Annotated in this window: 86 protein-coding genes and 6 pseudogenes (1 of these 92 running past the window's edge); 25 read left to right on the plus strand and 67 right to left on the minus strand. The window is 57.9% G+C overall.

The features are described from left to right. From cydB to SE91_RS25795, 11 genes are all read right to left on the minus strand, one after another. Positions 1-41: the beginning of a cytochrome d ubiquinol oxidase subunit II gene (gene cydB / locus SE91_RS25740; protein WP_061849600.1), read on the minus strand. It extends 946 nt beyond the left edge of the window; 41 of the gene's 987 nt are visible here — the first part of the coding sequence; the start codon lies at positions 39-41; its stop codon lies off the left edge, out of view. 2 nt (positions 42-43) lie between these two features. Beyond that, positions 44-1,459: a cytochrome ubiquinol oxidase subunit I gene (locus SE91_RS25745; RefSeq protein ID WP_061849601.1), complete on the minus strand. Its 1,416-nt coding sequence runs from the start codon at positions 1,457-1,459 to the stop codon at positions 44-46. A 15-nt stretch (positions 1,460-1,474) separates the two neighbouring features. After that, a complete protein-coding gene (mqo, locus tag SE91_RS25750) occupies positions 1,475-3,055 on the minus strand; it encodes a malate dehydrogenase (quinone) (RefSeq protein WP_283806318.1) in 1,581 nt (526 codons plus the stop codon). Then, a complete protein-coding gene (locus SE91_RS25755) occupies positions 3,052-3,456 on the minus strand; it encodes a cupin domain-containing protein (RefSeq protein ID WP_061849603.1) in 405 nt (134 codons plus the stop codon). Before SE91_RS25755 ends, mqo begins: the two co-directional genes overlap by 4 nt. A gap of 13 nt (positions 3,457-3,469) precedes the next feature. Further along, positions 3,470-4,906 (minus strand): class II fumarate hydratase, encoded by a 1,437-nt coding sequence (gene fumC / locus SE91_RS25760; RefSeq protein WP_061849604.1) that lies wholly within the window; start codon positions 4,904-4,906, stop codon positions 3,470-3,472. A gap of 177 nt (positions 4,907-5,083) precedes the next feature. After that, on the minus strand, positions 5,084-5,752 hold the full coding sequence (locus SE91_RS25765; protein ID WP_061849605.1) for a YoaK family protein: 669 nt from the start codon (positions 5,750-5,752) through the stop codon (positions 5,084-5,086). Between the two features lie 17 nt (positions 5,753-5,769). Then, the gene (gene fdhD, locus SE91_RS25770) at positions 5,770-6,606 is read right to left on the minus strand and encodes a formate dehydrogenase accessory sulfurtransferase FdhD (RefSeq protein WP_061849606.1); all 837 of its coding nucleotides are present in this window, start codon (positions 6,604-6,606) and stop codon (positions 5,770-5,772) included. Between the two features lie 234 nt (positions 6,607-6,840). Beyond that, positions 6,841-7,464: a sensor histidine kinase family protein gene (locus SE91_RS25780; protein WP_061849608.1), complete on the minus strand. Its 624-nt coding sequence runs from the start codon at positions 7,462-7,464 to the stop codon at positions 6,841-6,843. 38 nt (positions 7,465-7,502) lie between these two features. Further along, positions 7,503-8,003, minus strand: a complete 501-nt coding sequence (locus SE91_RS25785) for a Dps family protein (protein ID WP_061849609.1) — start codon at positions 8,001-8,003, stop codon at positions 7,503-7,505. 56 nt (positions 8,004-8,059) lie between these two features. Beyond that, positions 8,060-8,623 carry a cytochrome b gene (locus SE91_RS25790; protein ID WP_061849610.1) on the minus strand — a complete coding sequence of 188 codons (564 nt, stop codon included), beginning with the start codon at positions 8,621-8,623 and terminating at the stop codon, positions 8,060-8,062. Then, entirely contained in the window at positions 8,620-9,672 is a 1,053-nt protein-coding gene (locus SE91_RS25795) for a catalase family peroxidase (RefSeq protein ID WP_061849611.1), read from the minus strand. Before SE91_RS25795 ends, SE91_RS25790 begins: the two co-directional genes overlap by 4 nt. A gap of 365 nt (positions 9,673-10,037) precedes the next feature. On the opposite strand from SE91_RS25795, the gene SE91_RS25800 reads away from it, so the two are divergent. The 4 genes from SE91_RS25800 to SE91_RS25815 all read left to right on the plus strand — a co-directional run bounded on the left by SE91_RS25800 (position 10,038) and on the right by SE91_RS25815 (position 14,634). Then, positions 10,038-10,916, plus strand: a complete 879-nt coding sequence (locus SE91_RS25800; protein WP_061849612.1) for an SDR family NAD(P)-dependent oxidoreductase — start codon at positions 10,038-10,040, stop codon at positions 10,914-10,916. Between the two features lie 237 nt (positions 10,917-11,153). Next, positions 11,154-11,885 (plus strand): winged helix-turn-helix domain-containing protein, encoded by a 732-nt coding sequence (locus SE91_RS25805; protein ID WP_061849613.1) that lies wholly within the window; start codon positions 11,154-11,156, stop codon positions 11,883-11,885. A 79-nt stretch (positions 11,886-11,964) separates the two neighbouring features. Then, the gene (locus SE91_RS36510; RefSeq protein ID WP_156489786.1) at positions 11,965-12,516 is read left to right on the plus strand and encodes a hypothetical protein; all 552 of its coding nucleotides are present in this window, start codon (positions 11,965-11,967) and stop codon (positions 12,514-12,516) included. Between the two features lie 1,104 nt (positions 12,517-13,620). Next, complete coding sequence (locus SE91_RS25815; RefSeq protein WP_082813804.1) at positions 13,621-14,634, plus strand: IS3 family transposase; 1,014 nt, start codon at positions 13,621-13,623, stop codon at positions 14,632-14,634. A 205-nt stretch (positions 14,635-14,839) separates the two neighbouring features. Here the strand turns inward: SE91_RS25815 and SE91_RS36515 are convergent. The 5 genes and pseudogenes from SE91_RS36515 to SE91_RS35550 form a co-directional block, all read right to left on the minus strand. Then, positions 14,840-14,979, minus strand: a pseudogene (locus SE91_RS36515) (IS3 family transposase); the annotation flags it as partial. A gap of 1,192 nt (positions 14,980-16,171) precedes the next feature. After that, complete coding sequence (locus tag SE91_RS25820) at positions 16,172-17,947, minus strand: oleate hydratase (protein ID WP_061849615.1); 1,776 nt, start codon at positions 17,945-17,947, stop codon at positions 16,172-16,174. Positions 17,948-17,983: 36 nt separating this feature from the next. After that, entirely contained in the window at positions 17,984-18,745 is a 762-nt protein-coding gene (locus SE91_RS25825; protein ID WP_061849616.1) for a glucose 1-dehydrogenase, read from the minus strand. 740 nt (positions 18,746-19,485) lie between these two features. Further along, a complete protein-coding gene (locus tag SE91_RS25830; protein ID WP_061849617.1) occupies positions 19,486-20,244 on the minus strand; it encodes an acetoacetate decarboxylase family protein in 759 nt (252 codons plus the stop codon). A gap of 151 nt (positions 20,245-20,395) precedes the next feature. Next, entirely contained in the window at positions 20,396-20,680 is a 285-nt protein-coding gene (locus tag SE91_RS35550) for a cold-shock protein (RefSeq protein ID WP_082813805.1), read from the minus strand. Positions 20,681-21,931: 1,251 nt separating this feature from the next. On the opposite strand from SE91_RS35550, the gene SE91_RS25835 reads away from it, so the two are divergent. From SE91_RS25835 to SE91_RS37775, 6 genes are all read left to right on the plus strand, one after another. After that, complete coding sequence (locus SE91_RS25835; RefSeq protein ID WP_061851316.1) at positions 21,932-23,335, plus strand: GGDEF domain-containing protein; 1,404 nt, start codon at positions 21,932-21,934, stop codon at positions 23,333-23,335. 1,039 nt (positions 23,336-24,374) lie between these two features. Beyond that, entirely contained in the window at positions 24,375-25,976 is a 1,602-nt protein-coding gene (locus tag SE91_RS25840; protein ID WP_061849618.1) for a putative bifunctional diguanylate cyclase/phosphodiesterase, read from the plus strand. Positions 25,977-27,995: 2,019 nt separating this feature from the next. After that, entirely contained in the window at positions 27,996-29,201 is a 1,206-nt protein-coding gene (locus SE91_RS25845) for an HlyD family secretion protein (RefSeq protein WP_061849619.1), read from the plus strand. Next, entirely contained in the window at positions 29,201-31,171 is a 1,971-nt protein-coding gene (locus SE91_RS25850; RefSeq protein WP_061849621.1) for a glycosyltransferase, read from the plus strand. The genes SE91_RS25845 and SE91_RS25850 overlap by 1 nt, the downstream gene beginning before the upstream one ends. 9 nt (positions 31,172-31,180) lie before the next feature. Beyond that, positions 31,181-32,266, plus strand: coding sequence for a cache domain-containing protein (locus tag SE91_RS25855; RefSeq protein WP_061849623.1), 1,086 nt, complete (start codon positions 31,181-31,183; stop codon positions 32,264-32,266). An 816-nt stretch (positions 32,267-33,082) separates the two neighbouring features. After that, positions 33,083-33,310: a hypothetical protein gene (locus SE91_RS37775; protein ID WP_245318525.1), complete on the plus strand. Its 228-nt coding sequence runs from the start codon at positions 33,083-33,085 to the stop codon at positions 33,308-33,310. 1,374 nt (positions 33,311-34,684) lie between these two features. On the opposite strand, the gene SE91_RS25860 is transcribed toward SE91_RS37775, so the two are convergent. From SE91_RS25860 to SE91_RS25885, 7 genes are all read right to left on the minus strand, one after another. Further along, entirely contained in the window at positions 34,685-35,233 is a 549-nt protein-coding gene (locus tag SE91_RS25860; RefSeq protein WP_061849625.1) for a cysteine hydrolase family protein, read from the minus strand. Positions 35,234-35,441: 208 nt separating this feature from the next. Then, complete coding sequence (locus SE91_RS25865; protein ID WP_156489788.1) at positions 35,442-36,014, minus strand: DUF8788 domain-containing protein; 573 nt, start codon at positions 36,012-36,014, stop codon at positions 35,442-35,444. Between the two features lie 17 nt (positions 36,015-36,031). Beyond that, positions 36,032-36,451, minus strand: coding sequence for a DUF8788 domain-containing protein (locus SE91_RS25870; protein ID WP_061849629.1), 420 nt, complete (start codon positions 36,449-36,451; stop codon positions 36,032-36,034). Further along, complete coding sequence (locus tag SE91_RS25875; protein ID WP_061849631.1) at positions 36,448-37,245, minus strand: hypothetical protein; 798 nt, start codon at positions 37,243-37,245, stop codon at positions 36,448-36,450. The genes SE91_RS25870 and SE91_RS25875 overlap by 4 nt, the downstream gene beginning before the upstream one ends. A 4-nt stretch (positions 37,246-37,249) precedes the next feature. After that, the gene (locus tag SE91_RS38280; protein ID WP_502687151.1) at positions 37,250-37,729 is read right to left on the minus strand and encodes a DUF8788 domain-containing protein; all 480 of its coding nucleotides are present in this window, start codon (positions 37,727-37,729) and stop codon (positions 37,250-37,252) included. A 34-nt stretch (positions 37,730-37,763) separates the two neighbouring features. After that, complete coding sequence (locus tag SE91_RS25880) at positions 37,764-39,296, minus strand: phenylacetate--CoA ligase family protein (protein ID WP_061849633.1); 1,533 nt, start codon at positions 39,294-39,296, stop codon at positions 37,764-37,766. 2 nt (positions 39,297-39,298) lie between these two features. After that, positions 39,299-40,846, minus strand: coding sequence for a pyridoxal phosphate-dependent decarboxylase family protein (locus tag SE91_RS25885; RefSeq protein WP_197489513.1), 1,548 nt, complete (start codon positions 40,844-40,846; stop codon positions 39,299-39,301). A gap of 621 nt (positions 40,847-41,467) precedes the next feature. Here SE91_RS25885 and SE91_RS25890 point away from each other — a divergent pair. Beyond that, a complete protein-coding gene (locus SE91_RS25890; RefSeq protein WP_061849637.1) occupies positions 41,468-42,076 on the plus strand; it encodes a sll1863 family stress response protein in 609 nt (202 codons plus the stop codon). An 880-nt stretch (positions 42,077-42,956) separates the two neighbouring features. Here SE91_RS25890 and SE91_RS38175 read toward each other — a convergent pair. Further along, a pseudogene (locus SE91_RS38175) lies at positions 42,957-43,208 on the minus strand (IS110 family transposase); the annotation flags it as partial. Positions 43,209-43,315: 107 nt separating this feature from the next. Here SE91_RS38175 and SE91_RS25900 point away from each other — a divergent pair. From SE91_RS25900 to SE91_RS25920, 4 genes are all read left to right on the plus strand, one after another. Next, positions 43,316-43,600, plus strand: coding sequence for a DUF3892 domain-containing protein (locus tag SE91_RS25900; protein ID WP_061849638.1), 285 nt, complete (start codon positions 43,316-43,318; stop codon positions 43,598-43,600). 2,134 nt (positions 43,601-45,734) lie between these two features. After that, positions 45,735-46,211 carry a transposase gene (locus SE91_RS38285; protein ID WP_283806320.1) on the plus strand — a complete coding sequence of 159 codons (477 nt, stop codon included), beginning with the start codon at positions 45,735-45,737 and terminating at the stop codon, positions 46,209-46,211. A 346-nt stretch (positions 46,212-46,557) separates the two neighbouring features. Further along, complete coding sequence (locus SE91_RS25915; RefSeq protein ID WP_156489789.1) at positions 46,558-47,028, plus strand: hypothetical protein; 471 nt, start codon at positions 46,558-46,560, stop codon at positions 47,026-47,028. A 542-nt stretch (positions 47,029-47,570) separates the two neighbouring features. Continuing rightward, positions 47,571-47,816, plus strand: a complete 246-nt coding sequence (locus tag SE91_RS25920; protein WP_061849646.1) for a hypothetical protein — start codon at positions 47,571-47,573, stop codon at positions 47,814-47,816. Positions 47,817-48,200: 384 nt separating this feature from the next. Here the strand turns inward: SE91_RS25920 and nifA are convergent, their stop codons facing one another. The 10 genes from nifA to SE91_RS25975 form a co-directional block, all read right to left on the minus strand. Further along, a complete protein-coding gene (gene nifA, locus SE91_RS25925; RefSeq protein WP_082813807.1) occupies positions 48,201-50,018 on the minus strand; it encodes a nif-specific transcriptional activator NifA in 1,818 nt (605 codons plus the stop codon). Between the two features lie 1,240 nt (positions 50,019-51,258). Further along, positions 51,259-52,245 carry a nodulation protein NodZ gene (locus SE91_RS25935; protein WP_061849649.1) on the minus strand — a complete coding sequence of 329 codons (987 nt, stop codon included), beginning with the start codon at positions 52,243-52,245 and terminating at the stop codon, positions 51,259-51,261. A 266-nt stretch (positions 52,246-52,511) separates the two neighbouring features. Then, positions 52,512-54,560 (minus strand): carbamoyltransferase family protein, encoded by a 2,049-nt coding sequence (locus tag SE91_RS25940; protein WP_061851319.1) that lies wholly within the window; start codon positions 54,558-54,560, stop codon positions 52,512-52,514. 161 nt (positions 54,561-54,721) lie between these two features. Continuing rightward, positions 54,722-55,510, minus strand: a complete 789-nt coding sequence (locus SE91_RS25945; RefSeq protein WP_061851320.1) for an ABC transporter permease — start codon at positions 55,508-55,510, stop codon at positions 54,722-54,724. After that, on the minus strand, positions 55,510-56,424 hold the full coding sequence (gene nodI, locus SE91_RS25950) for a nodulation factor ABC transporter ATP-binding protein NodI (RefSeq protein ID WP_061849650.1): 915 nt from the start codon (positions 56,422-56,424) through the stop codon (positions 55,510-55,512). Before nodI ends, SE91_RS25945 begins: the two co-directional genes overlap by 1 nt. After that, a complete protein-coding gene (gene nodU / locus SE91_RS25955; protein ID WP_061849651.1) occupies positions 56,412-58,133 on the minus strand; it encodes a nodulation protein NodU in 1,722 nt (573 codons plus the stop codon). Before nodU ends, nodI begins: the two co-directional genes overlap by 13 nt. A gap of 13 nt (positions 58,134-58,146) precedes the next feature. After that, positions 58,147-58,776 carry a nodulation methyltransferase NodS gene (gene nodS / locus SE91_RS25960; protein WP_061849652.1) on the minus strand — a complete coding sequence of 210 codons (630 nt, stop codon included), beginning with the start codon at positions 58,774-58,776 and terminating at the stop codon, positions 58,147-58,149. Between the two features lie 13 nt (positions 58,777-58,789). Then, a complete protein-coding gene (nodC, locus tag SE91_RS25965) occupies positions 58,790-60,154 on the minus strand; it encodes a chitooligosaccharide synthase NodC (RefSeq protein WP_061849653.1) in 1,365 nt (454 codons plus the stop codon). 15 nt (positions 60,155-60,169) lie between these two features. Continuing rightward, on the minus strand, positions 60,170-60,778 hold the full coding sequence (gene nodB / locus SE91_RS25970) for a chitooligosaccharide deacetylase NodB (protein WP_061851321.1): 609 nt from the start codon (positions 60,776-60,778) through the stop codon (positions 60,170-60,172). A gap of 41 nt (positions 60,779-60,819) precedes the next feature. After that, positions 60,820-61,413, minus strand: coding sequence for a NodA family N-acyltransferase (locus tag SE91_RS25975; RefSeq protein WP_061849654.1), 594 nt, complete (start codon positions 61,411-61,413; stop codon positions 60,820-60,822). 969 nt (positions 61,414-62,382) lie between these two features. On the opposite strand from SE91_RS25975, the gene SE91_RS25980 reads away from it, so the two are divergent. Then, positions 62,383-63,372: a LysR family transcriptional regulator gene (locus SE91_RS25980; protein WP_082813925.1), complete on the plus strand. Its 990-nt coding sequence runs from the start codon at positions 62,383-62,385 to the stop codon at positions 63,370-63,372. A 264-nt stretch (positions 63,373-63,636) separates the two neighbouring features. Here SE91_RS25980 and SE91_RS25985 read toward each other — a convergent pair whose 3' ends face one another. From SE91_RS25985 to SE91_RS37255, 3 genes are all read right to left on the minus strand, one after another. Continuing rightward, a complete protein-coding gene (locus SE91_RS25985) occupies positions 63,637-64,746 on the minus strand; it encodes a branched-chain amino acid ABC transporter substrate-binding protein (RefSeq protein ID WP_082813808.1) in 1,110 nt (369 codons plus the stop codon). Positions 64,747-64,864: 118 nt separating this feature from the next. Beyond that, positions 64,865-65,323 carry a MerR family transcriptional regulator gene (locus SE91_RS25990; RefSeq protein ID WP_082813809.1) on the minus strand — a complete coding sequence of 153 codons (459 nt, stop codon included), beginning with the start codon at positions 65,321-65,323 and terminating at the stop codon, positions 64,865-64,867. A gap of 226 nt (positions 65,324-65,549) precedes the next feature. Continuing rightward, positions 65,550-65,768 (minus strand): hypothetical protein, encoded by a 219-nt coding sequence (locus SE91_RS37255; protein WP_245318527.1) that lies wholly within the window; start codon positions 65,766-65,768, stop codon positions 65,550-65,552. Between the two features lie 894 nt (positions 65,769-66,662). Between SE91_RS37255 and SE91_RS38290 the strand changes: the two are divergent. Next, positions 66,663-67,562, plus strand: a pseudogene (locus SE91_RS38290) (LysR family transcriptional regulator). 108 nt (positions 67,563-67,670) lie between these two features. Here SE91_RS38290 and metC read toward each other — a convergent pair. Then, positions 67,671-68,915 (minus strand): cystathionine beta-lyase, encoded by a 1,245-nt coding sequence (gene metC / locus SE91_RS26000; RefSeq protein ID WP_082813810.1) that lies wholly within the window; start codon positions 68,913-68,915, stop codon positions 67,671-67,673. Positions 68,916-69,839: 924 nt separating this feature from the next. Here metC and SE91_RS26005 point away from each other — a divergent pair. Further along, complete coding sequence (locus tag SE91_RS26005) at positions 69,840-70,931, plus strand: pyridoxal phosphate-dependent aminotransferase (RefSeq protein ID WP_061849655.1); 1,092 nt, start codon at positions 69,840-69,842, stop codon at positions 70,929-70,931. A gap of 44 nt (positions 70,932-70,975) precedes the next feature. Continuing rightward, positions 70,976-72,004: an LLM class flavin-dependent oxidoreductase gene (locus SE91_RS26010; RefSeq protein ID WP_061849656.1), complete on the plus strand. Its 1,029-nt coding sequence runs from the start codon at positions 70,976-70,978 to the stop codon at positions 72,002-72,004. Between the two features lie 95 nt (positions 72,005-72,099). On the opposite strand, the gene SE91_RS26015 is transcribed toward SE91_RS26010, so the two are convergent. The 11 genes and pseudogenes from SE91_RS26015 to SE91_RS26060 form a co-directional block, all read right to left on the minus strand. After that, complete coding sequence (locus SE91_RS26015; RefSeq protein WP_061849657.1) at positions 72,100-72,600, minus strand: flavin reductase family protein; 501 nt, start codon at positions 72,598-72,600, stop codon at positions 72,100-72,102. A gap of 132 nt (positions 72,601-72,732) precedes the next feature. After that, the gene (gene trpC, locus SE91_RS26020; RefSeq protein ID WP_061849658.1) at positions 72,733-73,560 is read right to left on the minus strand and encodes an indole-3-glycerol phosphate synthase TrpC; all 828 of its coding nucleotides are present in this window, start codon (positions 73,558-73,560) and stop codon (positions 72,733-72,735) included. Positions 73,561-73,565: 5 nt separating this feature from the next. Continuing rightward, entirely contained in the window at positions 73,566-74,582 is a 1,017-nt protein-coding gene (gene trpD / locus SE91_RS26025; protein ID WP_061849659.1) for an anthranilate phosphoribosyltransferase, read from the minus strand. A gap of 2,712 nt (positions 74,583-77,294) precedes the next feature. Further along, the gene (locus SE91_RS35565; protein ID WP_245318530.1) at positions 77,295-77,450 is read right to left on the minus strand and encodes an H-NS histone family protein; all 156 of its coding nucleotides are present in this window, start codon (positions 77,448-77,450) and stop codon (positions 77,295-77,297) included. Between the two features lie 397 nt (positions 77,451-77,847). After that, positions 77,848-78,507 (minus strand): FkbM family methyltransferase, encoded by a 660-nt coding sequence (locus tag SE91_RS26030; protein WP_061849660.1) that lies wholly within the window; start codon positions 78,505-78,507, stop codon positions 77,848-77,850. 216 nt (positions 78,508-78,723) lie between these two features. Continuing rightward, on the minus strand, positions 78,724-79,206 hold the full coding sequence (locus SE91_RS26035) for a response regulator (RefSeq protein WP_245318531.1): 483 nt from the start codon (positions 79,204-79,206) through the stop codon (positions 78,724-78,726). A 648-nt stretch (positions 79,207-79,854) separates the two neighbouring features. Continuing rightward, entirely contained in the window at positions 79,855-80,271 is a 417-nt protein-coding gene (locus SE91_RS38295; protein ID WP_502687152.1) for a DUF7694 domain-containing protein, read from the minus strand. 1,715 nt (positions 80,272-81,986) lie between these two features. Further along, positions 81,987-83,267 (minus strand): dicarboxylate/amino acid:cation symporter, encoded by a 1,281-nt coding sequence (locus SE91_RS26040; RefSeq protein WP_061849662.1) that lies wholly within the window; start codon positions 83,265-83,267, stop codon positions 81,987-81,989. Positions 83,268-83,308: 41 nt separating this feature from the next. Next, positions 83,309-84,169, minus strand: a complete 861-nt coding sequence (locus tag SE91_RS26045) for an electron transfer flavoprotein subunit beta/FixA family protein (protein WP_061849663.1) — start codon at positions 84,167-84,169, stop codon at positions 83,309-83,311. A gap of 2,120 nt (positions 84,170-86,289) precedes the next feature. After that, positions 86,290-86,565: pseudogene (locus SE91_RS26055) on the minus strand (hypothetical protein); the annotation flags it as partial. A gap of 27 nt (positions 86,566-86,592) precedes the next feature. Continuing rightward, positions 86,593-86,793 carry a hypothetical protein gene (locus SE91_RS26060; RefSeq protein ID WP_061849665.1) on the minus strand — a complete coding sequence of 67 codons (201 nt, stop codon included), beginning with the start codon at positions 86,791-86,793 and terminating at the stop codon, positions 86,593-86,595. Positions 86,794-87,486: 693 nt separating this feature from the next. Here SE91_RS26060 and gmd point away from each other — a divergent pair. The 3 genes from gmd (at position 87,487) to SE91_RS26075 (ending at position 91,044) form a co-directional block, all read left to right on the plus strand. Further along, on the plus strand, positions 87,487-88,572 hold the full coding sequence (gmd, locus tag SE91_RS26065) for a GDP-mannose 4,6-dehydratase (protein ID WP_061849666.1): 1,086 nt from the start codon (positions 87,487-87,489) through the stop codon (positions 88,570-88,572). Then, positions 88,553-89,500: a GDP-L-fucose synthase gene (gene fcl, locus SE91_RS26070; protein ID WP_061849667.1), complete on the plus strand. Its 948-nt coding sequence runs from the start codon at positions 88,553-88,555 to the stop codon at positions 89,498-89,500. The genes gmd and fcl overlap by 20 nt, the downstream gene beginning before the upstream one ends. A 920-nt stretch (positions 89,501-90,420) precedes the next feature. Then, the gene (locus tag SE91_RS26075) at positions 90,421-91,044 is read left to right on the plus strand and encodes a MarR family winged helix-turn-helix transcriptional regulator (protein WP_245318532.1); all 624 of its coding nucleotides are present in this window, start codon (positions 90,421-90,423) and stop codon (positions 91,042-91,044) included. Between the two features lie 379 nt (positions 91,045-91,423). Here SE91_RS26075 and SE91_RS36525 read toward each other — a convergent pair whose 3' ends face one another. From SE91_RS36525 to SE91_RS38300, 6 genes are all read right to left on the minus strand, one after another. Further along, entirely contained in the window at positions 91,424-92,467 is a 1,044-nt protein-coding gene (locus tag SE91_RS36525) for an alpha/beta hydrolase family protein (RefSeq protein ID WP_156489790.1), read from the minus strand. Between the two features lie 597 nt (positions 92,468-93,064). Next, positions 93,065-93,271, minus strand: a complete 207-nt coding sequence (locus tag SE91_RS26085; RefSeq protein ID WP_061849669.1) for a cold-shock protein — start codon at positions 93,269-93,271, stop codon at positions 93,065-93,067. A 653-nt stretch (positions 93,272-93,924) separates the two neighbouring features. Next, complete coding sequence (locus SE91_RS26090) at positions 93,925-94,107, minus strand: hypothetical protein (protein WP_061849670.1); 183 nt, start codon at positions 94,105-94,107, stop codon at positions 93,925-93,927. Between the two features lie 58 nt (positions 94,108-94,165). Then, on the minus strand, positions 94,166-94,447 hold the full coding sequence (locus tag SE91_RS26095; RefSeq protein WP_061849671.1) for a hypothetical protein: 282 nt from the start codon (positions 94,445-94,447) through the stop codon (positions 94,166-94,168). Between the two features lie 329 nt (positions 94,448-94,776). Further along, positions 94,777-95,253, minus strand: coding sequence for a toll/interleukin-1 receptor domain-containing protein (locus tag SE91_RS26100; protein ID WP_502687153.1), 477 nt, complete (start codon positions 95,251-95,253; stop codon positions 94,777-94,779). 249 nt (positions 95,254-95,502) lie between these two features. Then, positions 95,503-95,676 (minus strand): YjzC family protein, encoded by a 174-nt coding sequence (locus tag SE91_RS38300; protein ID WP_156489791.1) that lies wholly within the window; start codon positions 95,674-95,676, stop codon positions 95,503-95,505. Positions 95,677-96,363: 687 nt separating this feature from the next. Between SE91_RS38300 and SE91_RS26105 the strand changes: the two genes are divergently transcribed. Next, entirely contained in the window at positions 96,364-97,599 is a 1,236-nt protein-coding gene (locus SE91_RS26105) for a diaminopropionate ammonia-lyase (RefSeq protein ID WP_061849673.1), read from the plus strand. Between the two features lie 604 nt (positions 97,600-98,203). Here SE91_RS26105 and sfnG read toward each other — a convergent pair. Beyond that, positions 98,204-99,310 carry a dimethylsulfone monooxygenase SfnG gene (gene sfnG / locus SE91_RS26110; protein ID WP_061849674.1) on the minus strand — a complete coding sequence of 369 codons (1,107 nt, stop codon included), beginning with the start codon at positions 99,308-99,310 and terminating at the stop codon, positions 98,204-98,206. A gap of 1,208 nt (positions 99,311-100,518) precedes the next feature. Here sfnG and SE91_RS26115 point away from each other — a divergent pair. After that, positions 100,519-101,106, plus strand: coding sequence for a GNAT family N-acetyltransferase (locus SE91_RS26115; RefSeq protein ID WP_197489514.1), 588 nt, complete (start codon positions 100,519-100,521; stop codon positions 101,104-101,106). 175 nt (positions 101,107-101,281) lie between these two features. Here SE91_RS26115 and SE91_RS26120 read toward each other — a convergent pair whose 3' ends face one another. Next, entirely contained in the window at positions 101,282-101,980 is a 699-nt protein-coding gene (locus tag SE91_RS26120) for a lytic polysaccharide monooxygenase (protein ID WP_061849675.1), read from the minus strand. Positions 101,981-103,182: 1,202 nt separating this feature from the next. Between SE91_RS26120 and SE91_RS37260 the strand changes: the two genes are divergently transcribed. Next, positions 103,183-103,344: a hypothetical protein gene (locus tag SE91_RS37260; RefSeq protein WP_197489515.1), complete on the plus strand. Its 162-nt coding sequence runs from the start codon at positions 103,183-103,185 to the stop codon at positions 103,342-103,344. Between the two features lie 488 nt (positions 103,345-103,832). On the opposite strand, the gene SE91_RS26125 is transcribed toward SE91_RS37260, so the two are convergent. From SE91_RS26125 to panD, 10 genes and pseudogenes are all read right to left on the minus strand, one after another. Beyond that, positions 103,833-104,036, minus strand: a complete 204-nt coding sequence (locus SE91_RS26125) for a hypothetical protein (protein ID WP_061849676.1) — start codon at positions 104,034-104,036, stop codon at positions 103,833-103,835. A gap of 1,815 nt (positions 104,037-105,851) precedes the next feature. Then, positions 105,852-106,313 carry a LysR substrate-binding domain-containing protein gene (locus SE91_RS26130; protein WP_061849677.1) on the minus strand — a complete coding sequence of 154 codons (462 nt, stop codon included), beginning with the start codon at positions 106,311-106,313 and terminating at the stop codon, positions 105,852-105,854. A 249-nt stretch (positions 106,314-106,562) separates the two neighbouring features. Beyond that, positions 106,563-107,468: a pantoate--beta-alanine ligase gene (panC, locus tag SE91_RS26135; protein ID WP_082813813.1), complete on the minus strand. Its 906-nt coding sequence runs from the start codon at positions 107,466-107,468 to the stop codon at positions 106,563-106,565. A 14-nt stretch (positions 107,469-107,482) separates the two neighbouring features. Beyond that, the gene (panB, locus tag SE91_RS26140) at positions 107,483-108,355 is read right to left on the minus strand and encodes a 3-methyl-2-oxobutanoate hydroxymethyltransferase (RefSeq protein WP_061849678.1); all 873 of its coding nucleotides are present in this window, start codon (positions 108,353-108,355) and stop codon (positions 107,483-107,485) included. A gap of 426 nt (positions 108,356-108,781) precedes the next feature. After that, positions 108,782-109,087: a hypothetical protein gene (locus tag SE91_RS26145; protein WP_061849679.1), complete on the minus strand. Its 306-nt coding sequence runs from the start codon at positions 109,085-109,087 to the stop codon at positions 108,782-108,784. A gap of 64 nt (positions 109,088-109,151) precedes the next feature. Then, complete coding sequence (locus SE91_RS26150) at positions 109,152-111,227, minus strand: methyl-accepting chemotaxis protein (RefSeq protein ID WP_082813814.1); 2,076 nt, start codon at positions 111,225-111,227, stop codon at positions 109,152-109,154. A gap of 572 nt (positions 111,228-111,799) precedes the next feature. Then, positions 111,800-113,082: pseudogene (locus SE91_RS26155) on the minus strand (adenosylmethionine--8-amino-7-oxononanoate transaminase). Next, on the minus strand, positions 113,069-113,713 hold the full coding sequence (gene bioD, locus SE91_RS26160) for a dethiobiotin synthase (protein ID WP_061849681.1): 645 nt from the start codon (positions 113,711-113,713) through the stop codon (positions 113,069-113,071). The pseudogene SE91_RS26155 and the gene bioD overlap by 14 nt, the downstream one beginning before the upstream one ends. Beyond that, a pseudogene (locus SE91_RS26165) lies at positions 113,710-114,863 on the minus strand (8-amino-7-oxononanoate synthase). The gene bioD and the pseudogene SE91_RS26165 overlap by 4 nt, the downstream one beginning before the upstream one ends. 79 nt (positions 114,864-114,942) lie before the next feature. After that, positions 114,943-115,296, minus strand: coding sequence for an aspartate 1-decarboxylase (gene panD, locus SE91_RS26170; protein ID WP_061849682.1), 354 nt, complete (start codon positions 115,294-115,296; stop codon positions 114,943-114,945). Positions 115,297-115,343: the final 47 nt, after the last annotated feature.

Here is a 115,343-nt window from a genome sequence, read left to right on the forward strand (position 1 = left end):
AGGATGCTAATAGCCAGCAGAGCAACCCAGAAGGTCACCATGGTCATTCTCCAGCCTGAGCGTAGTTGCCGCCCGGGAGCGGCGGCCGGTCAGCAAGCGACATCGGCCGGTTGGGCATGGCGGGCGCATGCACGACCTTATCGTCGAGCCCCGCCGGACCGGCGCGCAACAGCCGGTAGATGTAGTAGGTCCCGAACGAGAAGATGAAGGCGTAGACCGCGACGAACATGATCAGCGACGTCGTCGCCGCGGCCGCCGTCAGGAACGGCGTCACCGCATCCGCGGTGCGCAGCACTCCGTAGACCGTCCACGGCTGGCGGCCTACTTCCGCCGTGTACCAGCCGGTGAGGATCGCGATCCACGGCAGCGGAAAGCTCAGGAAGATGCCCCAGAGCAGCAGGCGGCTCCGGTCGAGACGATGCTTGAAGCTGAGCCAGCTCCCGAGCCAGGCCAATGCCAACATCAGGAGGCCGCAACCGACCATGATGCGGAAGGCGAAGAACGGAATTGCCACCGGCGGCCGGTCCTGCGGCGGAAAGCTGGTCAAGCCGACCTCCTTCGAGCTCAGGCTCATGCTGCCGATGATGCTCCCGAGCACCGGAATCGAGATCGCATATCTGTTCGACTCGGTGCTGGAATCGGGAATCGCGATCAGCACCTCCGAGGCCGGCTGCTCGTCGTGCCAGCGCGCCTCGATCGCGGCAAACTTGGTCGGCTGGTAATCGTGGACGTAGTCGCCGACGAGATGCCCGATGAAGAGCTGCACGGGAAGCAGCACCGCCGCGAGCGCCAGACCCATGCGCAGCATCACATGCGCTTCGGCGCGATAGGTCCATCGCAACAGGTACCACGCACCAGTCGCCGCGACGCAGAACGCGCCGGTCAGGTATGACGCGAGCAGCATGTGTGGAAACCTGACCCAGACCACCCGGTTGAAGATGATCTGCATCCAATCGTCGGGCACGAACTGCCCATTCTGCATGACGTAACCTGTGGGCACCTGCATCCAGCTGTTGTTGACCATGATCCAGAACGCCGACAGCGTCGTGCCGAGCGCCACCATGGCGGTCGAGAACAGGTAGAACCAGGGCGGCACGCGCCTCCGGCCGAAGATGAGGATGCCGAAGAAGCTCGCCTCCAGCATGAAGGCGGTGAACGTCTCATAGGACAGGAGCGGGCCCTGGATCGGCCCCGACATCTTCGAGAGCACGCTCCAATTCGTACCGAACTGGAATGCCATCACTACCCCCGACACGACCCCCATGCCGAAGGCGACGCCGAAGATCTTGAGCCAGAACTCGAACAGCGTTCGATAGACCGGCTTGCCGCTATGAAGGTGCATCGCCTCCAGCACCGTCAGCCATGCGGCAAGCCCGATCGTGAAAGCCGGGAAGATGATGTGAAACGAGATGGTGAAGGCAAATTGCAGCCGCGACAGGAGAAGCGCCGTCGGGTCCATGGGAATCACTCTCTCTTACGCTCGTTTCGCGGCCGGCGGCGTGCGTGCGGCCGGATGCTGGATGTCGGCGATCTCGAGCACAGCCGCTGTCGCCGAGCGGATCTGGCGGCAGAAATCCGCATTGTCGATCAGCGACACGCCGTAGGACGGGATGATCTTTTTCAGCTTCGGCAGCCAGGCGCTTGCGGTCAGCTCCCCGGCAAAGCACTTCTTCAGCACGCTGATGGCGATGAACGCGGCGGTGGAAGCGCCCGGCGAGGCCCCGAGCAGGGCCACCAACGAGTGATCCTCGGCGCCGACGAGTTCGGTGCCGAATTCGAGCAGTCCGCCCCGCTTGACGTCGGGCTTGATGATCTGGACGCGCTGGCCGGCGACCTGCAGCCGCCAGTCCTTCGGGTCGGCCTTCGGAAAATATTCATCGAGGGCCGCAAGACGGTGGCTCTCGGACTGCAACACCTGTCCGACCAGATACTCCGTGAGATCGAAATTGTCGCGCGCCACCGAGAGCAACGGCTTGACGTTGGCAGGACGGATGGACTCGAACAGATCCAGCAGCGAGCCATGCTTGAGAAACTTGCTTGAGAAGCCGGCATAGGGCCCGAACAACAGCGAGCGCTGTCCGCCGATCACGCGCGTGTCGAGATGCGGCACCGACATCGGCGGCGAGCCGACCGCGGCCTTGCCGTAGACCTTGGCGTGGTGACGCTCGTTGATATCAGGGTCGTCGCAGCGCAGCCAGATCCCGCTGACGGGAAATCCGCCATAGCCGCGCCCCTCCGCGATGCCTGTTTTCTCCAGCAGCGGCAGCGCACCGCCGCCGGCGCCGATGAAGACGAACTTTGTACGGACCGACCGCGTCTCGCCGCTTTCGGTGTCGCGCACCTCGACCCGCCAGCGGCCGCCCTGCTCGCGGACGAGATTGGTGACGCAGCTCTTGTAGTGCACGGCGCAGCCGGGCTGGCTGACGAGATGGCCAACCAGCAGATGCGTCAGCGCTCCGTAATCGACGTCGGTGCCGGAAACGATGCGCGTTGCCGCAACCGGTTCATCGCCGCTCCGGCCGTCCATCACCAGCGGCGCCCATTCGGCGATCTGCCGGGGATCCTCGGTATGCTCCATGCCCTCATAGCAATGATGGGCCGACATCGCCGCGAACCGCTTCCGCAGGAACGCGACATTCTCCGCGCCATGCACGAAGCTCATATGCGGCACCGGATGGATGAAGGGCCGCGGATCGGAGATCGCGCCCTTCTCGATCAGGTAGGACCAGAACTGCCGGGACAGGTCGAACTCGACATTGACCTCGAGCGCCTTGGAGATGTCGACGGTGCCGTCGGGTCGTTCCGGCGTGTAGTTCATCTCGCAATTTGCAGCGTGCCCGGTGCCGGCATTATTCCAGGAGTCCGAACTTTCCAGCGCGCAATCGTCGAGCACTTCGAGCATCTGAATCGTAAGAGACGGCTCCAGCTCCTTGAGCAGGACCCCGAGTGTGGAGCTCATGATGCCTGCACCGATGAGCACGACGTCGGTTTCGTAATCGGAAGTCACTTGCATGGCATTTCTCTTCGTTGAATGTTGTTGTTCGGATTGCCTCAGGCCCGCGCCGATTGCCGCGCCTTGGCGCGGAACGGCACCTCGGCTCCCGGTCGCAGCACCACATAGGCGCGGCGCCAGGACGAATCGTCCGTCAGTTTCCAGCTGTGCCCCGATCCCGCGGTGTCCTCGGCAAGCAGGATGTTGCCAGGATGGATCAGGAAGTGATGTCCGTCCCGCGTCTGGAAATCGAGCGTACCGCTCAGCGTGATCACCAGTTGGCGGGTCGGCGCGGTGTGCCAGGAAAACGCGCCGCCCGACTCGGTTTCCTGAAAGGACACGCTGACGGCATCGACCTTGTCGGTGAGAAAGTCACCGCGCTGGCCGGGCGCGAGCTCGATGACGCCTTCCTCGAAATGCGAATTGCCGTCCCCTCCGGTCCATAAACGTACACAACGGATCATCGCTTCTCTCCTTTCAGCCGGCCTTTGCGCCGATTGCGTGTGGCGCCTCGATCGCGGCCACATAGGGTTTGACCATCTTGGCGGGATCCACGATGCGGTCGAACTCCGCCGCGGTTACGAAACCGAGCTCGAGCGCCGCCGACTTCAGCGTGAGATCGTTGTCCATGGCGTAATGTGCGATCCTCGACGCCTTGTCGTAGCCGATCACCGGAGCCAGCGCGGTCACGAGCATCAGCGACCTCTCGACATACTCCTTGATCCTCTTGCGATTCGGCTCGGTGCCTTCGACCAGGAACTTGCGGAAGTTCGTGCAGCCGTCGGTGAGGATGGTGACGGACTGCGTGATGTTGTGGATGATCAGTGGCTTGTAGACATTCATCTCGAGATAGCCGCCGGCACCGCCGAACCCGACAGCAACGTCGTTCGCCATCACCTGCACGGCGATCATCGTCAGCGCTTCGGCCTGCGTCGGATTGACTTTGCCCGGCATGATCGAGGAGCCGGGCTCGTTCTCCGGTATCAGCAGCTCGGCAAAACCCGCGCGAGGACCGCAGGACATCAGGCGGATGTCGTTGGCGATCTTGTAGAGCGATCCGCCGAGCGTACGGAGCGTGCCGGAGAGCTGCACCAACGCATCATGTGCGCCCTGCACGGCGAACTTGTTCGGCGCGCTGACGAATGGCAGCCCTGTCAGCCGCGCGATCTCGGCAGCAGCGGCTTCGGCGAAGCCCGGTGCCGAATTGATTCCGGTGCCGACGGCCGTGCCGCCCAGCGCGAGGCTGAGTACGCCCTTGAGCGCGTCGTCGATGCGCGCCAGATCGTCGGCGAGCATGCCGGCATAGCCGGACCATTCCTGCCCCAACGTCAGCGGTGTCGCATCCTGCATGTGGGTCCGGCCGATCTTGACGATATCTCCCCACTGGCTCGATTTCGCCGCGATCGCGTCATGCAACGCCGCGAGGGCCGGCACGAGACGCTGGGTCACGTTCATGGCAGCCGCGATGTACATCGCCGACGGAAAACTGTCGTTCGACGATTGCGACATGTTGACGTGATCGTTCGGATGAACCGGACGCTTGCTCCCGAGCGGCGTGCCGGCAAGCTGGCAACAGCGGTTCGAGATCACCTCGTTCACGTTCATGTTGAACTGAGTTCCGCTGCCCGTCATCCAGACGTGAAGCGGAAACATGTCGTGATGCTGACCCGCGAGGATCTCGTCGCAGACGTGGACGATCAACTTGTGGAGCTTGCCGTCGAGACGGCCGCCGGTGCAATTGGCATTCGCCGCTGCTTTCTTCAGGATCGCATAGGACTGGATCATTTCGCGCGGCATCAGGTCCTTGCCGATGCTGAAGTGTTCGAGCGAACGCTGGGTCTGCGCACCCCAGAGCCTGTCCGCAGGAACTTCGACTTCACCAAGACTGTCTGTCTCTTTGCGGAGGTCGTTCATCCTTGCCTCTCGTTGCAGTTGACGTTGCAATGGCCTTCCGGCTCTGCTCAGGAGACTACGGAGCGCGCCGCTCGCCTGCTTCCGTGAACGAACGCCATTTTCTCGAATGGCATGGTGGACGCTTCGAGGCTCAGCGCACGAACTCGCATTGCGCGCCGATGATCTTGAGCGAACAGCTCAGCTTCGGCGCAGCCGGCGGCACAGCCAGAGCACGCACGCCGACGATGTGATCGGCAGCGCAATGGCCCACGCGCCCATCCACTTCGTTGCGCAACAGCCGAGGGCAGCTCCCATCAAGAACATCAGGCAGAGCAGAAACATGATCCAGGTGCCGCGCGCGGCGCCACGATCTGACCCCGCAACGGATTGGTCGATGGCGCGGAGCATGTTGCCCGTGACGGTGACGGTGAGAAATTGCCAGCGCTCGACCTGCCTGAAACTGGCCGACCGCAGCGCTATGCCGAAGGAGATCGCGGGTATGGCGATCATCTCCGGGATTCGATGGAGCAGCAGCATCACGACCGTAAGGCAGACGATCTCTCCGACGAGGCAGCGTAGCGGCGACCGGATGCGAATCGCCAGCGAGGCACCGAGCAGAAACGCGACGATCGGAAGGAGATGGTGGACCGCCTGCCGCCACTGTCCTGACATGGCGTCGATGCCGAGGAAGGCGACATTGCCGGTTTGCGAGCTTGCAAACACGCCGCCGAGCGAAAGCCAGGTAAAGACGTCGAGAAAGCCACCCGACAGGGTCAGGAGACAGGCGACGAGCAGCGATCGCTCGGGAGCATCGACGCCGGTCCGCATCTCGGTGGCGGACCCTGAAGATAGGGCGTGCATCGCCATGTCGCGCAGCCGTAAGGTCAGGCGTCAGCGCGCGGTGCGGCGTCTTCGGGCAGCAGAACGCGGCGGGTGTGCGTGAATACGCCGTATCCGTCATCGCGGGCGATCGCGAGCAGGGTGATTCCCGCCTCCTCCGCGGTCCGGATGGCGAGTGCAGTCGGAGCAGACATGGCCACGAGGACCGGTGCGCCGATCATCGCCGCCTTCTGTACCATCTCGACCGATACGCGACTGGTCAGCAGCACGACGCCATCCTCCGCCGATCGTCCCTCGAGGGCCATCGCACCCGCGAGCTTGTCGAGCGCGTTGTGACGGCCGACATCCTCCCGTACAGGACCGATGCCGATGCGGGGATGCCAGAATGCGGCCGCATGGACGGACCGCGTCTGCTGGTTCAGGACCTGGAGCGGCGACAGCGCCTGCATGGCGCCGAGCAAGTCCCGTGCGTGAAAGGCGGTGCTGCGGCCGGCGACCTGCGACGGTGCGCGGCACGCCTGTTCGAGGCTCTCGATGCCGCACAGCCCGCATCCGACGGGTCCGCTAATGGCGCGGCGCCGGGCCGCCAGGGACGCCGCGCGGTCGCCCTCGAGCCACATCCGAACCTCGACACCCAGCTCGTTCGGGACCAGCTCGATGCTGCTGATCTCGCTCATGCGCTCGACGATGGCCTCGGTGAGGCTGAAGCCGATACCGAAATCCTCGAGATCGCTCGGAGTGCCCATCATTATCGCATGGGCCGATCCGTTATAGGTGAGCGCAATCGCGATCTCTTCGGCGATCAGGCGCGAGGTCGACCGCGTTTGACCGCCGCGCCAGGCAATCTCTCGATGCCGGGTGAACGTCGAAGCCGTCATCATGCCTCACACCGTCGCCGGCTGGGCAGCCCAACGGGACGTGGTGATCGCATGGATGGTCCTTCGTGGCGAGGCCTTCGCATTCGACACATCTCTCATGGCTTGCCCCTCTTTTCGGTCGCCGGTCATGAATTGGATCAAGCCTATCGAGAGCCTCCGCTCGCCATCTTTCGAAGACGCCGCGATATTGTTTCATCTGCACGATTGGAAACGCCGTTGGTACCGATAACGTCCAGGCTAACGCGGAACGCTCACCATGATTCTGCGGCCATCGGAATCGGCGCAGATGTCGATCGTTCCCTGGAGACGCGCGGCGAGCATCTCGACGAGATCGCGGGTTTCTCCGCGGTACCAGTCTTCGCCGGACGTGCCGCCGTCGGTCATACAGCAGACGATCGACGTCGCGGTCCCCCACATTTCGAGATGAATTATACCCGTGCCGCTGCGGGACAGGCAGCGCGCAAGACCCGTGATAAGCTCGAAGACGATCACGCCCAGCAGCCAGCACTGCTCGGAGTTCACCTTCAGCGGGTGCAACAGAAGCGAAAGCGTGATTCCCTCGCTTTCGAGGCTTGCGCGGCTGATCGACCGGCACAAGAGCCGGAGATAGGCCGCCAGATCGACGATCGTGGTGAACTCGGGCATTTGCAGCGCGTGGTGAAGCCGCGCGTGGTTTGCCAGCCTGTCCCGCACGGAAGCGAGGGTTATCCTCGCGTCCGCAGCGTCGCAACGATCGGTGGCTTTCGAAACCAGGTCGATCGCCGAAGCGAGCTCGTCATCGATCCGAGACGCGAGCTCGCGCAGCAACAGGCGCTCCGCCTTCGTGCTGCCATCCGGCGGGAGTTCCGAGAGGCTGTTCATCCTTCACCCGCTTCCCGGCCGAACGGCATATCTTGCGCTTACGACTTCGGACCGGTGCGGCCGGTCTCGTACAGGAACCAGATTCGCCGCTCCGTCTCGTCGATCCAGTTTTCCAGGAGGCTTGCGGTGGCGACGTCGGCGTATTCGTCGCAGAGCTCGTGAACCCGGCGCATCTCCCGCGTCAGCTGCTGGTTGTCGCTGCGCAGCTCGGCGAGCATGTCCTGCGGATCGACATAGTCGGCGTCGTTGTCGAGAATGCGCTGCTCGCGGGCGATGTGGCCGATCGAGCGCAGGGTAGTGCCGCCGATCTTGCGGGCCCGTTCGGCGATGTCGTCGGTCATCGCGAAGATCTGCCCGGCCTGCTCGTCGAGCAGCAGGTGGTAATCGCGAAAGTGGCGGCCGGATACGTGCCAGTGGAAGTTCTTTGTCTTCAGATAAAGTGCGAAGACGTCGGCGAGCAACGCTCTCAGCGCGGCTGGAACGTCCCGGTTCGCATTGGCGCCGAGATCGGTCGGCGTCTGGAGCTCTGCTTTTGTCATCGTTGGCATCCTTACTTGGAGGTTGGAAAATTTTGGTCGCGGCGCGACCCGAGAGGTCATTTGCCGGTTGTGGTTCTGTTTCGTACGCGCGCAAGCGATATCGTCTCGAACACGCCGTCGCGCCGAACCCATGCATGGAACAGCCCCGCCGCGAGATGCAGCAACACGAGAGCGAAGAATGCGAAGCCCAGATAGACATGGGCGTTCCAGAGCAGCGTGTGCCCGCGGTCGCTCTGCGGCAGCAGCGCAGGAATTTCGACGCCGCCATAGAGAACGACCGGGTAGGACGCTGCCCAGAGCATGCCGAGGCCGAGCAACGGCATGATGATCATGAACCCATACAGCAGAAGATGCGACGATCTTGCACCCAATTTCATGGCTCTCGGAAGATCATCCGGCAATGATGGTGCGCCGTAATACAGCCGGAGCGCCAGCCTGATCAGAACGAGAGCCAGCAAGATGACGCCGAGCGTCTTGTGGATCAGGATCAGCGGGAGATATTTTGGCGCGACGGTCGAGACCATGCCGGCGCCGATGAAGAGCATGGCGAGAATGCAGGCCGCCATCAGCCAGTGCAGGAGCCGCTGGGCCAGCGTGAAACGGTGAGGAACGTCGGTCATGGCTTTGCGGCTCCCGTGCGCGGATAGTCCTTGGCCTCGGCGGCACGCAGATCGAAGGACTTGCGGTACACCGATGAGCGCGCGGCCGGGAACGGATCGTCGGACACCCGGATTCCCTCGGGCAGGACGGTCGGATCGAAGTTGATGTCGCGGCATGGTCCATCGCGCTCCGGTTCGATCCGTTGCACGATCAGCGTTCCGACCTCCACCTTGCGGCGGGTCTCCGGCCAGGCTTTGCTCGGGTCTGCAGTCGGATCACCGGGATCGGCAACAATCGTGACCATGGTCCATCGCAGCGGACCGGTTGTCCGGACACGCTCCGCGATCTCCTGCTCGAGATAATCCGGGCCGCGCTTTTCGAGGTCAGCTTGCGAGATCGGGACGGGTTGTGCTGCGGGCAGCAGCGACCATCGCACCGCGTGATCGCCGCCCTTCGCGTCCGTGAAAATGAAGCTGTTGAGGCCATGATAAGCCTCTTCCGCATAGCTGCCGGTCCATGGCGCCGTCTTGGCCCAGGCTGCAAAATGGCCGAACTCCGGATTTGCCTGAATGAACGTCTTCATCGCGTCCGGATCCTTCTTGCCGGACGCGATCAGCAGGTCGTGAAAGGCTTGGGGCGTCGAGACCGCGAAAAATGGCGGGTTGATCATCGCCATCCGCCAGACTTCGCCATCTGCCGTGACCTGAAGACCGAGGCCGCGCACGCGCACGGTCGCATCCACCGCGTTCGGATTGGGCGTGCCGAGATTGAAACGGCCCAGAGCCGGATATCGCCCTTGCATGAAGACCTTGGCCCGGGAGAGTTCCACGCCGTTTCCGTTGGCCTCGAACGTGCCGGTGAAGCAGATCCCCTTGGCGTGATTACGGCGGCGGCCAAGCGGCGGTCCACTTGGGGGCGTCAGCGCCTCGATCATCCGTTCCGGCGTCAGGCGTCCGGGAGAGAGCCATCCTGCAGTGTACGCGAACGCCGCTGCGCCACCGCCCACGATCGCCGCAATCAAAACGAGCGGTCCGAGGCTCGACCGCGGTAGTTTGCCTGGCAGATTCATTCAGTCTCCTTGCGAGCCGCAAACCGCCCCGGGGCGATCGGAGCGGCACCGCCGCATTGTCGAGTAACGAGAAGGTGTTCTAGCTGTGTGCTGCGGCCCCGATCTTCTCAAACTCAACGCCAATTTCGCGAAGGCACGTCTGGTTCTGTTGGCGCAGTCGAGCAGGACACCCTCCACCCTCGTTCGGGCGTTCTGGAAATATTTCGTGCTTTATGAAAATTGCCCGTAACGCGCGAAAGACCGGCCCCGCGCCTGGCCCTAAGTCAGATGTTCTTCGCGCATCGGTCGCAACGCTCGCCTGGCGACGGTCGCGTCGCGGCTGTGCTGTCAATCTTCGCGAAGGCTGCAATGCGATTGGGGATTCAATGAGCAAAGTGATCGTCGTCACGGGAGCCGCAAACAATATCGGCCGAAACACCTGCGAGGAACTGGCGCAGGCGGGACACACGGTCTACGTTTCGATGCGGGAAGCGGGCGACCAACGCGCACATGGCCTCGGCAAGGCCCGAAAGGCCGCTGAGCTTCGCGCCATCGAGTTCGATGTCTCCTCGGAAGCCTCCGTGAACGCGGCCATCGAAGCCATCGTCGCCGAGCACGATCGCCTCGACGTGATCGTGCACAATGCGAGACAGGTCCTCTATGGGCCGACGGAAGCCTTCACGCCGGAGCAACTCGCCGAACTCTACGATATCAACGTGCTGAGCGCGCAACGCCTCAATCGGGCGGCATTGCCGCAATTGCGCAAGCAAGGCCAAGGCCTGCTGATATGGATCACGTCGAGTTGCGCACGTGGCGGGTCGGTGCCTTTCCTCGGTGCCTATGCGTCGTCGAAGGCGGCGATGGATGCGCTCGCGCTCGGCTATGCCGGCGAACTCGCGCGATGGGGGATCGAGACGAGTATCGTCGTCCCCAGCGCTCTCGGGCCCGGCCACTACGTCCGCTCCGGCCGGCCGACGGACACCGTTCGCGCCGAGGAATATGCCGACGGACCGACCGCCGATGTGACCGAGACCGCGCTCGCAGGATTGGCGCAGCTTTCGCCCAGAGACCGTGCCGAGCAAGACGTCGCGAAGGCCGTCGCCGACGTCGTGAGCATGCCGTTCGGACAGCGGCCGTTGAGGGTCCATATCGGACCCGATGACGATGGTGCGGCGGCCGTCGCTGCGGTCGCCGACCGCGCGCGCGCCGAAATGCTGCGCCGGATCGGGCTGGAGGACGTGCTCTCGCCGGTGATCATCGGCTAGGACCGGACGCCGTTGAGTGACATATCGCCGCATCAAAGGCTGAAAGTGCGAAAGCGCCAGAGGCGAACGTGACATGCGCCGTATGGCGGCCATTCTTTACCTCGATATGACCCCGATGTTAGTTTCGAACCTGCCACGACGTCCATAAGTCCTGGTGGACTCCCAAGTTCTGGAATGCGAGTCGTTTGTCGGGTTGAAATCCCTAGAATGGCCTCCCGCTGGCAAAGCATAAATTGCATGGCCGCTGCCGGCTCCTCTGTCCAAGAGGGGGCTGCTCGGGAGATTTTCGTCTTCGGCCCGTTTCGCCTCGACGCCGAGCAGCGGCGGATCGAGAGGAATGGCGAGCAGGTCCAGCTGTCGGCTCGGGCCCTCGACATCCTGCTCACGCTGATCCGGCGCGCAGGAACGGTCGTCAGCAAAAGCGATCTGATGGCCAGTGCATGGCCCGATTCCAGCGCCGACGAGAACAGCCTGCGTGTTCACATCGCAGCGCTTCGCAAGGCGCTCGGAGACGGCAACGCCGGGGTCCGATATCTGACCACCGTCTCCGGCCAAGGCTATTGCTTCGTCGGGTCAATTTCCAGGACCGACCAGGCACAGCCGGAGCCGTCCAGTCCCCCTTACGTCCACAACCTGCCGGCACATCCCCGGCAGATGGTGGGGCGCGAGCAAACCATCCGGGAGATATCCGAACGACTGAGGGGTCAGCGTTTCGTCACCGTCGTCGGCCCGGGCGGCATCGGCAAGACGACGGCGGTCATTTCGGTCGGCTATGCCATGCTCGCCGAGTTTGCAGGCCAGGTCCACTTCGTTAGTCTCGGCGAGACTTGCGATGCCGCGCTTGTACCGGCCGTCGCTGCGGCTTCACTCGGGCTGCCGGCACGATCGACCGATCCCTCGGCAGGACTTGCGGCTCTCCTGCGCGGAAGGCGCATGCTGCTCATTCTGGATTGCTGCGAGCATGTTTAGCGAACAGGTACTGCTGGTTTTCGTTTGGCTTGTTAGCACAAACTCGTTGAGGTAAGCGGCGACCTTATGCGCCATTGCATTGTATTCGTACTTCTTAAACAGGAGCTTTACGCTGCAACCACGATACTGCTTTAGCTTTGGCATTACGGGAAAATGGGACATAAACCTCGCCCATAATGGCTATCTTGGCGACGGAAGCAACGCGAGCGCCGGAGCGCTTTCACCGAACACGCACCTACCTGGATTGGTAGCCGCCGAATCCAACCATTACAGTGCGTCGACACCGAACGAGGCGCAGTGTGCAAAGAGCGGCCTGCTCATCGCCCGTCAGACCGGTAAGCGCGTCCCAGAGATCGGCTTTGTCCTTGGGCAGACGCTCCGCCCAGATCGTGTGGCGCGCCTCGGTCGCCTTGGCCACCAGCGTGCCCATCGGCCCCTGCGCCTGCACCGAAAGCTGACGCTGCGCACGGAGACCTCCATCGCCGCCCCCCTGGGAGAAATAGCGGGAGAGACATCGAGGCAGCATTTGTGCAGCACGGCCTGGAAAGCCACCGAAGGCGTGTTCGAAAGCCTTTCGCGCAGCGCCATATCTAGACTGTCGAAGCGCGCGTTTCGCGCGATTGAAGATTAGATTGCGCTGCAGGACCGGGATCTAATCCACCGGGGCGCAGCATGCGCACGCGACCAACCGTGGACATCAAGTTTTTCCGGCCAGAAGGTCCGACCCCACCGAAAACGTCGGTCTCGAAGATCCGCCTTGCTCTTCCACGCCAATGGAAGGGATTCGCCAATTTAGTGATGCGGCAACCCAACAAGCGCGGTCAGTACCGAGAGATAGACTTGGTCATCGTGGAGCCGGATAGGCCGATCTTGGTCGATCTCAAACATCCCCCTCGGCCGAATCACCCCGATTGTTTTTCCAAGCCATGCCGCACTTCATGTAAGCCAGCTTATGGCCCTCCGCGCCCAAAGCATAACCGGCGCGGCCGGTCCCGGTGGCAAAGACGTTGGGACTTGCCTTGCAGTTTGTGCTCACAACAAAGCCGGAGGCGGCGAGGCAAGTATTTGTGCCTTCGGAGACGGCAGCACTTGCATCGAGTTCGACGCTACACACCCGGCTGTTGTCTGCCAGTTGTAACCGATCTGCCACCTGCGAGGAATATGGGGTATCGACGGCACCCCCATAGATTGATGGACCGTACGGATTGCTGAAGACGGCTCGACCGTACCCACCGCCGAGTGCCCGCCCATATGGCCTCCGGACCAGTTCCACACCGCCGGTGGCAGCTTCACTTCTTGCTCAGGGAGCGCCACGTTGGCTGTAACCGCTTGCGACAATCGCAATTGTTGGGGCTACCTGAGCAGATCTCCAGATCGCATCAAAGATTGCCCCTACACTCCCCGGTTCGCAGCCGGCGCCCTAAATTATCGCAGCACAGCGCACCGTCGGGGCAGGCCAGACGCTAGCGCGCGACGAGTCCGCCCCGAAGATCACCGCACTGTTATCGGTGAGTGTTGTGGACGGAGCAAGCCGCGTGCCGAACTGAATTCGCAGCCTCTGAAGGCATTTTGTCGTGGCGCGCCGTGTCGAGGTGCCGACATTTCAACTCAGACAATCTGTTAGTCGACAGGAGATCGACGCGGCACTGAAGGTAAAGAACGCGCTGGAAGCCGTGCCCGAGCAGGCGTCAACGCAGCCTCTCAAAGTTATAGCAGCGACAACGACCTTACCCTGATGCGGCGGATCGACGAGTTGTTCACCGGCTGGTCGTTCCTCGGCTCGCGACGAACGACTGTGATGCTGAAAGCTGAGGCGCTTCAGGTCAATCGCAAGCGCGTGCAGCGGTCGATACGCCAGGGTCGCAGCGCTGGACGTCCTAGCGTTGGCAAAGGCTCTACTTATCGACACGGAAAATCTGCTCAGACCACCAGGACCACCTCACTGGGATTGGCCTCACTTTTGCTTACTTTTGGTTCGCTGGCGGGCAGGTCTCAGGTGGAGATTAGAATGTTTGAGTTATCGAAGATAAAAGTACTTGCGCTGCCTTTTGCGGCAATGATTGAGTTATTTCCAGCCTCTGCGAAAGCTCCGATCTGGAGTTCAAGCGATCAATACGGCAATTTTTCCCTTAATGGCTATTCCTGGAACAACGACGTGTATGGTCAAGGTGCTGGGCCTCAAACGATCTCGGTCCATTCGGTCAATCAATGGAGCGTGTGGTCGAACCAACCTGATACCGGCGGCATCAAGAGCTATCCCCACGAGGCTTTCAATGTTGGGAAACCGCTGAGCGCGATCAACAACCTGAGTTCAAGCTTCAATCAGAGCGTCCCGACCAGCGGCAGCTGGAACTTCGCCTACGATATCTGGGACAGCTCAAATGCCTACGAAATAATGCTTTGGACCAATTACACCGGGAATCCCGACGGAAGCGGCGATGTTAAACCCATTTCTTACAAGTATAATTCGTCAGGGACTGCCGCGATCCCAGTCTACACAAGCGTCAATGTGGGCGGAGCGACTTGGAACGTGTTTGAAGGCTGGAACAAACACAAGGTTATCTCGTTCCTGCGTACCTCCAAGACCAACAGCGAGACCGTGGATATCAAGAGTATCCTGCAATGGATAAAGTCGAAAGGATATTTCGGGGACATAGCCGTCGGCAGCGTCCAATACGGCGTTGAGATCACCTCGTCCCCCGGCGGCCAAAGCTTTGACGTCAACCATTGGTCCGTGATCTCAAAGTGACTACTTGGGTCGTTTGCAACAAGGCGGCCCCCTTAGTTGCCTGCCATCTTAATTCGGCTCGGCGTTGGCGTACGGAGTTCAGATTGTCCTCGAGCGCGGCGGCTTTCGGTCTCCTCCTGAGACATCAGAAGCCAGCTCTGCCACACGCAGAGATGATCGAGAGCCGTTGATTGCCGAGGCGGTGGTCAGAATCACTGAGTCAAGCGAAGACGCCCTTGCCGTCCATGCTGATGGCGATCTTCGCTTCCAGCAATCAAGTCGAGGCTGTGAACTGCCCTGATCCGGGTTGAAGATCTCGGGCCTGCCGTGCTTCGTCAACGCCTCCTGGAGCGCTTCGAGTCCGAATTTGCGAAACCACCTCCCACCGCTTAAGTTGAACGTAGTGGCCCCTGTATATAGCTGGCGTCCCGTAGGGCGAAGCGATTTTTGGGTGCCTTTTACGCGGAGCACCACCGCAGCACCGGCCATTTAATCGGATGCTCCAAGCACGAAGTTTGGGGCCGCTCTGTACCCGATTACATAGACGCCAACTCTGACCTCCACGATTAGGTGTACAACCTACAAGTCTGCACAGCAAGCGTCGTGCCACACAGCTTGAGGTCAAACGGGCCAGAGGTTCGTTAAGTTGTGTCCCGCGCCCGCGCAACATGGCGATGCGCGGATGTCGTGTTGCAACATTTGCGCATTAAAGCGAACAAAAACTCGACAAGATTACGACAGCAGGAAGAGGTGCAGAAGCCTAGGGACGCAGTTTGCTTCGCTGGAGTGAGCATCGCCGGGCTTGCAGGGGCGGCGATGCTAAGGGCGGGCTCGGGCTTTTTACACGGCCATTGCGGGTCCGGCCAGTCAACGCGAGGCAACATGGAGCAACAATGCGCGAGTGGCTCGCGCGGCGATTGTGTTCGCGCATGCGCTCGATCACGAAGATCTCAGCCTGTACGAACATGACGGCCGCGAGTACAACAGGATGAGTGTTCGCGTAAACGGGAGCTTAGCAGTTACGACTTCGACAGTGAGTTCCACATCGCCGGTTCACTACCGAGTATATATCGCTCATTTCATCTGGCGCATTGAATCGATTTACTGTTGATCTCCGACCACGATTGCCATGGGTCCGCCCTGCCATCATTTGCCAAGGGTTGGCTAGTTGCGCTTTGGATCCTACATACAGCTTCCTTGGCGTGATCTTCCGCAGGCGTTCGGAGAATGAAACAGACATTGCCGGCGTTCTGCCGATGGAGCAGCGAGAATGTTTGGTAACGATTCGCTAGACGTTGTCCAGTCCTAAGCCTAATCGTGGAGTCCTCCCTCGTCGGGACGCATCGCTACTCACGTTGGGTCGGACAAGAGGATCTGAAGGTAGGCGCTTGACCCTTCGCATTACGCGCGCTCGACTATTGGCGCGATAAAGCAACCCGATGCGAAGCACCAGCTCATGGAATGGCATCTCGGTCGCGTCTTGCCAGAGCCGGTTCTCAAGGCATGCTTGCTCAGTCGGCAGCGCTGCCTTGAACCAGACAATCGACCGTTCCTTTCCTCAATTCTCTCGGCAATCGGAGATCACCTGATGACCCCCAAACAGTCCTCCAAGTCCGGGAGACTCAACCGCCTCCAGCAATAGCTGGCGGAGGAACGCTGGTTCAATCTGCATTTCCTTGCTGTCACGCAGTCGAGCGATAGCGGCAAGTATTCGGCGAACATCGTAGGTCGAGTTGAAGACCTGCGGCACCCCGCGTTCGATGTTGAGAAGGGTGTAGGCGGCCTCCATCGCGGTGCGAACCGAATACTCGGTTGTGAATACACAATCTCGCTCGGCTGACTCGGCAAATTGTCCGATGAACGCGAAATTGGCAGCTCCTTTTGGCACGACATCTGGCCGGTCGCCCGCTTGCCTGGGCATAAAAAGGGAGGTGACATAGGGCATCATGACGGGAACGGTTTTTGCGCCGGTCTCGGCGAGTTGCGGTATCTCGGCAACGGGCACACCAAGGTGATATAGCCATTCCTGCGTAACTTCCGCACCTGTGCAGTCTTGCATCGGCTTCTTTACGAAATCACCGAGCTTGTTGACAAAGAGAGAATAGAGCCAGACGATGATTTGGTCCTTTGACTGATGCTTGAAGTGCGGCTGGCGGTTCACCGTCCAACTGAGCAGCCAACTCGAATCCTTTACCGTAACGATACCGCCAGTGACGACCTTGCCGCTGAATGGATCGCGTTTGGCGATCTTACGAATATACTCTGGGATGCGCGTATCCAAGGTCGTAATGGTCGCAGATTCCCACTTGGTCGCATGGATGTTGCCGCCGAAAACGTCAGGCCGGCCGAACGCCGCGCTCTTTGCCGCGATACGTCGCCAGAGGTCCCATGCTGGAGCAGGACCTTCAATGAGCGTGGCGGGCGTGTGATGGTCGCCGACGTCGGAGTTCTCCGTCAAAGAACCGATTGTCACGAAGACGAGATCGTCGGCGCAAACATCAATTCCGCCGCTGTCACCGTCTCTTTTGTAGTTGATGCGCGTGGCCTGCTTGTATCCAGGCCGGATCTCGAAATCGACGTCGGTGACTTCGACGCCGAATTTAAAGATGACACCCTGCCTGGTTAGCCAGTTGCACAGAGGCAGAACAAGTGATTCAAACTGATTGTACTTGGTAAACTTCAGTGCGCTGAAATCCGGGAGCCCGCCAATGTGATGGATGAATCGATGGAGGTAAAGCTTCATTTCTAGCGCAGAATGCCATTCTTCAAAGGCGAACATTGTGCGCCAGTAAAGCCAGAAGCTGCTGTTCAGAAGGTCCTGCCCGAAGACTTCATCGACGCGTTTCTTCTCCAAGTCTCGAGGGTTAGCAAGAAAGATGGCGATCAACTCTCTTTGCGCATTGCCGGTCAGGCTGAAGAGGCCATCGGTATGGGCATCTTGCCCTCGATTTACTGTCGCTCGTTGTAACGAGTAGTTCGGATCATCCTTGTTCAGCCAATAGAACTCATCGAGCACGCTGGCGTCTTCCACTTCCAGGGATGGGATCGACCTGAACAGATCCCATAAACACTCGAAATGGTCCTCCATTTCCCGGCCACCCCGAATGACGTATCCCTTCTCGCGCTGCTTGGCCCCGTCGAGCGCACCGCCCGGCAGCATCAGCCGTTCGAGAATTGTGATCCGCTTACCGGCCATATGTCCATCGCGAATGAGGAAGGCCGCTCCGGCAAGCGCCGCCAGGCCCGCACCGATGAACCAAGCGGTCTTCTTGTTTGCAGTATCGGGCTTACGGGGACGGGCAAAAGCTTCGTAGTTTCCGCTGCTATAATACATGACATGTTCTCCGATTGGCCGGCACCTCGGTTAATGTCACGAAAACATGTTCTCCAGCGCCGCGCCTTTATGCGGGACCCCGATAGTCAAGCCGCCATCGAGCACAATCTCGGTACCGGTCATGTAACTGGACGCGTCGCTAAGTAGAAACACGATCGCCTGAGACACTTCCACCGGATAGGCTGCCCGGCCCAATGGAATTGGAAAAAGCGCAGGATTCAAGTTCTCACTCATCGCCGTGGTGACGAGCCCAGGATGAACCGAGTTAACGCGCACGCCGGAGGCCGCGCACTCCAGCGCGGCAGACTTGGTGACACCCCGGACACCGAACTTGGAGGCGACATAAGCATGAAGGCCAGGGCTGCCTCGCAGCCCCTCGACCGATGAGACGTTGACGATAGAACCTCCGCCCGCACGTCGAATTGCCGGTAGAGCGGCCTGGATACCGAGAAATACGCCGGTCAAATTAACTGCCAGAGTCCTATTCCATTGATCGAGCGAGAACTGCTCGATAGGAGCCACGCTGGCGATACCGGCATTGTTGACGAGCCCATGTAATGCCCCAAAAGTGCTTACTGCAGCCCCGATCGCCGTTGCCCACGATTTCGGCTCGCTGACATCCTGGTGCACGTAGATCGCGGCATTTCCCAATTCGGACGCGAGAGCCTCTCCGTGTACATCAAGGAGATCGGTGACTACGACGCGAGCGCCTTCCGAAACCAGCAAGCGGGCATGGGCCGCTCCCATCCCTCGCGCTGCGCCAGTCACCAGAATGACTTTTTCGTTCACACATCCCATGACATAGTCCTCGCCCGAGGCTGCGGATCGGCGTCAATGAAATACCTTGTCCCACGGAAAGAGGCGCCGCGCGCGTCCCTTGAACAGTCGCCAAATGCGGCTCTTGGACCGAAGGACAATCATTGTAAATTCTCGAGAGTGACAGATGATGGCGATCGCCGCTGCCCAGCCAGCGAGACCGGTGACATCAAGACGCAGTTGGCTCTGCTCGTCGCAAGACGAATTTACAAACGCACATGACGCTCTCCGACGAAGTAGTTGAAGATGAGCGCTCGTTTCAGCCCGCCATTAGTCGGCTATTGAGCCGGCCAATTCGGATGCCTCTCGATGCTTCCGCCAGAGCCAGTACAGCCTCGAACAGCTTCGGAGTTCTGCCGCCATGTGAGATATCTTCTCATCGCCACTGCTCTTCTCCTAATTGGTACGGCGCTGCCAGCGCTCGTCGGACAAACCAATACGAGCAATGCGCATGCCAGGAGAAGGCAGCTTTTATTATGCGAACTTTGGCTACTACGGCCGACGTGTGACAGCGGTCAAGTCGGCCGTCGCGTCAGATTTCCGACATTATGGGCTGAACCAGCCATTAGTTCAGACGGAGGCAACAAGCCAAGCGCAGCTCAAGCGGGGTCGCCGGATTGCAAGCTGCCTTCCGAACGGAAAGAGGCGATCCCAGCTCCCATCCTCTCAAGCTACCATCATCGGCTTATTAATGGTCCAAGCGTCCTCTCAGCAGAGGCGGTTCACGCGTTCGAAAGAAGATCGACAACCTGCAGCCTGGAATCGGACTCCTCGTACGTTCCAAGCATGATCTCGCGAACGGCCACATTGTGCACGGGATCGATGACTGAGGGCGAGTCGTAAGTTAGCGAAATGGGGCCCGTGAATAGGACTTCTTCGCCCGACTCATCTCGGCGGAACGTTCGGTCTGTGCACCACTTGACGAGCTGTGTCGCAGCTCCTTTCCCGGATTGGGTTATCGGAGGCAAATGCCGAATCGAATAGAAGTTGGTGTGTGCCGAACACATCTGCCGTGCGGCCGCTCTCAGGCGCGAATCCGGTTGAGCAGTGATAGTCAACAGACGCTTGCCTGCCGGACGTTCAAGCGTCCCTTGAACTAAGCCGCCCTCCCGGGTCAAGGCGATGTGTGCAAACTTTTTGGGAGCTCCGAGCCCCTCGCGTCCAGAGGCGAGGGCAGCGTCGTTCGCCGTCACATAGATGTAAGGAATATAGAAGCCGGTCTGCCCGTCAGGATCACGAACTTCGATTCCAGAATATTGCTCCAGATATGGTCCGACGATGCTTGAGCCGTAGCTTGCGATACCTACAACCCCGATTGGTGGATTTGCGGCAGGAATTAGCTGCTTTGGTAATAGGCGTCCCACGTCGCTTGCAATTGTAAAGATGGCTTGAACGGCTTGGCAATTAAGAAACGCGCTGTCATGCTCATCGTCCCCGTGATAAAGGGGCGCATCGAACGGAATACCTCTGATTTCTGTCATTATTTAACCTCCGGTTGAGCGTCCTGCGGGCGCCTGGTGAAGTTCGCGCGCAGGCCACTGATCACGCGCGATAGTGGTTCACGACTGCAGACCCGGATCCCACGTGTTGGGGGTCATCTTGCAGCGAGGTCAATCTACGTACCACCCAAAACTAGAATTTTATGTCCTTTGGCGCGTGCGATGCGACAAAAGCACTGTCTTTCGCGCCCCGACTGGGGTGGCCGGAAGCGGACTTGTCTGTACTGACGCTCACGGCGCGCTCGCGATGGCGTTGTCTGTCGCGAGCGATTTCAAACAGAACAGTATCACCGACGTAGACCGTATCGGCATCCCTTAACGCACTGCCGCGAACAAAGTGATCCGCGCTACCGTCGTCACATCGAATGAAACCGTAATGGCGCTCCCGATTCCAGTAGGTGACTTTGCCCGTCTTCATTCCTGCTCTCCGTTAGTCAAGACCACAAAGTGAACGTAAGGTGGGATCCTTCCCGGCAATCGAATAGGCAGGCACGACCGCAGCTGATCTTCACTGTAAAGTAGGATTCGGTGTCGTAATCGAAGCCGATGTACACTCCGAGGCGCTTCGGAGCGAGCTGCAAGCGCGCCCCCGTTCCATAGTACTGCACGCTAGGTAACGAGCCGCTGAAGTGACAGTTGTGCTCGTAGTCGAATCCGCTCGCGTTATTCCCGCGAACAGAGTCGCTAGGTCGACTGTAGCCACGAGTTTCATGCTCGTAGACGCTCACAACATCGCGGCGAAGGCCCTGCGCAAATGCGGTTGCTGCCGCAGCAGCTCGAACATGTGGTTCCATTACGCAACACACCAGCATGCATTTTTGAGCGAGCGGACCCGCCTGAGGCGAGCCCGCCCTACATCACCGGTGGTGGTTGGAATGGAACTCGGCGATGTCATCATAGCGCAGCAAGTTGCGTGCCAGCGTCGCAATTAAAGCGCTTGCCGGCCGACCTCGTTGCGCCAGGAACCTACAAGGTTTGGCAGGCGGCTAAATCAACAGGGTCAGATATGCTAACGGCTTCGGTCGTGCAATTCCACACGAACGAAGGAGGCCTAACGAAATCCGTCAATCCAGGAAACTCGTCAATCAAATGGGGCAGAGCTTACGGTGTTGCTCATCACGCGCGTTGGCTCGAAGCCGACCAGTAACGAACCGATTGTCGCGGCGGCGCTACCGGCGGGCGGCAGGCTTATGAGTACCGAAATATGCAGAATCCTTCCCTCAGAACGGCTCATGATTTTCTCGTCTTCCGATGGGGCGTTTTCGAACAGCCCGCAGACTGCAACACCTCGCGGCAGCAGCTGCGGCCTCTGCTGCACACGACATGCTGACTGTCAGCGGCACTGGAAGGACGTGATGAGCTCGATCACATGAATGTAGCCCAGAGCCTGCTGATCCCAGTCGCGGGACCTGGGCCGCTTCTGGACGACAAGGCGGATCCTATCGGCCCCGCCGACAGTTCGACAGGTGCAGCAGACGGAGGAAAAGACCGGTGCAGCGGTAATCGCGCGGGCCGCTGGTTGAGTGGCGTGCCGACCGCGACGCAGCGTGGCTCTTTCATCTGAGTAGATGCAGCAGGGACCGAAGGTACTCTAGGCGAGCGTATCCCTCGGAGACGCTCGAGAGTCTATGAAGCGACCGCTGGTCATCATGGGAGGCGGTATATGCACATGAGCACCAATCTTGCGGTACACGAACCGACCAACGCACTCCGTCTGGTCACACAGGCGTATATGGGACTTCTCCTGATCGCCTTCGCCCTGATGCCGGCCCACCTCATCGCCTACCTGTATTTCCAGCAGGATCCCGCGCTAAAATTCGAAAATCACCTATTCCACGAATTCGCGATTGCCGTCGCCACTCTCGAAGGGCTGTTCGTCACCTATGTCACGTGGCGATGCTACCAGTCTTCAGGCGAACCTCTGTTGCGTTGGTTGACGCTGGGTTTTCTCGGCTTCGCGCTGATCTATTCGCCGCACGGCGCCTTCACCGGGATGGCGCACCGCAATATTTGGCTGTTTCTGCTCTATGGGCCGGCGTCGCGTCTCGCGATGTCGATCCTGCTCTTCGTTGGGCTGCTCAGTTACAACCAGCCGTCAGACGAGGTCGAGAAGCGTTCGGATCCGCGCGCATGGCTGATCTGGATCGGCTTGTTCCTGACGATGGACATAGCCGTCGCCCTGATCGCCTACTCCCCCTATGCGGGACACCCCGCGGTACGCTTGTCCATGGAGGGCGGCGCACTTGTATTCAGCGCCCTGAACGTCGCGGCCATGCTTATGCGACGGATTCACTCGCCGCTCATGCTTATTTTCGGCATTTCGGTCGCGTGGTTTGCGCTATCGTCGCTGGCATTCATTCTGGCGGCGCCCTGGAATCACATGTGGTGGCTCGCCCACGCGATCTTTGCTGGCGGGTTCTTCCTGCTAAGCTATGGCGTTGTCCGGGCTTTCCGAACGACGCAATCATTCTCGACCATCTATAGCCAGGAAGAAATGACGGCCCGCCTGGCCGAATCGATGGCTGACACCCAAAGGGCGCTACAGCAATTGCAACTGAGCAATCAAAGGTTGGAACGCCTCGCCGCCACCGACCCACTGACTGGTGTCGGAAATCGTCGCCACTTCATCGACCATATCGGCGAGGAGATCGCGCGGGCCAAACGAAGCGGTGCTCCATTATCTCTGCTGTCAATCGACCTCGATCATTTCAAGGATATCAATGACTCACGTGGCCACAGTGTCGGCGATGAGGTCCTCCGCGCATTCGTGCGAAGATGTCTCGAGGCGATCCGCCCTTACGACTCCGTCGCGCGCGTGGGCGGTGAAGAATTTATGGTGTTGCTGCCGGGGGCGACGCTCGATACGGCTTGCGCGGTAGCCGAGCGTCTTCGATCGACCATAGAAGGCGCTGCATTCGACGTCGGAGCCCAACCGTCGATCGGCATCACGATCAGTGTTGGGGTATCGGAGTTCGGGCGCGATGGAGACACGCTTGACGGATTCCTGAACGTCGCCGATCAGCGGCTCTATCGCGCAAAATATGAAGGCCGCAATCGTGTGATTGTCGCGTAAGCCGCTTCCCGAGAATTGCCATGTCGTTGATTGGTACGGCGTTGCTAAACAACATTCGTTCCGTCGCGCGTTCAGATTTCTGCGTTGGCGGGACGCGTAAGATCTTCATGTCGACGACCAGTGGCGACGGCGTAGGCAAGATGGCCTTTCCGATTCTGCCAGTTCTTGTCACGATCGCAGGCAGCCTCCTTTGGCGGGGCGAAGCGACGGAGGTCGACAAATCGACGCCGTCAAGGCCCGGATCGGTGAGCCCCTGGGACAAGACCCTAGTGGACTGGTCGCGGATGTCGCCCCCGGGCTTGGTGTTAGCGAGCTGGCGGCGGCCGACTTCTAAGCTTCTCGTTCACGACACCGGTAGCTTGTTAGTCGACCATCGCGATACCGAGAGAGGTTCCTGGGTCGCGACCATGGCCCCGGCACTGCCTTCGCACCATCGTGGCTGCGAACAAAACGTAGATCTTGTCTTGCTGCGCCCGATCTGCGAACCGCTTTATCGATCAACGTCGCAAGCAGGACAGCGACTTCGCAGTCGGCACGGTTCGTTAAAGCTGCTCGAGCAGGCGCGCCACATTCTTCGTTGTTCAAAAAAGCAACATGTAGCTGCTCCAGGTCGTCTAGGCCGCGCTGACACAGATAAGCGGACGCAGGCGCCTTCTCGGTGGCTCGTCGGCTGCGGGAGCGCGGCTAAAGCGGGACCATCTTGGGCCCCATTCGTTCGCTCTTGCGACGCACAAGCGCAGACCAGAGCCCTCAAAGTCTTGAAGCGGCACCTTCAGGGCGTAAATCGTGACTTTGGCCACGTTAGCGATGGGCGAAGTTGCCGGGTCATTCGAAAACACTCTGCGGGGAAGAACTATCGCGATCCGACGGCGCGTTTACCGTCGTGGCTTGCGAAGCGTTGCTCGAACTTCGATGTTCGATACACAGCATCTGGTAGCACGCCAATCTTTATACTACCTGCAAGAATACTCTTTCCGGAACAACCGGCCTCAGCGAAGGTTTGACTGTCATGAGTTGTTCAACTCCACGATCACGCGTATTGCACGCCGATTGGTTTGATTGGCGTAGTTCTGCCACAAGGGATTTCGTTGCTCTTTTTGGGGCCGTCGTTCTCGCCTCGATTTTGCTGCATGTTTATGAGGTTGGCCCTCTTTTGTTTCAACTGGGGCGGAGCTATGCGAATTCGCTACTCGACGATATCATATTCACCATATTCGTCGCGTTATTCCTGTGCGTTGCGCTGACAATTTTTAGTGTCCGTCGCTATCGAGATCTCGCCCGCGAATCGAAAGCGCGAGCCATTTTGGACGGAGAGACGCGCGACCTAGCGCGACACGATCCAATGACCGGCTTGCCAAACCGTCGCCTGTTTGATGAGACTCTTACTGCGTGCCTTGGCCTCGCCCGCGACACACACCAGGTGGCCGTTCTGCTGCTTGGGCTTGATGGCTTTAAGAGGATCAAGGACACGCATGGCCACGCAGCGGAGGACAAGGCGCTATGCGAGTTTGCCAACAGGGTCGCCAACATCTTGCGCAAGGATGGCATCCTGGCGAGGATTGGAGGCGACGAATTCGGGATCGTCCTACCAGACATTAGCTCCCTTGAGGTTCCCACCAATCTGGCGCGCCGTATTGTGGCATCCGCCACCGATACTTTCGCGGTCGAGACGGGGGCAGCCGAGCTTGGGGTTGGAATTGGCATCGCCATCGCTCCGATTGACGGCGTCAATCTCCAAGAACTGGTCAGGCGCGCAGAACGTGCACTTTATCGCGCACAACGCGATGGCAGGTCGTGCGTCCGCTTTTTCGAACCAGAGATGGACATACATGTCGAGCGACGCATCCAGATCGAGCGGGAGCTTCGCAGTGCGATCACGGCCGATATTATCGAGCCGCACTACCAACCGCTAGTTTCGCTCCAAAGTAATTGCATTATCGGGTTCGAGGCACTAGCGCGTTGGGAAAACAGGACATTGGGGCGGATTCCGCCCGACGTGTTTATTCCGATTGCAGAAGAAACGGGTCTCATCAACGCGCTTGGAGATCAGCTTTTTCGTCGCGCTTGTTCCGACGCCATTGCGTGGCCGGAGACTTTTACGCTGGCCTTCAATATTTCACCGATTCAGTTGCGTGATCCCGCGCTTGGTCAGCGCATTCTATCGATCCTTGGGCAAACCGGGTTCAGTCCGCGTCGCCTGGAGATTGAAATTACCGAGAGCGCGTTTGTGGAAAGGACCGGGGTTGCGAAGACCGTGATTGACGTGCTCCGTCAAGCGGGCGTCCGCATCGCGCTAGATGATTTCGGAACAGGTTATGCGACGCTGAGCCAGCTGCTTTCGTTTCGTCTCGACAAGATCAAGATAGACCGCAGCTTCGTGTCGCAACTTGACGACAGTACCGAAAGCCGGGTGATCGTTCATGCTATCCTTGGCCTTGCCAAGGGACTTGGCTTGACGACTACCGCCGAGGGCGTCGAAGACGCCTGCCAGCTGGGCTTTCTGGTGGCCAATGGTTGCACAGAAGGACAAGGCTACCTATTCAGTGATGCCGTCCCAACCGCGGGTATCCGTGCGCTGCTTGATCGCGAATCCGGCAGCACGACGGTCGCTGAAGATGGAACACCAATCCTGCATGCGTGAGCCGAAGCGCTCGTTTGTTCGGAGCGGATCGGCAATAGGACGTCATCTATGATGGCTTTTCGAGCATGATCCGGAGAAGTGGATGTTTTCCTATAAAATTACGCTCAAACAAGAAGATAGAGCGGGACGAGGGTTCGAAGTTCAGCCATCACGCTCCAAACCCGTCGATAGGGATGGGCTGTCGTCCAGATGAATTCCGGGCCATTGCGGACCGGGGAGAGGAACGGGGCGGGCGTCGTTCGAGGTCGCCGCGCAGGTAGTAATAGTTTATCAAGCAGAATGCGGTTCTTGAGGGCCTGGTGCCAACGCGCGATCAATCTGGATGAAAGCCAGAGGACAAGGTCTCAGTGCTATTGTATTTGCCCGGTTGGGCGATGGAAACGAAAGGAACTGGCCAGAGCCTTTGGCGTAGCGCAGCGCAAGATATCGGAGTCGAATTGGCGATAGCAAACTCGGATGGATATTACATCCGAGCTACGAGTGCGGTCGTGTGCTATTGTACAATGACGTTTGAGAACGCCCACAGGACCGTTCTTCGCGAGGTCCCTGGTTTGGTCGCCGAGTTGGCGGGATGGTCGACCGGACCGCCTACCTGAGCCCGAGCTTCAAACAGCTGAGCCGTTAGTTGGCATCTATGCACTTGTGGCGCTGTCTGCGCATCTCGATCTGGCGTTGAACGATCGGGCGTATCAACTGCACCGCTTTTTTGAAGTGCGAATCCGTTTGAGTAAGAGGAACCCAACCGAAATCGGCAATCGCAACATTGCCGAAGGCCTCGCCCCGCCCCCATCGTGTGCACCACTCCCGATGGCCTAGGCATGAATGCCGCGCGGACCACCAGTCAGGATGCGGTTGATCCGTATATCTGTCCATTCTGGCGTCGAACAGCAGGCGGGCGATGGAGGCATTACCGTCAGGGGAATGGAAGCCGAAAACGCCGTGTACATGTCAGCGCCGACATCGTGTCGGAATTTGACGCGACGAGATCGTTGAAAGATCTTTGGAAATACTACGCAGCCCTCTCGCGCAGGCTGGCGTGCTGATGAGACATTCCCGGTCGCTGGTCCTGGCGAGACCGCTCTCCTTGGCATCGAAAGCCAATCCCTTAAGATAATCGATTGGCGCTTTACGGAAGGCAACAAGAGCCGCTTTGTCCGCTTCCGCGAGTGGAAAACCGGCGATGAAGGCTTTTAGCCTGCAGGCGTTCAGCCGATTGGGAAGCTGGTCGTCACCCTCGATACAGAACGGATCGCCGGTCGCAGGCTTGTCTTCGCCCGCGTTTCCTTGTCGAGGACACCGCGGCTCAGATTCCTGGATGCGGACAAGGTGCGGTCGAATGCCTCGGTGAACCGGTCGAGATCGATGCTAGCGATTTCACAAGCGCTACCAAAGAAGGTAGGCGTGGAGATGTTGGAGGTTGTGCTACCTTCTGAAGAGTTGATGATCGGAACTGAGTAGAGAACCACGAAGCACGTTGTCAATCTTTATTCAGATTGGGGAGATATCGATGCCCACGATTGCAGCGGAGATGAGAAGCGCGAAAGGCGGACACGCTCAGTACCCGCGCCGGCTATGCTCTTCGCTTCCGCAGCATATAGCGTTTCAGAAACGGCGGAGCTGCATCGCGCAATTCAATTGCGTTTCTGAAACAATCAACCGAATCTCCTGCTGCCGGCTCACGGGTCCTTCGGAGTTGTTGAAGTGGCAGTGCCCGGAGAAATACTGCCCGAAGTCGCGGCCAAAGCTCGACAATATTGTATCAACTCAAAGCGCAGCCATTGTTTACAACGCGGCCATCAATCCGCCGAACGTGAACAAGGGACGATTGCGCTCTACGCCCTCCGGGGAGCGAGCCCGCGAGAAACGGCGCCCGATCGATGTTGTGATATCTAACAGAACGACCTATCGAATCGATTCAACCGCGCTCAACGTCAGGACGAATTAGATAGTTCGACCGCCTCCACGAATTCGTCTTTAAGTTGCACCACAAAAGGCTTGGAATGCGGTTGGAAGTCTCTCATGAAGCTCGCGCGCGTGGTCATCGGCTTGGTTCTCCTCGCCGGCGGATTGTACGTCATCATCGGCGAGCACTTTGCTGGAACTTCGGCAGATGCCACCGTAAATGCACGACTTTACGTCGTGCGTGCGCCGATCGAAGGCCGGGTGACGCTTGCCGTCAAGAGCATTGGGGGCCGCATTAACGCGGGGGAACTCGCGGCCGAAGTGGCCGACGAGCGCTTCGATACCGCTCGGCTTCTTGAGCTCGAGCGCGATCGGGACAATCAACGCATTGAACTCAAACGCATTGCCGGTCAGCGTGACGCGCTATCGCAATCGAGAGCCGGATTTGATGCGCAGTCAACCGACTACCAGCGCGGCAGAATTCGCCAGATCGAGGCGCGGATCGCCGAGACGAGGGCGACGCAGGATGCGGCAGCCGCGCGCCTGCGCGAGGCAGATGCGGAATTCAAACGCGCCAATGAGTTGAACAATCGCGGCGTTCAGACGGCTGCCAACCTTGATCGAGCCCGCGCGAAGTTTGACGTCGCACAACAAGACGTAGAGAGCGCGCAGCAGCGCATCAATTATTTCGAGACGGAGCTCGCCTCAGCCCGCACGGGAGTCTTCATCGGCGAGTCCTATAATGACGCCCCCTTCTCGACGCAGCGCATTCGGGAACTCGATCAGCGCCTGGCGGAACTGCATGTTGATGAGGAGCAGATTAAGGGTCGCATCGCTCAATTCGATCGGCAAATCGATGCCGAGCGTCTGCGGGTCAATCGCCTGACGTCGGCGACACTCAATGCTCGCGTCCCGGGCCTCGTCTGGGATATCCTGGTGGACGATGGCGCGTACGCGCGGCGTGGGCAAGACCTGGTCAAGCTCGTCGACTGCAATAGCCTTGTGGTCACGGCGGGCGTATCCGAATCTCTTTACGACAGTCTCTCCGTCGGCGCGACCGTTCAGTTTCGGCTGTTCGGCGACGAACGTATTTTTGATGGAACCGTCACCCGGCTTGGCGGATCCGGCGCATCGACCCTTTACGCAAACCTCGCCGTGGGTCCGAGTCCGCAGCATTTGCAGCGTTTCGACGTCACTGTGACGGTGCCGGGCCTCGCACAGCAGCCGGATCTTGGCTGCGCCGTGGGTCGCACTGGACGTGTTGTGTTTTCGAGCGGCCCAATCGCCCAATTCCGTCGTTTTCTCACGCGTTATGGCTTCTAATGCTTCTGCTCTCGCCACTCCTCGCCGCCTTGGCCGGAGGCGCCGTCATCATCGGGCTCCGCCTGACGATCCTACCGGTGCTCGACCCGAGCCGATGGTACTGGCGTGCCGTTCTGCTCGGCCTGGCGGCAATTCTCTCTTGGCGCTACGTGGTATGGCGGTTCACCGAGACACTGGTGCCACTCGACTGGACTGCGGACGCATTGGTCAGTTGGGGCTTCGCCGCACTCGAGGGCATGACGGTCCTGTCCTCGTCCATTGCCTTTGTGATTCTTTCACGCGTCAAGGAACGTACCGCGGAAGCTGACCAGCACGCCAGATGGTGGCTGCCTGGAGAAGCACCGAGCGTAGACATCTTTATCGCGACCTACAATGAGTCGCTTGAAATCCTAGAACGAACAATTATCGGCGCCAAGGCGGTGCACTTTCCGAAGCTTCGCGTCTTTGTGCTTGACGATGGCCGCAGGGACTGGCTCCGGCAGGCCTGCGAGCGGCACTCTGTCGGATACATCGTGCGGTCCGACAACGCACATGCCAAAGCGGGAAACATCAACCACGCGCTTGCCGCGCGTGCCCTGGATCCGGATCGACCGGATTTTGTAGCCATCCTTGATGCGGATTTCGTTCCACATGTCGATTTCATCGACCGCACAGTGGCACTGTTTCACAATTCACGCGTCGGCCTGGTCCAAACGCCGCAACATTTCTTCAACCCGGACCCGATCCAGCACAACCTCGGCATTACCGCCGGGTACCCGGATGAGCAACGACACTTCTTTGATAACGTGGAGCCGGCTCGGGATGCCTGGGGAATTGCGATCTGCTGCGGCACCTCGTCCGTGCTGAGGGTACGAGCAATCCAACAAATAGGCTTACTTCCGACGCAAAGCGTGACCGAGGACTTCCTGCTCACGCTCAAGCTTGCGGAAAACGGATGGCAAACTGTCTATCTCAACGAGCCTCTGACTGAGGGTTTGGCTCCAGAGGGTCTCAAAGAGTACATCGTCCAGCGCGGCCGCTGGTGCCTCGGTCTGATGCAGATTGCGCGCAATTCCTACAATCCATTCGGCTCGAATCGACTGAGTTTGATGCACCGGATCAGTCTGATCGATTCCCTGCTCTATTGGCTAACCACCTTTCCCTTCCGGTTGGCGAGTTTGATTTGTCCACTCCTGTACTGGTGGCTCGGTATTACGATCGTAAATGCCTCGCTCGTCGATATCATCAGGTACTATGTCCCATACTACGTCATGGTCCTGGTGGCCTTGAACTGGCTTTCGAAGGGGCTGTTTATCCCCATCGTCAACGATACCGCCCAGCTGATTGCCGCCTGGCCAATATGTCGGGCCGCGGCGCTCGGCCTCTTGACGAGAGGACCGCATAGATTTTCGGTGACGGCCAAGGGCGGCGACAGAACGAGGGTCGTTGTCCAATGGTCATTGATGCGACCGTTCCTGATCCTGTTTGGATTGACCGTTGGCGGCCTGATCGTGCCGCTGAATTCCGATTTCGTCTTCACTACCTCGTCGGCGGCCGATGACGGCGTCGCCATCGTTCTGTTCTGGACGTTATACAACGTCCTCGTCCTGGTGGTGGCGATCGCGGCGTGCATCGAACGCCCCCGATACAATCGACCGCAGCGCCAGGTGCTTGAACCCATCACGTTGACGATCGGAGATGACCGGCACCGTGGCTGGCTCGTGAATCTCGGGCCGGAAGGCGCCCGCATCAGCGGGCCACATGGCCTTTCAGTCGGGGCGAGAGGCAATTTGAAAATCCCAGCTATTGGCGACGTGGAGGCGCGGGTTCTTGCGCCAACTCGTGATGGCTACCGGTTAAAGTTTTCGCCGAGCGTTGAGCAGCGGGCACAAATTATAGAAAAGCTCCACACCGCCCGAGCCCTTCCGGGACCCGATCGCGGGGATATCGTTCGCATCATCCGCGAATTGGCTCGGGCTCTAACTCACTGAGGAGGCGTGATGGCGAACAGACGACTGAGCTTGCGCACGCTTGTGTTCTTTGGCGGCGCAACGTTGATGCTTGCGCCGGCCATGGTGACAGCGACACTGTACACTGCGGCGTTGGAGCGGCGCGGCGAGAAATTGCAGGTCGAGAAGTTGGCGACCCGCGGCGAACTGAGCGCGAACCTGCTGGCGCGGCGCCTCTATGGGGTTTGGATGGACGTGGCACGGATGGCTGACCTAATCGACCCCGCCGATCTGGCAAATGCCCGTGAGCAAATCAAATTCCTGAGCCGCCTGGATGGCCGATACTCCTGGCTCGGCATAGCCGATCTTGAGGGCAAGGTACTGGCGGCCAGAGACGGGATGCTCGAGGGCGCAAGTGTAGCGCAAAGGCCATGGTTTAGGCGCGGCCTGGATGCGCCAACTGCGGTCGATGTCCACGAGGCCCAACTCCTGGCAAGCCTCTTGCCTGTGTCCGCTGAACCCTATCGCTTCGTCGATCTAGCCGCACCGTTGCGGCATGATGGTTTCGTCGCCGGCGTAATCGGAGCGCACCTCAACTGGAAATGGGTCGAGGAGGGCATGGCCGCGTTGCAGGCGCCCGGAATCGATGTGCTGCTGCTATCTCGGGACCGAACCGTCCTGTTTGGCCCGACCGATGTCGTCAACAAGCGGCTAAGCGTCAGCTCAGCGTTTGCGGCCAGTCGTATCACCAGCGCGTTCTCGAGCGAGCGATGGTCCGATGGAAAGGACTATTTCACCGTCATGGTTCCGAGCGTCAGTTTTGCAGACCTTCCGAGCTTCGGCTGGTCTCTTCTGGTCCGACAGAACGCCGACGACGCTATGGAATCAACTCGAGAACTAATCCGTGCGTTCTGGTTCATTCTGGGCGCCGGCGCCGTCGTCGCATTGGTGCTGCTCCTGTGCGCGGCTCAATGGCTCAGGACGCCGCTCCGCCGGCTCTCGCAATCCGCCGAGGCCATCGTGGTCGATCCCGACTCGCGCCCGCCGCACCAGGAAACCCGATTCGAAGAAGCAGCAAGGCTGAGTGACGCGCTCGCCCACATGCAGTCGAAGCTTTTGGGCCGTTTCCAACCGTAATTGGGGGCGCTAGGGAGAGAGTGGAGGAGTGCAATTGGCCGAACCGAGCGGCTTGACCGTATTGACTATTCAACGGATAGAGGGTGGACAATCGCACGCGTCGAATCCCTGACGGCGGTGGGTGCGGTGTTCGAAGTCGATTGTTCAACTCTCAAGGAGACACGTGAATACCAGTGCGAGCCCGACTATCAGCCCAGATGGAGCGCTTGCCTTATCCAGAGTGCGCAGACTGAAGGCGCTGTACGTTCTGCGCCGCTCAGCCATCGGGCACATGAAGGCCGAAAATCACCTCAGCCACGGCGCAAAGGCCGAGCCAGTTACACCGACAACGTGTACTCTCGATGTCTGCCACAACTTCTGGGTTGGTCCTAAGTTTGCTGTGTGCCTCTCCACCACTCTAGCCGGCTTCTTAAAATCGCGTGATCGCGGCCGACGTCAAATTAGCGCCGTCCTCGTTGCAGCCCGGATTTGCATGATATTTTTCGGGCCGTCGCTCTTGGCTCAGCCTTGTTTGATCGAGCAAATTTCGAATATTTTCTCGAGAACTCTTGGTGATGGCGAAGTACGATCGGCGGTTTCCGAATGATGACCCTTCTCGGCGTCGGGGAGTTTGATGCGCCGTGCATCGCGCTTGCCAAATCCAGCTGATCTGATGGAGAATAGCCATTTGCCGCGGTATCGCCGGCCGATATGGTGAGGTCGTTTGCGAGGCGTCCGACATGGTGCGACGCGCAGGCGACGTGACGAGCCACGCCGAGATGGTCGCGTTGTCGGACGCCCAGCCGATGCTGCTACTCTAGGGTCGAGCCGTGCGCCATGTCCGCCTATGCCATTCGCGAAAGCAGGATCGGCAGGGTGATATTCGGCTTGCAATCGCCGCTCATGGGAGGCCATTCGCGCTGGGACATCCTGAAAGACACGGCACTGTCGTCGGTAATGCCGGAGGTGTTCGCACCGCCACCCTATGTGCTCGCAGGCTGCTTGTGTCAGGAGAGGATGTGCGCAGCCTTCTTCGTTTGCAGCATCCGCTCGCCTGGCGTGTAGTCGAGGGCCGAAGAATATGCGTTGAGCAGGGCCATGCTAGCGAAAAGCACGAGGCCAACGCTGTGCCGGAGCTACGACTGAAGCGGCAATTCGCCAACTAGGCCAGAAACCAGATCTTCGACCGTCTTTGGCGCGCATAGCCGCGATAATTTCGATGGCGCATTGCGAGCCGTTTGAGTCAAAACACAGTAGGTAAGGGGTGGCCGTGCGTGCGGCGGGTGAGGTGGCGAGGTCGATGACCTCATACAGCAAGCGGGCGTCACTCCTGACGTGCGATGCACCGAATGCGATTCTTCCAGCCGGATGCGAATTCTTTCACGTCGCCTTGCGCGCGACGATAGCGCAGCGATCACGTTCGAGAAAGTCTCGAGCTTCATTTCCAATCCCGGCCTTGGTATACACGCTCATTTGTTGGCGTGCCTGACGCGACGTGTCCAGAAGCGCAGGGCATTAACAATCTATTTACGGATCCAAAGAGCTATCGCGCCCTCCGGCGAGGAGACATCCGAAAGACTGATCCTTCCGGTTAGGATCTGGACGAGTCGCGCAACTGCTAATCGGCCCCTCACAAGCGCTGCCAAGCATTTATTGCAGCGATTCGCTTCGACGCGTAGATGGCAAAAAAACAGCGAGACCCTTGCCGACGCACATCGCGAACGCCGTCCCTCGGTGTTTGAACTCCATCACGAAGTTCGAAGAGCGGCACCTTCAAATTTTGCACGGGAGCACTCAGCGCGCCACCCTGCCTTCTTGGCTTTTGTATCAAACCTAGTTCTACTTCGCGATCGGATCTATCTCCTCGACCGAGATGTCGCCAAAGCAACTTAAACCTGTCCGGCTGTTCCTATCACTTGATCAAATGGGTCGCCGATAACGAGCCAGAAGCGTTCCGTGCCGACGATACGACCGCGAAACCGGTAACCCTCGGCGGCTACGCCTCAGCTACGGGAGCACCCCATAACGAATGGCAAAGCGTGCGTAACAGTCGACGAAGCTAATCTCCGTCACTTCTGGGACACCGAGTTCGTCGACCAGCTGGGGCCGGACGCCCCGCACGATCGCTTCGGATCTGATAGGGCATATCACCAACGCGCAACAAGCGTAGTGGCAACCTGGCGGCCCCGACTTGTGACCCGGAGGCGTTCGCTAAAGCTGATACCGATGGAGTGACCTTCCCGCGCGCCCATCCAGCGTGGACGTTATCGGTTGAGCGACGACGGAGACGATGCCGGCGGCCCTTCCACAGAACGGTGGGACCAGTAACGGCAGCGCCACTGGGGGTCGTGGACGACGACGGCCAGTCGCTCCTCCACAAGTGCGCAAGGCTGTGTTGGCCCACTGCATAATCGCCGCCACCGCGACCGCCAAATGGCATCAGGCCGCAAGGTAGTCGCTGGTCGTCGTCACCCTGCCATAGGCAAAGCCAAGTGCCGCCATGAAGGCCGCATGCACCTGCGCGGCGGGTATTATCACGCAGCCGAAATTGAGATCGCACGTGGCGCAGGCGTCGTGAACGATGGTGGTTTTGTAGCCGTGATCGACGGCGGCCCGGCTGGTCGAATCGATGCACATGTGGCTCATCGCACCCACGATCACAACTTCCTTAACTTCCCTAGCGTCAAGCTGCTGCTTCAAATCGGTCTCGCGGAAGGCGTTCGGATGATGTTTGACGATGACAGGTTCACGCTCCATCGGCTTGACAATTGGATTGATCTCCACGCCTTTTGTGCTCGGCTTGAAGATAGGAGTGTGAGGGTCCCCGACTTCGTGCTTAATGTGAATAACAGTATCCCCCCTGGCACGGGCGCCTTGAATCACCCTGGCCGCGTTAGCAGCCGCGTACTCGATGCCCACCAGAGGCAGCTTCCCAAGCGGGAAGTATTCGTTCTGGATGTCGACGACGATGACGGCGCGTTGGCTCATAGCTTGCTTACAATTGTTGGACGGGCCGCAGATCGGGATTCGTCGGGGCGCTCCCGACGGGTTACGGTCGAACTGAGCGCGTTGCTGCGATGATGTTGGCGTCCGCAGTATCTGCGAGACTTCGAGTGTTCTGCATCTGAGTTGTGAGTAGGTGCTATCGGAACAAAACGGGAGCACCGGCTTGCCCGAGCGACGGCTCCGCCACTTCTCATTGATGCAGGTCTTCTTTCGCGTTGAGTTGGGCATGGCCATCTAGCGGAACCACCTCCAGGATCGGTCCATCCAAGTTAAAATAGCATTTGCGGCTTCGATCGATCGTGTCGCATTCGAGCACAAGGCGATAGGGATAGAGACCCGGCTCCAGATCGGGCACGATTGATCCTGCCCAGTAATAATAGGATGGCGTCCACGGACTGCGAACCTTGTCCGGGCCGCCATAGATCTTTAGATCATTGCATATCTTGCGGTACTGCGGCGTGTTGTCGGACAGAACGAACACGATGTTTACGACGCGTGCGAAAAGGGGCCAACTCCCGTCGGGACGCTTTTCCATGTCGGTACAATAAAGCAGCCAGTTCAGGACCTGGCCCTGGCGACAGACGGTGCGCAAGGCGTTCGTACCTTTGCCGGTACTCTCGCCGCCATTATCCATCAGCCCGGTGTTCCCGGTGACGCTGCCGGTCCGTAGTGCGCCTACAACGTCTATGAGTGTGACGATGTTCAACTGCGTGGAAGGCAGAGTGGGGATGCAAGGAGGCTTTTGAATGTCGGGTTGCATCATGATGAATTCCCGGTTCGCTAAGCGTTGTGAGAACGTTGGAGAGAGGCATCGATCAGGCGTGCGTGCGCACCGTTGTTAAGCGTCCGCGTTCGGCTGCCGAGTTCTAAGGTCAGGCCATAAGGTAGGTTACCGACCGACTGCTTCACCTTACCGCGCCAGTAGGAGATATCTGAGTCGCGATAGGTTTTACGCTCAAGCTCGCAGATGTCCGGCGACAGTTCGATCGCCCGCACTGCGGCATGGGTCTCGCATTCAATCGGAAGCAACGTCCAGATGATCCAGTCTCCCGGTGCCACTGCAGTTGCGAGCTCGGCAGTCGCCTGATTGCGCGATCCACCAAGACGGTTGTCATCGATCATGTACAGCGAGCCAGCCAGCGTATCCGCCTCCAGCGCGCCAACGACATCCACGACTATTCGAATATTGATTGTGCTCATATCGCCTCTCCCGCAGCGCTCGTCAGACAAGAAGGTAGGATCGGCAGGAGGCCGGGAAAGAAGCCGCCAGTGAAGCCGTTGATGCCCGGGGCGGTGCCAACCTGGATGCTGCATGTCAGGCTGAAGGGCCGCGGTTCCCACACCGACTCGCCGTTCTCCTGAACCTGCTGATAGAGCGTTACGTCCATCTGATATTCGTGGCAGCCGACCTTGGCTGTATTAACGGTAGCGCTCCAGTACCAACCATCCGCCAGCAAGTCGGGCGAACCGTATAGAGCTGGATATAGAATACCGTGCTCTACCGCCGGACCGCGGATGTGGGTGACAACCGGGGGCGCGCTGGCCTCGGCGGCGGGGTCGTCAGGTTCGAGCACCTCGCCAGCACCATTGAGCAGGGGGGCGTCATAAGGCCGGACCGCGCCGTTGCGGCGAACTAGCAGGGGCTTTGGCATACTAACGGCTTCCGGATCAGACAGCAGCTTGGCTCTACCGTCTCGGGTCGCCTTGCGGAGTGCGTCCACCAGCCGGTGTTCGGTATTCGCCTCGTTGTAGCGGTGGCGATAGCTGCGGGGCAGCGTCAATGGCAAATCGGCGACTCCGACGGTGATCCAGTTCAGGACCGCCTCCGTCGCCTGCGAACCGTCGGCATTGTAGACACCGGGCACATTCGTGACGCGGGAGCCGGCTTGCGGAGCGCATGGGCCCGTATTGTCGATCAGATAGGCATTCCCGTCGAGAGTGCCCTCTTTCAGAGCCGTCACAATATCGATTACGGCAACAATCGAAATCTGCATCTTATCATCCTCCCGTTGGAGCGGATTGTGCGACCGCCCAGATGGGCGGTGAGGCCTGAGGCGGCATCGGTTGCCCTGCCGGTGGAGGCATGAATAAAAGGGACGGCCCGTCGATTGTAATGGTGCGCCCAGTCAGGCCGCCCGTGACGAGCGTCAGCCGGTAGCCATGGCGCGAGCCTGGAGCGAGCCACCAAGGGACGTGTCCGTGCCAGCGCAGCGCCCAGGGAGCCGGAGGGCCTGCGGCCGGCGGCGCGTTCCCGTCGAACGATACGCCCGTCAACCAAGCCATAGTCTGGACGTCGAGCGGCGTCAGGGTCCAGCGGACCAGCTGCCCCGGCCAGACAGGGCTGGTCAACTTAACGGTGCCAGAATCCTGCCCGCCGCAAAGACTATCGTCAAACAAGAAGACGTTGCCGTCGGCCGCATTGCCAAGTAGCAGGGCGACGACATCGACGAAAACTCGAATATTAAGCGGTGTCATCATTTGCCTCCTCCGGCGGCGGTCCTGGTTACGGTTATCAAACGCGGTCGACGACGAGGGGCACCTTTCCGACTGCCGTCCGGACCAAGTCAGTCCCCGTTGGATCTACAAACCGGATGGCAAAGCTGTAGCCTGAGCTCCGCAGGCTCGCCTCATTCGCTTCGAGCGCGTTAAAGACGGACAGGGAGCGGACCAGCCCGGCGATGATCAACGGCGATGAGCCCTCCGGTGTAAGGCGTGCGGCGACGTGCGCCGAGAGGGACACGGCTTCCGGCGTACCGAGCAACAAGTGGAACTGGCGCTTCGCGCGATCGATCTGAAACTGCATGTCAGTGGCGACACTGTCGATCTCCAGAACTTGTCGCCGGCGGAATTCGGCAATGATGGCCGCTAGGGCCTGGGACGCCGAATATTGCGTGTCGCCTATATGCATGAAATCGCCGCTGCGACCGACATACTCAAACTGCATGGCATTCAGACTGGGCGACCGCAGATCCGGGCGACGGATGACTCGGTCGCCTATTTTGTAGCGCAGTACCGGGGCCGCGTTACCGAACAGCCGGGTGACCACCAGTTCGCCTTCCTCCCCCACCGCCGCCCATTGTCCATCCGGCCTGACCACCTCCACCAGGTGCAGGCCGGGTACCGCCGTGAGGACGGGGCTTTCCGGGTCGAGCTGCAGGCCGATGGTTTCCGCTTGGGTGGCCGCGAAGTAGCTCAGCACGATCAGGTTCGGATAGGCCTGCCTTAGATCCGCCCGCGCCTTGGGAGTCAGCACGCCACTGCCATAGAGGGCCACGCGGAAGCTGTGCCGCGCCTCGCGGGATAGGCCGTCAGCGAAGCTCGCGAGCAGCTTGATGCTTTGGGTAATGCCCATGATCGCCTTCGGCCCAGGATAGGACATCATCAGCTGGAAGACTTCACGGCTCATCGGCCCAGCGCCGATAAAGTTGACCCCGGGAATCTTCTGAAGCACGCCGCCCACCATGGTGCCGCTGCTCCACATCTGATAGTCGGCAAGCGTGGTGGCCACCCATTTCGCACCACCGCCAGCAAGATGGCGCGCCATAATGTGTCGGCCCATGAAATCCCCCGCCCAGCCGTATGTCTCCTGCAGCTCGCCTAGCGGATAGACAGTTTCCGATGGTTTGCCCGAGCTAGTGCCACCGCTCGCCACGACCTCAAAGCCACAGCGCTCGATGGGCACGACCATGCCCGGCCGCCTCCCCGTGAACATCTGATGGAAGTCTTCTTTTTCGGTCTGAGGCAGCGCGCGAAACCGGTCGAAACTGTCCACCGGACCGACGCCTACAGCATCATTGATGCGTCGGCGCCACAAGGGGTTGATGCGGGCGATAGAGACGAGCTGCGACACCCTGCGCTGGACAATGCCGGCTTGCGCTTCCAAGCTCATTTCATCGATCCGACAGCCGACATGAGCTTGCGCGGAAAGGAGTGTGGTCAGGAATGAGGGCAGATCTAGCACGTGATCCACAGTGCGCGGATTTAACATCGTGTCCGGCTGCGCCTTGTAGTCGAAGTTGTCTAGCGGGGAGGCGAAGTGGCCCATAGTCATTCCTCAGGTTCGAGTCCAACGGGTAGGTCTTGGCCACCCTTTGTGGAGTCGTTCTCAAGAATGTCGCCCGCATGGCGTCGGATTTCCGCCGCCATGCCGGCGATGTCGGACAGACCGATCCTATCATTCATGAGAACGATGCGAAGCATCGTCTGTCCATTTAGATCGACCTTGGATAGGAGATACCGCCCCGCCGCCCGTACGCGGTTGCGCAGCTCAAGTTGGAGGCTAGAGAGGCTATTACCGCTCAGACCCGGAGGCTGATGAACGAAGCAGAGGATATTGGATTCAGGCTGGTAGGGTACGATGAAGTCCGGCTGATCGATGAAGTAATCGTACGCGGACCTGGTGATCTTCACTAACTGCTCCAACTTATCGGCGAAGGCTCGGCGACCATATAGCGACCAAGCCAGCCACAGGTTGAGGATTGTCGGGCGCTTTGTGCATTCGAAGTTCTTCACGCCGCTCTGTACGGCAGCCATCTCATCTTCGAACGGGTCGAATACATAACTGTCCTTCTGGGGGAAGGCGGTTTCCGCCAAGCCCTTCTCGCGATAGAACAGCAAGGTGCAAAGGGCCGGGACAAAAAGAGTTTTATGGGCATCCAGGCAGAAAGAATCCGCGAGCTCCAGTCCCGCAAGGCGTGGCCGCAGTTGGTCGGAAACCAGAAATGCGCCATTGTGCGCCGCATCCACATGGAGCCAAGCGCCGTGTCGCTTGGCTAAGGCAGCAAGCTCCGGCAACGGATCGTTAGCGCCAATCGCGGTCGTCCCGGCCGACGCAATCAGGCAAAAGACGTTCAAGCCCTGGACCATCGCCCCGTCTATGATCGAACGCGCGCGTTTTGGGCAGATCTGCCGTCGTTCGTTCAGCGGCAGCCGTATCACCTGATCCTGGCCGATCCCAATGATACCGGCAATACGGGAGACCGAGAAATGCGCATCCTCACCAATGGCGATGGCTGGCCGGCCTGCGCGGCCAACCGCAAGTCCGCCGTTCCAGCTACCCGAAATGCGCCGATTACGGGCTACTAATGCGGCAGTCATGTTAGCGAGCGAGGCCCCGGACGTCGTCACCATCTCGAAGCTGCCTTGCGGCCAGCCGATGAAACGGCCGAACACCTCTTCGATCAGCCGGTCCGCAATGTTGGCGAGCTGCCCCGCTTCGTAATAGGAGGCCGGCTGGGGGGCCATGGCGGACACCATCTCAAAAACTGCGGTGACGGGCATCACCGAGCTGAACTGGCGGCCCATATATCCGCGGGAGTTCACCTTGATTCCTGTTTCCAGGTAAAGTTCGAGGATGTCGGCGAAGCGGCGCGAGTCGAAGCCCCCCGAATCAGCCTTCGTCATGAGACTGCGGGCCCTTGCCATCAGGTCGACTGGCCTTTGCAGCCGGACCCCTTCCACCTCGTCACGCGAGAGCATATCAGCGAGCCACTCGATAGCCTGATGAGCGGCTGCGCTGAACTCTCGGACCTTGAAAGCCGATTCTGTTTCGGTGGCGAACGTCTCGCGCTGATGCGAAGAACCTTCGTCAAGCACGCAAAGACTGTCCATAATCGTAGCGTCCCTCAAGGTTAATGATCGCTGCCGACTCACCCGCGGTACAGGTCAGCTATATTCTCGGTCGCGTGTTAGGCAGTGTGATTGAAAAGCGCTGTCGTGAGGGTTTCACTGGGGTGCCGCGTTGTCGCACACAGGCAGCAGCGCAAAACAGAATGACCGTCTTAAACATCGCGATTTCTTTCAAGTCGCTGCGTCTCATGTCCGATATTTCCAAACATCCAACAACGAGTGCAATGTAGGCGACATGGTGCTCGTTTGGTGACCACTGAGCGTGCGACATTCCTGCCGGTCGAGTCACCTACCAGGAATGGTTGGCATCCTAGGCAACGCCGGAACCCGCCCCTGCCTGCGCGACACGAAACTTTTTCGTATGTTGGTTCCTGACAGCTTTCACCCGCGACAACTTTTCGGCCTAGCCGGAGTGTCACTTATACAGACGAAGGGGGACCAACGACGCCCGAGGTAGAACGCTATCAAACCTGCCAAGGCACAGGCTCACTGCTCGCAGTTGCTTAAGACGAAGCAATTGACACAGGTCAACACGGGCAACGTGAAGCTCAGAGATCATTCAACATCGGATAAACAACGGAGACGATCATGCTAGAACAGAGCGGCGTGCACTTCTACCTGAACTGGGCCAAGGAGCGGATCGAGGAGATGGATGCCGCACTAGGTTCGTTCGAGATCAGAGCTGGCAAGGCTAAGGCCGAGGCCGAGATCAAAGCCGACCGGATTGTCGCTGATCTGAGGAAATGCCGCGACAAATTCCAGGCGGAGCTCAAGGCGCAAGCGCAAGCTGGCGAAGCCACTTGGGCGCACACCAAGATGGATCTTGAAAGGCAATGGAACACCTTCGAGACGCAGATGAACGCCTACTTCGAAAGCGCCGGCAAGCAGATCGATCAGCAGCAGGCCACGTTCAAGGACATAGCCGGAGCGCAGGCAAGGGCTTGGCACGAGGCCGCTGACAAGTTCCGTGAGGCGGCAGGCAGGGTGGCAGCATCTCACGCCGGCGAGTTCGAGGCCGGACTCGAGCAGATGAAGGCCGATGCGTCTACGGCGAACGCGCGTCTAGCGACGCTGAAGCAGGCGGGCGGCGAGTCCTGGGCGGCGCTGAGCGCCGCCTTGGCCGAATCCCGCAAGGCGTTCGATCAGGCCAACCAGGCGGTCTGGCATGCGTTAAAGGGCTCCGGCGCGAAGAGCTGAAGGTTGTCGGGTTCGTAGCCGCCACTCCAGCGGAGATGCAGTCTTAGAGTCTGGTCCCGCAAGAATACTAGGCCGCCATCAGCGAGCCGTCCTTCAACAGGACGATCCCGTTCGCGACGAGTCCGACGTAAGTTGCGAGATTGGCGAAAGGCGGGCCGGAACGACGGAAAGAGCTCAGTGCGACCATTGGAGCGGACCTTTGTTAGCGGCGCCAAGGCGTCGAGGTCGACCGGCAGTACGCGGAATGGCAGATGTGGCGGGCATAGACTCGCCGCATCTCAGGTCCGCCGCCACGACAACGATCCAGATCACAGTCCAAGGATTGCCGCGTACGCGGCAAGCCCCGGTCAGTAGCAGCTCGCGATCGGCGCCGAACAGAAGGTTCGGTTGCGACAGCGCGCGCGATGAATGCGGTTGCGTCTGAGATTGGCGCCGACATCAGCCACGACCAAGGCCACTTGTCCTGTTCGTGATCGCCGGCGAGTGCCCGCCCCGCCGATCGAGGCACCGCTCGAAACGAACAAAGCCACGAACGATCTGCGTTGCCGCCGAGAAAGATGCGGGCGAAGAGCACGACGTACATGAGACGTCGCGCAAATCGTTGAGCTTGCCCCGAAGCTCGGCATGCCGCCGGCAACAGCCACGCCGCAAGTGCGATGATCCCGGTCACCGGGCGAGGCGGCGCTCAGGCGCGTGCGCGACGAACCAATTTGGGTTGGTGTTTGACATCGATATCCTCTCCACCCATCGAGATGGCGGCATGCTTAATCCATATACCAGAAATTGGCGTGCCAATGGGCCGCGGTTTGACGATAACGCAAAACGAAAATGCCCTTCTCATGGGCCACCAAGATGGGGAGCTGACGCTGGAGAACGATTCCTAAGAAATGGCAGCACCGACTTTCGGCTCCGGGGGTTGGAGAACAAAGCCGAATGCCTTTGCACGCCGATGCAAATTGTTGACTACTCGCGTTCGGTAACGCGTTTCGTAGGACGAGGCCCCCGGGTCGACATAGTCCATTCCGTATCGCAAACTATTGTAGAACAGAATTGCGATCTTGCGGACCGTGGCGGTCACGGCCTTGGCCTTGCGGATGCGCGCCGAGAGCCGTCTAAAAAAGGCGCCGAGCGCCCAGCGAAAGGTCTTCCTACGCACCTACCTGAATTGGTTGGCTGCCTAACCCAAGCATCGTGGACTAGGTTGGTCCTCAACCTTTTGCCAAATTCAGGAAGACGAGAATGGCCAAACTCGCACGCATTCATTGCATCAATAAGACCAACAGGATGAATCCCCACGAGAGGATTGAAAATGTCGGTGGTGTAGATTCAGACGGCAGTCAATGGAAGCAATCTATCGGTCAAACAATCAAAGACATCGAAAGTGGCGAATGGGAGTTCTATGTCGAAGAAGACGGAATCATAGCCGGCTTGATCGTGGCGACACACGATGGACACAAGTACATCAAGACGACGGCGGACGACATTCAGCCCGACGATCTTCTTTCACTCGCTGAGTGTCCGTAATTTTCGGCAACATCCACGCCTGGCGCGAATGCGGTTTGCTTAAACGCCGCAGACGAATCGATATCCAATTCACAGGACGCTATGCTTCGCTGTCACCTTCCCCTTGGACGCGCGCGCTCGCCAAGCGGTTCTGTCTCACGAGGCACGATTGGTGCAGGAGCACTCGACTAAGACATGAACACTGAAGACGAGAAGAAGTCCCAAACCACGCGAGCCGGCTCCCGGCATGCCTCTCTACCCCAGCAAGGCGCAGATCGCTCGCGAGCTGGGCGATCGAGCGAAGGATTGGAAGCGCATCGCCAAGTCCAGCCATCCGGAGGGATGACATGGAGCGAATGGAGCTGACAATCTTACCGACCGGAATCTTGGCTGGGCCAGCCAACGCGCATGGGCAGTATACGAAGTGGGTAATGACTCCTGATCAGGTTGTCTCCGCGTCTCACGGAGAGATGAAGAAGCGCGATGAGACGTGCGATAAGCAAGGGACTGACACCGAAACCGCCCTAAGTTACGTCAAGTACCACACAGGAGAGTTCTCCTTCACAGCCTTCACATGACTTCCCAGAACAACTCGCAGCTTTCAACTATCGGCAGCTGGCGTGGCGCGGGAGATTAAGTGCATCTCATGATCCTCGGCGCCCAGTCGCCCAACAACGCAACCATTATCTACCGTCCCCGTTTCACCAACTCGAATAAGGGACTCTAGCGGAACCTGAGCATGTGACCGCAGTGCCGTTATCCGGCTCCTGTTTTCAATCGCCGTGACAGCCCTCGTGGTGATTGGCGCATTAACGGCCGTTCGGTCCTTCGCCGGAAACTGATGGGGAACGCCAAAGTCAGCGTAGAGGCGCCGTAGCCGGGCTCCTCAACGCCAAGCGGTTCTGTCCCGCGCCGACCGGGCCGCCCCCCGGGCGATTGAAAGGCGGTCGGTGTGGTGAGATGTTCTTCTCTCAATTACGTGCCACATCACCTCTGAGCCCTCGTACGTGATCTCTCCGTTAGAAGCGCCGTCATTTCAGCTTAAAGGGCTCACGATTCTGCCGACCGAGTTTTCGCTTTCCTTCGACGAGTTTCGCACCACCCACCCCTGTCGCCTCATCTGGCGACAAGGCGACTTCATCGGGGTGGAATTCCAAGCGGAGACCGCCAGGCACTTCAATGTGGTGCACGCTTCTTGGCGCCCCTGCTCCCCTACAGCCGCGCGTTAGCGGTGTACTGGATGGACGCTTGAACATCGGGCACGGCATTGGGGTCGCCGGTACAGAAGCCATTCTGCGACGCATTGAAGGGGCCAGGATTTATCACGACGTTATGGTTCCATGTGATGGCGCTGTCGCTCATACCCGCTTTGACCAGACCCAATGTGGTCGCAATCCCGGCCGCTGTGCCCACCTCGAGCTTTTCGCCGTGTGGACCCAAGTTCGCCGCCGCCGCCCGCGGCGACTTCTAGTGTCAGATCGCGTTCGGTGCGGCGGACCTTCACACTGTCACGCAACGCATCGGACCGCACCGGCGCTGCGGCCATCGCGATTGCGAGCCTGCCGGCTTCCCGCGCGATTGCAGTGGCAAGCTGCCGTTTGAGCTTAATGGGCAGCTGAGCGATTTGTCGGTTGAAGTCGTCGTTCGGAGAATTACCTCCATCGAACTGTCATCGGCTCTGCGCATCAACCATGTGCTAAACTACACTCCCAGCATTCAAGGAGCGCGAAGTTGGCTAAGAAGGAAGATTGGTTTGCTGCGAGTGGACACCCGCTGATCTGCGAGCCCTCAAGAAGCATTCAAAGGATCGAACTCGCGTCGCGAAAATCTCTAAGGAGCTGAAGCGCACCGAGGGTGCGCTTCGTCAGAAAGCTATCGTGCTGGGAATCGGATTGGGACACCGGCGGTAATTAAAGACCTCATGGATTGCATCCGGCTGCCAACTTCCGATATCGATTTAACATCCATCTCACGAGTTCGAGTGAAGACTATCGATTGTGCAATGGCGGCGGCCCTGCACTTGACCGAGGCAGAGAACTCGCGGTCAGCCAGCCCCGTCGGCGAGTTTCTCGGGCGCCGGCGCGGAGCCAAGCGCAAGAAAGGTTCCAAGCTACATCTGGTCGTGTCGATCGGCTCGGCCATCTTCCGGCGCTGCATGTCACGCCCGCCAACACCGACGATCGAGGCGGGATTGGCCGGATCGCCAAGACGATTCAGGCAGAGACTGGTCAGAGCGTCGAAGTCTCCTTCGTTGACCAGGCTACACAGGCGACAAACCTGCAACGGCGGCTGCAGACACGGCATTGCCCTTGAGGTCATAAAGCGGTCGGAGGCCAAACGAGGCTTCGCGCTGCTTCCAAGCAGATGGGTCGTCGAGCGATTCTTCGCGTGGGCCACACGCTTCCGAAGGCTGATCAAAGACTACGAGCGATGCGCGCAGACCCTCGCCGACCTTCACCTCATCGCCCTCGTATGCATCATGCTCAAAAACGTCGCTAACCCCGCTGCTGGTCCTCGACAGCTTCTATTCCCCCTCGTTCGGCGTAGTCGCACGTCATATTTGCTCTCCGCGAATCGATTAGGCATTTCGGTCGCCGGAAACTCCACGTCCACAATCTGGACGGCGACCTAATCGCGAACTAAAGATCGCGCCGCATGACATAGACGCTGCCGGACCGAGCATTGCGGATCCTGCGTCAGGTGCTGGCAACCGAGGCCTCACCCGACAGCCTTGCGGCTGAGCTTCGGAAACTCAATGTCTCGCCCAAACAGACCAACCTCCGCCTTCTATGATGTCGGCTGTCACTATTGTAAAAGCGACGTTGTTTGAAATTCGGGGCCGTCACAGGCCACGTAGGCACGGAGGCCTACAAATTCTAATAGGTGACCAGTGCGACGTTCTTCGGGCCGAATCTCTCCGCACGCTGCACTGCCCAGTCAGCGGCATTAAGCGCAACAAGGTCTTAAGGAAGGCCAAAGTGATGTCGCCAATAGAAGCAATCTTCAGCTGGCTAGAAGCGCAAGATCTGGACCTGCAGCTTGATATCGCGTCATTCGGCTCATTCTTGATATTCGAGGATGGCGACGATCCATCGCTTAGCGTGCCGGAGCAGCTCGAAGCTCTTCGTCAATGGTTGAACGAACCCGAATTGGAATCCCAAGCCGCCGCAAACCGCGCTCTGACCTTCCGTATCACCATCGATTACTTCGTCGAGAGTAGAACTACCGGCTGCGGATGGAAGACAATCGAAGCGAAGCTGCACAAAACTTTAGACGAGGCTAAGTGTGTCGGGAATTTCTCGGCTGCACGCAAGGCGCAAAGGATGCTTCAGCTTTTGCCCACACGACAAGAGAGATGGCATGAGGTGGCGAGATCCTGGAATGAACTGGCTTCGACTCGCCTGACACTTGAGGCTCTCACTGATTGGACGATAAGCGTCCCGACCTGAAAGTTACTTCAGCCGAGTATCCTCCATTTGCTGGCATCCCACTGGGCATATCTGTCAGTCCGAAGTCGAACCACTGGTATGCGCGATCGATGCAGGTTCGAAATAATGAGCTCTGTTGCATTTTCATCTCTTCTCACGCTGAGTTCCGCGTACACGAGGCCTTCGTGAATGTGGTACTCGCCTACGTCGAAGTAAGTGCATTGGAAACCGATCGCGCCATGGTCCAACTCTGAAGTACGGGCCCAACGGATAAATCCTCTCCGAATTGCTGCCGACGCTTAGCGAAAAGGGGCGCCACGCCTGTCTTGAAGGACGCACCAATTTCACTCTTAGAATACTGAAATACCGAATTATTTGACAAAAGCGTCAACTAGTCATCATGGCTTCAACAATCGCATATATAGGCTCCGATCAACGCATCGACATGCAAATAACATGAGCTGAATGACTGCGGCTCTTTTGAGCATTCAAGCGTCAGCTTTCGACCTCCCAATTCTGCAGCAGCATGCCCTGCTGAAAGAATCTTTTGCTGGAGTCCATTCATGGATCAAACTTCTTCACCACAGAAGCAAATATTGGACGCTCTGGTGAGCGTGGCATTTGAGAAATCATGGCGTTTCGTAGAGAAAGACCCATTCCTGACCCATAATGCCGAGGCATTGCTGCGCGCTCGGCTACGTCTCCACCTTGAACGTTCATTGAAAATGGGTGAGAAAAATGTACTTCAACTGGCAAACAACGCGATCTGGAATTTGCGTACAGAACTTGGACGGCGGCCCGAACTATAATGGACTATAATGCGGCCTCAATGGAGGCCGCGAAGTCGACCGCAAGTGCCGACTGCCGCCGTACGACGCACCCAACTTGCATTACCTTGAGCGCCTCCAGTCGCAGCTCGCGAATCCGACCAATCGTCGCACATACTCCGTCGTTGAAGTATTGTAGGTAAGCATAAAGGTGGCATAAAATTGCGCCCCGTCATTGTGCACCCGATTGGCACTTGGTATGCCGCCGGCCGGCCAGTGTCTCGCGTACCAAGCCTGCCTTTCTGCTGTCCTGAAATCCGATCAGATAGTGCCGAGGTTACTCTGCGGCCCGGTGGTGGTCAGTCTACGAGGGCCTTTGCAGATACGAGAACCGACAAATTCAAATCGACCAGGTTCAGGAGCGACTCACAGGCGCTTAATTTCGATGCAATATTTCCTCAGTGCGTATCCGATTTGGCGCGGTGTGAGTCCGAGTAGGCGCGCCGCCTTTGCCTGCACCCAGCCAGCTTTCTCCATGGCGGCAATGAGGCGCTCGCGATCCGTCAGCTTGCCACCGCTCAGGATGCCTCCATCGACCGGCTCAGCCGCGACAGGCGGACTCAGGACCGCAACCGGCGTTACTGCCTCGGGGATTGGCGTAGCTGCCATGGAGGTTAGCTCACCGATCAGCGCGGCCCGCGGCTTCGCTTCATCCAATCCGCTCTTCCACAGCAGCGCGGAAAGGCATTGACCATGGCAGCAGGCAAAATCGTTCCTGACGATGAATGGCCCCGGCGCCAGTGTGGCCGTCCGCTGCACGCAATTCTCGAGTTCACGCACATTGCCGGGAAATCCGCAATTCATAAGTACGTCTAAGGCACTCTGATCGAACGTCAATGTACGACTGTTCTTGCAGTTGAAGCTCTTGAGAAACTCAGCGGCAAGCAGCGGAATATCGCTGCGCCTTTCGCGCAAGGGAGGCAGCATCAACGGAACTACGCTAATACGATAATAGAGATCAGCGCGAAACTCGTTCTTTGTGACCGCCCCTTCCAGGTCCTTGTTGGTTGCAGCAATCACTCGGACGTCAACTTTCATTGTGTGGCCGCTACCCACCCGCTCGAACTCTTGCTCCTGAAGAACCCGCAACAACTTCGCCTGAAAAGCCCCTGAGATCTCGCCAATCTCGTCTAGAAAAAGGGTTCCCTTGTCGGCTAGTTCGAAGCGCCCTTTGCGCGAATTAAGGGCACCGGTAAAGGCTCCTTTTTCATGGCCGAACAATTCGGATTCCAGGACGGTCTCGGGCAGCGCCGCGCAGTTCATTTTGATGAACGGCCGTTTTGCACGCGGGGATAGCTCGTGAATTGCCTTGGCCACCAGCTCCTTGCCGGTGCCTGATTCACCTCGGAGCAGAACCGTGGCATTTGACCTGGCTACCACCGCGATCTTGTCGAGCAACCCGCGGAGTGCCGGACTGGTACCGATAATACCATCGATGTGAACCTTTTTACGCTCACGCGCTGGCTGCTTGAATTCGAGTAGTTCCTTTTGCCACCGGTAGCTCTCCGCCATGAGGCGCTTGCGGTCGCGCGCGACCAAGCGATGGAGCTTCACCGCCTGTCCAATCAGGTTTGCGATCATGGTGAGTAGCCTGACATCGCAATCGAGTGGGAACATCGAGTCCAGGTCGGGCACACGCTCAATGGATAGGGTGCCAACGACCTTTTCATCAATGCTTATGGGAACCCCAATGAACGATAATCGCATGTGGTCGGACGCACCGAGCACATCCAGGTCAGCTGCGGTAAATGCGGGATGCTTGGCGATGTCTTCAGCGACAAACGGCATGCCCGTTGTCACAATCTCCTCAATCGCCATTTGCGGTAGGCGCATGCGGTAGCGCTCATCGCTTCCTTCGCTCCACCCAGCGCCAACCGCAATCTCGGGTTCGTCATCGTCCGCTAGGAGAGACACGACACCGTGCCGCATCTGCAAAGACGACTGTAGCAAATCGATTACGTTTGCCAGCGCGACTTCGAGTCGCGAAGGACTGGCGAGCATGTTCGATATTTCGAACACTCCTCTGAGCGCAATTTCATTCACCGGCAAGACCACGGGATCGTTCGAGCCTTCTTCCGGGCCTTGCCTTTCGCATTCGGATTCACTCTGCACCTTGACAAGTTCGACGCTGCCCTTGCTCTCTTTGCTTGCAGTTAGTTCGCACTTCGAAACATCGTCTTGCATCTCACTCCCGATCTCGCACCTACTCTAACGGCGCCAGGAGATAACACTTGTTCATGGCACGATGATAAACAAGCTTTCATTTGCTTCACGCTCCTTTAAAAGATTCCGCGGGAACTCCGCTGGAATACGACCGACGTCGAGCCAGCAAAGCAGAGCAGCAATTTCTACCGCGTCTACGCATCCGACTACATCTGTTCTACGTTAGCACAAAGAACTTGCGTGACTTGGTCTTAACTCCTAAACAAGATCAGCTTTCCATTCGCGCGATCCGCCTTGTGGCTATGATGTTCTGCAGATGCTCCACGCACAATTCAAGCCACAACAATAGATGTCGGCGTCCATGTTCAACAATAACGCGAGAGCGCGTCGCGGTCTGACATTCGACAAATGAGCGAATCTCCGCTTTCGCCCTGGCGGCATTCACTCTCGCCAAAGGCGTGCAGGATTTGGACCAATGCGACAGGGAGAAAGCTGACATGATTGCGACGCAGTGTCACGCCGCGCAAACAACTTAGCACCTTCCGGACATGTGGCGCGTGCCGTTCCGAACAGCAGTAACCGCGGTGTATCCGCTCTTTGCTTGAAAGGTCCCACCGGGGACACGTGCGCCCGCCTCTTTTCGCATGAGCGCAACCTGGACAATCGTGGGCGTTGTCGGAAATGCTTCAAAACATGCAAAGGCAGACAATTTGTTTGCGAGCCGACGAGCATCACGTCCGCTGGAGCATCGATGGCAGAGAGCCTCCGATGCGCAGGAAAAGAGGCGCAAGATTTCGCCGCGGTGATCTGAGAATGAGGCTGCGGCCGGATGCCTTTCAATTTGCCCTCTCTCTCACTCCAAACCGGGCTCTTGACTGTCAGGAGGCTGTTGCCATCGAGAACGACAGCTTACGTGTAAGCGTGCAGATCGGCTTCAAAAGGGTAAATTGTCTTGGCGTCCTTCAGCAGGATCAGGAATCAGACGTGGCAGCCTAATACGTCCGATTTATCCGCTAGCCATCCCACAGACGACACAAATATGAGCAAGCTTCGCTCCGGGGTTTTGCAACCTTTGACTTCATGAAGTGATCTAGAGGCGCACTCGCTCCAGGGCTCCTTGGCCCTTCACCAGCAAGCCCGTTTGTCGACGCTAAGTCTCCCACAGGACAGCCGACCCGGCTCGGCGGGAAAACACTTCATCGACGGAGCCAACAAGCTCATGAGACATCGTCGTAGGATCGGCGAGAATATGCTATGTGGTTTAGGCGACCGGGTAATCCTTGGGCGGCTCGTCAATCAAGATTAGGCGGGTCGGATCATTCAAATCGAACTCGATGCTGCGCGGGGCAACAAGTCGGGCATAGCGGGTAAAGGCGCTGGTGGGCGGAAAGCGAATCACGGTATCGCATCGTCCGAGAAGGTACATCTCGATGAGAGCCGACGATCCCCCGTCCGCTCCCAATTCGGCATTGTGTAACGGGCCTGCTTGATCGGCCTGAAAGCGTTTTGAGATCGTGAAGATGTCTGGGAACCTAGCCGAGACCTGATCCAAAACCTTCGGGCTGTCGGTGCATAAAAAGACCCGCGTGGGTTTTGCATGGGGCAATGCTTTTGCCTTTTGGATGGCAGTGCACACCTGGCGCAAGGCAAGCTCTGGATCGGCCCAGTATGGCCTGTGCCCCATGATATCCTCGCCATTTCCGTGTCGAACATGAACGCCGATTACGCTGCGACCCTCAAAGTGCTCGCAATGTATCGCATCGATCCGAGCTTGAATTTCAGACCGCAGTTTGATGCTACGAAATATCTGTCGCTCGGCGTCCTGATCGCAAGCCCACATCAAGCAAGCATCACACACCACGGTATTGGCGTGAGTATCATCTTTGGCCTCGAAGAGCTGCCTCAGCTCGTCGCGTTCTCGGAATATCTGTTCGTCCGGTCGATAAACGCAATCGATGGATGGTCGATTCCACCAGGTTGGAAAAAACGGCCCGGGAAGAGAAAGGGAGTTGACCCGATCATCGCAGATCACACGTACGCCGGCGATGTCATGAACCGGTTCGAAAAACACTCGAAAAGCGTTGGTAAAGGGTTGATCGAGATAGCAAGAGCCGCGCCAATCGATAACCAGTGTACGTCCTGTCCGCTTGGCGTACTGCCAGGCTGCCGCGAGTGACCACAGGCAGTCGCCGAGACCAGTACGTCGTCGAGAAACAACGAACCTTTCCTTCGTAACACCAACAAGCATTTTAACTTTCCTCGTCGCAACGCACCCGATCGATCAGCAAGGTCGCCTTAACTTTAGGCTCCAGCCCTCATCGCATTGGGCGCGGCCTTCACTAACCTTCAAACCTGCTTAGGGCCGGGCCGAGTGGCAATCCGCTCGAACGCTATGGCATTTGATAGAGCGCGCGTCGGTCAGCTCCTCTCGCCTGGGAGGCGTATTGCCGGAATACGCTCTCCTTTGAGCCCTGAAGACTATACTGCGAGGTTCTCCACTATATTGAGCCCGCTTTAAGCTTGCTCTGTCATCTGATGGGACTCACTCTTCAAGTGAATGGCGCTTGAAGGAGGATGTAGGCGGACGCGGCGGTGCTCCCACAGGCCCCTCAGTTCTTCGACGAGAGTTTCGCGCTCGGCGTGGTCCATCATCATCGAATCGAAGAGGTCGCGGAGGACAGCTTCGCCCTTGATCCGCATCAGCAGATCGAACAACACTCCTGAGATACGCACTGTCCCGCCGCCAGAAAACGCGGTGCGGATCTCGCATACCGTCTCTTGCCGATCCCGTGCTGTATGAGCGCGGACGCGATACAGAGATACATAAGGCGGCAATGAAACCGCGAGCGAAGTCCAATCCTCTAGCGTTACCGCCCGCTTTTTGACTAGAAACGGACCAACTACAAGGGCATCGAGCTCGGTGGTCAGAAATGTGGCGACGGCGTCTGCAACCGAATCTACGATCGGTTCGGCGTTATTGTTAAACGAGGTATTGAGCAGAACCGGAATGCCCGTCCGCTTTTTGAACTCGTCGATAAGGCTCCAGTAGGTCGGATTTGACTTGCGCGACACTGTCTGTAGCCGTGCAGTGCCATCAACATGCGTAATGGCGCCCAGCGAGTCGCGCTTGGAATCGCGCACGCGAACTACGAAGTTCATGAACGGAAATTCCGTTCCACTGGCCGGGAGATCGAAATATTCTGGTGCATCCTCCTCCAACACGGAAGGCGCAAATGGTCGGTAGCCCTCGCGCTTCTTGACCATCGCGTTTATGCGGTCCTTGTTAGCTGCAGGTCGGGGATCGGCGAGAATACTGCGGTTACCCAGGGCACGTGGTCCGAACTCCGATCGACCCTGCACCCAGCCGATCACTGCACCGCTTGCCATCCAATCGGCGGCTCTGCCCGACACATCATCGCAGCGCTCAATGTCGAGGTGCCCGGCCCACGCATTCAGTTCCTGTTCAACGGCATGCTCGGTACCGAGATCGGGACCCCAATAGACATCCTGGAGCCGCTCGCGCGGCGCGGGTCGACCACCCTCGTGAGACGCCATCAGTGCGGCGCCTAGTGCGCAGCCGGCGTCGTGGGCCGCCGGCTGCACGAAAATGTCGTCGAAGAGCCCTGAATAAAGTAGCTTACCATTCACGGTACAGTTGTGGGCCACTCCGCCAGCCAAGCACAGCCGATTCATGCCTGTGGCTTCTCGATAATGTTTAAGTATGTGGAACACGATCCGCTCAAGCGCTTCCTGCAACGAAGCGCTGACATCGCGATGCTGTTGGGTGAATGGCATTCCTTTTCGCCGGACCTGAATATTGCGGACCAACGCAGGACCGATGCGATCCAGGTAGAGCCGGTAGCCCCCGTTCTCAGAAAGCTTGTAGAACTGCTCAAAGAGATTGCGATAGGGCGCGGGGTCACCATAAGGAGCAAGTCCCATGACCTTGTACTCATCGAACAAGCTATAGCCGAGATACCGGATCGTCTCGAGATAAAACAACCCCAATGAGTTACTCTCCGGGAAACTCTGGAGTAGGTTAACTTCGGTTCCGGACCCGATGGCTACTAGACCAGAAAGAAAATCACCACCGCCGTCGATTGCAAGCACCAGACTTTGCTCAAATCCAGACATTGCAAACGCACTAACAGCGTGCGCCTGGTGATGACTTACGAACGAGATGCGGGACGGATCAACTTCGATGCCGAACTCTTGCCCCAGCATCGTCCTCAGCAAAAGCCTGGCATCCATAGGAATAGCGTCCGACGGCTGCGAAACAAACAAGCGCTCCAGCATAGCATTGCAGTAGGCCTCGGTCGCATAGAACGCGATCCGATCGACGTCTTTCAGTTCAACACCTGCAGCTTCCAGGCAGTATTGGATGGACTGGCTCGGAAATTTATTAGAATGTTTGACTCGGTTGAGTCGCTCTTCTTCGACGGCCGCTATCACACGGCCGTCGCGCACGAGCACCGCGGCGCCGTCGTGCAGAAATGTGCTTGGAAGCTCGGGTCGACATTCATAAACCCGATCTAGTCCGCCGCTCACGCCGAGACACAGCATCATACTCTCCGTTTATTGTAAGAAGACTCAGTTGGTACCAGCGCCTCACAGCCGCTCTCTGCTACATGCACCAGCCCGACATGGACACCCTAAGCGAAATACGACCTTGCCGGATCTCCAAAGTTCGGGCTCTCGCGTTCATCAGATTCGCCACGCCCCGCTCAGCGCATGAGGCGCCGGAGAAGAAGCGCAACCGACAGCAAGAACGGCAAGACCGCGTAAATGCAGAGTGCGCCAATATGGATCCCGACGCTGGCGGCCGGCCGGCCAAGCATCGCCGGACGAATGAGCTCAATCGAATGCTCCAGGGGTAACATGCCTGCTACGATCTGGAAGGCGGCTGGCAACTGGCTGATCGGGAATACCGCGCCGCACAGGAACACCATGGGTGTAAGGACGAGCGTTTGGTAGAATACGAAATAGTCGTAGCTAGGCGCTAGCGACACGATCACCATCGCCAAGCTCGCGAAGACGAACCCCGTGAGAGCGATTGCGGGTAGCGCATAGAGCATGGAGGGCCATGCCGCATAACCCATTCCCGCGGCAACGATCGTAATTCCTGTGCCAGCCAGCACGGCCTTGCTGGCTGCCCATGCCACTTCACCAAGCAGGATGTCGCCGAGCGTGAGCTGTGTGCACAGCATTGCCTCCCAGGTTCGTTGGGTGTGCATGCGGGCGAATGTGGCGTAAATGGTTTCGAAGCTTGCGGAAGTCATCGCGCTGGTCGCAACCATGCCCCCGACCAGGAAATCGATATATGAAGTCCCGTTCACGCGGCCGACAATCAGCCCGAGGCCAAAGCCAAGACCAAGTAGATTGGTCATTGGATCGGCGAGATTGCCAAGAAGCGATGCAAGCGCAATCTTCCTCCATGCCAAATAGTTGCGACGCCATACTGCGACCCAGTTAGCCGCATTGGCCGGCATGGCAGCGCTATAAGTCATTCTCATCATATCTCTATCTCGCGTCCGGTAAGTCGCAAGAACACATCCTCGAGATTCGGCGGACGCTCCAGAAGGCGCAAACCCGCCCGCCCCCGCAACTGCTTACGCACCTGCTCCAGATCTGGTGCATAGCAAAAAATAGTCTCGCCGCTCTGCTCGATGCGTTGTGCGTAGGGCCTGATCAGCTCAATGGATTCCTGCGGATTTCCGCCATAGATCTCCATGACGTCACAGCCAATCTGTTCGTTGATCAGCGCGTGAGGCTCGCCTTCGGCGATCTTGCGTCCTTCTTCAAGCACGCACAGCCTGTCGCACAACCGCTCAGCCTCTTCCATAAAGTGAGTGGTCAGCAGGATCGTCTTGCCACGCGCAAGTAGCGATCGTAGTCGTTCCCAAATCAAGTGGCGGGCATGCGGGTCGAGCCCGGTCGTAGGCTCGTCCATCACGAGCAGTTGCGGATCGTTGATCAGCGCACGTGCCAGCACCAACCGCCGCTTCATGCCGCCTGATAACTCGGAAACGCGCGTATTCGCTTTGATCTCGAGGCGGGCAAAATCGAGCAGTGATGGAGTAACCGCCTCGATTTCACGCGCGCTTAAACCGAAATAGCGCCCGAACACCAGTAAGTTCTCGCGTACGGTGAACTCGTTCTCGAGATTGTCAAACTGCGGGACCACGCCCACGCCTGCGCGTGCCAGGCGGGCCTGTACCGGCACTTGCTTGCCGAGCACCGCGATCTTGCCAGAGTCCGGCGGCACCATGCCGAGGATCATACGCACGATGGTGCTTTTGCCCGCGCCGTTCGGTCCAAGCAGACCGAAGCACTCTCCCGCCGCAACACTGAACGTTAGCCCGTTGACAGCGACTTTGCCGCGATACGATTTGTGTACAGCGGCAAGGTCGATCGCTACGCTCGACATGCGTCCATCTCGGCTGGTCGATCAGATAACGACGCTTCTGTTGCTGGTGTTCTGCTCCACAGCAGACCATCGCACCAGATCTGTTCGATGCGTCCCCATTCGCAGGCGGCTGCGACATCGGGGAAAAAGCCACGTCCATGATGGTTGGCGCTTGTATTGCAAAGCAGCGGGATGCCTGTGAGTTTCTCATATTCAATGAGCAACTCAGCAACCTTATGCCCCGATGTTCTGCCAACGGTCTGCAATCGTGCAGATCCGTCAAGGTGCACAACGGCCGGGATCTTGTCTCGCCATTCTGGCCGCGTCTGATGGTCGAAGAGCATATAAGGGTCCGGCGTTCCAGGATCGAAAATCTCCGGCGCTCGGTCTTCCAGACATATCGGGGCGACCGGTCGGAAATGCTCGCGAATTTTGATGTCGTTGAGATAGTCCTTCATGGCTGGCGAGGTCGCCGCAGCAAGAATGCTTCTGCCCCCCAAGGCGCGCGGTCCGAGTTCGGCGCGACCGGCCAGGAACACCACGGGCTTATTGGTTGCGAGCAGCGCGGCAAGCTCGCTGATGTTGCACGGCGTGGCCCCCCATTCCGCTGATGTATCGCCGCTGGTGAGGGACGGCCCGCTATAGACCGACCATTCCAGCGGCACGAAACCCTTGTCCGCCACCATTGCCGAACAAGCGGCCCCGATTGCTGAGCCACTGTCATTCGGAAAAGGCGGCACCCATACGCCTTCGAACAAGCCGGACGCACGTAACGCACTGTTCCATTTGATGTTAAGGCCACAGCCACCCGCTACGCAAAGATTGCGCGGTCCGTGAAAATTAGAATGCCGCAGCAGAGCAAGGCCCATTTCGTTCACGAGCAGACGCTCAAGGAAAACGTGAAACGATGCAAGAATGTTTTCGGCTCGCTTACCGTCTAATCGAAGGGCGCATTCTCCGAAGTAGTCGTGCGTAGCGGCAAGTGACGCCTCGGCGTCATTAATGTTTGCACGGTAACGCCGAGCAGCCTCCGTGTTCGCCGCAAAGTGCTTCTCATAGCCGTCCTTAAACACCGTTACGATGTCTTCATCAGGCGCCCCCAGGCCGATATAGGCCATCAGCTTGCCCGCGACGCCAAGGTCCCAATTCTTCCGGTTCGGTTGCTGGTACGGCCCGAAGTGGTGGCCCGCAACAGCATAGGCGTGGCCTATCATCGGGAATAAGGATTCCAGGAAGCGGCCGCCACTGGCGTCTACATAATAGAGACGCGGAAAGATGCAGCCGTCCCACACCAGGCAGAAGGCGGGTTCCCCAGCTTTCGCAAACGGGCTAGTGCAGTATGCGGAGGCAACATGGCCTGTGACGTGTGCATAGCTTCGGTAAGAGAAACTCTTCCCGTTGAGCACAAGGCCAAGCCTCTCGTGAGCAGAGAGGAGCCCCTCGGGACGTTCAACATAGGGCGCACCTTTGAGTGTGAGCAGATCGGCCCCACTCAAGACCTGGAATTCCGATTCGGTCTCGCCGTCCCAGCCGTCAATGACGAACTGATCAATGTCGCGGGGATCCAGCCCGTGCTCCGCCAAAGCAAGCACAACCGCGTCGAGATTCTCGATGGTTTGATACCGCCGATTGTTTTCGCGTTTCTCCTGCTCGATGCAAAAGACTAGGCGTCCATCCTCTACAAGAGCGACGGACCCGTCATGCGTCAGCTTGATGCCACAGATGCGCATAGTGCCTCAATGCTTAAGATGGATCTTGGAGTAGAAGGGAGGGTGAATTCGAATTCCGGAAACGAGCCAGCAAGCAGTCTTCGTTGGTCGATTGCCCTTGGCATTGCACCCGCTCGACCTCGACCAATGTTTCGCTCAACATTGCGATGATCGTTTCCGCGCCGGCGACATGCCCCCAGCCTTGGCAGGTGGCATCACGCGCCGATCCGAAAACCAGATGACCACCAGGCGCGAGCATTCGCAGCAGATTGTCGACGGCCGCACGCATCTCGCCGACATCGCGGAGATAGTAGAGAACTTCCGCCACCACGATCAAATCGAACTGCTCTGCCCTCGAGAACTGTTCGATGTCAGAGACAATCCATGTGATGTGGGACCATTGCTTCGTCCGTAGGCTCGCCCGATCGATCGCTCGCGGTACGACGTCGATAACTGTAAGTCGTTCGCAGTGGGGCGCGAGCTTTTCCGTGAAGGCGCCAGCTGCGCATCCGACTTCGAGCGCATTCATGACAAAACCATCCAAAAGCGAAAGCCGCAGCATTTGCGCGTGGCGCTCTCGCTCGAACGGATTTCCGTCCAGTCGCCACGGATCCCCGGCAGCCAGTTCGCGCTCTAACAATTGGTAATTCTCATCCAGCTTCATGGCCAGCCGCTCCTTAGTCCGCACGATCGCTGGCCGCTGCTAGGGCGGCCGCGTCACTACCAGAAGGTCGACGCAAACCATCGCGCTTGCAAACCGGCGCAGTCGGTCCCGAGAGCCAGGCAGCGTCTGGTTGAGACTCTTGGCTCTGCTTGAGCGACTGTTCCCCGCCAGACACCGTCGCCTTCGTCGATTTTCGTGAGAGCCAATCGCTGTTGCTTAAGGTACACAAGGCATATGCTTTGACCGGAAGTAGCATAAAGATATTGATGGGAGTGTGGAGGGAAAAGGCGAGAAATCGTAATTGGCGAGCACGAAAGGCCGCGACGCTGCATCGTACCATTGTCATTGATGCGATCATCACACACGTCCACCATGGCACCGTGCACGTGAATGCGAGTTGAGCGATACCCGTTACAACTGAAAGGGCCAGAAGAAGGGGGCCTACGTTTTGCCCGATAACATCTAATGTCAGGTATGGATCGAGACCTGGCAGAAGCCGCAACGCAAGCAGCGTGTCTCGGAAAGTGCTCCGCGCCCAGCGCAGCTGTTGGCGCAGATACGGGGTCAACTTATCTGGAACGACCGTTGCAGCGTAGGCGTCAGGAACGTACTCAGTCCGAAATCCCGCTTTCAACATGAGGATCGTGAGGTGGCGATCCTCGCCGAAATCACTTGGCTTTCCTCGAAAATATTGCGCCTCGTACTGATCCAGCAGCAAAGCGAGCGCCGATCGCCGGTACATCGCACATGGGCCACAGCAGCACATGACCGCGCCGAAACGCGCTTGAGCTGCACGCTCTTCGTTGCACGCCAGCCAGTACTCCATGTCGATCAAGGAAGTTAACCAAGTGGCGTTCCGGTTGCTCGCTGTTAATTGCCCCATGGCAGCACCGACGTCGGTGTCTTGCATTCTCAGCGCAAGCTTCCCGACCATATCGGTCGCGAGTATCGTGTCCGAGTCGACATTGAGTACAAGATCTCCTGAAGAGCGGCGAATTGCGGCAATCTGCGCCTTCCGCTTTCCGACATTCTTTTGCAGGAGAATGAAATTGAACCGCGAGTCACGCGCAAAGTCTTGATGAACATACGCCACGTCCTCGCGATTTGACGAACCGTCATCAACCACATAGACATGGAGCTGCCCCGCGTAATCTTGGCTTGCGATCGACTCTAGACACGCCGAAAGCGTCTGCGGGTTCTCGTTGAAGCATGGCACGATCACATCCACGCTCGGCATGGCTTCGGGACGAATTGCATGTGTTGGAATCGACGGCGCGTGTGACGGAGAGGCGTGGAAAGCCTGCACGGTCTTGTAGACTGCGGAGAGCAGCGCGTAAGACGATACGACTACAGTGCTGGTTGTGGCAAGCAGGTTCATTGGGCTCAATTTTGTTCAGTGAAGTTGGGGAAGCGGGCTAATCGCAAATCCACGCTCACGCAGTGCTGGAATGAGTTGGGAAAGCGCCTTCAGGGTCTGGCTGCGTAGACCGGCATGAATGCCCCGCCTCAACTCATCGGGAGGGCATCCATCGTGCAGGAGCACAATCGCGCCGGGGCGAACAGATGCTAGTACCGCGTCGACGATCGCATCGACGCCCGGGCAGGACCAGTCCCGTGGATCTACTGACCAGTACAGAGCGGCTAGTTGCGCCTTCGCCGACAGCGCGAGCACTTCTTCTGTCCAAATGCCATAAGGCGCACGCACGCGTCGCACCGCCGCCTGCGGGCATGCGCATCTGATAGCCCGACTTGCCGCTAGGATTTGGTATTGCACTTCGTCTGGTTCGCAGCTGGATAGATCCGGATGTGTCATCGTGTGGTTAGCCACCTCGTGCCCCTCCGCAATCATCCGTCGAATTAGACTCGGCTCATTCGCCGCATACGTGCCAAGGACGCAGAAGGTGGCCGGCGCGCGGTATTCCGCCAATACATCGAGAATATCAGGCGTGCAGTATGGATTCGGTCCGTCATCAAACGTCAAATGCACGCTGCGGGTATCCATGGCGCGCCTGGTCTGCGCTTCGAAGGAGCAATTGGCGTCTTTCACAGCTCTGGCCCATTTCGCTCGATGAATGTGCCCGTCGGCCACTCGCTCATCGGCCGCGCTATAGGGAATACGACGAGGAGAGCTTCATCGACGCGAGTCGGCGGCAAGTTGGGATAGATATCCGGAAGAGTGGAGCGAACGCGAACGCCCGGAACAATCGTCGCCAAACCCGGGCGGCCGAGTAGCCTTGAGATATGCTCTTTGAGTTCATGTCGAACCGTACCGAAGCCGAAGGGAACACCAAGCTGCTGCAGCACAGGAAACATCACGCGCATGGAATGGGAAATTCCGAGCCCCTCGAGGTCCGGACGCACTGCGTACAATCCGAGTTCAGCCACCAGGAGGTCGACTTCGCCGACCTTGATATACCGGCGCAGCCCTCCGATATGGGCCGCCACGCCGCGTTCATCGTATCCGATGACACGGAGCTCAGGTCTCGCGCCCGCCCAGCTTCGAATGCCTTCAAAGGGCTTTGCATTAAACGCCCCTGTCGGCCCGTAGGCATTGCGAAAGAACTCGGATATCTCGGCGTGGTCGGCGAGTTGTAAGTCATTTTCCCAACACGTCCTCCACTTGATCTGAGGGCGCATGAAAGTTTCTCCTGCTTCTTGCAGTGTTCCTGGGGCACGCACGAGCCTAGCGACGAGCAGCGTGACGTTGCTCGTTCCATGGTGGCGTCAGCGACTTTGGATGATGTTGACTTATTGTCGGCGCTTGAGTTGTCGCGGCGAACGGGCGTGCTCTGAATACTCCGGATGCTCTGCGTGCCGCAGCTAACTGTTGCCGTCGTCTCCTTCAGGCGAGTAGCGGTCGGTGCTGTTACAACAATTGCGTCATCTACTGCTCTGCATCCTAGTTTGTTGCCATTGCGCCTAGACGTCCATTCTGCGCGATGATTTTCCGGTCCCCGCAAGGTAGCGGAGGGCCATGCACCTACCCAATCATATCGGGGTAGACGCCTTCCATAGAAGCGTATGTAGCGGCTATACGATGGTTTAAACCGCGCTCCTGCACGCGCTATTGGGCGGCATGCGGTTGCAATAAAACACGACCGTGATGTAGAACTTACCTCGCGACGGATTGTGTTGCGAAGGCGTCCCAACTGCGCTTCGCCAAGCAGCACCCTTCCCAGCTTGCACAGCGAAAATGCTGCTTGCGTGTAAGGAAAACGGAACGGGACAACCCTAGTCGCGGCTGGATTCGCCCGGCTCAACCTCTGGCAGGGACTATGACGCACGCGAGGACTTTCGTGCCCTTGAGTGATCTTCTCAAGAAGAGCTTGATGGATCGCTACATCAGCGCTCGCAGATCCTCCGCACGAATAGTTACCATTGGAAGCGATGCGATGCCTTCGAAGACAAAAAGATGACGATCGTCGAGCTAAGCTGCGCTCGGCTGCGTACGAAATCCCATCGCCAATCTTTGCGATATGCCGCGCCACGCTCCGCTTCTCCAAAACCTACCATGTTCTTAAAGTCTGACAGCTTCCTAACTGGCGCCGCGCGAACTGGTAAATCGATTGTTTGGATGAAAAACATCCACACTGCGGATAGGTGACAATGCGCTTTCGGGGCCTTGATCTAAATCTTCTTGTCGCGCTCGATGCTTTGATGACCGAGCGAAACCTCACGGCGGCAGCGCGCAGCATCAACTTGAGTCAACCGGCCATGAGCGCTGCAGTTGGCCGGCTGCGCACGTATTTCCGTGACGAGCTCTTTACGATGAGGGGGCGCGAACTTATCCCTACTCCACGTGCGGAAGCGCTCGCCGCTCCAACTCGGGAGGCTCTGCTTCACATCCAGTTCTCCATTATGTCGGGCAATACGTTCAAGCCGAGCGAGTCGAATCGTCGCTTCAAGATCTGCGTGTCCGACTTTGCCACGATCGTACTACTCCGAAACGTGGTTGAGCGTGTCGCGCGAGAGGCCCCCGGCATCAGATTCGAGTTCATGCCTCATGCGGACCCGTTCGATCAGCCGATTGAACGCGCAGAAATCGATTTCCTTATAGTGCCCGAGGTATACATGTCGCACACACATCCCAGAGCGGTGCTCTTTGAGGAAAGCGTCGTGTGCGTCGGTTGCCGTTCGAATAAGCAGCTGTCTCGACAGCTTACATTCGAGCGATACATGTCGATGGGGCACGTTGCGGTGAAGTTCGGGCGTTCCCGAGTGCCCTCCATAGATGATTGGTACATGAAGGAGCACGGCCTGAAGAGACGGGTCGAGGTCGTCGTGCAGAGCTTTGGCATGATCCCGCATATGCTCGTGGGCACCAACCGAATTGCCACGATGCCCTCGACGCTTGTGAAGTACTTCGCAAAGACGATGCCACTGCGAACCAACAGCCTTCCGCTACCGCTTCCTGGTTTCACCGAGGCGCTCCAGTGGCCCTCGGTCCACAATACAGATCCAGCGAGCATTTGGATGCGCGAGGTTTTGATAGAGGAAGCAGCGCGCCTGACCCCTGTTGGTTCTAAATCTCTCGTAGGCCATCGATCGAACTCCTCTTCGTCAGCTACAGACGCGGCTTCAGATGACTCAAAATGACGACCGCCACTCGCGCGCTCGCTTCTCCGAGAAGTGCTGTTGAAGACAATGGTCAGGCAAAGCAGCTTGCCGTATCGAGCGATTCCGCAAGGTCAGTCTCGGCCGTTCCGCGCTCGCCGCACTGATCCATCTCGCTGCCGCATCCTCTCTTTCGAGCGTTCGTTAGCCTTAGACCCCATCTTGCCCTCCACACAAGGCATTGGGCGAACGATTGATCAGGTCATGTGACGCCCCACGTGCATAGACCGCCTTTCGTCGTCGATGCTACTCGACCATCTCGATCGTGTTGTCACGCCAGCGATTTACTACGAAGCCGGGAGACGCATTGTCGCCTTTTGCATCGAAACGAACTTGGCCGACCACGGTGTCAACCTCGTGCGCCCGAAGGGCTTTCGCCACGCGCAGAGCGTTGAACGAGCCAGCACGCTTCGCCGCGTCGGCCCATGCTTGCACGGCGGCATAGGCGTAAAGTGTATAGCCCTCGGCCGACCTATTTGATGCTTTCAAGCGAGCGACGACGTCGGCCGCATCGGGCCTTTTGGTGGCGTCGGGCATAAATGTGAACAGAGTGCCGTTTGCGGCGCTGTTCGCAATCGCCCAAAACTCGCCTGTCATCAGAGGATCATTAGCCATGACGGTAAGCCCGGCTTGTGCGTCCGCGGCTTGCCGTACAATCAAGCCGATTTCCGTGTGGTAGCCGCCGATATAGGCAATCTGAATTCCTTCTCTCTTCAGCCTCGACACCAGGGCCGAGTAATCTTTCTCGCCGGCCATATAGCTTTGCCGCATCAGGTCCTGCAGGCCCGCATCGTGAAGACGAGATGCAACGATATCGGCGATGCCCTTCCCGGCAGTGCTCTTGTCATCAAGGATGGCAATCTTGCTCTTGGAATAGTGCCGCAAGATATAGTTAGCGGCGACGACGCCTTGCTGGTCGTCACGGCCGCAGATCCGAAAAACGGTCTTGAGGCCCCGCTCGGTCAACTGAGGATTAGTTGATCCAGGCGAAATCTGGATAGTTGCGGCTTCAGCGTAAACGTCGGAGGCAGGAATGGAGGAAGAGGAACAATAGTGACCAACGACCAACCTGACCTGGTCCGCCACCAATCGATTCGCGACTGCAACGGCTTGCTTCGGATCGCAGGCGTCGTCGGCAACGATCAATTTGATCTTTGTATCGAGAAGCACTCCGGAAGAATTCAAATCGGCCACCGCCGCACTGACACCATACCGCATCTGCTCACCAACCGCGGCGTTGCTTCCCGTCATGGGGCCCGCCACTGCAATATAGACATCGTCAGCGGACGCGGCCGAGATCAATACAGAAGCGAGGACCGCAGCGCCGGCAACCGAGATCTTGCTAAAGAATGCCATTTGACGTCTCTGACTATGGTTTTGCCCTTATGCTGTGGCCTGAAGGCCCGCCTCTGTAGCGACATCAACTGCCGCACAGAAGATCTTCCGCATCGCTCGTTTGTTCTTTCTTACGCGCCTATCGATCAGCATCATCTGGGGCGCGCGCCCGCCGGCGGGCATGTCCGCAGCCTTCCTGCGACATCGCGTCCAGGCGAGTAGGCAGTTCCTCTACACTCACGTCCGATTCGGCGTTCTTCGTAATGTTGCGCAAACGATCGCGCAACTTGGTTGCTCGCGCGACCTGAATCTCCGCCCGCTCCAATTGTTCACTCAACAAGTTTGGAAGCGAGCACCTGCCCTCCATCGCTTTCCTGATCTCTTGCAAAGAGAACCCAAGCTCGCGAAGCGCGAGAATGTGATAAACTCTTCTGACGCTTTCAGAGTCATAAATTCGGTGACCGCCGCCCGTGCGCTGCGACGCTCTGAGCAATCCCGTATGCTCATAGTGACGCAAGGCGCGCACCGTCACGCCGGTCGCCTCCGCAAGTTCACCGATGCGTCGCCACCGACGCCTGAGTACAGTAGGTCTGGTCATGTTTCTCTTTTTCAAACCTACAACCTAACGTCACGTGAGGTTCAAGGGGTTTCCACCACCTGGTGCTCGTGTTGCCAACTTTCCGCCGGCAATATCGAACCTCGACTTTCCTGGAGCGGCTACTCAGGCTGGGTGACATGCATGATACAAGCAACCACTCTACTGCCATAGCGCCGGATAAAGTCGACACGGTGTATCGAAGAAGAAGCATTCTAGCGCCGCGGGACTAGGCGGCTGACGCAATCGCCACCATCAGCCTTCGGAAGAGAACCAATTGGGCCTTACTAGCGGCTGTACGTCCAAGTACAAGCTTGGCAATCTCTGTTCGATTGACGGGAGTTCGCATGCTTGCAGGTATCGCCGCCACCACTTCATCGTAGATCTTTCCCAATAGTGAAAGGTCTTCTGGATCGAAGACCCCACTTCGTACCTGCAAAACTTCCACCGTCTCTCCTATCGAAAATCGCGCCGGCGGCTCGGCTCCTTGCAAAGGGTTGGGGCGAAAAGAAGACCGACCTGCGGTGCGTCGGGCATGAGCATGGCGACTTGCTGCGCGCTTCGGCGGGGATCGCACTGGCGTGATCGATGCGGGCAAAATGCAATGTCGACTGGATTTTGACTGCGCAACCAAGCGCGCGGAGCCTCGAACTCATGGCGAACTCCTTCTGCCCGCCAGCTTGGACGGAGATCGCGAATTGTCGCGTGTTCTTCCAAATTGGTTCGAACTTTCTGACCCTGCTCACACGCAATCGGGCAGCTCGTGATGAACGAGCCCGAAGTCTGAGCCGCGCCTCCGACGCGCTAAGGCAACGCTTTATCGCTGCCTGGAACACAAGGCTGCATACACGGGAATGGCTCTGTTCGACCTACGTCAACGTCGTATCGCCGTTTCAGGGTTTTGCGCCAACGCACGGCGTGGTCCGATCCGACGGCCATGGTTGGCTTGAGAAAGAGACGATCCGCAAGAGTTCGGTTAGAAGCACCGCAATACCGATTGCATTCGACCGAATGCTGTTAGTAGCGCACACTGAAGTGACCGCGGTCGTAAATCGGCTCAAACATTCGTACCACGCTGCGACTGATCAACATCGTGCAGAAAAGTGCGCGACTCACATTGATCCCGCAAACTGCAAGAGCAGGATCAGCATGTAATACCACCGGCCAAAGACAGAGAATCACTCCAAACGAGCGAAAACAGGAATAGATTTTCGGCCTGCAGAGTGGCGATGTCCGGGCAGGCCGGTGCAGAGATTGCTCTCGGCGATGACTCACGTAGAGAACCGCCGTTAGCGCAGCGAATGAATTGATCGAACAAAGTCTATTCGGCTTCGGAATTCACATGGAGCTTCCGAAACTACGCGCCTTCGTCGAGGTCGTACGGCAGGGCGGGTTCTCCAAGGCCGTCAGATTCGTGTTCGCGACCCAGTCTACGGTCAGCAAGGCGGTCAAGCAGTTGGAACATGAGATCGGTGTGCCCCCTACTTGACCGGATCGGCCAACACATCAAACTTTCCGCTGCCGGCGAAATTGTTTACCGCCGTGCAATCAGGATTCTGATTGAACGGGACGATCTAGTATCCGAACTCAACGAGCTGCGCAGCCTCAAATGCGGCATTCTCAGGCTCGGTTTGCCACCAGTTGAGAGTGGCATACTCTTCGCGAAGCTATTTGCGATCTGCCGCAACGTTATCCAGGCGTCGAGATCCGCTCGTGGAGTACGGAAGCGAGCGACTGGAGCAGATTTTGCTATCAGGCGAGGTCGAACTTGCCACCTCGTTCTTCCCGTATCGGAAGCTTTTGAATGGCAATGAGGTCAAGCCTGAGCCCCTTGCTGTTCTGCTAACCGATTGACCATTAGTTTTTCGCAGTGTCAATCCCTTGACCTTTCGACATTGCGCGTGATTCCGTTCATTCTCTTCGAAACCGGGTTTGCATTGAACCGCGTGGTTATGGACGCATGCCGACGGCACGGCTTTGAACCGCGGGTCGTAGCGCGCACCAACCAGGTTGATTTCATCATCGAGCCTGCTGCGGCGGGCATGGGCGCCGCCTTTCTGACAAGGATAATTGCTGAGCAACGCACGCATCGTTCGCTCGCTTGGGTACCGCTCCACGAAGCTGATACAGACTGGCAAATTGCAAGATCTGGCGGCGCGATGCTTGTCTGTCGCCCGCCGCGAGGGCTTGGCTGGATCTGGTAGCTTACACGCGCGCCGAAAGTCATTCCGAGAACGACTGAATCGCTACCGAACGTCAATACCGTCCTATCGCGTGCAATGCGCATTGCATCTCGTATACCACCTATACCACGAGGGGCCGGCGAACGATCGTTAGCGCCGCACGAAGACTAACTGACTATTTGACATTGACTGACGAGCTCACTCGTTTCCGGGGGCACGATAGTGTCATCTGCAACTTCGCAGGCGGCGTTCAGTGCGCTATGCAAGTCTGCGATCAGCTCGGTCGGACTTTCCATTCCCGCGTGTATGCGAAGCAACGGGCCTGGAAAAGGAAGCGCCCCCTCCATTCGTTTCGGCGGCTCGACGAGCAACGCGAGACTTTCGTACCCGCCCCACGACAGCCCAATCCCAAAGAGACGCAGGCTATTGAACAGAACCGAAAGTTGCGGCGGCGACATGGGCTTCAGAACAACTCCAAAGAGTCCGCCGGCGCCCAGGAAGTCCCTCTTCCAAATGACATGGCCCGGATCGTTGGGAAGAGCCGGGTGGAGCACCCTGTCGACGGCTGGATGAGTTTGCAGATTCTGCGCCAGGACAAGGCCATTTTCCCAATGCCGCCTCATACGCAGACCTAGAGTACGAATTCCCCGGAGGGCGAGATAAATATCATCCGGTGCGCCTATTTCGCCGAAATGCTGCGCAGTTGACTTTAGCGCGTGCCATGCCGCTTCGTTCGCAGTGGCAACGCCAAGAAACGCATCGGAATGGCCAACGATATATTTCGTCGCAGCCTGGACCGAAATGTCGACCCCATGCTCGAACGGCCGGAAATACAGAGGAGTCGCCCAGGTGTTGTCCATGATCACAAGTGCGTCCGACAGATGTGCGATCGCCGCGAGCGCCGGTACATCTTGCACTTCGAACGTCATGGACGAGGGCGATTCCAAGTAGACGGCGCGTGTCTTTGCGCTGATTTTCGCAGCCAATTCTGACGGCTTGGTCGGACAGAAATACTCCGCCTTGATTTGCAGCCTGGCAAGAACATTGTCCGCGAAGGCTCTCACAGGCGCGTAGACGCCATCGCTGATCAGAACCGAATCGCCCGCCTTCAAGCACGCAAGCAGCGAGTGACTACAAGCCGATTGCCCGGATGGGAAAAGAATCGAACGGTAGCCGCCCTCTAACTTACAGATCGCGGTCTCCAGGGCACGCGACAGGGGCGTACCGAAGCGACCGTAGCTGGGATTGTCTTTGTTCCGGATGTCCCATTCCTCTAAGGTCTCCGATATGATGGTAGATCCGCGATAGATCGGCACATTCACCATCCCAGCATGTTCTGCCGGCGCACGGCCGAGCCGACATAGTAGAGTTTCGGTGTCTCTTACGTCCTTTTCGTCCTGCAAATACTTCATGACAACTTCTCTTCAATCGCACTGCCTTCCCGCTCGCGCCACGTTGCCAGGCTGCGGGGCCACCTGCCTGCTTCGGCTGCATTGGTGCAACAACGATGCCAACCTCGAGCAATGCCTTGAACGGTGATTTGCCGTATTCAATGCGACTTTGACCCCCGCTGACATTTACGAGCAGCATGCTCAGCCGCGCTGACTTCTGCGATTATTTTTGGTTTTGCAATCCAGCTCGCCCACATCGAGATCGGATTTCGTTGTAAGGAATGAGACATTTTCCGATCATGATCGAAAGGTCTTGAAACGAACGTAAGGTCAAGTTGTAAACTACCAAAACTGGGGAGGCATCGGGGCCTTCGACAGCTCGCGAACGAGGATTGTGAATGTCTCAAACGCAAATGTTTGCGCCGCGACCATCCGTCACGCCCCCCGATCAGCTCCGGCAAGACGCGCGCAATTACCTGCGTGTGCCTGCTGGAGAACAACGGCAATGCCCCTTCGTTCGAGGCGTGACCAGGCTCCAGACCGACATTCTTGCGAGCAGCCATCGCCGAACAGGTGTGGCTGAGGTCTATGCCAATAGCTTACCGCGCGGTATCGCCGAGATTCCCGAACTTGGCCATGACTGCTCACAGCAGTTAAACAGCACCCGAGTTGGGCGCCCTTCTCTGCGTGATCATCAGAGAGCACACATCCGACTGGTGCACCGTTCGCAACGCATGACACACCCTATGCAAGTTTCAGTTTTGCGTTTGGTTTCGTGCAACTGTTCGGATCGGACTCTAAAATCGGGTTAAGCTCCGCGCTGACCGGCTCTGGCGAGACAAGGTCGGCCTGCTGACGCGCAAGCTCATGCGCATGTCCCGGAGTGTTCACCCAGATAGGATGATAGCCATGCTCAAAACCCATTCCCTTCGACGGAGCGACCACATGTCAGACGCAAGGCTGCTAAGCGCACTCTCATCTCTTTCGCACGTGGCAAAGCAGTTAGACGTTCCGCCACCTGCTCTCCCCGCGCTTGACGCAACTTGCGTCAAACTCAACATGAATGAGAACCCGTTTCCACTGCCGCCAGTTGTCAAGAAAAGCGCGATTGCAGCGTTTGAGCGGCATTATTTATACCCGGAAGATGACAATGTAGGCTTAAGAGAGGCTGCCGCCTCTGCTTACGGGCTTTCCGCCGAACAGGTGATCGCGGGGAACGGATCGTCCGAACTTCTCGGCATCATCTACAAAGCGTTCCTCGCTCCAGGTGACGCCGTAGCGATGATGTCGCCCGGATTTTCGTTCAACCGCAAGCTCGCGATGTTGCACGAGGCCCAATTTCTGGAGATTGGGTGGGGTCAGGATCACTCCTTGCCGACGCAGCAACTGCTTTCCGGCCCCGTTCGCGATGCCAAATTTATCGTGCTAGCCAATCCGAACAATCCGACGGGAACGTTTATTGCGATCGCCGAAATCGAAAGGCTCGTAGCGCAATCTGATCGACTGATCGTCCTTGACGAAGCGTATGTCGACTTTGCGCCGGACAATGGACTACGGCTCGTCAACCGCTATTCAAATGTTCTGCTCCTGCGCACGTTCTCGAAAAGTTATGCCACGGCCGGCCTCCGCATTGGTTTTGGCTTCGGTCATCCCGAGCTTGTCGGCAGGCTTCGTACCATGCAGAACCTCTTTAACATGAACGTGATTGGTCATGCGGTCGGCATGAGCATCATCGAGCATCGAGACGCGTTCGAGGAGAACCATCAATATGTCGTGCGTGAAAGAGAGCGAACAAGCGTCGCGCTATCAGCACTTGGATTTACCGCATTGCCGTCCCACGCCAACTTTCTGCTAGCTCGCGTGCCCGAAGGACACGACGGCGCGTGGTGGCAAGCCGCACTGCAGAGACAGAACGTGCTTGTTGCGTTCTTTCCCGAAAGCGGTCTGGAGAATTTCATACGCATTAGCATCGGCACAGAAGGGCAAATGGATGCGCTTCTTTCAACCGTCAGTGATATTCTTTCGTCGCCAAACTGACCCCAAACCAATGGCCATCCTGCTTCACTACATGAGGTGATCGAGTGACAAGTACTTTCCCTTCAACACTTTCGTTCGGCATCTTCGATCACCTGGACGCGGACGGTCATGACGTAGCCAAACAGTATAACGATCGCCTCCTCCTTGCCGAGGCATGCGATCGACTGGGATTCTATGCGTATCATCTAGCAGAGCACCACTGCACTCCGCATGGGAGAAGCCCCGCACCAAATCTGTTCTTGTCGAGCGTCGCACAGCGCACATCACAGCTTCGCGTCGGTCCGATGGTCATGCTGCTTAGTCTTCATCACCCGCTGAGGGCCTTCGAAGAGGCGTGTATGCTGGACCATTTGAGCGGCGGTCGACTTGAGCTTGGCATCGGACGCGGTTCACTTCCAGTGGAATTGGGCTATTTCGGGGTCAGCGCCGAGGCGGCACCAGGCCGTTATGCAGAGGCCAGCGAAATCCTTGTCAAAGCCATGCGAGGTGGCTCGCTCTGCTACGAAGGGGATCACTTCCGGTTGGACGACGTTCCATTGACGCTAACGCCTTATCAGCGACCGCATCCGCCGACATGGATCGCCGTTAATCAACCCGGCTCGGCAAGCTGGGCCGCTGAGATTGGCGCAAACATCGCAAGTATCGGACCTGCATCCTCTGTTCGGAGGATTACTGATGCGTACCGCTCGCGTCGAGAGGTACGTCCAGATGTGAATGGTCAATCGCCGTTTCTTGGCTTGCTCCGCATGGTTGTGGTTGGCAACACTGAAGCAGATGCTTATGCACTTGCTGCGCCGGCTTACGATCGTTGGCTCGAGAGCTTCAAGTTTCTTTATGAGCGCAACAAGATCCCCACTCCACCGAACCTCCCCTTGACTTTCGATGCAGCAATCGAGAGTGAGCTGTGCGTCGCGGGGACCGCCTCTTCGATCAGGCACACTCTTCTTAACCATCTAGAGGAGGCGGGTGCCAATTACCTTCTTTGTCAGCTCGCATTTGGGAACCTCTCTCTGGATGCTTCATTGGCCACGGCAATGATCATTCGCTCCGAAATCATCGCGGGCGCTGGCTGAACATGAGGCTCTGCGTCCCGCTGCCGGCAGCCCCCCTTCGGCGCTTCATTTCAGCTGGGGGGCGACCGCCAGTTTTGAAGTGAAAAGCAAAACGCTCAGCCGAGCGGTAATGTTCGAAGTTCGCCGCGACAGTTGATAAGCGGATAGCTGTCTCCTGAGCGGACCGCCACGGTTCGGCCGATAAATACTCCGTGCGTGCCGATGACTTGGTAGTGCTGTAAAACGCACTCGAGAGCGCATATTGCGCTTTGCAATAAAGGTACATCGAGAATCCCCTGGACCCAGGGAGCCGTGTCGAACCGTTGGGCTCCTTTAGAGCCATCCCGGCCGGCGAATCGCAGAGCGATGTCCTGATGATCAATAGCAAGGAGGCTCACGCCAAACCTGCCGTTCGCAAGTATCGCATCGTGTGTCCCGGAACTGATGTTGATGCCCACCAGCAAACAGGGCGGTTCTATGCAAATCGAGGCAATAGAACTCACCGTTAACCCACGCCGTGCGAGCGCCGTTCCTGTCGCCACGATGGCAACGCCGCTGGCCAGATTTCGCATGGCCTGGCGAAACTCCGCCGCCTCGATTGATTGAATGTCACTCATGTGGCAAGACAACCGAGGATTTGCATCCCCCTAGTGGGGATGTGCAAGTTCTCGGCTTAGCTGCGTGCGGGCATTGTCTTGCTTGCGGCTCTCGGCGCGCGTGTCGAAGTAACCGGCTTGAGACTTTGCGTGTCATTGATGCGCCCCCTGACTCCAGCGTGATTTATTTGAAATCAGCGCGCGGGTTGCTGCCGTTACGTCGGTCTGCCGCATTAGGCTCTCGCCCACAAGGAAGGTTGCTATACCGGCTCGTGAGAGCCGCTCGAGATCAGTGAACGCACAGATTCCGCTTTCGCTGACAATCAGTCGATCCTTCGGGATGACTGGTGCTAGCATTTCGCTTGTCTTGAGATTTGTCACAAACGTGCGTAGGTTGCGGTTATTGATACCAATCATCTGCGAGCGAAGTGTCAGGGCGCGATCGAGTTCGCAGCGATCATGGATTTCGATCAACACGTCCATACCGTATGCTAAGGCCGCAGCCTCGAGGTCGCGGGCAGCCTCGTCGTCCAGCGCTGCCATAATCAGCAGAATGCAGTCGGCACCACGGGCGCGAGCCTCGACCACCTGGTAAGTGTCGAAAATGAAATCCTTGCGCAAGACCGGCAGGTTTGTGGCGGCGCGCGCCATCTCCATAAAGTCAAGGTGACCCATAAAAGAGGGTTTGTCCGTTAAAACTGAAAGGCAAGCCGCGCCCCCTGCTTCATACGATCTGGCGAGCGAAGGCGGATGGAAGTCGGCGCGAATGAGCCCCTTCGACGGCGACGCTCTCTTGATTTCAGCGATCAGGGCATAGCCGCCAGATGCGTGCTTTTTGCGAATTGCGTTTAGAAAGCCTCGCGGGGATGGCGCGTACCGTGCGCGCGCGTCGAGTTCGGCGCGCGAAAGCGCGCGTCTTGCCGCTGCAATTTCTTCCCGCTTATAGATCTCAATTCTCGTCAGAATGTCGGGCTCAGCCATCTTGTCTATTCGGCGTTGGAGACTGCGACTAGATGCTTCAGGCGCGCTGCGGCGGCACCACTGTCAAGTGACTCCCGCCCGATAGCGACGCCTTCCTTCAAAGTTGTGGCCCGACCGGCCACTATAAAGGCCCCTGCCGCGTTCAAGAGAGCAACATCGCGATATGGGCCTGGTAGGCCCTCGAGCACGCTTCGTAGTGCAATCGCGTTGGTATGAGGGTCCCCACCCTTCAGCCTCTCCTTTCCGTAACGCGGGAGCCCAGCTTCTTCCGGCGTCACCTCGAACGTGCGAATTTGGCCTTTGTCGAGGGCGCTGACAAAGGTGGGACCGGTGAGCGTCATCTCGTCAAGCCCATCGCAGCCATGCACCACCCACGCCGCTTCCGCACCGAGCCTTTTGCAGACTTCCGCTAAAGGCTGCACCCACTTGCGCGAAAACACGCCAATCATCTGCCGCTTCACCCCCGCGGGATTGCAGAGCGGCCCGACGAGATTAAAGATTGTGCGGGTCGCGAGCTCGACCCGGGTTGCGCTAACGCTTTTTAGCGCCGGATGGTGGTCCGGCGCAAACATGAACCCGATGCCGGCGTCCCGGACACAGCGAGCGACATCTTCTGGCTTCAAGTCGATTTTCACGCCCAGGGATGCCAGTACATCGGCCGAGCCCGAGCGTGAGGAGAGTGCGCGGTTGCCATGCTTGGCGACAGGAATGCCGGCGCCCGCGATGATGAAAGAGGTACATGTCGAGACGTTGAACGAGCCCAGACCGTCGCCGCCCGTGCCCGCAATGTCGATCGAATCGGCGGGTGCATCGACCCGCAGCATTTTGCTGCGCATCGCGGAAACCGCACCGGTGATTTCTTCAACTGTCTCGCCGCGCACCCTCAGCGCCAGCAGCAACCCGCCCATCTGCGAGGGCGTCGCCTGGCCCGACATCATAATGTCGATCGCCAAAGCCATTTCCTGGTGATCCAACGGGGCGCCGCTAGCGACTTTGCCCATGATCAATTTGAGATCCATCACGTGCTCTTGAGCCTGTCGGTAATAGTAACGCTTACGGAAGTTCGGGAAATTAAGTGCTCATATGCGAGCGACGTGAAAGACTGGAGCTTTGGCAGCCTATGGCCTTCCGCCTGTCCGGCGACACTTCTGGCCTCCACAAAGGCCGCACCGACTGCTGTCTGGCAACATCCAACGAAGCGCGCGGCAGCTGTAAGATGCTCCAGATCGCGTTTTTGCCACGCCCGCGCCCTTCATATCAGCATTCATTTGCACCACGAACGTAGCTGCGCCATTGGCGAGCCAGTCACTTTGCCTCGCGATCGATTTCAAAGCTTACAACCTGACGCTGCGGCAGCTTCAAGCCATTTCGGTGAACGAGCTCGAGGCCATACTCACAAAAATAAGCAGGCTAGCGCCGCCACCGGGCGTGCATGAACCTGGCATACATTTGCCACACTGATTAGCCTCGACGCCCTTCCGACCCGCGATCAGGAGGCCTCGCGTACCGGACCTTGGTCAATATCTCTGCCGAGACCATCCTCCCGCGGGCTGGTCGCCTCGGGGACTGGTCAGCCTAAAACAAAGGCTGCGCTTCACGAAATAGGAGAGTATTCGCTCCTCCCCCATCTGAATGGAACTGCCAAACCTGCCTCGGCTTAGATCACTCGGGATGGAAATGGCAACAAGTCGCCAATGCTTAGGAACCGATCTCATCGATGGTGCAAAGAAAACGACGGACGACTTCTCGACCTCGCGTCAAACAAGGAGCCGCCGAAGAGAATTTCTATCCTGCTCGAGAGGAGCGAACGGGCTGTCGCTCTGCGGCTCAAGAAATTGCGATCGACACCCCCAAGATGCCGGGCTTACGCTGAGAAGTTCGCCTGACTTGACCTCGCGCCCGTAGCGGGAAGGTCAATCAGGTGACTAAAGGGACGGGCATTATTCGTCGCACCGCCTTCTCCGGCGGTGCGCTCCATTCCTTGTGACACTGCTTGCCAGCTTCATTCCTTTCGCCCGCATCACGGCTCATGCGGGGCACCATCGCGCCGGATATTGCTTTCCTGCCCCCTGAAAAAGGGGACACCTGGCTTCAATTGAGTAGCAACGCATGCGTCCGAACGGAGAAACTCCACCTGCCCAAAGACCAGTGATGGCCCGGCGCATGGCGTCCAGGTGATTGCCGAGGCCCAGACGATGCAGTCTTAAGACGGAGGCGTTCAGAAAACCCCCGCCGATTCACTCGGCGGGGGCTCTGCAGGTGGATGACGCGAGGCTCGCGAACGAGGTGTCGCATCAAGGACCCGCACTCATCGGACGCTATAACCACCGGCTGTTTGCATCAGCGCCATACGTCTATGATCGCGTATGGTCGATAAGAAATGATTCGGCTGCGGAAAGACGCGCATCGGCGTTGTCCAATGAACCGCCGAGTACGCACGCTCTCCCACACTCCGCTGTTGTTATGAGTATCAGAACGCTCTGCGCTTCGACAATTCAGTCGGGCGTTCTGTAATGCGGGATGTCGGCCGCAGGTGGACCGTGTGCAAACGATAGCGCTCACGCCTCTTTCGAGAACGCCATGCACGGATACCGTACCCAGCCGCGAAACCCACAAACAAAATCGGAAGCAGAACTAGAAACAGCGTCATTGAGAAGTCTCTCTTTCCAAAGCAATTGCCCTTTCCGGGGCGACAAGCGAAGACATCATGAAGCGCCTTGTTGTTTGTGCTGACACTACCCTTGTCCACTCTACAACTTGACGCCGGGTGCGATTCAAGCCTTCTCGCGTGGAATATTATGCTGCCGCGGAAGCCGCAGACCAATATTGCTTCACTCAAGTCCGGATCGCCCAAAGTACTGCTGTTTGGCAGCCCAGAAAAACGAGTCAGCTTTGCCGGGAACTAATCCTACCTGCTCGTAGTGCGCCACCTGTCCTCTCGCCCAGCTTTGCTTGTGTGATGGGCGCTGGCCGGATCAATTCCGACCACGGATCAATCATGACAGGTATCCGCAAACGCGGTGCCGCGTGGAGCTTTTCGTCAGGGCATGGAGATGGCCCCACGCTCGGACTCAAAAGTCGAGGCGGCGCTTGATCGCGATCGGTCGCTTGCAGCTTGACGTGGGGTTTACAGATCCTACAGAAGTCATAGATGGATACTCCTCGCAACTGCGATCCTAAGGCCATGAAATGAAGGTGAAAGAGCTTATTGAGCTTCTATCAAGATGCGAGCAAGACGCCGATGTCGTCATCCCAGACTCGTTTTCATCACGCGGGGCCTTCGCCGTGGTGAAAGCGGTCCAGACTGGGTGGACTTTTAATCCGCAGCTTGCGATCGACGATATCTCCTTTTGGATCGATGGGGTCGACTATGTTGAGCCGCCGCGCGGTAGCTATTTAGCTCGTGGCGTTAGGTTGCTCGGTCCAAAATGTGGACCTGTACTCGCAATCCAATAGCACCTCAGAAACCGCTAACCTCGTTGATATAGCCAGCTTTAAGCCATCGATAGCTTTCGCAGGAGAATTGTCGAAAAGGTCTATAACCTAGGTTGTCTGGCCTCGCCGGACGGCGTTTGCCGCTCTTGTTTAGCTATTGGTGGCCTGGCAAGTGCGGACGCGGAGGGCCGATTATCAAGCCTTTGCGAGACACGCGTGAAGAAAGCCGTAATTGCCCAGCGAACGACTCAAAGCAAGCATCGTCGCATACAATCAAATCAGCATTACTGACGGACGTGTCAGGATTTTTGGCTACAATTACGCGCAGATCGGCCAATGATAAACTCACCCAACTTTCGGTCGGATCGAACTTGCGGGTCGAGCCACCTGGGCATTTTCCCACGCCCTGACCAGGTTTCCGGCGGGCTCTTTGGATTTCGATACTTTGGCCGCACAAGGCGGATAGGGTCGACGCTCAGGGGTTAGCCGGGTGAGCTTACCGATCGCTCCCATAGTCCGCAGCCGCTCATCGAGCCTGACCTTTTCGCCGTAATCCGTTGGGTTAGAGCAGCGGAGATCTTCTCGTGGAGATCAACAACTCATGGCCTTCAGGTCATTCCGCTTCATTGCGAACTGCCAGCGCGAGACATTTCATCAAAGAAATAATCTCGTGCGAACTACTCTGCAAGCGCTAGCGCGAGTAGCGGGGCGAATAGCTTCATTAAAACTGACCTCCTTGGACTAGCGTCCATGATCAGCAGCAGCGGCTGCATCACTGAGACTTCGGCATAATGCGATAGCCAGGCAGCATCACGCGATCGCGTGATGCTGCCTGGCCGCCAAGGAAACGCGCTAACAGCCAGTATTCCTAAGCAATACATCACCCTCAACTGCGCGGGGATAGAGCCTTACCACTTCGAATGAAGGTAAGAGCTCAAGGATGGCTTGCAGGGATAGCTGCCCTTCGTAAAGCTCGCGGTCACTATACTCCGTGTAGATATACCGCGTATTGCTTAAGGTCCGCCCGCCGCCAGCTATAACATCGGACTCCGCTCCCTGAACGTCCATCCAGATCAAGTCGAGCTGGTTTACGTTCGCTTCACTGGCCCAGTCATCCAGCCGTCGAGTTTCAACTGAGATTGGTTGATCAAATCGAACCCACTCATACTCAGTAAGGTGATTCTTTGGCCGGCGTATTGAACCCGAGAGGTCCCAGTCTTTCACCTCAGCATCTGCATTGCTGGGGTGGAATTCAATCTGTCCATTCCGATCGCTGATCGCAATCTCAAAGAGCCTGACGCTTTCGAGATCCCGATGCAGATTCTTCTTAAAGCGGACCACCGCACGGGGGTCCGGCTCAAAACAATAGAGCCGCGCCTCGGGGCAGAGCTCGAGAAACCGTTTTGTGTCGGTTCCATCGTTGCAGCCGATGTCCAAGATAACAGGGCTTGGATTTCCCAGCAGTGAAACAAGCTGCTGGTGTACATCCAATGATGAGGTCGATTCTAGCATGCGCTGTGGTCCCCATGCCCGGATTGCGTTAACGGCGTCGGTAGACTTTCCCTGAACAACGGCATCATGTTTAAATTAGACCTCTCGTTTAGCTAATGCACGTGAGACTCCTGCCGTGCGACTATCGGCCGACGCTATGGCACACTGCGTTTGATCGCCTTCAATGCGCTGGAAAAGGCGGGATCGTTGCTCCCAGAACGATTTGAGCTGGCTGATTTAAGAACCCTCAACTCCTTCGCCGTTACCAGGAGCGGGCTCAACTGGCTCCCGCACCATGGCGTCTCCAAGCGGCGCGCGACGATTTTCAAAGCGCGTTCGAAGCGTCGTTCCGCCTTTGAGTGTGGAGTTGATGCACGCGAGCAGTTCGCTATTGTTGAGCGGCTTACGCAGGAGATGTGACACGCCGGCTTGCAACGCGCGCGCACAGTTGTCGTCGTCGGGCTCGGCCACAAGCAGAACGGTGGGAATTGAGATTCCGGATGCGATGACCCGCTCGTACAGTTCGAGCGGATTTGCGGTCGGTAAATCCACGTCCGCGATCAAACAAGATGTGCTGATGGAGCTTTTCGAGTTCAGGAACTCATCGGCACTCTGGAAGAGCTCTGGCACGCAGCCAAGTGAAATGAGCACCTGCAATAGCGGCTCAAAAACCGACGGATCATTGCACACGACGGAAATGATATCGAGCGTATGGGCCATTCGGACTAGATCTAGGAACGACCTCTTTTGCATTTTCGGCGCGAGCTGACCGCACGGCACTCGATCCTTCTGAAGCAACATCTAACACCTGCAATCGGCAGTTCTCGCCTTCGCCGCGAGGCTAGGACGGGACGCATGGTTGGTTCAATCGAACGGAAGTAGGTGGCCGACATCGAAATGGTTGCAACATCTATACGAAGGTTTGCTGACGGCGGGACCACGCGTCTCTCGCAGGTTTACGCAAGCCGCCGAGAAGACGTTGCCCTAATGGGCAACCGCCCTCGACGCTCGAGGCGCCCCTCAGAATTCTTCTCGGTGCCATCCCGATAGACCGGAATTCGAGTCTTGGAGTGACTTTTGTTATCCGCTGTTCTCAGCGGCTCGTAAAATCGATTGTATCGATAGAACATATCTGAACGTTGGATGGGTTCGCATCCCCGGCAAAAACCGGCGAATGACCGCAAGCGCGGTGCGCCAGCGCGACGGATTATGTATCCACGCCCAGTTCCTGAGATGGGCAAAATAGATCGATGTAACCGTCTATGCTTCCTGTCCGCGGACCCGCATGCGGCGCACTTGCCGCGGAAGATAAGCGGCCTCAACCCTTGATCGGGCGAGCTCCCTCAACACAGTTACCATGCGTCGGGGTCATCCGACCCGTATTTGTGCCGCCAAGCTCGCTGCCTCAGATGGACCAATCCCGACTATGCCAACGAGCCCCGAAGGTGGCGTTGGAATTTCCTGACAAGTCGGCCTCCAAAGATGCAGACAGTAACGGTTGTTATTCACGTATTCGGACCGAGGCGGATGAAGCTGCATGACGCACTCTTCCCCATCCCAAAACAGATCCTTGACGAAGCACATCTCCTGCCAATTCGGACAGCGCCGCGGTATCGACACGGAGACATGTTCCCAACGCGCATGGAGTAGTGAAATGATCTTTAGTTCACAGCCGCAAGGCCCCTGCACAATGAAGAGACCGCAAGGTCCTGATCCCGGTGCGCTGGCGAATTGTCCATATCGTACACGACCGCCCTCGAGCTGGTCCCCAATTTGCGCTCTCATGCTACCTCCTTTGCCGCGTAGATACACCGCTCTGACTTTATCACGTCGCGCTCAGACGCATCCTTCGCGTCAGACGAGCACTGACGAGCGATGCCTGTACTTTTCTTCTAATGTCTCGATCTACAAGCGGATGTGGCAGGACGTCCTGCCTGGACTCAAGCTGCGCACCTTTCCTGACTGACAAGACCATTCTGCTTCCTGATTCGTTCACTTTTAATCATCAATCGCGATGCGCCGTTGTCCCAGCTGCTCTGTCGTACTCGTCCTAATTGGATCAATGCGCGATCGCGTAGAAACTGGGCAGAGACGCCCAAATGCAGCGACAGGGAATGCCAAGTTTGCCGCACTTGTGTTGGCTTCTCGATTTTTACGATTTGAACGTCGCTTCGAGCTTCCCAAGCACAAGCATCAAGGCACTCGCTCGCCGATAAGCGATCAGCGGTGACCTTAACGCCTAGCTCCGTTGTAAGTTCGCCGCGAATCTCCGAGCGGCCCGTGGGGTGCGATTGCCCTACTAGCGCCCCTTATCCGGTAGGACGATATGTTCGGCGCGGCCGTCGTTCGATAAGACCAAGACATCCCGCAGACTTTCGAGAAAGCGGCGGACATGGCGCAGGCGACCAACGGTCGTTACTCAATCCGAAGGTGCCATCACGGTCCTATCTTCATTCTGCCGAGCCTACCGAGGTCGCCAAGCATCCGCCCCAGCGAGACGGACGCGCCGCGTCCGACCTCAAGGGCTCCTTCCACCCTTGGGGTCCGCGTACGGGCGCTTCGATACGAGCGCTCCGACCACAGCTACCTTGATCTCGCTTATACCGTTCATCGCGCATTGATTTGAACGCTCTTGACACGTGTTTGATCCCCCACAGCCGGTCAACTCTCCTCCGAGCGCCGACCACTTGCCCCACCTATTGGCGCGTAAGCCGATCGCGAATGTCTCCCACCCTACAACCTAACGCAGCGTCAGATTCAAGCCATTCCCAACGCTTATTCACGACCAGCCAGACCGGCTGGCTTGGCGAAGCCCTAGCTTGCCCGTCCACACGACGGTAGCGGCTGCGAAGATGGCAGATACAAGCGGGTCTAGTGGGACTTCAAAGCGCTAGGCATTCGACGAGCAGTTCCCAATTCGGCCACGAAACATCGTTAAAATACAGCGCGAGCTAAAAAGGGGACGACTTATGCGAGCGCGGCGTGTCTGGTCTATTAAATCTCCAACAACACGCCGAGATACGGACATTGAGAGACTTCAGAGTCAGCTAGAAGTCCTCAACCAACGCCTGAATGAACTTGAGTGTCAGATTCCAGATCTTTCGGCCATAGCAGCTATTAGGGGAGGCGCACTCACGCTATCTCGGGACATTGAGGATGTTCGGTGCTCGGCAGACGCTGACGCGCTAACAACACATCTCCAAATAGCTCGTCTCGATGCGGCGCCGTAGCAAAGCAACTGTGTCGCCGCATAGATGGTTGCGCATCCTGCATATGATGACGCCTCTTCAAGATACCCTTCGGTTGCGGCTAGCGGCCGATGTCCGCTACAAGAAAGCGGCTATGTCCGGCTTTCGAAAATCCGTTGGCATCTTGGTTTGGCAGCGAAATTCGAATCGGTGGGTGACCCTCCGGTCATGCCCAGTTCGTCAGCCGCCCGGATTGCCGTCTCGTGCCCTTTTGTGCCCTTTTGTTATCCCAATGTTCGATGCGTAACGCCCCTAATCTAACCTGATTTCTTGATGCTTTTGGGATCGATTGTGGCAGCGCCCGTTTAGCTTCTTGCGGTCGAGTTCGCCTTCCCACCAGGCAACGATCACGCAGGCCACGCCGTTGCCGCAGAGATTGGTCAGCGCGCGGCATTCGCTCATGAATTTATCGATGCCGAGCACGATCGCCATGCCGGGCACGAGCCGCGGATCGACCACCGCCAGTGTCGCGGCGAGCGTGATGAAGCCCGCCCCAGTGATGCCGGATGCCCCCTTTGAGGTCAGCATGGCCACGACCAGAATTGTCATCTGCTGACCTAAGGTCAGATCGAAGCCGAGCGCTTGCGCGATGAACAGCGTCGCGAGCGTCATGTAGATGTTGGTGCCGTCCAGGTTGAACGAATAACCCGTGGGCACCACGAGGCCGACCACCGACTTCGAGCAGCCGAGCCGTTCGAGCTTCTCCATCAAGGACGGCAGCGCGCTCTCGGACGACGAGGTGCCGAGCACGATCAGCAGCTCGTCCTTGATGTAGGCCAGGAACTTGAAGATCGAAAACCCGGCGAACCGCGCGATGCTGCCGAGCACAACGAACACGAACAATGCGGCAGTGAGGTAGAACGTCGCGATCAGACCTATCAGGTTGAGAATCGCGCCGGTACCGAATTTGCCAATCGTGTATGCCATCGCGCCGAACGCCCCGATCGGCGCTGCCCGCATCACAATCGAGATGACGCCGAACACAGCATGGGCGGCATCATCGATGAAGTTGCGGATGGTGTGGCCGCGCTCGCCGAGCCCCATGATGGCGAAGCCGAACAGCACCGAGAACAGCAGCACCTGCAAGATCTCGCCCTGCGCGAAGGCGCCGACCACGGTGTCAGGAATGATGTGCAGGATGAAGTCGACGCTCTTCTGTCCCTCGGCCTGCTTGGCGTAGTTGGCGACCGCATTCGCGCTCGCCGCGGCGCTGCCGAAGCCTGCGCCGGGCTTGACGAGATTGCCGACGAGAAGCCCGATCAGGAGCGCGAAGGTCGAGACAATCTCGAAATAGACCAGCGCCTTGACGCCGATGCGACCGACCTTCTTAGCGTCCTGAATATGGGCGATGCCGGAGACGACGGTGCAGAAGATAATCGGGGCGATCACCATCTTGATCAGCTTGACGAAACCGTCGCCCATTGCCTTGACCCAGTCGTTGGTGGCGACGGAGGGCCATAGCCAGCCGACGACGGTGCCCGCCACGATGGCGATTAGCACCTGGGCATACAGGATCTTGTACCAAGGCTTCATGGGCGACACAACGACGCGAAAAGTCGAAAGAGATTTCAGGCTCAGCACTCCGAGCTCGCGTCGGAAGCGTACGCCAGGGCTGAAAGTTCAGTTTCAAGATTCGGCCGGTGCTTGAAAATTGCGTCGATTAATGCCGACACAGGTTGATCGGCACCCTCGACCAGCATTGCCTTCTCCTCGCGCTTGGAGGGGGCGAAAACGCGTTTGACGATAGTCGGCGAGCCCTTAAGACCACATTTCGAGATGTCTGCAATGCCCGCATCGTGAGCATTCCATTTTACGATGTCAGTACGTGCGGCGCGCAGCGCATCGATCATTCCACCTCGCCGGATCTCGTTCGTCGCCTCCAGCATGGTGATGAGACATGGAAGCTTTGTACGCAGCACTTGTACGCCGCCTTCCGAACGTCGCTCCACCTCGATTGCGCGGGCCTCGAGATCCAGGCTCGTGATCTGGGCGACGTAAGTGAGCTGAACTACGCTAAGCCGCTTGGCAATACCCGGCCCAACCTGCGCGGTGTCGCCATCGATCGTCTGCTTACCAGCGAATATGAGGTCTGGCGGGCCGTACTCTTCTCCGATCTTATGAATGGCCGCCGCTAGCGCATAAGTCGTCGCCAGCGTATCAGCGCCTGCGAAAACACGATCGGTGAGCAACACAGCGCGGTCTGCACCAAAGGTCAGCGCTTTTCGCAGCGAGCTTTCGGCGGCTGGAGGGCCCATCGTCAGAACAGTGATTTCGCCGCCAAACTTATCGCGTAGCTCCATGGCGGCCTCGAGCGCAAACAAATCGAAAGGATTGACGATTGTCGGTACGCCCTGGCGCATAATGGTGTTCGTTACGGGATGGACCCGAATCTGCGCGGAGTCCGGAACCTGCTTTATGCAGACGACGATGTGCATCGGCTATTTCTCCAATAGCTGTGAGGAATTGAGATAAAATGCCAGATCTCAGACCGGGAGACGGACATCCCGGATCAGACGTTGGATTGGCGCTGTCTAAGCGAAGGCCAGGCTTGGTGGCAGCAACGCAACAATGCCGACGATACGTCGCAGACCGGACAATGGTCTCCGCATGTCGAGGCCCGTATGCAACAAGCGATACTGCGGCTGCGTTTGGTCCAGGCGTTTCATTCGACTATCCCTTCGGGCGGCCTTCAATCTTAGGCCGTCTCAAGTTTTTGTATTGCCGCCACGCCGATGCGAGTCTCTGACTCACAGAGCTGAACAGGGCGGGCCTGACGGACGAGCAGGGGTGCGCCGGCCAGCCCCTGCATCACCAGGCTCGGTGGCGATGCTACGTTGAACAAAGCAAGTAGCGTGCCGCATCGCTGCTTTGTCGAGCAATTCGCACGAGCATCCTCAAGGGGCAGCTTTTCTGAGCATCAAGTCATTCGAATTGTCACCAAGCCAACAACTGGCTGCGGTCTCCCACGTAGGTTTGGCAACAGCCTGGCACCCCGGCAATCGTCTACCCGCAGCTTTTCAATCAGAAATGCTTGCTGCTTTTCGAATCAGCTCGTGTGCCGGCGGGCACCAAGGAGCAATTCTGTCCTCAGTAGCAACGTGCCGTCCATGCAGATTTTCCTAAGCGGTGGGCCCGGACTGCGCAGCAGTCCGAGCCCATAGCCTCAGCAACCCGAGAGGGACGGTTGTTCGGCTACATATGCACCGTAGATGGAAGCGCTCTTAATGCGCATTGATGTCGCTCAAGAGCTGCGTGTCGGCAAGCTGGGTAGGCAAGCATCATATCGCAAATAGCGGCCGACCGGTGATCGTGCAACAGGATGCCGCGAGCGATTCAGGATTGTGCCTGCGCCCGAATTGTCGTTGGACAACCTTTCACGAACGATTTGGGGAATTGAATCGTACGTGACGTCAAGTTGTAGGGATGGTTCAACGAAGTCGCTTTCTCGGTTAAGTCCGCGAATCTCAGCTCTATAGCAACGCTAACGACGCGCCGCTTTCTCGGGGACCGCAAAGCAAATGATGCTGACAAGGATTGGACACTTGGGCTTTTTCGACCGGGTGAACTCGTCTGCATAGTCAGATTTTCCTTAGCCCGTTGTGTGGGCGTTCGCATGATCCTGCTTTCCTGCTTGTCCCGAGTATCGACCGCGGTGCGCTCACACTGATCCGTCGGCCCTCCAATCAAACCTAGAGGGCTAGGCGCTGTATCGATGACAACGCGCAATCAGCCCTCCCTGGAGCGAACCCAACGCTCAACCTCAAGACGACCGCTCGAGCGCAGACGCAGGATGCCCAACAGGCAGCTGGAGATACGATGGCTACATTTGCACGCCTGGTTGAACGGAGCACGTATGGAAGCCATTGATTTATTCGTAGTCGTCATGGCCGGTATGAGCTTGGGTGGCTTGGCTGCTGCCATCGCACGCGAGACGTCCGAGCGTGAGTCGTCTTGCTGGGAATACCTCGCGCTGTGGGCCGCCTCAATCGCTCTGCTATGTTTCATCGTTCGCATAATGGGCGCGGCTGAGGCTTGATCGGGAAATCCAAGTAGGGTGCGATCGCATGAACACGCCCCGAACACAAACAGGAATACTTGACGCGAGAGGCGCCGCGAATCGCTCCCCAGTCCCTGATTGGCGTTTTCACGCGCATTTCGATGCAAGACGGGCGCAGAGTCTCGGTCAGAGCGTTGAGTAGATCCGAGAACGTTGGTCAAATCTCTAGGTAGTAAGGCCCGAGCGCGCAGCCAAAAAAGGCGGCCGGACACCGCACAGGTCGGATCATTCGATGGTTTCGGTTGCTTTTCTTAACTGTCGCATCAGGCAATTCCGACGGCCTCTGTAGAGACCGCAAAACTGAGCGCTACACCATCCCCCGTCAGCGGGAAGGACAAGGCGCGGCGACCTATCGGGGCCGAAAGCATAAGCAGAGAGCATAGAAGTGAGACATTAGGACGCAACTTTCCCACGCGGCTGAATTTAGCGTTCACACCACCGGCTCGAATTCTTCTATTCGTGATTGGTCTCTCCTTGCTCGGAGCCAGATTCGTTCGTTTCCGGCGGAAGCTGCGCAGCGACGTGTCGCGCCTCCATCAGATCGAGGACGGCACGGCCCTCGTCAGTGATACGCCAGCCACCGTTCGCCCGTTCAATGAGTTTGTGGGAAAAAATATCAAGGCTCGGGACGCGGGCGGCCATTCTCGCCGTGCGTTCGGCCCACTCTGGACCGCTCGTCGCTAGAATCGCCACGTCGCGCTTAAGCTCCGCCATCGATGCGAAGCCGCTCGGATAACTCACAAGGATCTTTAGGACGGTAACTTGGAAATTCACCTGAGTGAGACATCATATTGTCCGCACCTACCGCCACATGGTCGGTGCTTCGCGAAGCGCTTCGACGCCGATCTGTTTGAGGCGGCTGGGCGTCTTTTCACCTCTAGTGGCGGCTTCGAGAAGCCTAGCGGCAACATGTGCGCGGACGCCTGTTTCATAGCGGGAAATGCTCGCGCAGACCTCGTCGAGGACAGCGCGCAGAAGCTCGGCGGTAGCGGCATCCAACATTGGAGATCCCCCTTCCCCTCGTGACCATGATAATCAGATCGCGGGGTCCGAAATTCAAGTGGGATTAGATCACGACATCGCTTCTACTACTGCTTCATCCACGCCTGGCCCCCAACTTCTTATGCGAATCACGCGATCGACACGCTGCTCCCGTCGCCTTCGCCGCTTCGCCGCCTCATTCTCTCCAGCTACCGGCAGAGAGGCGCGTGCAAAAGGTTGGGGTTCTCGCTGGGTGGTAGGCAAGGCTTCCAATTGGATTGATGCAAGGGGCCCTACATCGGCGCATTATTTCCGCGCCTGGTTGCCTTTTTCGACGGATTTCGTTGGCTCGCTCTGACCGTGATCCTCACGATATCGATCTATCTTTTTGGCTATGGAGATTGCGGCGCCGAGCTAACAGTGGTGACGAGCCTGCGATTGCCGATAGGAGTAGAAACGGGAGAGCATCTACGGCCGGGCGGCACGGTCGTAGCGACTGTGACGAAACTTCGGCATGGCCAAACACTACGAAGCGGCTACAAGCTCGGCAAAACTGTCGTAAGCGTCTATACTAGCGTATACTGTCCTTCGGCAGCCTTTTGTTTATTACCGCGTCGGTTTTGCCTCTCGAACAGAGTTCCGGCCGGATACGTACGACCGGTTGGTGAGCGTGGGGGACGGAAAACTGATCAGTTCGTTTGCATAGGGTAGAATTTGACTGACGAGAACTCTCAACAGCGGGTCGCGCTGATTACGGGCGTGACCGGGCAGGATGGCGCCTATCTCTCCGAATATCTACTGTCGCTCGGCTATGTCGTGCATGGCATCAAGCGGCGGTCATCTTCCTTCAACACCGCGCGCGTCGATCATCTCTATCAGGACCGGCATGCCGGCAATGTGCCGTTTCTGATGCACTACGGCGACATGACCGATTCGACCAACTTGATCCGCTTGGTCCAGCAGATTAGGCCGACCGAGATCTACAATCTGGCCGCGCAGAGCCATGTCGGCGTTAGCTTTGAAAGCCCAGAATATACCGCAAACGCTGACGCGATCGGTGTGCTGCGCCTGCTCGAGGCGATCCGGATTCTTGGTCTGGAAAAGGAGACGCGCTTCTACCAGGCGTCCACATCCGAGCTTTACGGCCTGGTTCAGGAAGTCCCCCAGAAGGAGAGCACTCCGTTTTATCCACGCTCGCCCTATGGTGTGGCAAAGCTTTACGGCTATTGGATCACGGTGAACTACCGCGAAGCCTATGGCATGTTCGCAAGTAACGGTATTCTGTTCAATCACGAAAGCCCAATTCGCGGCGAGACCTTTGTTACCCGCAAAATCACTCGCGCCGTTGCGCGCATTGAGGTCGGCCTTGAGGATACGCTTTATCTTGGCAACCTCGAAGCCAAGCGCGACTGGGGGCATGCACGCGACTACGTCGAAGGCATGCACATGATCCTGCAGGCGAAAACGCCCGATGATTTCGTGCTCGCAACCGGCGAGACGCGGTCGGTGCGGGAGATGGTCGAGCTCGCCTTTGCGGAGGTTGGTCATCGCATCGAATGGCGTGGCAGGGGCGTAGAGGAAACGGGAATCCATACCAAGAGCGGCAAGACTGTGGTCAGGATCGACCCAACCTATTTCCGGCCGACGGAGGTTGATCTTCTCATTGGAGACGCCAGCAAGGCGCGCGAACAGCTTGGCTGGAAGCCAAAGCGCAGCTTTGCGCAACTGGTGAAGGAGATGGTCGCGAGCGATCTTGCCGAGGCGAAACGGGAAGCGGAAAATGGCAAGCGCACCGTTTGAGCTGAAAGGGAAGACAGTCTATTTGGCCGGCCACCGCGGCATGGTCGGCAGCGCGCTCGCGCGTCGGCTTGCACAGGAGGAGGTGCGGCTCGTCACCGTGGAGCGAAACGAGATCGATCTGCGCGACCAGGCGAAGGTGTTCGGCTGGTTCGCCAAGACGCGGCCACAGGTGATATTTTTGGCTGCCGCCAAGGTTGGTGGCATCGTCGCCAACAACGCGCTGCGCGCCGACTTTCTGTACGACAACATCGCGATCGCCACGAACGTCATCCATGCCGCGCATCTGAATGGGGTGGAGAAGCTGATGTTCCTTGGCTCATCCTGCATCTATCCAAAACTGGCGCCGCAGCCCTTGCGCGAGGATTCGGTGCTGACCGGCCCGCTCGAGCCGACCAACGAGCCCTACGCGATCGCCAAGATCGCCGGCATCAAGATGGTGGAAGCCTACCGCCGTCAGTACGGAAGCGACTTCATCAGCGTGATGCCGAGCAACCTCTACGGTCCCGGCGACAACTACCATCCCGAATATAGCCATGTGGTCGCAGCTCTGATCCGCCGCTTTCATGAAGCCATGGTCTCTGGTGCAAAACGCGTCCTGGTGTGGGGCACCGGCACACCATGTCGCGAATTTCTCTATGTCGACGATATGGCGGATGCCTGCGTCCACCTCATGAAGACCTATTCGGGCGCGGAGCTGATCAATATAGGAACCGGCGAAGACATAACGATTGCAGAATTCGCCCGGCTTGTGGCGGAGATTGTTGGCTATCAAGGCGAGATCGCGTTCGATCCCTCTCGCCCCGACGGTACGCCGCGTAAGTTGCTCGACGTCAGCCGTCTCGCAGAGCTGGGCTGGCACGCGAAAACTTCCCTGAAGGACGGTATCCAGCAGGCTTACCACGCCTTTCTGACATTAGGCGAGGACTGAAGATGATTGCGCCTAAGGGCTCGTCTTCGGCGTTCGCTTCCGCAACTCTTTTTGGCATACCGCGATCCTCCGCTGCTGGTAAGCGTTCATGTCATGGCGATTCTGATCCAGACTGAGGTAACCTCTCGAATAACGATTTCTCGGAGCGCGACCCGACGAGATCTGAGCCGTCAACGCAGCCAATTTTGTGCCACGCACTTGGCCTGCGACTCTATGCGCAATCGCGATGAACGTGTGCATTGCGATAGTGACGTTACACCAGATCACTCAGACGATCGAGTGAGGCTTCCTGTCTCCGCGCACCGATCTCGCCTGCTTGGAAAGAGCCTCCCAACGCACTCGCTCGCTCTTGATCATCACGGTAGACTAGAGCTGAACGGACAAAGCCGGCGTCACCATTTCAAGCTGTGCCTTTGCTGGATGCGCGGGAACCTACGAGCCCAACAAATCGCCACACGACGGGCAAGATTCCCGAGCGGCCGCAGCACGACCTGCGCCGCATGCCTTCACCCTAGCCTTGTTAAGGGATAAGTCGCTGCGCAGCTTATATTTTAGAAACGCGTCATGTCCTAAGGATGACAACGATTAGAACGCGCAGCCGTTGTCAGCATGCTCGTCGGAGACTTGAAGCAAAAACTATCAAGTAAGGTCATTCTCTTGAACTGCTGTTCGCAGACAGCAGGCGGCTGAAGCATAGAAATTTCGCCAGAACTGCCGCACGGCAAACTCAAGATCAGTTTATCATATCGGAATTCACGCGTCTCGATAAGAGCAACATTATTCTATCGCAAGACGATCCAGTGGACGAAGCCAGTTGGGCGGATAAGTACATCGGCAGGAGGACAACGGCCGCCCCAATTACGTTTAGACACAAAGTTGACATCTGTTCGATATCCAACGTCAATGCACTCTGAGATCAATTGCACGTCTCAATTGTTTTTGATGCGAGTGTGTTGTGTGAGCTCTTTTTTTGGTGGCCCAACAAGGATACTTACGTTTCTGCCGGAGTGAACATCGACTGTGCGCATATCGGCCAACCTGAGCTGCCGGGTAAAACAAACATGCAAGTGAAAGAACAACTCGATAGAGCCGTCAATGACTTCATCTGGAATATCGTCGAGGTCCATTCCCAACTCGAGGAAATACACAAGAGTTGGGCCCAGCTACTAGGCATAACGCAGGCGCAGTGGCTGATCTTGATGGCCATCGTCGAACTCGATGAAGGCAACGGGGTCTCTGGAACAGCGGTTGCGAATAAGCTCCGAATTCATCCCGCCTTCGTTACCAACCAAACAAAGAGACTCGAAACAATGGAGCTCCTCTCTCGCGTGACCTCGCCCGAAGATGCGAGATACTTGCGGATATCACTGACCCAAAAGGCGCAGGCGGAAGTCAGGAAGCTGTCAATCAAAAGACAATCCCTCAACTCCACCATGCTTGAAGGACTCGACGAGGAGGCTCTTCACTACGTCAACAAACGGCTAGTGCTAATCGCCAAAAACAGCCGGTTGGCATCTCAAAAGCTCAGCATCGGGATTTTGTAAATCACGTCCTGTGCAAGCATTACAGCTCGATCGCTTGGCACCGCTTGGACTCCCGGAGACCCTTGCGCTGCCCCGCAATCTCATGACGGCACGAAGCGTCCCGCGAGCATGGCGTGGCAGCGCAATTGATTTGGCAAAAGGCTCAAGGGTTACTTACCTAAGCAACCTTCTACAAGCGGAACGAGCTTGTTCCGGCTATCGGCGGCCATGCGCTCGAGGCCACAGTCAAATTGCGGCAAGTTTGGTTGCAAGACAAATTCAGCGGCGAGCTCAATAGCGGCTGCTGGCCTGAGATTTGGAACAGAAATTGATGAGACGCCGTCTACGGCATGATCGCCAAAGCAGCGCCGCGAATCACAGAGGCTTCCGCTCGTGCAACTTAACAATTGCTCGAGGGCGAATTCAGCACAAGCTTATGCTCAAGCCACCCGAAGATGCGGTCGTCGGCCGTCAGAAAATTTTCGACCTCGTCTCCGTCCGTCGTGATCATCCTCGGTATGGCCAACTGCAGATCTGGGGTGTCATCGACTAGTAGTTTCATCGCTTCCGCAGCACTGACGATACCGCGCCCACCGGCCACCACGAGAACTGGCCATCTCGGTCGCCGGACCACTCGCAAGCGACGGGCTGAGACCACTTCTTCGTCGGGTGCATCTGCAGTTCGAGTAAGCCAGTCGACCGACGCCAACGTGCGAGCTAGGTTCCAGAGACCGCCATCACAGACAGCGGCAGCGACACGATCGTCAAATACGGCGAGGTCGGTTGCCAGGGGAGCGGACAGCCCGTCTCCGTAGACGCCAATGCGAGTAGCATCAACGTCAGACCGGGTTGATAAATAGTCCATACAGCAAGACATGAACATGTCCGATTGACTGCGTCGAGTGTCTGACAGGTCATCATGAGCGATCACCAGGACGGACATGCCTCTATCCATCACGACGGGCAAAATCCTTCCGAGCAGTATCGTTGCTGTTTCCTCTTCCGTGCTGATGCAAAGGATTGCTGGGGCGTTTGTATTCGGACCGCAAGCGGACAAGTAGTAGGCTGGGATTTCAAAGTGATCGCAGCAATTAATTTGTACTCGTTCGATCTTCTGTTTCAGCGTTCCCAGTTTTTGAATGACGGCTTTGATCCTGCCCGAAATGCTTGCGGTTCCCGAAGCGTCGTCATAAGCTAATCGCCTGGCAACTTCAAAGGCGATTAGGGCGCATAGCCAATCTTCTGCCGCCTCATCGCGGTGCCCCTTCTGTATATTCGTATCACCAAGAAGGCGGTGGGCGTCCCCAATATTAGCCCATCTTACAGCCCATTCACTTCGGCTTATGGTTGTGCAAGCGGCTTCGAGATTGTTGAGGAACGCGGCCGCACCCCACCGCGTCGATGAAAGATCGCCCCTCACCTGAGGCCAAGCAGCGCCGTCCATCCCATTTGCCCCTTGTGCGGATCATAATGGATAGCCGGTTCTCTAGCGCCAGCTTAGCTCCACGCGTCGCACAAGGTACCTTTGCAACGCATGAGAAACTTCGCTTTCTTATGCGTTGTTTCGCCGAAATTCTGCCTTCGCTCGCGAGAGCACGCATTTTTTCCTCCCACCGAGCATCGGCCTCCTGCCTCTCGAATCGATCCGAGGCTCGATAACCTTGAGCGGGCCTAGCAACTGCTTTTCACTAAAGTGCCAGACGCATGAAATTTGGCGCCATTACCGCGCGAGCGCCACTACGAAAGCGCAGCTAATGCGCGAGTTAGTTAAGATAATGGAGCGGCCGAAAGTCATATTGTTGATGCGTTCGAGAGTTCTCGGCGAGACCGCCCTTGGAAGGCTCTCGCTCCTGTTCGTTAGGGTGCCGACATTCGTACCAAAAGCAAGCGCCCAGCATGCTTCAACGTAGCGATGACGCACTCACACAATTCGTCTTGTCTATTCAGGGCACGCGAGGCTCGCTGCGCCAGACAAGGAAACGGCCTCAGCGGCTCCGAGGGGATATGCTAAGGCCGAACCTACTGTTTCGCGCGAACAAGACTATCCAAGTCCAAGATTTTCCGCGGAGATTTTGCCAGAACGTCCGGCTCTTATCTCGTAGCTGATCCTTGCACCCTCTGCCAGCTCGGTATAGCCGGCCTTTTCAACGGCCCGAACGTGCACGAAGACATCGGCGCCGCCATCGTCAGGCTTGATGAAGCCGTAGCCCTTAGTAGGGCTGAACCATTTCACAGTACCTATTGCCACGAAAGTAACTCCGAATTGAACGCGGGGATATAGCTAGAGTTCCTCCTAGTATCAAGGTCATCTGCATTGTGTGGTCGCCGGAGCCCACGCTGCGAATTCTAACGCCGCCGTATTTCGCGCGCGTTGCTCGGGATCATAGCGGCCGCAGAACTCAAAATGACGATCAATATCGACGAAGCCACTCGGGACGCAAGGTGCTACGGCTGTCTCCGTCGCCGACATTAAGACGCCCGAGTGGAAGGTGCTCACCTCTCCAAATCCCACCGGGCCTCATCGTACTCGTCGGAACGGAAATCGCATACGGAATTGTAATTTAGTCCGCAACAAAGACTGCGAGGCTATCGGACAGCATCGTAAGCAGCTACTTGCACCGGCGTCTGGGGGCCGAGCGCTTGGTCGTGCTCAATGAACGGATCTTGACCGGCTTTCACGCAACACTCGCAAGGAGCGCCGCCTGGCGGCAACTGCGCACGAGCATGATCTGACGGCGGCTAGAGCACCACTTCCTTTCAATTGAGCTTCACTCCAGAGAGGACGCCAACACGTCCCACGGTGTGATAAGGCGCTGGAGCGGCTGCGACTTTTGCCTGAGGCCGTCGCAAACGCTGCACCCGGATGTACTTTAGTAAAGCGCGGTTCCTTCTCAGGAGCTGTCACGCGCTGAAGCGCTTTCGATTTCGAACGAGTGTGACGATGGCGTACCGGCGCGTCCGTTTGACCACACGCACGATCTCCTCGAAAGCGCGGATAAATCGTTCGGTCGGGTCCTTCATCACGCCGACTTTGCGAGCGCCTGCGAGGGTAGCACCGAACTCTTCCACTCTACCAAGATTCATGGACTCCGATCACGAGATGCAACTTTCTTGGAAATGCTCCGCCAGCGACCTGATCGCCTCAGGCAGAGCCAAACCACTGACGGGTTCTTCCCAGAAAGGTCGCCGCCCGGGCCGTGCCGACGTACGGGTCCTTATCGAACAGGTCTGGAAATCGATCGGCCAGGCCATCGATAAAGAACACGGCCTCGAACTCTAGGCCATTGATGTGCTGCACGTCGAAGACTCGGATGTCCTTGTCCTGTCCGACGCTCTGCCCACGAACGCAAGCGACGGCGCTAAGGCTACGATCTGCGAGGGCCGCGTCGCGTTCTCTTGCAAGAGGCTCGACGCCTTCTTCCATGTAACCAGGACGGCCATTGATGGCATAGTTCCCGAAAGGCGCTCGATTTCACCGATTCGCGCGGCGAGCCACTCAGCCAATCGAACCCGATCCGATACTCCCCTCAGCAACCGGTTTTTTTTCCTTCATTGACGACATCTTCGGGAAGAGCCGTCCTTTCTGCACCGGGGTTGATAATCAGAGCCATCCTGTAGGCCAGCTCGTTCACTGCTGCGTATGGCGGTAACTGCTTCTTGAAAACTCAAACCGTTAGTCCGAAGTTTGGGGCCAGGCATTGTTATTCAAGGACATGCAGCGATGTGCTCCAAATCCCAACCCCAGCGATAGAGCTAGAGGGCTACCAGATCGGCGAGCTTGGCCGCGACGTCAACCATTGACTCTTCCGCAGTGTCGAGGCCGGTTCGCGAGGCGAGCATAGGGCTGACTTCCCGGAGTGCTTCATACGTCGTCTCATGCACAACGGGAACGAGACGCGCACCGGCCAGGAGTGCCGAAAGTTCTTTGTCGGCGATGCCTTCTTTTGGGAGGCGTTGCAGGAACGCAGGGGTCACTAATACGATCCCAATCCGCGAGTTCGCTAGGCCCTTGTCGATGGCGCGGAGTAATGGCACGCCGAGGCCAACGTCCTTTTCGCTGAACCATACCTTGACACCGCGTGCCTCAAGCAGGTCGTGCAATTGCTTAGCTGCCCCTTGCCGGTCGTCCCACGCATGGCAAAGAAAGACGTCCCGGAGATCAAGGGACGCCTGCTTTTCGACGGCCTCGCGGACCGGCGTGAGCTCCCGCACCTCGGTCGGCGTGTACATCACGGACGAACCGGGTCGCGACCATCGCGCTCTTACGCGGCTGCCAGACCCGCCGCCGTTACTTCGGCCGCCCCCGCTGCTCCCCGACGCGGAGTAGGACGGCGTGGCGTACGATGGCGAGTAAGAGGGGGTATAGGACGGGTGCGACCTGAAGCCGCCATAGCGGCCACCACATGCTGGGCAGTCCGCTGCTGCGCTCGCTGTGCGATGGCCCCTTACTGGTGCTGTGCATCTAGCCATGATGTCCTCTCACCGTCCGCCGCGAGTCGACAAGGCGTAGCCCATGCCCGGAGCGGTAGTCGGAGGAAGTGGTTCGCCCTGGGTAAGGTGCGCTCCTCTCCGGTCCGTCCGCCGCGGGCGGCCGACTCGCTCGTATTGTCCTGATCGTTGGGCTTCTTCACCCGGTTTAAATGTCTTGGCCATGCGCGTCTCCTAACGAGAGCCGGGATTGACCGCGGGCAACGACCAGAAGAACATCAGGTCGCCTTACCAGGCCTATCCCATGACGGCTCTCGACCACATGGGGTGGGTTTGAAGCCGTCAGGTCCGATCCGCCTGGCGGCTTCGACGTTCGGGTGCACATTTTGTGAGAAGCTCGCCCGTCCGCTGCTTCAGCCATGAGAGAGTTTTCTTACCGCCTCTGATCAAGTCAATTCAGCTCATGGCCATTCGGCCGCATTATGTGCATTCCGGGCAAGCGGTCCGCCTCGCCGGATCGCGCTAGTAGTTCGCTCCCGAGCCGCATCAGGTTGTATTGTAGCCAAAGCCATTGCTGCAGATCGCGCTTGCTATGCCGAAACAACGTCTCGGCACGCGGGCGATATGGAGTCCGTAGAAATGGCTGGCCATGTTCCGCTCCTTGCCGCTGCGGGACTGAGATCGGCCGTTCTTGCCGACCCCACATTACTGTGCCTAGCCCTGCATGGTAGCGGTTGATTGATGCTGATTAATGCAATGAATTGCGCATGGACGCCCAAATTCGGCGCCCGAGACGCTTTTTAGATGAATTTCACCAGCCGATTTCCGGCTTCTGCTGCTGGTGAAGCCAATTACTTTGTCATCGCGATGTAATAATCCATAAAGACGTGCCAACGAGCGGAGATTTGAACTATGTTTCTACCCAACTCTCACGCCGATCATCGCACTTTCCTCCATGCTTCAGACGCCGACATGCTGAGCGTCGAAGCCGCTCGCGAGGTCGAGCGGTTTCTCAGGCGTCGCGATGGACACAAGGAAACTCCACTGGTTTCTTTGGCGGGCCTTGCTCGTGACATCGGAGTTGGTTCGATCCATCTCAAGGATGAAGGTCATCGTCTCGGCCTTGGAAGTTTCAAAGCGCTAGGCGGTTCTTATGCTGTGATCCGCCTGGTGCTTGAGGAGGCAGCTCGCCAGCTCGGTCGCAATGTTGAGCCGTCCGAACTGCACGGACCTGACGTTCAGGCCGTCGCGCGAAGCATGACGGTCTGCTGTGCCACGGACGGCAACCACGGCAGATCAGTTGCTTACGGCGCCCAGCTAGTCAGGGCGAAGTGCGCCATTTTTGTTCATTCAGGCGTGAGCAACGAGCGCGTCGCCGCCATTGCTCGTTTTGGCGCGCAGATGATCCGCGTCGAGGGCAACTATGACGACTCGGTAGCTGAGGCAACCCGAGTAGCGGCGGAAAACAGATGGATTACGGTGTCTGACACGTCCTGGCCCGGTTACGAGCGCATCCCGGGGCTAGTGATGCAGGGATACACTGCTCTATTGAGTGAGGCTCTGCGCCAATTGCGTGAACCTCCGACTCATGTCTTCATTCAGGCTGGCGTAGGTGGGCTTGCCGGTGCGATTGCCGGACATTTTTCCGTCCTGTTCGGCGACGATCGGCCGTTCTTCACCGTTGTCGACCCCTCACCGGCGGCGTGCCTCCTCGAAAGCGCGCGGGCGGGGCATCCTGTCAAAGTGGATTCCGGGCAATCCACCGTGATGGCAATGCTCGAATGCTACGAACCGTCCCTCATCGCGTGGCGTATCCTTTCGCGCACAGCGGACGCTTTCATGACGGTCGACGATGAGGACGCAATCAGCGTCATGAAGCGGTTGGCAAATCCGAACGATGGCGATCCGGCTGTTGTTGCTGGCGAAAGCGGTGGTGTTGGCCTTGCAGCGTTACTGAAGGCTGCTTCCAATCCGATCCTGCGCGCCGAGATTGGTCTTGGATCGAATGCACGAGTTTTTCTGATCAACACCGAGGGTGCGACCGATCCTCGTCTTTACGAAGAGTTGGTTGGCACAGCGCCTGCGCAAGTGACTGCGAAACACGATAGAGCTGACGACAACAGGTCGATAGATGAGGCTCGCTCGTGAGCCTTTAACGAACTGAGATAACTGATGACCGATTCTAGACCGCGGCAACGATCGCCGCGTTGTCGGTCCATATTTTCTCAAGTTCTCCTCCCTTTGCACCCTGCGTATTCTACTTACGTTGTGTGCGCAGCGATGGATTCGAGAATAGAGGTCGAAGTTGTGTGCCAGCTTGGCTGGTAGCCATGGTTAGTCTTTCCTTCTCCGCGAGTTCAAGCAACGGCGTGCGTCAGCCCTTTCTTTCTGGAGGAGCTTGCGGTGAGCCGCCGAAATAAAGCGCCTTAAATGCCGTCGCGGTTGCGCAAGGCGATTGTTGCGCTGGAAGAGACACCATGGCCGCTCTCAAGGCCGACCGCATGAGCCGAAAAGCGTAGCGCGACCGTCGAATTCTGTTCAGCTAACGGGATCGAGAGGGTCTACTCTTTACGAGTTGGCGAGCCCCATCGCAAAGGGCTGGACATATGAGCGCAACACGATCCCTCCGGCCCACGTAACTCGCTACGTTCGCGCCTCGAGGCACGGACAGTTTGGTTGGGGGCGACCTCATCCAGAGGAAGCGTACTCGCTTCAGTCACAATCTCAGTCACTTGGCCGCCTCTCCTTCCACCTACTCAGCAGCCTCAGCGCGCACGGATTGGTTCGCCTCGAGTTCGCGGACCAGCGGGATCACATGCTTACCGAAATCTTCGACCTCTTCCTGGAAATGGAGGAAGCCGAGCAGGATCAGATCGGCACCAGCCTGTTTGAGCTCGATGATGCGTTCGGCGACCTGTTGTGGGGTCCCGATCAGGTTCGAGCGGAAGCCATCATTGTATTGAACGAGGTCCTGAAATGTGGATTTGGCCCAATTGCCCTCGCGCTCGGGGCTGGCATTGCCAGCATTCTGGACCTCATGATGGAAGCCGCGCACCGCATCCGGGATCGCTTTGACAATGATCTCTTGTAAAACCTCCTTCGCCTCGCTTTCCGTCTGTCGGACGATACCGAAAGCATTAATTCCAATCTTGGTACGCCAGCCTTTGCCGAAAGCCTTCTCTTTCGTCCTAATGTCATCGACCTGGGTCTTTAGGCCATCTGGCGTATTACCATTGGTGAGGTACCAGTCGGATACGCGAGCAGCCGTGTCACGAGCCGCCCGCGATGAGCCGCCCTGAAAGATCTCCGGCAGCGGATCGAGCGGCTTTGGCTTGAGCGAATAGTCGTTGAACCGATAGAAGTCGCCCTTCAACGTGAACTTTTCCTCGGTCCAAGTCCCGCGAAGCGCGTTGATGAATTCCTCCGAGCGGCGGTAACGCTCGTCATGATCCAGCCAAGGCTCGCCGATCGCGTGGAATTCGCCGCGAAACCACCCTGAGACGATGTTGACCGCAACGCGCGCATTGGTGAGTTGACTGATCGTCGCAATCTGCTTTGCGGCCAGCGCCGGGTTCCAAGGCCCAGGAAGAAGCGCAGCGATAACTTTGAGCCTCTCGGTTGCGGCAAGGAGCGCGTGGGAGAAGCTGACGGACTCGTGCTGATTGTCGGCGCCATAACCGGCGGTGAATCGGATCTGACTCAGAGCATAGTCGAAGCCGGCTTTCTCGGCGATCTGAGCAAGCTTGCGATTGTAATCGATGTCCCAGCTGGTTCGCTGCTCAATCGAAGAAATCACGAGGCCGCCCGATACGTTCGGCACCCAGTAAGCGAATCTGATCGGATTGTTGTTCACAGTCATCTTGTTTGTCCCTCAAGAATTAGGCTTGCGCGGAGAAAAGCGACAATCTGAGACAGGCAACGCCGAGCCGTCGCGCTCGGCGAGACGGGGCTCACGTGCTATTCACGTCCGTCGTTTAAGCTATTGGTTCGGGAGCACTACAATCCTCGGACATAATCCGAGCGCGCGCATTACAATGGCGTCAACACGAGGACGCCCAAACGCAGCGGCAAGCTGCGGACTTCGTCAAATCACTCGCTTGGTCGACAATGCTGTTGCGCATCAAGAGCGTCCCTGGCCGGCATCATTGCCTAACTATCCTCGCAAAGAACTTGCGCCAGCGCGAGTCGAAGACGAACTATTTTTCCGACCGCTGAGATAATCCAATTTTGTAATTCTCCATTCGACGCGACGTTTATTGCGAAGAGAAGCTCAGATTGGATGGAAGGCGACAAAATCTTGTCTCTATGCTCGCGATCAGCTTTTTTCGGAAGGAATAGCTCTCGTCTCTCACCAGACCGAGGTTCGTCTATCTCGTCGCCCTTAAGCTTCCTCAGATTGTGCCGACCTCAAGGCTCCGCATCGCCAGCACGACATCGATAAAGATCAGGCTGGCTAATTCTTGATCAAGCGCCACTTATGTCAAAAATGTCTGGACTCGAACATTCAAAGGTGGCCTCACCGAGGCGCGCAGTTGGCACGCGTTTTGAAGGAGAGACCTGATCCGGAATAGATCACTGGAGTCCAGGTGTTATCGAAGGTCATTGCGTTTCTGGGACCTCCGCGTGCGAGGCTCGCTAACTGCCCGGCGAATATCGGAACGCGATTCAGGCGCAGCTGTTCCTACCAAGCGTCGGCGCGCGATATCCTCTCATCGCAAACTCGAAAACGTCCGTGTCTCTCGCTACGAGCGATTGGGGCGGCCGACGCTCTATCGATACGAGAGGCCAGCCTACTTTCGGAAGTGCGTTCTCAAGTTGACGCTCCTAGACCCACGAAGCACCTAAACTCGCCAAGAAATTTCAGTTCAAGGGTTAGCCCGCTGACGAGCTTTTGTCCCGCCGGGTCGTTAGCGCAACCGTCTGAGAAAAGACAAGAGCTCGACACGGAGAACGAGATTCAGCCGACGAAACCTCCATTAGCACACCCTTCTGCGCCGTTCAGAGGCACGTGTCGTGCGTTCTAGCTTTGCAACTCTGGCGCCCAAATAGAGACCTGGAACAGAAGTCATGACAGCGGAGACTGACATCAAATCGGCGTCCTCGAAAATGCAGGCAACCACCGTCTGGACACTTGTGCTCGGCTTTGCCGCCGACCCATTGGCTCGATGGAGCTGGCCTGATTCAGACCAATATCTTACGATCATGCCTCAGTTCGTTAAGGCCTGTGGTGGACGAGCATTCGAGCATGGCACGGCATACGTGACGGGAGGGGTTCGAGCCGCGGCGCTCTGGCTGCCACCCGGCGTGGAGCAAGATGAGGAGGCACTCGACGCAATTATGGCTCGATCCCTGCGCCCGGAGATCACCGAAGCTATGGCACAGATACGGCTGGGAATGGCCGAACATCATCCACCCGAGCCACATTGGTATCTGCCGCTCATTGCCGCCGATCCGAACTGGGTCGGACACGGGCTTGGCAGATTGCTAATGGAACACGCTCTTAAACGATGTGATTCGGAGGGTACCACCGCCTATCTCGAAAGCTCAAATCCGGAGAACATTCCCTTTTACGAGCGCCACGGCTTCGAGGTCATTGGTGAGATACAGTATGGTGATTCGCCCTCGCTAACGCCAATGTTGCGGACAGCCCATTGAGTGGCATACGCACACATTTCCCGAATGAGGGCTGGCGGTAGCCTGAGCGTCCCGTCGAAGTCAGCTTCAATCGCCGTTTCCTTTGCTCGAAAAGGCTGCCCGTGGTGGATCCGTGCAGGTCAGCGAAGCGTTTGCTGAACCTCGGCGGCGACAGGCGCCTGTCGCGCCGTCAATCCTAGCGACTGGAGCTCGACGACTTCGGTTCCTCAAACGTCGCGTCAACGATTTGATAAACCGCCATCGGGCTGTTGGCGATCTCCCACACCGCCAAAATAATGTGATAGCCGGTGCGTTTTGGCAGGTCGCAGATATGAACGGTAGGCTCCTGGGGCATCAGTTTGGCATTCGGATCCCAAAACGGCTGGCCAGGATTCTGAATCGTGCAGAACGGCTTCACTTCGAACTGCGCGCGCGTAAGCGGAGAAGACGAATTCCAGTCGACCCGTGTAATGAAGTAGTTCCAACGTCGTGTCGGTCGAGCCGCAGCGTATTCCCACTTGAATTTCTGCTTCGCTCCTGAGTGTAGCCGAACTTTCTCCCAGCGCGTCGGTGTCTGCTCATCGAGCAAGGGCACATCGCCGCTCACGCTGCTGCCGGCGATGTGACCGTCCGTTGGTGGCGCCGCGTTCTGCACATCGGTCGCCGCAGTTTGGTCTAACATCTCTCCCCTCATCGCGGGAAAGAACTTGCCGCTTTCCATCGCGTTTGCCCTCCGCAAATCAACTGGGCAGTCTTTGTTACTATGTTCGACACACAGCACGACGCGTGAGGCCGGTTCGGTGAGACGTCCCTGTGCGTACGCCTCCGCAACAGCGAGCAGCGATACTGCGGCACTGAAGGGCGCACTGGGCCAGTGCCGGAATACATACCTCATAGTTCTCCTCACAATGTCCGATTTACTCTTGAAGAAAGGCCGCCAAATCGATGCAGACGCCCGTCACCGGGCAAGCGGACGCGGCGGGTTGTTAGGCAAAGGCGGTCGCCGCCCGTGCTGCTTCTTCCACGCGCCCGCCGCGATTTCGAGAGCGCCTGGCGAGCCGAACCCAGCTATCTGGCCTCCGAACATTGTCCGATGACCACACGGGTGCTGGTTAGTTAGGTTGTACGGCGGCAGCGGGCCGATGGTTCAAATAACCTCTCTTTTACATGGGAACGCTTAATCCGCTCTCCCTCACACCTCATCAGAGTTCAAGTCTCCTACGATGTCATAGCGCTTGGGTGTCATGACGCGCGCCAGCATGCATCTGGCTCAACAAGAAGGCAGCGGTATCGAACTCCGCCAAACCGACCGCCTTGCAGACGCGTGGATATGGAAGCCAATTGTTTGGAGACGACCGCGCCGTGCAGCGATGGAGACAGCATAGCTTCAATCGGCCGGACCACGTTTATAGTGCAGCATCTCTGGCATCGAGTTTGATCCGATTGAGCAAACTTCATTTGAATTCGTCAGACAGGCGTCCGCGATGTGCTTGTTTCTCTGCAATTGATGTGCCGTTCGAGAGAGCTGCTTTGCGCTTGCTCTAAGAGCGGCAACACGACATTTCATGCCGCGCCGAACGTATTTTTGTCGGGCTGGCGGCAATGTGTCGCCAAGCCAACATGGCGCAGGGAAACGCCGTAACGATTCACTCGCGGGGATGGCTCAGTTCCTGCAAGGCGGCAGTGATCATGTAGTGAGCGCCCTCTGAATGAACAGTTTTCGGTAGCTGCGGCAATAAATCCGGAAGTCCCACGCGATGCGCAAGCCGTCTATTGCTGCTGTTGTAGTGCTCATCTCATCCCACGCTATTGCAAATGACGATTTGATGATGGCGGCTAGACAGATTTTCAAGCCGATCCCCCTGCTGTCCCCGCGATTAAAGATAATCCTGCCACTGCCCAGAAAGTCGAGCTGGGCAAAATGCTGTTATATGCGTCAGGTCGATCCTCTCTACTGTCTAAATCGGGCGCGCGTGCTGCGTTTCAGCGACCGCAAGCTCATTACTTTGCTTCCTGGCTCATGGAGGTAGCAGCATTAGATCAAGATAAGGAATAGGCCGCATCCGCGATAGATTGCGAGCTGTACACGGAGGTCAGATGACTATGGTTATAAAGAATCTGCTTGCCCGAAAGCAGAAGCTCATCGAACAACTTGATTCTACCCAGGACGTTCGGCAGCGCGAAAAGATCGAGAAACAGCTTGAAAAGATAAGAACCGCCCTCGATTTTCTCGATCCGCCTAAGAAGGTGAGCGAGTGAACCGCAAGACCAAAGCCCAGCGGCCCCGTGATTTGGATTTCCAGCGAGGGCTTAGTTCTGATCGTGGCCGCGGCGCCTTGGCAGCCATCAATTCTCCCGATAGGCCATATGCTTGCCGACCCAGCTGACACGCGTGCAGCCAACGTCGGCTGCAGACGCCAGTACCAGGACTAACTTGCTGCGGCGACATCAAACTGAATGCAAGCGTTTGGCTGGGGCGGTTCTGCAGGGCAGTACACTCCACACACCGGACATTGCCCGTCCTGTTCAGCCAAGGCGAAGTCGTCGCGCTCATATACTCGGCGCGGCGCTTTGCTTGTTTGAAAAGCGCTATTGCGCGAGACGCTGTCCGCAGCTGCCCATATTGCTTCAGGATCGCCTTACGCTCCCTTGTCGACCCCTGGCCAATCCGGGAAGGGAGTGGAAGGCAAGGAGCGACGGGGCCGCTGCAAGTTGCTCGGCTCAACTCAATGGTCGGAGGGCGCCAATCATTCTGGCGCGATCGTCGCAAGTCCAGCTTCGATAACTAAGATTTCTTGGGTTACCTGCTCGGCAATTGGCCCTGGATCGATGCCGGTGACGCTTCTTAGTTGCCTCAGCAGCTCGCGCCGATGCGCAAGAAGGTCCTCTAGCGCCCCACGATCCCTCAGCCTGACATAGCCGTTGACGATCAACTCAACCGAAAGCGTCATCTCTCTCTCAAACAAGCAGTTGCTTTAAATGGCCCATTTATCACATCACGACAGTAGCATGCAGCACTGCAACACTGCACGCCGAAAACCATAATCGGTAACGCTAATGGGCAAAGCTCGTTGTCGCCCGCATCAACCGCGGCCATCCTGATGCAGCCGCCGAGGTGCCGATGTTTCGCGTAGCCGGCTCCTTCGCGGCAAGGGGCCGCCGCTTCGACGAGCGGCGGCCCCGCCGGGGCGAGCACCGTTCCAGAGCGGCGACCAGATGACAGGACGCGCGCCCCTCTATCATTCGCGACTTCTCTGTCGATGGTGTTGGCATACGGCTCAACGGAAGGAAGCACCTTCGTTCTACCTCGAAAATCAACCGCAGGTCGGCTTTTGTGGCCGTCCTAGGCATCACGCGAGGTCCAAACGATTCGACCTGCAATCACCAGGCCATAACGCGCGGACTCCCCACGCTCCCTCCGTGCCTAAACCGACGGAGGTCTTTCAGACCTAGACGGTTCTGCGGAACACGCCACTGTGTTGATCCACGAGATTGTGGCTACCCCGACCTGTATCCAGCACGAAGCCGCAGTCAGTAGGGCCGCTAACCCAACTGGAAAATCATCCTTCCTATCATGTCCAAGGAAGGCACGCGGAGTATGGAAAAGAAGGGGAAGGTCTTTTAAGCGACAGCGCCGATAGCAATCGTAGCCGCAATATTCTCTACGCGTGACAACATCTCGCAGGTAACCAGAACCTAACGACCGAGAACAGGCGGTACAGCTTTGCTCGCCGTGCGGGGTCCGGTGATTCACGAGAATGAACTTCATAGCATGGGCTCGTTAGTGTACTCCGTGCGGTCTTGAGAGTTTGGCGTTCAAGGTCCGAAGGCGCGCCAATTCTCGTTCCGGCCGCAATCACATGCGGCTTCGGCGATAGCGGTGGATATTTTCCGACTGTCTCGCAGACAAATGGCTATGCCCGGTAACGCAGTCGTGGAGCATCCGAAACGAAGAATGCAAACGCCTTCGAGGTCTATGTGATACACGGCACGTGTTAGGCCGCTCGCGACCAGTGAAGCCACTTTTGATCGGCCTCCCGACGCGCCCTGGACCGATCGACGCATTTCTTGGAGAGTAGCGGATCAGACCGAACCGGCCACCGCAGACCGCACAGCCGTTTGCCGAACCATACTCCGAATTCTGGAAGCCATTACGCATTCTCGCCTCCTGTAGGCGTATTAGTGGATACCTTTCCCCGTTATTTCTTCGGCGCAGCACTACGCGCGCAGCACGCGCGACTCTGGCACTTGCCAAGCTGCCGGGCCGTACGGAGGAGATCAGGTTCGACAGCGTTTGATGTGCACCGATTTGGCGAAGCAACCGCTCCCTTGGAGGGGCTCTACCGAGGTCTCTGACTATAAAGGCACTCCAATCGTGATTATTGCAATCCGGAGGGTAGTTGAGTCGAAATCCTGCGAACGGAAAATGATTCCTGACGGATTTTAACTTAAGATAGCCAATCGCAACCATTTTGCACTCCGCCACGGTTTCAGAATCCAGCGCTTTTACACCGAGGACCAGCAGCTTGCGGCGACCATCGCTGTTTCCGGGGCGACGTCGTACGGTTCCGCACGGCCATCATCCTTGCGGGATGCCCTATGGCTTGAATGTCATGGCCGGCCTCTTGCGCAAACGGTTTGGTCGAGTGGATTGCTGGCGACGCATAACATCCAGAGGTGTCGCGCCTCAGTCGACCAGAAACGAACGCTGCGCCGCCTTCACTCTCTCGACAATCTCCCGCTGCACCTCGGCGAGGCTCCGCAGGTCACGCGTGTCGGGGTGAGCCAGGAGCCAATAGCTGCGCGTGAAGCGGATCGCGGGCAGGACCCGGACCAGGTCCGGATCCTCTCGGGCGATGTACGTGCAGGAGACCGATTCCTGAACTGGCGCGGACGGCCTCGACCTGCCCGATCACGCTGCCGCCCTCGAAGCGGCGCCTCATGCGGTTTGCGAGGGAGGCCGAATAGTCGAGTGCGCGGCTGTGGGCCAAATCGTCGACATGCGTAACGAAAGGGTAGTCGGCGAGATCGGCCTTGTCCTCCATCGCCCCATGAGTATCGAAGTAGTAGCGGGCGGCGTAGATTCCGAGCGAACAGTCGGTCAGCTTGCGCACGAAGAGACGTCCCTGCTTTCGTCGGTCGAGCGTCACCACCATGTCGGCGCGCCGCGACAGCGAAAAGGTCCTGGGCGGCGCGACCAGTTGCACCACCAGGTCAGGATGGGCCAAGGCGAAGGCACCCAGCAGCGCGCACGACCAAGGGCGACAATCAGATTCTCGTCTCGAGCGCTTGGGTCAGGATCGTCACTGCGGGCCAGCTGACATCTAGCCTTTAAGGCGGATTGCGGGCGCCAAAGAAATTACCCCATATGAACACGGCAAGACGGGCCGAATCGGAATGCCCCATTGGCCCTTGGTTCGCTATATGTATGGACTTGTGACAGCCGCAGTCATAAGCGAGCAGAGCGGGTAGTGGTTCTACCGCCCAGTGTCGTCACACCTCGATAGTGTCATTCGAGTCTGATCGGGCCGTAATCCGTGCTCACTTCCGGCCGAAAGAATCACGTTATCGATAAGCCGCGTCGAACCGACGTAGGCCGCAGCGCACAGAGCCGCAGGTTGGCTCAGGGGACTACAGGCCGGCTGAAGCGTGTCGGCATCGACGAGCTCGAGGTACTGCAGACGGTCAACTTCATCCAAATGCCGCCTGGCGACTGCCATAAGCTTCTCGCATTCACGCTCGCCTACGCGAAATTCGGCCTCCGCAGCGAATAGACCGCGACTGATCGCAAGAGCTCGCAGCCGCTCTTCCTTATTGAGATATCGATTACGGCTGCTCATGGCGAGCCTGTCCGGCTCCCGAACGGTTGGCACGGTGACGATCTCGATCGGAAGATTGAGATCAATGGCCATCCGACGCACGACCGCGCATTGCTGGAAATCTTTCTGTCCGAAAAATGCGATATCCGGCAGAACCATATTGAACAGCTTGCAGACGACGGTTGCCACACCGCGAAAATGTTCAGGCCTGAAAGCCCCGCATAATGATCTTGCGAGTTCGCCGGGTTCGACGAAGGTCTCAAACTGAGCCGGATAGACCTCGTGTGCATCTGGGGCGAAGAGGATCGTAACTCCAGCGTCGCGACACAGCTGTTCATCACGCAAAAAGTTGCGCGGATAAGTGCTGAGGTCCTCGGTTGGCCCGAACTGAGTGGGGTTGACGAAGATACTTAGGACGGTGACGTCGCATCGCGCACGACTTGCCTTGACCAATGCCATGTGGCCGTCGTGCAGGTAGCCCATTGTCGGTACGAAGCCAACATGCTTGTCCCGAACTCTTCCAAGAGCGCTACGAAGCTCTGTGACCGTCGTAATCGTTTGCATGTTTGAGCTTTACGTCAGGTTGGATAGGAAGGTGCCCAGTTTGCGATCGCATCACTCAGCCCTTCGGGAAGACGATAGGATTCTTGTGGCGTCGGGAATGCACCGGTGCGGACATCTGCGGCCCAGCGCGACAGCCCCTCCTGAAGTAGCCGAAAACCTTCCACATAGGTGCGAACGAATTTTGGCCGATGACTTTCGGTCAAGCCGAGCACATCATGCAGCACAAGTACCTGGCCCGAGCAACTGGGGCCGGCCCCGATTCCAATCGTCGGTATCCTCAGGGACTCGGTCGCGCGGGCGGCGAGCTCTGCCGGGATACCCTCCAAGACGAGAGCAAAACATCCGGCCTCCTGCAGTCGGTGGGCGTCGTCGAGCAGACGCAACGCATCATCGGCATTCCGGCCCTGCACTTTGAATCCACCCATCATATTGACGCTCTGCGGCGTCAGGCCGAGGTGGCCCATTACTGGAATCTCGCAATCGACCAAGGTACGTACGATTTCGGCACGTTTTACCCCACCCTCTAGTTTCACGGCATCGGCTCCAACCTGCAGGAAGCCTCCGGCGTTCCGAATTGTCTCCTCGGGAGTGAGGTGAAAGCTTAGAAAGGGCATGTCGGCCACAAGCAATGAACGAGGTTTTGTGCGCGCTACCGCCTCGAGGTGATGGTTCATCATCGCCATGCTGACCGGCAGCGTATTGTCGAAACCGAGGCAGACATTGCCAACGCTATCCCCGACAAGAATAATGTCGACAATGGGGTCGGCGATGCGTGCCGCGACTGCATCGTAAGCGGTGGTCATCGCGACACGCCGCCCCTCGCCTTTCCACCGCTGCAATACTGGAATCGTGACGCGTTCAACAGGCGATTCCGAAATGTGGCTCATCTTAAGTCCGATCCGTCATCCGACCCCCATACCAGAGTCGTCGTTTCGCCAGGAAGACAGGAATTGTCGATATCAGCGTGAAACAACAAACGTGCGCCTCAAAAGTCAAGAACAGATGCGCCGGTGCATCCAATGATTGCGCGACCATAAAAAGAGATTCCGGGTCAGCCTGCAAATGGGGACCGGTTGCTTAACACATGCGCCTAGCAACAGAGGAGGCCCGCCCCTCACTCACCTTGCCAGAGACGAAGACGACGGCTTGTGCACAGGATCCTGACAGGGCCGGCGCTCGCATATTGACGAGGGACGCAAGACCGGGCGCGGGCAAAGGCTCCCCAGGTCCGAGCTCTAGGCCGGTGAAGCCAATGACGCAGCGAGGCTTATGATGAGGTTCGGCAGCCAGCACAGCTCCGTTGGTCTTTGCCTTTACGCGCTCAGCCGCTCGTCAGAATTGAACCGAGTTGGTCCGTATTCCGCAACAATCCGCTTGCTCGTCGTGACGGTGCCCCCCATTTCGTTCTCTGTTGCCAAGCGGGCTGCTTCGAGCCTAGCCTCGGCAACGGCCAAACTGTCAAATGTGCCGACCAAGGTCGTGCTTGGAAGTCGATAGCGCACGTTATTCGAGCCAAGGATCCACAGTTTCCAGCCCTGCGCCGCTGCTTGTTTCAAAAAGGTAGGGTGAGGATCGGGCTTGGTCTGCTTCAAATCATACGACGCTAGATAGGCAGGCATTCTGAGACCCCAAATGAGAGCAAATAATCACATCGCGAAATAGTCCTGCAGTAGTTCCGGATGATCACGACCTGACCCCGGCGAGAAAGCCATCGACTTCCAGTTTGAGGCGATGGCCGCTTTGGGCCAGCGCATTCGCAGATATCAGCACCTGCGAGGATGACGCGCCGGTGCTTGAGGCGCTCAATGCAACCTGCCGGATGTTGCTGGCGACTTGCGTCGACATTTGTGCCGCATGTTGGATATTATGTGCAATATCTTTGGTTGCCGTACCCTGCGCTTCGGTCGCAGCAGCAATCGTCGATACGATTTGCGAGATCCTGCCGATACTGTTGCCGATCTCTGCGATAGCGCTGACCGACTCCTCCGTGGCCTCCTGGATGCCTGCGATTTGCTCTGCAATTTGAGAGGTCGCTTTCGCCGTCTGTGTTGCCAGCGACTTTACCTCGTGCGCCACGACGGCAAAGCCGCGGCCGGCCCTACCCGCGTGTTCAGCCTCGATCGTCGCGTTAAGAGCCAAAAGGTTTGTTTGCCTCGCAATTGCGGCGATCAGCTCAACCACGCCACCAATCTTTAGGGCCGCTGCTAATAGGTGCTTTATCCTTCGGTTGGTTTCTTCGGCCTGACGCACGGCGCCTCTGGCGATTACTGCAGATTGCTCGACCTGGCGTTCAACCTCCGTAGCAGACGCCATCATTTCCACGGTACGTGCAGCGACAACCTGAACGTTGCCCGAAGCTTCCTCCGAGGCAAAGGCGACTTTGTTAGAGAATTCCTGTGTATTGTGCGCCGTGTCAGTCAAGCTGCGGGCAGAGGCCTCCAGTTCGGTCGAGGCAGATGACAGTGTGTCGATGACGCCGCTGACCGCATCTTCAAAGATCCTGGCAAGCTTCTCCAGCTCCTCCTTACGTCGCATTCCCGCCAAGCGATCCTGTTCCAGATTCGCAGCAAACTCGGCCTGCGCCGTTTCTTTTGACTTAAGCTTGAACGCTTCCATGGCCTGCGCCATCTCGCCTATCTCGTCCGAACGGCCAAGCCCAGGCAGAGTCACCTCGAACTGGCCCGCCGCCAGTTGACGCATCGCTTTGGTCATACGGGCGATCAGCCGGGCCATTGTCTGCCCGACAACGATGGCAACAAAACCGATGACGAGCGTGGCAAGCCCAATTCCCACACCCAGCATCTGGCGGATCCGCGATGCGCGCTCTTCCGCAGCGACAGCGCGGGCGTCGGCTGTCGCCATCGCTTTCAATAAGAGAGGACGATTCCGGCCGTAGATCTGGCCGAGATCGTCAACTTGATCATCCAACGCCCGTTGAGCCACCAGAAAGGCGACGAAGCTCGACCGGTAGGACTCGATAAGGCTCTTGAGTTCCGCCTTGGCGGAGGGCGCCAACTCCGAAGCAGCGAGGGTAGCCTGGAACTCGGCGACCCGCTTGTCGAGCTCATCGCCGTACTTCTCCTCGCGCCGAAGCATGAAATCCTTTTCGTGTCGCCGCATCTTCAGCATCAACACAGTTAGCTGCGGTTGATCGATCAGCGTAAGCCGGGATTCGGCCTGATGCACGGCCTCGCGCAGCTTGCCCTGGAGGCCATCATTTTCTGCGAACCCGAGCACGCGCTGCGCTGAAACGATGTTGTTGAAACGTGTCGCGTAAAGGCCAATTCCGGCGCGCAGGAACGATACGTCTTTTAGCGGATCGCGTTCCGGCAAGGGGGCAACGTACTCCTCGATCTGATCGAGGCCGACCAGCTCCTTGCTGAGGCTTTGGGCCTGCCGCGTGATCAATGCCTCATTGTGCTTGCGCAGAAACTCCAACGCAAGCTGCTGCGACTCGATAAACGCTTCTGAAGTCGCCGCCAGGTGAGCACGAAGGTGAATGCTCCGGTCTGCCTCTCGCTGAACCTGAGCAATATAATCGAGCCCAAGGACACTAATTGCCCCTGTAACGAGCACGCCCCCTATTCCAAGCATGGCAATCTTGGTTCGCAGGCTCGGGCGAAGACGACGAAGAATTGGTAGTATGAGCCGTATTGCAATAATTGAGGCACGCATCAGAATGCTATTCAGTCCATGATCATTTCCGCTGCGTTTCTGATCAGCACGCTCGAAGCGAGAGCTGGGCGAGATGTCGACCATTCGCAGCCTCTAGTTTGGGTTTGTTACACAAGATTGACGAAAGACCGGGGTCGATGGACAGGCCGTGACAAGAGCCACGCGGTTTGCTTTGCGTTCTTTGTCCTTGCGTGGCTCGCTCTGCGCGGTCGACCGGCCTCCTGGCCGATCGTCGACAATCCCAAGACCGGTGACGACATCGGCATATCACGCCCTCTCGCTGCAGACTCGTTACGTAGGCCGCAGACGCGCATAAATTGCGCGAACTTAGGCGCAATCGCGCAGAATTCATGTCGATGAGGTCGGTCCGCTGATCCCGGCGCGCGGATCGAGACGTTGCATCTTGCTGGGTCCGCTTGGACAAGCGACCGATAGCCACGGTGGAGATCAGCGTTCATCCAGCATGACGAAGGACGTTTGATATTTCCGGGCTGCATTTTATTATGGCTGAAAGCATAGCGCGTCGGGTCGGATCGGACGCGTGCCAATTTCAGCGCTGTCTCAGTCCTTTACTGACGCCTTCGGCAGGGTAAGGTTCAGGCGATTGCGATCATCGCAACTGCGCCGAGAAAGTAATAAACGCTCGCTTTCGCCTTCTATGCCAGCAGTGCGTCCTTTCCAGCCAACGCATCCGCGGCATCCCAGATGCCAGCATAGATTCATCAATATCTGCCGCTGTCGCGCAGTAGGGCGGCATCACATAGACCGTATTGCCGAGCGGCCGCAGCAGCAGGTTTCGATTCTTAAAGAAGGCGTGAAGCTTCGGACCGATGTCCGCCAGATAGCCCGAATCGCTGGTCTTCATATCGAGTGCTGCAACCGTGCCAGTTCGACGAACGTTTTCGAAGCGTGCATCGGCCCGGAATGGCTCAATTGCCTGTTCTTGCATCACGGCGATCGCCGCCAAGCGTTGGCGAGTATTGGGATCTTGCCAGAGATCCAGATTGGCTCTTGCGGCCGCGCAGGCCACGGGATTTGCGGTATATGAGCTCGAATGAAAGAACGTGCGCGTCCGATCTTTCGAATAGTGGGCGTCGAAAATATCCGCGCGACAGAGTGTTACCGCCAAGGGAAGCGCTCCTCCCGTAATGCCCTTGGAATAACAGACGATATCTGGTGTGATATTGGCCTGGTCGCACGCGAAGAGTGTTCCCGTGCGACCCCAGCCGGTCATGACCTCATCGGCAATGAAAAGGACGTCAGAAGCCTCGCAGATCCGCTTCATCTCCCTGAGCACCCAGGCTGGATACATCAGCATTCCGCCGGCCCCTAGTATCAGAGGCTCCACAACAAACGCTGCCGGAATTTCGTTTCGACAAGCCGCCTCAAGGGCGTCCAGCGTGTCCTGCTCACGACCTGGCGTGGGAAACGGCACTGAGGTGACGTCGAACAGCAAGGGTCCGTACGCCTCGTTGAAGACGCCGCGGGCACCGACCGACATCCCACCTATGGTGTCGCCATGATAGGAATGTTGCATCACGACGATGCGTACTCGTTGCTTGCCCACACTATGCCAATAGCCAAGCGCCATTTTTAGCGCCACTTCGACGCTTGCTGAGCCGCTGTCCGAGAAAAAGACATGCTCGAGGCCGCGTGGGGCGAGCTTCAGGAGCTGGGCGGCAACTTCCTCCGCAGGATCGTGGGTGTGGCCGGCAAAAATGATCTGATTGAGCTTGCCTGCTTGTTCCTGAATCGCGCGCACAATATGTGGATGGCAATGACCATGCGTCACCACCCACCAGGATGAGATTGCATCGATGATACGGCGACCATCCGAGGTGTAGAGATAGGTACCACTACCACGAACAACCCTTGTCATTTCGGCTTGAAGAGCGTGTTGCGTGAACGGATGCCAGATCGGAGACTTAGTCTTTGGCATGCAACTTGAAGCTATCTGCCCGGAATGAGGTTATGAACGCAGCCTGCAGCGTGTCCGCCGTAAGGGGAGAGAGCCACGGCAACCGCCCCAGCCAACGCACCCGCCCCATCTCGCGAATGACGGTCTGTGTCTCGGAATTTCGCTCGCCGATGAAGGCCATTCCGAGAATGGGGATCTCACGCTTTCGGAGAGCCTCTATCGAGAGCAGTGAGTGATTGATAGTGCCCAGCTCTGTGCTCGCGCAGAGCACAACAGGAATCCGCCAGCGCTCGAACACGTCGATATAAAGTGTATCGCCACTCAGCGGCACCATCAGCCCGCCCGCGCCCTCGATGACCAATGGCTGCCCCCCGGTGTCTGGCACATCGAGCGAACCTGCCTCGAGGCGAATTCCTTCAACCTCAGCGGAATAGTGGGGCGAAGCGGGGGTTCGAAGGCGATAGCGCTCTGGGATGATGCGAGCGGCCGACAAGCCACCTAATCGTACGACTGTCTCGGTATCGGTCTCTCCGTCGAGGCCAGCCTGGATCGGTTTCCAATAATTTGCAGCGAGAAGGTTCGCAAGCCCAGCCGAAAATACCGTTTTTCCGATTCCGGTATCTGTGCCCGTCACCACGATCCTTGGACTCATTGAAGAATGCCTTCCGTTTCCTCGACCAATGCGTCGAGCATTGCGCGTATGTCACCCTCGGAGACATTGAGCGTCAGCGAAACTCGCAAGCGGGCCGTGCCCGCCGGCACGGTTGGCGGGCGAATTCCACGGATATCGAAGCCGCGAGCCTGCAACGCAGAGGCGAGCCGCATCGCACGCGCGTTATCGCCCACGATGTATGGCACGATCTGCGAGTCCGAAGAACTTTTCCGACCGCACTGCTTCATCTGCCGGTGAGTGAACGCGACGAGCTCGATGAGGCGCTGCTGACGCTCGGGTTCCTGCTGCAGGATCAGAATCGCCTCCCGAACGGCGACGGCAAGCAACGGCGAGGGGGCGGTGGCGAAGATAAAGGGACGGCACCGATTGACCATGAAGTCTCGCAGGATGCCGGATGCCGTGACAAGCGCCCCCGCAGCGCCGAGCGCTTTGCCGCAAGTATGAACGACCAGGAGGTTTTCTCGCCCCTCGTAAGGGGCGGTGAGCCCCCGCCCCCTCGGACCGTAAACACCTGTTGCATGGGCCTCATCCACCATCAGGAACGCATCATGCCGATCGGCGAGCGCAACCAGCTCTTTGAGGGGCGCGAAATCGCCGTCCATGCTGTAGAGACTCTCGGCCACGATCCAGATGCGGCCAACTCCGCCCTTCGCCCGCCAGTCACAGATCGTGCTTTCAACCGACTGTGGGTCGTTATGCGCACTCATCCGAAAGTCAGCGCGGCCAGCTCGCGCGCCTTCATGGATGCTCGCGTGCACCAGAGAATCGAGAACGAGCAGATCGCCTTTCTGCGGCACCGTCGTCAGGACCGCAAAATTCGCGACATAACCGCCGCCAAAGAAGAGCGCTGTTTCGGCGCCAAAGAACCTAGCAGCTTCGGCTTCAAGACTTTCGTGTTCCTCGCAGTTGCCACGCAGGAGCCGCGAACCGCCGGCCCCGATCGGTGTGCCGGCCTCGATCGCTCCCAAGAAGCCTTCTTCATGCGCGGCGCGCTCGCGAGCGCCAAATAGTCGTTCGACGTGAAATCAATTCCTGCACGCGGAGTGAGGCTGCGCAACCGGTGGTCTTCCTTCAGGACGTTCAACGCCAAGGTATAAGGGGCACAATTTCTCTCCTGGATTGAATTCATTGTGCACTCTGAGGGCTTTGAAATCGCGCAAAATTCTGACCAGCGCGCAGAAAAACGGCTTCAGTTGGTCGCTTGGCGATCAAACCGGCAATATTCGATTCTCTCGATCAACGAGCACAATGCGGGGTCTGAACGTCTTGGCTTCCGCCTCATCAAGCAAGACGTATGCAAAGATGCTGATTTTGTCTCCGGGTAGCGCCAGTCGCGCAGCCGCCCCATTCAAGTCTACGGTACCCGAGCCGCGCGGCGCTTCGGTGACAAAAGTGGCGAACCGCGCGCCGGTTTCAACGTTGTGAATTTCAACACGCTCGTTCACCAGGACCCCTGCCGCGTCCAGCAGCGCTCGATCGATTGAGATCGAGCCTTCGTAGTGCAGATCGGCTTCGGTCACCGATGCGCAGTGAATTTTGCCTTTCAACAAGGTAATCTGCATTTCTCACCTAATCTTGGAGGTCTGCCCATAGCGCGCTCGTTGCCTGG

Origin of the sequence: Bradyrhizobium sp. DOA1 (assembly GCF_001593325.1) — a bacterium.
Lineage (GTDB): Bacteria > Pseudomonadota > Alphaproteobacteria > Rhizobiales > Xanthobacteraceae > Bradyrhizobium.

What these genes read in the sequence shown, in the direction of transcription:
- SE91_RS25745 (WP_061849601.1), bottom strand. Translation starts at nt 1,459, where the DNA reads ATGGACCCGACGGCGCTTCTCCTGTCGCGGCTGCAATTTGCCTTCACC.
- SE91_RS25755 (WP_061849603.1), bottom strand. Translation starts at nt 3,456, where the DNA reads ATGATCCGTTGTGTACGTTTATGGACCGGAGGGGACGGCAATTCGCAT.
- fumC (WP_061849604.1), bottom strand. Translation starts at nt 4,906, where the DNA reads ATGAACGACCTCCGCAAAGAGACAGACAGTCTTGGTGAAGTCGAAGTT.
- SE91_RS25765 (WP_061849605.1), bottom strand. Translation starts at nt 5,752, where the DNA reads ATGGCGATGCACGCCCTATCTTCAGGGTCCGCCACCGAGATGCGGACC.
- fdhD (WP_061849606.1), bottom strand. Translation starts at nt 6,606, where the DNA reads ATGATGACGGCTTCGACGTTCACCCGGCATCGAGAGATTGCCTGGCGC.
- SE91_RS25780 (WP_061849608.1), bottom strand. Translation starts at nt 7,464, where the DNA reads ATGAACAGCCTCTCGGAACTCCCGCCGGATGGCAGCACGAAGGCGGAG.
- SE91_RS25785 (WP_061849609.1), bottom strand. Translation starts at nt 8,003, where the DNA reads ATGACAAAAGCAGAGCTCCAGACGCCGACCGATCTCGGCGCCAATGCG.
- SE91_RS25790 (WP_061849610.1), bottom strand. Translation starts at nt 8,623, where the DNA reads ATGACCGACGTTCCTCACCGTTTCACGCTGGCCCAGCGGCTCCTGCAC.
- SE91_RS25795 (WP_061849611.1), bottom strand. Translation starts at nt 9,672, where the DNA reads ATGAATCTGCCAGGCAAACTACCGCGGTCGAGCCTCGGACCGCTCGTT.
- SE91_RS25800 (WP_061849612.1), top strand. Translation starts at nt 10,038, where the DNA reads ATGAGCAAAGTGATCGTCGTCACGGGAGCCGCAAACAATATCGGCCGA.
- SE91_RS25805 (WP_061849613.1), top strand. Translation starts at nt 11,154, where the DNA reads ATGGCCGCTGCCGGCTCCTCTGTCCAAGAGGGGGCTGCTCGGGAGATT.
- SE91_RS25815 (WP_082813804.1), top strand. Translation starts at nt 13,621, where the DNA reads ATGCGGCGGATCGACGAGTTGTTCACCGGCTGGTCGTTCCTCGGCTCG.
- SE91_RS25820 (WP_061849615.1), bottom strand. Translation starts at nt 17,947, where the DNA reads ATGTATTATAGCAGCGGAAACTACGAAGCTTTTGCCCGTCCCCGTAAG.
- SE91_RS25825 (WP_061849616.1), bottom strand. Translation starts at nt 18,745, where the DNA reads ATGGGATGTGTGAACGAAAAAGTCATTCTGGTGACTGGCGCAGCGCGA.
- SE91_RS25830 (WP_061849617.1), bottom strand. Translation starts at nt 20,244, where the DNA reads ATGACAGAAATCAGAGGTATTCCGTTCGATGCGCCCCTTTATCACGGG.
- SE91_RS35550 (WP_082813805.1), bottom strand. Translation starts at nt 20,680, where the DNA reads ATGAAGACGGGCAAAGTCACCTACTGGAATCGGGAGCGCCATTACGGT.
- SE91_RS25835 (WP_061851316.1), top strand. Translation starts at nt 21,932, where the DNA reads ATGAGCACCAATCTTGCGGTACACGAACCGACCAACGCACTCCGTCTG.
- SE91_RS25845 (WP_061849619.1), top strand. Translation starts at nt 27,996, where the DNA reads ATGAAGCTCGCGCGCGTGGTCATCGGCTTGGTTCTCCTCGCCGGCGGA.
- SE91_RS25850 (WP_061849621.1), top strand. Translation starts at nt 29,201, where the DNA reads ATGCTTCTGCTCTCGCCACTCCTCGCCGCCTTGGCCGGAGGCGCCGTC.
- SE91_RS25855 (WP_061849623.1), top strand. Translation starts at nt 31,181, where the DNA reads ATGGCGAACAGACGACTGAGCTTGCGCACGCTTGTGTTCTTTGGCGGC.
- SE91_RS37775 (WP_245318525.1), top strand. Translation starts at nt 33,083, where the DNA reads ATGTCCGCCTATGCCATTCGCGAAAGCAGGATCGGCAGGGTGATATTC.
- SE91_RS25860 (WP_061849625.1), bottom strand. Translation starts at nt 35,233, where the DNA reads ATGAGCCAACGCGCCGTCATCGTCGTCGACATCCAGAACGAATACTTC.
- SE91_RS25865 (WP_156489788.1), bottom strand. Translation starts at nt 36,014, where the DNA reads ATGATGCAACCCGACATTCAAAAGCCTCCTTGCATCCCCACTCTGCCT.
- SE91_RS25870 (WP_061849629.1), bottom strand. Translation starts at nt 36,451, where the DNA reads ATGAGCACAATCAATATTCGAATAGTCGTGGATGTCGTTGGCGCGCTG.
- SE91_RS25875 (WP_061849631.1), bottom strand. Translation starts at nt 37,245, where the DNA reads ATGCAGATTTCGATTGTTGCCGTAATCGATATTGTGACGGCTCTGAAA.
- SE91_RS38280 (WP_502687151.1), bottom strand. Translation starts at nt 37,729, where the DNA reads ATGATGACACCGCTTAATATTCGAGTTTTCGTCGATGTCGTCGCCCTG.
- SE91_RS25880 (WP_061849633.1), bottom strand. Translation starts at nt 39,296, where the DNA reads ATGGGCCACTTCGCCTCCCCGCTAGACAACTTCGACTACAAGGCGCAG.
- SE91_RS25890 (WP_061849637.1), top strand. Translation starts at nt 41,468, where the DNA reads ATGCTAGAACAGAGCGGCGTGCACTTCTACCTGAACTGGGCCAAGGAG.
- SE91_RS25900 (WP_061849638.1), top strand. Translation starts at nt 43,316, where the DNA reads ATGGCCAAACTCGCACGCATTCATTGCATCAATAAGACCAACAGGATG.
- SE91_RS38285 (WP_283806320.1), top strand. Translation starts at nt 45,735, where the DNA reads ATGTCACGCCCGCCAACACCGACGATCGAGGCGGGATTGGCCGGATCG.
- SE91_RS25920 (WP_061849646.1), top strand. Translation starts at nt 47,571, where the DNA reads ATGGATCAAACTTCTTCACCACAGAAGCAAATATTGGACGCTCTGGTG.
- nifA (WP_082813807.1), bottom strand. Translation starts at nt 50,018, where the DNA reads ATGCAAGACGATGTTTCGAAGTGCGAACTAACTGCAAGCAAAGAGAGC.
- SE91_RS25935 (WP_061849649.1), bottom strand. Translation starts at nt 52,245, where the DNA reads ATGCTTGTTGGTGTTACGAAGGAAAGGTTCGTTGTTTCTCGACGACGT.
- SE91_RS25940 (WP_061851319.1), bottom strand. Translation starts at nt 54,560, where the DNA reads ATGCTGTGTCTCGGCGTGAGCGGCGGACTAGATCGGGTTTATGAATGT.
- SE91_RS25945 (WP_061851320.1), bottom strand. Translation starts at nt 55,510, where the DNA reads ATGAGAATGACTTATAGCGCTGCCATGCCGGCCAATGCGGCTAACTGG.
- nodI (WP_061849650.1), bottom strand. Translation starts at nt 56,424, where the DNA reads ATGTCGAGCGTAGCGATCGACCTTGCCGCTGTACACAAATCGTATCGC.
- nodU (WP_061849651.1), bottom strand. Translation starts at nt 58,133, where the DNA reads ATGCGCATCTGTGGCATCAAGCTGACGCATGACGGGTCCGTCGCTCTT.
- nodS (WP_061849652.1), bottom strand. Translation starts at nt 58,776, where the DNA reads ATGAAGCTGGATGAGAATTACCAATTGTTAGAGCGCGAACTGGCTGCC.
- nodC (WP_061849653.1), bottom strand. Translation starts at nt 60,154, where the DNA reads ATGAACCTGCTTGCCACAACCAGCACTGTAGTCGTATCGTCTTACGCG.
- nodB (WP_061851321.1), bottom strand. Translation starts at nt 60,778, where the DNA reads ATGGATACCCGCAGCGTGCATTTGACGTTTGATGACGGACCGAATCCA.
- SE91_RS25975 (WP_061849654.1), bottom strand. Translation starts at nt 61,413, where the DNA reads ATGCGCCCTCAGATCAAGTGGAGGACGTGTTGGGAAAATGACTTACAA.
- SE91_RS25980 (WP_082813925.1), top strand. Translation starts at nt 62,383, where the DNA reads ATGCGCTTTCGGGGCCTTGATCTAAATCTTCTTGTCGCGCTCGATGCT.
- SE91_RS25985 (WP_082813808.1), bottom strand. Translation starts at nt 64,746, where the DNA reads ATGGCATTCTTTAGCAAGATCTCGGTTGCCGGCGCTGCGGTCCTCGCT.
- SE91_RS25990 (WP_082813809.1), bottom strand. Translation starts at nt 65,323, where the DNA reads ATGACCAGACCTACTGTACTCAGGCGTCGGTGGCGACGCATCGGTGAA.
- metC (WP_082813810.1), bottom strand. Translation starts at nt 68,915, where the DNA reads ATGAAGTATTTGCAGGACGAAAAGGACGTAAGAGACACCGAAACTCTA.
- SE91_RS26005 (WP_061849655.1), top strand. Translation starts at nt 69,840, where the DNA reads ATGTCAGACGCAAGGCTGCTAAGCGCACTCTCATCTCTTTCGCACGTG.
- SE91_RS26015 (WP_061849657.1), bottom strand. Translation starts at nt 72,600, where the DNA reads ATGAGTGACATTCAATCAATCGAGGCGGCGGAGTTTCGCCAGGCCATG.
- trpC (WP_061849658.1), bottom strand. Translation starts at nt 73,560, where the DNA reads ATGGCTGAGCCCGACATTCTGACGAGAATTGAGATCTATAAGCGGGAA.
- SE91_RS26030 (WP_061849660.1), bottom strand. Translation starts at nt 78,507, where the DNA reads ATGCTAGAATCGACCTCATCATTGGATGTACACCAGCAGCTTGTTTCA.
- SE91_RS26035 (WP_245318531.1), bottom strand. Translation starts at nt 79,206, where the DNA reads ATGGCCCATACGCTCGATATCATTTCCGTCGTGTGCAATGATCCGTCG.
- SE91_RS38295 (WP_502687152.1), bottom strand. Translation starts at nt 80,271, where the DNA reads ATGAGAGCGCAAATTGGGGACCAGCTCGAGGGCGGTCGTGTACGATAT.
- SE91_RS26040 (WP_061849662.1), bottom strand. Translation starts at nt 83,267, where the DNA reads ATGAAGCCTTGGTACAAGATCCTGTATGCCCAGGTGCTAATCGCCATC.
- SE91_RS26045 (WP_061849663.1), bottom strand. Translation starts at nt 84,169, where the DNA reads ATGCACATCGTCGTCTGCATAAAGCAGGTTCCGGACTCCGCGCAGATT.
- SE91_RS26060 (WP_061849665.1), bottom strand. Translation starts at nt 86,793, where the DNA reads ATGTTGGATGCCGCTACCGCCGAGCTTCTGCGCGCTGTCCTCGACGAG.
- fcl (WP_061849667.1), top strand. Translation starts at nt 88,553, where the DNA reads ATGGCAAGCGCACCGTTTGAGCTGAAAGGGAAGACAGTCTATTTGGCC.
- SE91_RS36525 (WP_156489790.1), bottom strand. Translation starts at nt 92,467, where the DNA reads ATGGACGGCGCTGCTTGGCCTCAGGTGAGGGGCGATCTTTCATCGACG.
- SE91_RS26090 (WP_061849670.1), bottom strand. Translation starts at nt 94,107, where the DNA reads ATGAATCTTGGTAGAGTGGAAGAGTTCGGTGCTACCCTCGCAGGCGCT.
- SE91_RS26095 (WP_061849671.1), bottom strand. Translation starts at nt 94,447, where the DNA reads ATGGAAGAAGGCGTCGAGCCTCTTGCAAGAGAACGCGACGCGGCCCTC.
- SE91_RS26100 (WP_502687153.1), bottom strand. Translation starts at nt 95,253, where the DNA reads ATGTACACGCCGACCGAGGTGCGGGAGCTCACGCCGGTCCGCGAGGCC.
- SE91_RS38300 (WP_156489791.1), bottom strand. Translation starts at nt 95,676, where the DNA reads ATGGCCAAGACATTTAAACCGGGTGAAGAAGCCCAACGATCAGGACAA.
- SE91_RS26105 (WP_061849673.1), top strand. Translation starts at nt 96,364, where the DNA reads ATGTTTCTACCCAACTCTCACGCCGATCATCGCACTTTCCTCCATGCT.
- sfnG (WP_061849674.1), bottom strand. Translation starts at nt 99,310, where the DNA reads ATGACTGTGAACAACAATCCGATCAGATTCGCTTACTGGGTGCCGAAC.
- SE91_RS26115 (WP_197489514.1), top strand. Translation starts at nt 100,519, where the DNA reads ATGACAGCGGAGACTGACATCAAATCGGCGTCCTCGAAAATGCAGGCA.
- SE91_RS26120 (WP_061849675.1), bottom strand. Translation starts at nt 101,980, where the DNA reads ATGAGGTATGTATTCCGGCACTGGCCCAGTGCGCCCTTCAGTGCCGCA.
- SE91_RS37260 (WP_197489515.1), top strand. Translation starts at nt 103,183, where the DNA reads ATGACTATGGTTATAAAGAATCTGCTTGCCCGAAAGCAGAAGCTCATC.
- SE91_RS26125 (WP_061849676.1), bottom strand. Translation starts at nt 104,036, where the DNA reads ATGACGCTTTCGGTTGAGTTGATCGTCAACGGCTATGTCAGGCTGAGG.
- panC (WP_082813813.1), bottom strand. Translation starts at nt 107,468, where the DNA reads ATGCAAACGATTACGACGGTCACAGAGCTTCGTAGCGCTCTTGGAAGA.
- panB (WP_061849678.1), bottom strand. Translation starts at nt 108,355, where the DNA reads ATGAGCCACATTTCGGAATCGCCTGTTGAACGCGTCACGATTCCAGTA.
- SE91_RS26145 (WP_061849679.1), bottom strand. Translation starts at nt 109,087, where the DNA reads ATGCCTGCCTATCTAGCGTCGTATGATTTGAAGCAGACCAAGCCCGAT.
- SE91_RS26150 (WP_082813814.1), bottom strand. Translation starts at nt 111,227, where the DNA reads ATGGTCGACATCTCGCCCAGCTCTCGCTTCGAGCGTGCTGATCAGAAA.
- bioD (WP_061849681.1), bottom strand. Translation starts at nt 113,713, where the DNA reads ATGAGTCCAAGGATCGTGGTGACGGGCACAGATACCGGAATCGGAAAA.
- panD (WP_061849682.1), bottom strand. Translation starts at nt 115,296, where the DNA reads ATGCAGATTACCTTGTTGAAAGGCAAAATTCACTGCGCATCGGTGACC.